The organism is Mesorhizobium monacense (assembly GCF_056781675.1).
Window position 1 is genome coordinate 2,145,872 of the sequence record NZ_CM165567.1, and the last position, 111,607, is coordinate 2,257,478.

Below are 111,607 nucleotides of genomic sequence, written 5' to 3' on the forward strand. Positions count from 1 at the left end.
GCATTGGCCGAGCCGCGCATCACAGCTTGTCCATGGGCGATCATCATCTCCAGCGAAGCGCCGAGCGTGGTTTTGTGGCCATGCAGCACCATGGCGACGCTGTCGCCGACCAGGAGCAGGTCGACATGGTCGTCGAGCAGGCGGGCGACGGGGTAGGTATAGGCGGTCAGGCAGACGATCGGCACGCCGCCCTTGCGGCGGCGAATGTCGTCAGGGCCGATCCGGACATCGGCGGACATTTCTGGGGCCAATCCTCACCTCCCTCAGCCGGCACCGGGCCGGCCGCCCGCTGCCGGGCGAGCCGAGCTTTAGAAAGACAAGCAGTGCTTGGCAAGCCGGGCTTCCGCCAACCGCGCGGCTGCATCGATTTAGCGCACGGACCATTTGCGTCGCGCGCGCCGCAAAACCCTTGCTTTCGCGAAGGCCGGACGCCATAAGCAGGAAACAGGCGCCGCCGCTGCCGCCGCGAGGATCTGGATGAAAACTTTCCTTCTGCAGTTTTTCACCTGGTGGAACAGCCAGACGCTGGGAACCCGTTTCCATACCTGGCGTCACGGCAAGCAGGTCGGACAGGATGAGGCCGGCAACGTTTATTACGAGGGCGGTGTCGATTCGGAAGGCCGCACCCGCCGCTGGGTCATCTACCGCGACTATTCGGAAGCTTCGGCCATCCCGCCGGGCTGGCACGGCTGGATCCATCACCGCGTCGATACCGCGCCGCCGAGCGAGGATTACCGGCCGCGCGAGTGGCAGAAACCGCATCAGCCGAACCTCACCGGCAGTGCCGCGGCCTACAGGCCGAAGGGTTCGGTGCTGACCAATCAGCATCGCCCGCAAGTGACCGGCGACTACGACGCCTGGACGCCCGGTTCGTAATCGGCCATCACCGCGCCGATCGGTCCTTTGTCGCCACAATTGACGTTTAGCTGCTTGCTGATCTGAAAACGGCGACTAGCCTTGGCGATTGAGAGAATCACCCGGGCACAACCACCGGTATCCCTGCATGAGCATCTTCAGCCGAATCTCGATGGCCGGACTGGCGGCAGCCGCTCTTGCTGCCAGCACGACGACGTTTGCCTCGGCGCAGACGCCGGCAGCGCCTGCAGCGCCTGCGGTGGCCGAGCGCATCACCAATCCCGTCGCCGAATTCGCCGGCATCGACAAGATCACCGGCCGCATCATCACTTTCGATGTCTATATCGACGAGACGGTGCAGTTCGGCGCACTGCAGGTGACGCCGCGCATCTGCTATTCGCAGCCGGAGACCGAAGAGCCGAAGACCGATTCCTTCGTCGAGGTCGACGAGATCACGCTCGACCGCAAGATCCGCCGCATCTTCACCGGCTGGATGTTCGCCGAAAGCCCCGGCCTGAACGCCGTGGAGCACGCCGTCTATGACGTCTGGCTGAAAGCCTGCAAGCAGAAGTCGGACGTACCGCCACCCGACGCCGCCAAGTCCGGTGCGCCACAGGTCGATACGTCCAAGCCCAAGGCCGCTGCCGCTCCGGCCACGACCGAACCGGACACCGGCGATACCAACTGATCCCAATACCCTAACTGATCCCTGGGAACCGCTGCGCTTGCCACACGTTGGCAAAGAACGCGCATGGAGGATCCCGCGATGTCAGCAACCAAGCTTATGACGGTCAGCAAGAAGGAATTGCTTGACCTTGAGAAGGGGTTTTGGACCGGCGATGCGGCCTACTATGCCGCCAATGCCGATGCCGAATGCCTCGTGGCCTTTCCTGAGATGGCGCAGGCGATCAGCAACGCCGATCTCGCCAAGACCGCCAGCAAACCAAACCGCTGGCGCGATCTTGACATCGACGTCAAGGGGATGGTCGAACCGGGCAGCGACATCGTCATGCTCACCTATGAGGCCCACGCCACAAGAGAGAACGGCGAAGCCTATGTGGCCTTGGTCAGCACCGGCTACGTGCATCGCAGCAATGGCTGGAAGATGATGTTCCATTCGCAGACGCCGATGGAGACTGCGAAAGGCTGACGAAACAGCCCATCACGGAAAAAAGATCACCTCGCCCTTCAGTGCGTCGGCCAGCATTTTTTCGTACTTGCCGCGCGGCACGTCGACGGCGCCGAAGCGCTTGAGGTGTTCGGTGGTGAATTGCGTGTCAAGCAGCGCGAAACCGCGCGCCTTCAACCGCTCGACGAGATAGAAAAGGCAGGTCTTGGACGCGTCCGTCTCCCGGGCGAACATGCTCTCGCCGAAGAACACGCGGCCCAGCGAGACGCCGTAGAGGCCGCCGACCAACCGCTCCTCGCGCCACGCCTCGACCGAATGGCAATGGCCCAGCCGATGCAACTCGACATAGGCTTCGCGGATCGGCGCGTTGATCCAGGTCGAGCGGCGCTCCTCCCGCTTCTCCGCGCAGCCGTCGATCGTCGCCTCGAAATCGAAGTCGAAGCGGATGTCGAACGGGTGCTTGCGGATCGTCTTCTTCAGGCTCTTCGGCGCGTGGAAGCCGTCGAGCGGAATGATGCCACGCGTCTCCGGCCGCACCCAGAACACTTCGGGGTCGCTGGCGCTTTCGGCCATCGGAAACACGCCGGACGCATAGGCCTTCAGCAAAAGGTCGGTCGGGATGCGATAGCCGGGCGCGTAGGGGCGGGTCATCGCGGCATTATAACTTACGAGTTCGCCACCTCATCACCCTTGGCCAGGTATTTCTCCAGCCAGTGGATGTCGTAGTCGCCATTGGCGATATCGGCATTGCCGACAAGGTCACGGAACAGCGGCAGCGTCGTCTTGATGCCGTCGACGACGAATTCGTCGAGGGCGCGGCGTAGCCGCATCATGCATTCGACGCGGTTGCGGCCGTGCACGATCAGCTTGCCGATCAGGCTGTCGTAGTAGGGCGGGATCTTGTAGCCGGAATAGACGCCGGAATCGACCCGGATGCCGAGCCCGCCAGGCGTGTGGAAATGGGTGATCGTGCCGGGCGAGGGGGTGAAGGTGCGCGGGTCCTCGGCATTGATGCGGCATTCGATGGCGTGGCCGTTGAACTTGATGTCCTCCTGGCGCACCGAAAGCCCGCCGCCCGAGGCGACGCGGATCTGCTCGTGCACGAGGTCGATACCGGTAATCGCCTCGGTCACCGGATGCTCGACCTGCAGGCGGGTGTTCATCTCGATGAAATAGAACTCGCCGTTCTCGTAGAGGAATTCGATGGTGCCGGCGCCGGAATAGCCGAGATCGGCGACGGCGCTGGCGCAGATACCGCCGATGCGTGCGCGCTCCTCGGCATTGAGCGCCGGCGAGTTGGCTTCTTCCCAGACCTTCTGGTGGCGGCGCTGCAAGGAACAGTCGCGCTCGCCGAAATGCACGCCGCGGCCGGCGCCGTCGCCGAACACCTGCAATTCGATATGGCGCGGCTTTTCCAGGTATTTCTCGATGTATACGGCGTCGTCGCCGAAGGCAGCACCGGCTTCCGAGCGCGCCGTCTGCAGCGCGACTTCCAGGTCGGCCTCGGTACGCGCCACCTTCATGCCGCGACCGCCGCCGCCGGCCGAAGCCTTGATGATCACGGGATAGCCGATCCCTGCGGCAATGCGCTTGGCTTCCTTCTCTTCCGTGACCGCGCCGTCGGAGCCGGGCACGACCGGGATGCCGAGACGCTTGGCGGTGCGCTTGGCCTCGATCTTGTCGCCCATGATGCGGATATGGTCGCCCGACGGGCCGATGAAGGTGATGTTGTGGGCGGCGAGTATGTCGGCGAACTTGGCGTTCTCCGACAGGAAGCCGTAGCCCGGATGCACCGCGTCGGCGCCGGTGATCTCGCACGCGGCGACGATCTGATGGATGTTGAGATAGCTGTCACGTGACGGCGGCGGGCCGATGCAGACGCTCTCGTCGGCGAGCCTGACATGCATGGCGTCGGCGTCGGCGGTCGAATGCACCACCACCGTCTGGATGCCGAGCTCCTTGCAGGCGCGCAGCACCCGGAGGGCGATTTCGCCGCGATTGGCGATGAGGATCTTCTGGAACATTTTTGGCTGTTCCCGGCTCTACTCGATCACGACGAGCGGCATGCCGTATTCGACCGGCTGGGCGTCTTCGAACAGGATCGCCGTCACCGTGCCGGCGCGGGGCGAAGGGATCTGGTTCATCGTCTTCATCGCCTCGATGATCAAAAGCGTCTGGCCTTCCTTGACCTTCTGGCCGATCTCGATGAACGCCTTGGCGTCGGGCGAGGGCGCCAGATAGGCTGTGCCGACCATGGGCGAGGGTACAGCGTTCTTGGAGATTTCGGCCGCAGCCGGTGCGCTGGCCGTCGGCTGTGCTGCCGCCGGGGCATAGCTGGGCTGGGGTGCAGCGATCGCATGGACGGCGGGTGCCTGCCGCGACACGCGCACCTTCAGATCGCCCAGCTCGACCTCGATCTCGGTGAGGTTGGTGTCGTTCAGTATGCCCGCCAGGTCGCGGATCAGCTGCTGGTCAACACCGGTCTTCTTTATCGACATTTTCGAGCCTTCTGTTTGTTGGCCGGTCACAGGCGTGCCGCCAGCGCCTGCAGCGCGAGCGTGTAGCCGAGCGGCCCGAATCCGCAGATCATGCCGACGGCGACCGGCGAGACCATGGAGACGTGGCGGAACGGTTCCCGCGCGTGGATGTTGGAAAGATGCACTTCGGCGACCGGCAGCGGCGCGATGGAGCGGATGGCGTCGTGGATGGCAATCGAGGTGTGGCTGTAGGCGCCCGGATTGATGACGATGCCGGCTGCCTTGTCGCCGGCTTCCTGGATCCAGTCGACGAGGTCGCCCTCATGGTTCGACTGACGGAAATCGATCTCGAGCCCAAGTGCCGCACCCGCCTGCTTGCAGTCGTCGGCGATGGCGGCAAGCGTCTTTCCGCCATAAATCCCCGGCTCGCGCTTGCCGAGCGCGTTGAGATTGGGACCGTTCAGAACGAAAACCGTTTTCAACAATGCCGACCTTTCCCGGCGCCGGCCTCAGCCGGCGCGCTGGACCCCTCTATAATGGGCATAGACGCCTGCGAAAAGAGCGCAAGTGCGTTCTTTTGCTGTCCACAGCAGGCGGGAAACCGCCTGCCGCCATGGATCAGAGCGCGGCCTTCGCCGCCTCGATCTTTTCGGCCAGAACGTCCTGCCCGAGTGCCCCGAACACAACCTCGTTGCCGACCACATACGAAGGCGTGCCGGTGATCGCCAGCTTGGTGGCGAGATCGTAGGTCTTGGAGATCGCCTCGTGGATGCTCGGGTCCTTCATCTTCTCGCGCAGCGCAGCCTCGTCGGCACCGAGCGACAGCGCAACCTTGATGGCCGCGGCCTCGGTGGCGCGACCCGGGCCGCCGAGCAGGGCGTTGTGGAATTCGCCGTACTTCTCCGGCTTCATCAGGTGGAAGGCCATGGAGACGACGCTGGCCTTCTGCGAATCCGGACCCAGGATCGGGAATTCCTTGAGCACGAAGCGCAGGTCCGGGTCGGCTTTCGTCAGCGCCTGCATGTCGTCGATGGCGCGTTTGCAGAAGCCGCAATTGTAATCGTAGAACTCGACGATCGTGACCTTGCCGTTCGGATTGCCGACGACGCCGTCGAAGGTGGAGTTGAAGATCTCGTCCTTGGCATTCTTGATGACGCCGAGCGCGGCGATCCGCTGTTCTTCCTTCTGCTTGGCTTCGAGCGCATCCTGCACTTCGAGCAGAACCTCAGGGTTCTTCAGCAGATAGTCGCGGATGATGCCCTCGACCTCGGCCCGGTCGATCTTGGTGTCCGAGGACGCTACCTGCACGACCTGCGCCGTATCGGCCTTGGCCGCCTGCGGGCTGCCGGCGACGAAGCCGAAAGCCAGCATGGCAAGAGCGGCTGCCACTCCCGTCGTGCCGAGCAGAATTGCCTTGTTCATCATCCCTTATCCTCTTGCCTGTTCCGTCCGCTTTTGTCGTAGTATGCCGCCGGAAGGTTCACTTCTTGATTTTGCCTGATGGCGTGTAGTTTATGATATCCTGAGCGCGAAGCCAGCCCGGCTCGCCGCGCTTCAATTTCTGCTGCGCGCGCATGGCGAATATCTTCGCGTTCTTGTAATCGCCGGAATAGAAATGACCTTCGGCGGTCGCGAGTTCCGCCGCCGGAATGTTGCCGAGCTCGCCATAGGCCTGGGCCAGATAGCGATACCCTTCGGCGTTTTCCTTGTCGCGCCCGAGGCCATTGTTGATCTGCACCACTGCCTTCTTCAGCGATTCGGGTGTGCCGACCGCCATCAACGCCTGGCCATAGGCGACCGGCAGCAGCCCGGACCGCGCCGGATCGAGGCTGACCGCCTTGGCGTAGGCGTCCGCTGCATCCTTCGGCTTGTTCGCCTTCATCAGGATGTCGCCGCGCAGTTCCTGGAAATAGGGGTTTTTCGGCTGTTCCTTGATCAGCGCGTTGGTCTTGGCGAGGCTTGCGGCCAGATTGCCGTAGAGATAGGCGAGCTGCGCCTCGCCATAGCGCGAGGCAAGGCTGCCTGGATTCTTGCGCATCAGCCGCGTTGCGGCGGCCTGACCGCCCATATAGGCGGCGATCTTGACGCGCATCATGTCGTGGCGCTGCTGCAGCGCCGGCGTATCGACCTTGTCGACATAGGGGCTCTGCTTGACCAGCACTTCGAGATTGGCGATGCGCTCCTGCGGCATCGGATGGCTGATCCGGTAGGGATCGACTTGCGCGCCGGACAGGGACAGCGCGCTCTGGAAGCGGCCGAAGGTCTTCAGCATGCCCATGCCGGACTGGCCGGTGGCGTTGAGATAGGTGATCGCCGAGCGGTCGGCGGTCGTCTCTTCGGTGCGCTGATAGGCAAGGATGCTGCGCTGCGCCATCTCGCCGCCGCCCGCCGCAACACCCATGCCGGCGCCGGCAAGGCCGCGGCTGTTGGTGGTGGCGCCGGCAACGATGGCGCCAGCGCCAAGCAGGGTGGCGATGATCGCCATCGTCTTGGCGCGCTCGAGCTGCTCGCGCAATTTCTGCTGGTGGCCGCCGGCGATATGGCCGGCCTCATGGGCGATGACGCCGATGATCTCGTTGGGCGTTTCGGCCATCATCAGCGCGCCGGTATTTATGAACAGCCGGCGCCCGGTGACGAAGGCGTTGAAACTCTGATCGTTGACCAGAACGATATTGACGCCGTCATTGGCGAGACCGGCCGCCTTGAAGATCGGCCGCGCATAGTCGCGCACCAGCGCCTCGATCTCGGCATCGCGCACCACCGGTACGTTTTGCGCCAAGGCGCTGACAGAGCCGGAGACCGCGACAGCGGCGGCAAGCAAAAGCGTCGCGACTGCACGCGTGGTCCTCCCGATGGAAGGTCTGGAAAACATCGATCTGGGTCGGCTCAACATGACAGGTCCACTGGTAGACGAGCGGGCGAAAGATGAAAAGTCGGCACCGAAAACTTCCTGCGCTTGTGATCCCCACACCAATCGGGCATTTGTGCGGCCAAAAGGGCTAGCAGCTTTGACCGGGACCGATCCCGGTGTGATGGATTTGAAGATGGTCGTTTCACTTTCGCGCCGCGGCGAGGTCGAGCCGTTCCATGCCATGGACATTCTGGCCGAGGCCAACCGGCTTAAGGCGACAGGCGTGCCAGTGGTTTCGATGGCCGTCGGGCAGCCGTCCGACCCGGCACCTGTCGGGGTAAGAGAAGCTGCAGCGAACGCGCTGAAGCGCGGCCGCATCGGCTACACCGATGCGCTCGGCCTTGCCGACCTGCGCAAGGCGATCGCCGGGCACTACGCAGACCATTACGGGATCGATGTCCCACCCGGCCGCATCGCCGTCACCACCGGATCCTCGGCCGCCTTCAACCTGGCCTTCCTGGCGATGTTCGACCCGGGCGACCGCGTCGCCATCGCCGCGCCCGGCTATCCGGCCTACCGCAACATCATGGCCGCGCTCGGCATCGAAATCGTCGAGATCGAGCTCGGCACCGACGCCTATCTGCATGCCGAGCACCTGAAGATGGCGCACGCGGAAAAGCCGCTGAAGGGAGTGCTCTTCGCCAGCCCGGCCAATCCGACCGGCGCGGTCATTCCCGCCGACGAGCTGGCAGCGCTGGTGAGAACGGCCGAAGAGCTTGGTATCGCGGTGATTTCCGACGAGATCTATCACCGACTGGCCTATGCGGCGCCCGACACGACGGCGCTGGCCTACGGTTCGGGCGTCACTGTCATAAACTCGTTTTCGAAATACTATTGCATGACCGGCTGGCGCATCGGCTGGATGGTGCTGCCGGAAGAACTGGTGCGGCCGGTCGAGCGTATCGCCCAGAGCCTCTACATTTCGCCGCCGGAACTGTCGCAGATCGCGGCCATCGAGGCTTTCAAGGCCACAGAAGAGCTGGAGGCGGTGAAGGCGCGCTATGCCTGGAACCGCGAGCTTCTGATGAAGCGCCTGCCGGAACTCGGTTTTCCGCTGGCGGCACCCATGGACGGCGCCTTCTACGCCTTCTGCGATGTCACCAGGCATACCAACGACAGCATGGCCTTCGCGCGGAAAATGCTGGCCGAGGCACATGTGGCGGCAACGCCCGGCCGCGACTTCGATCCGCTCGCCGGACACCGGACCATGCGCTTTTCCTATGCCGGTAGTCACGACGAAATGGTCGAGGCGATGGCGCGTATCGAGCGCTGGCTGAAATAGCGGGGACGTCATGCCGGAACTCGAAGAGGCGCTTGCGGAAGTCGCCGCCGAAATGGCGGAGCGCACGGATCGCGGCGATGTCGCCAGCTATATCCCGCAGCTCAGCAAGGTCGACCCGAAGAAGTTCGGCATTGCCGCCGTCACCAATGACGGCCGCGTGCTGGTGGCAGGCGATGCCGATCAGCCGTTTTCCATCCAGAGCATTTCCAAGGTGTTCACGCTGACGCTGGCGCTCGGCAATGTCGGCGACGCGCTGTGGCAGCGTGTCGGGCGCGAGCCGTCGGGCAATCCGTTCAACTCCATCGTCCAGCTCGAGCATGAGAACGGCATTCCGCGCAATCCGTTCATCAATGCCGGCGCCATCGTCGTCTCCGACATCCTGCTCGCCGGCCACCAGCCGCGCGAGGCGATCGGCGAGATCCTGCGCTTCATCCAGTTCCTCGCCGATGATGAGACAATCATCATCGACCGCGAGGTCGCCGCCTCCGAGCGCGCCACCGGCTATCGCAACTTCGCCTTGGCCAACTACATGAAATCCTTCGGCAATCTTCACCACGCGCCGGAACTGGCGCTGGGCGTCTATTTCCACCATTGCGCCATCGCCATGAGCTGCCGGCAACTGGCGATGGCCGGGCGCTACCTTGCCAATGGCGGCAAGAACCCAGCGACCGGACATTCGGTGGTGTCGGCCGAGCGGGCGCGCCGCATCGGCGCGATGATGCTGACCTGCGGCCATTATGACGGCTCCGGCGACTTTGCCTTCCGTGTCGGCATTCCAGGCAAGAGCGGCGTGGGCGGCGGCATATTGGGGATCGTGCCGGGCGTCGCCTCGCTCGCCGTATGGTCGCCCGGGCTCAACGCCAATGGCAATTCCAAGCTCGGCTCGATCGCGCTGGAAAGGCTGGCGAAGATGATGAACTGGTCGATCTTCGCGCCCTAGGACTTACTGATATTCAGGTGAGGCCAGCCTGCGAATGGCGGCTTCCTTCCGGTGCTCACGTACTTGAGTACGCTCCGCTCCGGTTCTCGGAAAGCCACCGCTCTCGACTCGGCCTGACCTGAATCTCAGCAGCCCTCGGATCGGGGCTGGCCTAGATACGAAAATCCCGCGCCGTCTTTCGACAGCGCGGGATTTTTCTATCAGATAGTCAGCACAAGCGGCTGAAAAGCTTAGAAAAAGCCTTTCCGCTGCCACCAGCCGGCGCGCTTCGGCTTTTCCTCGGCCTTGGCCTCTTCGGGCACGGTCGACGAGACCACCGGTACGACCGGAGCATCGATAGCGACGGGCTTGCGCCGGGTCGGGCGGGCATTGGCAGGCGCTTCCTCCTCGGCAGCCGGGGCGGCCGGCACAGGCGCAGGCGTCGCCGCCTCGGCCGGTGCAGCATCCTCGGCAGGTTCCTCGGCTACCGTCTCGGCGGCAACCTCTGCTGCTGCCTTCTTGGACCTTGACGCGCGCTTCTTCTTCGGCTTCTCGGCGCTCGGCATATCGTCGTTGGCCGCAGAGGGAAGCTCTTCCGCCAATACCGCCGCCACAGTCTCGGCCACAGGCTCGATGGCCGCGGCTTCGCTTGCCGGCGCATCGGCTTCGACGCCATCGGCAGTCTCGCCCGCCTCGGCTCCGTCCTCGCCATCCTCACGGCGATTGCGCTTACCGCCGCGCTTGCCGCGCCGGCGCTTCTTGCCCTGACCGTCGTCCGACGCGTCCACTGCGACGGCGTCGACCGGCGCTTCGCCTCCCTCGGCGGCGGCTTCATCCGTTGCGACAGCGGCGTCGACATCCGCCGGCGCCGAGACCAAGGCACCTTCCGCGGGGCCGTGCTCGCGGTCACCATGTTCGCGATCGCGATCCTTGCCGCCACGCCGCCTGCGGCGCTTGCGGCGCTTGCGGTCGCGGCCTTCGCCGTCCTCGCCGGACCTCGGCTGTTGCTGCTGGGGATGGCGCGGCTGCTCCGCCTGGGCAGGTGCCTCGTCCTCCTGCTCGACGACGATTTCGTCTTCGGGCTCTTCCGGCTCGACATAAGTCGGCAGGCTGCGCACTTCGACAAAGCCCTCGGGCTTTTCCGCCAGTGCGCCGCGGAAGATCGCATAGTGCTGCGCGCCGACCGCGTCGTCGGCCTCGATCGTGATGGTCAGGCCGAAGCGGCTTTCGAGTTCGACCAGCGTGCCACGCTTGTGGTTGAGCACGTAGAGCGCGGTCGCCGCGGGGGTCCGCACCGTGATGTGGCTGCGCGAATCCTTGAGCAGGAATTCCTCGATCGCCCGAACCACCATCAGCGCCACCGAGGAATCGGAGCGCACATGGCCGGTACCACCGCAATGCGGGCAGGGCTTCATGGTCGATTCCAGCACGCTGGCGCGGATGCGCTGGCGCGACATCTCCATCAGGCCGAAATGCGAGATGCGGCCGACCTGGATGCGGGCGCGGTCGTTCTTGAGGTGATCCTTCAGCCGCTTCTCGACGGAGCGGTTGTTGCGGTTCTCCTCCATGTCGATGAAGTCGATGACGATCAGGCCGGCGAGGTCGCGCAGCCTGAGCTGCCGGGCGACTTCCTCGGCCGCTTCGAGGTTGGTGTGGAGAGCGGTGTCCTCGATCGAGTGCTCCTTGGTGGAGCGGCCCGAATTGACGTCGATGGCAACCAGCGCCTCGGTCTGGTTGATGATGATGTAGCCGCCGCTCTTCAGCGTCACCTGCGGCTGCAGCATGCGGTCGAGCTGCGCCTCGATGCCGTTGCGCACGAAGATCGGCGTCGTGTCTCGGAACGGCTGAACCACCTTGGCGTGGCTCGGCATCAGCATGCGCATGAAGTCCTTGGCCTCGCGATAGCCTTCCTCGCCGGAGACCAGGATCTCGTCGATGTCCTTGTTGTAGAGGTCGCGCACCGAGCGCTTGATCAGGCTGCCTTCCTCATAGACCAGGGCAGGGGCCGTGGACTGCAGCGTCAGGTTGCGGACGTTTTCCCAAAGCCGCATCAGATATTCGTAGTCGCGCTTGATCTCGGCCTTGGTGCGGCTCTCGCCGGCCGTGCGCAGGATGACGCCCATGCCCTGCGGCACTTCGAGATCGGCGACGACTTCTTTCAGCCGCTTGCGGTCCTGCGCGTTGGTGATCTTGCGCGAAATGCCGCCGCCGCGCGCCGTATTGGGCATCAGCACCGAATAGCGGCCGGCAAGCGACAGATAGGTGGTGAGCGCCGCGCCCTTGTTGCCGCGCTCTTCCTTGACGACCTGCACCAGCAGGATCTGGCGGCGCTTGATGACTTCCTGGATCTTGTACTGGCGGCGCACCGGCTTGCGGCGGTTGCGCACTTCTTCCAGCGCATCCTCGGCGCCGACCGATTCGACTTCGTGATCGTCCAGATTGGAGGACTGGACCTCTTCCAACATGCCGCGATCATTGTCGCTGGACGAGGCTTCGCCGCTTGTGTCGGCGGAGGCCGATTCCGGCTGCGGGGCAGCCTCGGAAACCACATCGGCTTCGACAATTGCGGCGATCGACGTGGGGCCGTTTCCGGACGTGTCTTCGGACGCTTCCGCTTCGCCGTGATCGGCGGCTTCGTCGTTGTGCCCGGCCGTTTCGGGCGGCGTGTCGGCATTTTCTGCTGTGAAATCGGCTTCGGCGGCGGAGTCTTCGGCAATTGCATCGCCGCCCGTGTCGCCATGTTCGCCACTGTCATCGGACTCGGCGGCACCGGCGTCGCGCTTGTGTTCGCCGCGCTCGCGGCCTTTGCCGCCGCGCCGGCGTCCGCGCCGGCCGCGATCGCGGCCCTGGCGATCCTCGCCGTCATTGTCCTCGTCCTCTTCGTCCTGGGCTTCCTGCGCTTCAGCGCGCAGCAGGGCCTGACGATCGGCGACCGGGATCTGGTAGTAGTCGGGGTGTATTTCACTGAAGGCGAGGAAACCGTGACGGTTGCCGCCATATTCGACAAAGGCTGCCTGAAGGGAGGGTTCGACGCGCGTTACGCGGGCGAGGTAGATGTTTCCTTTGAGCTGCTTCTTGTCCTGTGATTCAAAGTCGAATTCTTCGATACGGTTACCGCGAACGACGACAACGCGTGTTTCCTCCGGGTGGGAGGCGTCTATCAGCATTTTGTTGGGCATTATTTCGTTTCCCCCCGGCAGCCGTCAGCCGCAGCTTGCGAGGCAAAGCCTGCTGCTGCGTGTCTGGAGTGTGGGTGCCGGATAATTGAACGTCCGCCGGCCGCCGCTTGAGCGCCATGGCGGTGCCGCCCGCAGCCATAATGGCGCGGTTTGATGCGGACCTTTCCATGATTGCGCTTGAAGCCATCGTCACCAGCAGAACCTTTTGAACCAAAGCCCGGAAAGACCGGACCAGCTTGTTTGCTCATACAGAGCCGGCGCGGGACAAACCCGGCCGTTTTCCTCACGCAGGCGATTCCCCCGCCACGGGCGCGCACCTGCGAAATTCGTCGCGATCACCTGAAGCCTTTTCGCTGGAAGCGAAAGGAGCCGCTTTTCATCTGACCTGTAGCAGGAAGCTGCGGAGGAAGCGGTTCCAGGATTGCAGTGATCCACTATCGCTTTTATGATTTGGCGGCATGGAAGGCAACCCCGATTTAGGATGCCGGCAAAAAGCGGTTCCCTTGGGGAAGCACAGGCTCCAAATCCTTGTCCGAGAAGGCTTGGTTAACCTTCTCTGGATACCAATCGTTAATCGAGTCCGCGGCCTAACCGGCACTTCGACGAAACGACCCGGCGCCTGGCGCCAAACCGGGAGCGACTGGAAAGAAATGGGACTGGCAGGCACCGCAAACAAGGGTCATGGCGCCGCTGGGCCTTTGCATGCCGTCCGCACTCTTTTGCTGATGGTGATTTTCCTCGCTTTTGCCACCGTTTCTCACGCCGCCGACGCGTCGCTCGGCGCCACCGGCTACAAGATGGCGGGCGATGCCACCAAGATGCGCATCGTCATGAATTTCGATCGCGAGCCCGACATCAAATGGTTCCTGCTGCGCGGCCCCAATCGTCTGGTCGTCGATTTGCCGCGCACCAGGTTCGCCATCAATGCCAGGGACGTGAAGGCCCGCGGCCTGGTCAAGTCCGTGCGCTACGGCGATCTCGGCCAGGGATCGCGGCTGATCCTCACCGGCAAGGGGCCGTTTTCGGTCGACAAGCTCGACGTGCTCAAGAACGACGACGGCAACGGCTACCGAATCGCCATCGACATGTCGGCGGCCTCGGCGCGGGAATTCGACGCCGCGCTCGCCAACCAGGCGCTGACCACCGGTTCGACGGTCTCGACCGACAAGGGCTCCAGGGTCGGCACCGGGCCGATCTCCAATCCGGGCCACCGCTTCACGGTCGTCATCGATCCCGGCCATGGCGGTATCGACGGCGGGGCCGAGGGGCTCCACGGCACCATCGAGAAGAACGTCACGCTCGCCTTCGCCACCGAATTACGCGAAAGGCTTTCCGCGGTCGGCAGCTACGACGTGTTCATGACGCGCGAAAGGGACGAGTTCCTGCGGCTGGACGACCGGGTGCGCATCGCCCGCCAGCATGAGGCCGACCTGTTGATCTCGATCCATGCCGACACGATCAGCGTCAAGGGCATTCGGGGTGCCACAGTCTACACCGTATCCGACAAGGCGTCCGATCCAGAGGCGCAGGCGCTGGCCGATCGCGAAAACCTTTCCGATCAGTTCGCCGGCATGGAGATCAAGGACGACAACAAGGAAGTCACCGACATCCTGATCGACCTGATCCGCCGCGAGACGCATAATTTCTCGATGAGCTTTGCCCACACGCTCGTCGGCCAGCTCTCCACCAGTGTCGGGCTCATCAACAATCCGCAGCGTTCCGCCGGCTTCAAGGTGCTGAAGGCACCCGACGTGCCTTCGGTGCTGGTCGAGCTCGGCTACCTGTCGAACGCCAAGGACGAGGCGCAATTGCTGGATGCCGACTGGCGCAGCAAGGCGGCCCAGAGCATCACCAATGCCGTCGCGCTGTTCGCCTCGGCCAAGATGGGGACGGGAGCCGGAGGCTGATATGGCGGCCGCCTGCAACCACAGGCAGCGTTGCACGACGACAACACCCGGCGCTATTATTTCCCGCACGGGAAGCCGAAGTCCCAGCGTTGCCGTATTTTGTCCACATGGTGGCGACATGGGTTTTCCATTGCGGATTGGGACCGTCCCGGAAGCTTGCGCGGAAGGCGGCTTCGTTTAGGAAATTCCCGGACCACGGACTGGAGCGGGCATGATTCGTCTCATCGGCTATTTCTTTGGCATCGGCACGACGCTGGCCCTTCTGGTGGCGGCGGGCGTGGCGATCTATATCGGCCATCTGTCGAAGGACCTGCCCGACTACGAAGTGCTGGCCAAATACGAGCCGCCGGTGACGACGCGCATCCATGCGTCCGACGGATCTCTGATGGCCGAATATGCACGCGAGCGGCGCCTCTATCTGCCGATCCAGGCGGTTCCGGATCGCGTCAAGGCGGCGTTCCTGTCGGCCGAGGACAAGAATTTCTACAACCATCCCGGTATCGACGTGACCGGCCTCGGCCGCGCGGTCATCGTCAATTTGCAGAACGCCGGCTCGGGCAGGCGCCAGGTCGGTGCCTCGACGATCACCCAGCAGGTGGCGAAGAACTTCCTGCTCACCTCGGACCAGACATACGAGCGCAAGATCAAGGAGATGATCCTGGCCTTCCGCATCGAGCAGGCCTATTCGAAAGACCGCATTCTCGAGCTCTATCTCAACGAGATCTTTTTCGGCTTCGGCGCTTATGGCGTCGCTGGTGCCGCGCTTACCTATTTCGACAAGTCGGTGAACGAGCTGACGGTTGCGGAAGCGGCCTATCTGGCCTCGCTGCCGAAAGGTCCCAACAACTACCATCCCTTCAAGCACGCCGACCGCGCGCTCGAGCGCCGCAACTGGGTCATCGATCAGATGGTCGAGAACGGCTATGTGACGCGCGAAGAGGGCGACAAGGCCAAGGCCGAGCCGCTCGGTGTCACGCCGCGCCGCAACGGCACCTATCTGTTCGCCGGCGAGTACTTCACCGAGGAAGTGCGCCGCCAGATCATCTCCCGCTACGGCGAGAATGCGCTTTACGAAGGCGGTCTGTCCGTCCGTACGACGCTCGATCCGAAGATCCAGCTCATCGCCCGCAAGGCGATGCAGAACGGGTTGCTGAAATACGACACGCTGCGCGGCTATCGCGGGCCGGTGAAGAACATCGACGTCTCCGGCGACTGGGGCGTGCCGCTCGGCAACGTCAAGGGGCTGGAAGACGTGCCGGAATGGTCTTTGGCCGTCGTGCTCGACAGTTCCGAGACCGGCCTCACCATAGGCCTGCAACCGGCGCGCCAGGTTTCCGGCGACATCGTCAAGGAGCGCGTCGAAGGCACGGTCAGCAAGGAAGACATGGGCTTTGCCATGCGCCATGTGGTCGACGGCAAGACGGTCAAGGCCAAGTCGCCGGCCGACGTGCTCCAACCCGGCGACGTCATTTACGTGCAGAAGAACGAAGGTTCCGACAGCGCCTACAGCCTGCGCCAGGTTCCGGAAGTGGAAGGCGGCCTGGTCGCCATGGATCCGCACACCGGCCGCGTGCTGGCCATGGTCGGTGGCTTCTCCTATGCGCAGTCGGAGTTCAACCGGGCGACGCAGGCGATGCGCCAGCCGGGCTCCTCGTTCAAGCCGATCGTCTATTCGGCGGCGCTCGACAATGGCTACACGCCTGCCTCGGTGATCATGGACGGCCCGATCACCATCCAGAGTGGCAACACGACATGGACGCCGAAGAACTATGACGGCACCGTGGCTGGTCCGGCGACTTTGCGTTCCGGCATCGAAAAATCGCGTAACCTGATGACGGTGCGGCTCGCCAACGACATGGGCATGAAGCTGGTCGTGGAATATGCCGAGCGCTTCGGTGTCTATGACCATCTGGCGCCGTATCTGCCGATGGCACTGGGTTCCGGCGAGACGACGGTGATGCGCATGGTGTCGGCCTATTCGATCATGGCCAATGGCGGCAGGTCGATCAAACCCTCGCTCATCGACCGCATCCAGGACCGCTACGGCAAGACGGTATTCAAACAGGACGAGCGCGGCTGCGAAGGTTGCAACGCCAACGAATGGAAGAACCAGCCCGAGCCGGAACTGGTCGACAATGCCGAGCAGGTGCTCGATCCGATGACCGCCTACCAGATCACCTCGATGATGGAAGGTGTCGTGCAGCGCGGTACCGGCGCCACCATCGCCGAGCTCGGCCGTCATATCGCCGGCAAGACCGGCACGACGAACGACGAGAAGGACGCCTGGTTCATAGGCTATACGCCAAACCTCGTTGTCGGCCTTTATATGGGCTACGACACGCCGCGCGGCCTTGGCAAAGGTGCGACCGGTGGCGGTCTGGCGGCGCCGATCTTCAAGGACTTCATGCGCGTGGCGCTGGACGGCACGCCTAATGTCGACTTCCAGGTTCCGGAAGGCATGAAGCTGATTGCCATCAACCGCAAGACGGGCATGCAGGCAGGTGAAGGCGAGGCGGGTACGATCATCGAAGCTTTCAAGCCCGGCACCGGCCCGGCCGACAGCTATTGGGTGATCGGCATGGGCGCCGACGGTTCCAACGGCGCCGGCGGCGCGCTGTCGCCGCAGGCCACGCAGGCCATCCAGTCGGGCGGCGGCGGCCTTTACTGACGAACTGCCTGCAGAGCCTGGGCCGGCTTACGAGCCGGTCCATTTCGCTTTACAGGCGGCGGTGCCGTCCCTATGTATCGCGCCGACCAAGCGCCATTTTCAGCAACAGGATCAGACTTTCAGCCATGCGCGCGGAAACGCAGAACATTGTCGACGAGATCAGGCAGGCGATAACCCTGCTGAGGAGGCATCTTTGACTGGGACCAGGCCATAAAGCGGCTTGAGTACCTGAATGTGCGGGCCGAGGATTCCAGCCTCTGGAACGAGCCGTTGGAAGCGCAGAAGCTGATGCGCGAGCGTCAGGGCCTCGAGGAAGGCATCGCGGCGGTCAAGGGCCTGACCCAGGCGCTGGAAGACAATATCGGGCTGATCGAACTCGGTGAGGAAGAGGGCGACGAGGGCGTCATCGCCGAGGCCGAAGCAGCGATCCGCTCGATGCAGGGGGAGGCCAAGGCCCGCCAGGTCGAGACGCTGCTGTCGGGCGAGGCGGACACCAACGACACCTACCTCGAAATCCACGCCGGTGCCGGCGGCACGGAGAGCCAGGACTGGGCCTCGATGCTTTTGCGCATGTACACGCGCTGGGCGGAACGGCGCCGCTTCAAGGTCGAAGTGCTGGAAGTCCACGACGGCGAAGAGGCCGGCATCAAGTCCGCCACGCTGCTGATCAAGGGCAACAACGCCTATGGCTGGATGAAGACGGAATCCGGCGTCCACCGCCTGGTGCGCATTTCGCCCTATGACAGCAATGCGCGCCGCCATACCTCCTTCGCCAGCGTCTGGGTCTATCCGGTCATCGACGACACGATCGAGATCGACGTTTCCGAATCCGATGTCCGCATCGATACCTATCGCTCGTCCGGCTCGGGCGGCCAGCACGTCAACACCACCGATTCGGCGGTCCGCATCACCCATCTTGCGACCGGCATCGCGGTCGCCTGCCAGGCCGAACGCTCGCAGCACAAGAACAAGGCCAAGGCCTGGGAGATGCTGCGCTCGCGCCTCTACGAGGAAGAGTTGAAGAAGCGCGAAGCGGTGGCCAACGCCACCGAGGCGTCGAAGAGCGACATCGGCTGGGGCCACCAGATCCGCTCCTATGTGCTGCAGCCCTACCAGTTGGTGAAGGATCTGCGCACCGGCGTCGAGAGCACCAGCCCGTCGAGCGTGCTCGACGGCGATCTCGACGATTTCATGGAGGCCTCGCTGTCGCAGCGCATCGAGGGTGGGGCGGGTGAAGCAGTGGCGGACCTCGACTAGGATATGTCCATATCCAGGTGAGGCCGACCTGCGAACGGCGGTTTCCTGCGCTTCCGGTGCTCAGGTACTTTAAGTACGCTCCGCTCCGGTTCTCGGAAACCACCACTCTCGGCTCGGCCTGGCCTGAATCTGAACATATCCCAAGCGTTGGGCGAAGGAGGAGCCAGTGACTCGTACGCTTGCCGGAAAATGCTTTTGCGGCGCTGTTCACTACGAGGTGGCGGATGAGTTCGTCTATGCCGCGAACTGCCATTGCTCAAACTGCCGGCGCACCACGGGCTCGGCCTTCAAGCCCTTTGCCGGCATCGAGCGCGAGAAGTTCCGCCTGACAGCAGGCGACGGCAGACTGCTTGTCTTCGGCGAGGAAAGCGGCCACGACGCACATTGCGGGCACTGCGGCTCGCTGCTCTATTCGGTGGTGCGCGACGGCGCTTTCGTCCACGTCGCCATGGGCACGTTGGTGGACGACCCGAGCATCCGCCCGACGGCCCACATCTTCGTCGGTTCCAAGGCGAAATGGTTCACAGTCACCGACGACCTGCCGCAGTATAAGGGGCATGTGACCTAAGCTTCCGCGGGCGGATGGCTCGGCTTCCGCAGGCGCGTAGGTGGAACCAGCGGCTGCGTACTTCGTTGGGTGCAATCCCTGGCCGCAGGCTGCGTTAACTGCTCGTTAACCAAGCCGGCGCACCATTTCGGATGGCAGATGTCGGCGTGCGGGCTGCGGCACTGTGCGCGCAGCAACTCCTTGCGCCGACCAAGGAATCAGCCCAGCATTCGGGCTGAGGGACCAAAAGCATTTATGGCCGGACGCGGCATATCTGCGACCTGACGATCCGGCCACTGGGAAGACACGTTCTGGGAACGGGCAAGCGAAACGCTTGGGGCTCGTTTGAAAGGAACATTTCCATGTCTGCTGCCACAATCCGATCGGCCGCTGCCGTTCAACCGGCTGGCCGACTTCTATGTTCCCTGTTCGCAACCGCCGTGATCGCAGTGCTGACGGCACCTGCTTTCGCGCATGATGCCAAGCCCACCGCGGCGCTGCCGCAGGGCTGGAGCTATCCGTTCGCCTGCTGCGCCAACTACGATTGCCGTACCACGCATACGGGCGAAGTGTTGGAAAGGCCCGAGGGCTATGTGATCGCCGGCACGGGTGAGGTTGTCCCCATGAGCGACAAGCGCGTCAAGGATAGCCCTGACGGCGATTTCCACTGGTGTGCGCACCAGGCTGGGCTCGACGCTGGCAAGACGATCTGCCTGTTCGTGCCGCCACGCTCATATTGAGGCAATCGCGTCCCGGGATCGGCGCGAGGAATTGGCTTTGAGGTTCGGCTTGGGTGCGGCAGGTATGTAAAGCCTGCCGACAGGTGGTTGTCAGGAGCGCTTCTTTATGTTGCCTTTTGCCGCGGGGGCGGCGGGCAACGGAGAGGAGTTCGTTCATGACCATCAAGGGAAGCTGCCACTGCAAGGCGACGACATTCGAGGTTTCGCAAGCGCCTGAAACCGTAACGCAGTGCACATGCTCCTTCTGCTCGAAGCGCGGCTCGCTCTGGGCCTACTACGTTCCCTCGCAATTCAAGCTCACCAGCCCGCCTGAAAACGTCTCTTTCTACCGCTGGGGGTCAAAAACCATAAAGCACGGGTTTTGCGCTACGTGCGGTTGCGGCACCTTCACCGAAACGCCGGACTGGTCGAGCGGCGAGCCCGATTTCGACAATCCGAAGATCAGCGTGAATTCGCGCCTGTTCGACGATTTCGACCTCGACAAGGTCGAGGTGGTCGTCATCGACGGCAGGAACCTCTGGTAAACCGTCTCGAACAGCTTGGCGCAGCGGCCCGCGATTGCGTCTGGAAAGCCTTGGCCGGCGCTTTTCCCGTTCCGCTTTTTCGCCGTATTTCATGCTACAAGTCCCGGGGAAGGGCTTATATGCGCGGCTGCAACGGCTGCGGTTTGAAGAGGGACGATCCTATGAAAAAGACTGTGCTCGTCGTCGTGGCGACGGCTGTGCTCGTGAGCGCTTGCACCACAACCGATCCGTACACCGGGGAGCAAAAGGTCTCCAACACGGCAGCCGGCGCCGGCCTCGGCGCGCTGGCCGGTGCGGGCATCGGCCTGCTTGCCGGCGGCAACGACCGCCGCAACGCGCTGATCGGCGCCGGCATCGGCGCGCTTGCCGGCGGCGCCATCGGCGCCACCATGGACCAGAACGAGGCGGAACTGCGCCGCCAGCTCCAGGGCACCGGCGTCAGCGTCACGCGCACCGGCGACCAGATCATCCTCAACATGCCGTCCGACATTACCTTCAATGTCGACCAGGACGCGGTGAAGCCGGGCTTCTATCAGGTGCTGAACTCTGTGGCGCTGGTGCTGAACAAGTTCCGCCAGACCACGGTCGATGTGTTCGGCCACACCGATTCGACCGGCGGCGACGAGCACAATTTCGATCTGTCGCAGCGCCGCGCGCTGGCGGTCGCCAACTATCTGTCCGGACAGGGCGTCGATTCGCGCCGTTTCGCCGTCACCGGCTTCGGCAAGACCCGCCCGATCGCGTCCAACGCGACAACGGCCGGCCGCGCCCAGAACCGGCGCGTCGAGATCCAGCTCTCGCCGCTCACCTGAGCAAGGGCAGCACCAAATATGCGAACGGCCCTGCGAGGGGCCGTTTTCTTATGTCAATGCAGGAATGCCCCAGCGCGTGGCGAACGCGGTGTGAGACCTTGGCGGCGTCAGACCTTGGCGACGATCCGCATGAAGGCCGGCATGTCGTCGCCGAAGCCGACGGTGGCGTCGTTGTCTTCCTGGCGGTGACGGGCAGGGCGATTGTTGTCGCGCTGCGGCCTCGAATCGCCGCGCTCCGGCGTACGGCTCTCGTTGCGGTCGGCCTTGCGCTCGGTGTTTTCCGAACGGATCGCTTCCTTGCGCGCGCGCCGCTCGCCGATGTCGGCGACCGTGGCCTCGGCCGGCTGTTCCGCTGTCACCGTTTCGGGTGCAGCATCTTCCGCGTGCCTGGCGTGACGTTCGCGTGGCTTGCGCTCGCCCTTTTCCTTGCGGTCGTCGTCCTTGCGGCCGGCGCGGCGCGGAGCGCCGCGGCCACGGCGCGGCGTTTCGTCCTCGCCCTCGCTGGCGACGACTGTCGACAGGTCGCCGTCATGCCACTCGATCTTGTTGCCGATCAGCCGCTCGATGGCGTCGATGTATTTGGTGTCCGACTTGGTGGCGATGGTGAAGGATTTGCCAGAGCGTCCGGCACGGCCGGTGCGGCCGATCCGGTGGACATAGTCCTCGGCATGGATCGGCACGTCGTAGTTGAAGACGTGGCTGACATCGGGGATGTCGAGGCCGCGCGCGGCGACGTCAGACGCGACGAGGTAGCGCAGCTTGCCGTCACGGAAATTGGCAAGCATCTGCATGCGCGCGCGCTGATCCATGTCGCCATGCAGGGCGCCGGCGTCGAAATCATACTTCAGCAGCGAGCGGAACAACTCCGACACTTCGACCTTGCGGTTGCAGAAGATGATGGCGTTCTTGAGTTCGGCATCTTCGGCCTTCATCAAATTGCGCAGCGTCTCGCGCTTGTCCCAAGGTTTGGAGCCGGACTTCACCAGGCGCTGGATGATGCTGGTCGCGGTCGACGCAGCTTTCGAAACCTCGACGCGCACCGGCGCATGCAGGAATTTTTCGGTGAGCTTGGTGATCTCGGGCGGCATCGTCGCCGAGAAGAACAGCGTCTGCCGGGTGAACGGGATCATCTCGCAGATGCGTTCGATGTCTGGGATGAAGCCCATGTCGAGCATGCGGTCGGCCTCGTCGATGACGAGGATCTCGACGCCGTTGAGCAAGAGCTTGCCGCGCTCGCGGTGGTCGAGCAGGCGGCCGGGCGTCGCGATCAGCACGTCGGCGCCGCGCTCCAGCTTCTTGTCCTGCTCGTCGAAGGAGACGCCGCCGATCAAGAGCGCGATGTTGAGCTTGTGGTTCTTGCCGTATCTGATGAAGTTTTCCTCGACCTGCGCGGCGAGTTCGCGCGTCGGCTCGAGGATCAGCGTGCGCGGCATGCGGGCGCGGGCGCGGCCCTTTTCCAGCCGGGTCAGCATCGGCAGCACGAAGGATGCCGTCTTGCCGGTGCCGGTCTGGGCGATGCCCAAAATATCCTTGCCGAGCAAGGCGTGCGGAATGGCGCCGGCCTGGATCGGAGTCGGCTGCGTGTAGCCGGCGTCGGTGACTGCGGAAAGGACCTTCGGCGACAGGCCGAGGTCCGAAAAAGTCAACGCTTCTTGAGCGGTCTGAGTGTCTGAGGACAAGTCTTGCTGTCTTTGGCTGGTTCGGGGAAGCGCAACGGCATCCGTCGCGGCAAGCGCTGCGCGCCTGCAAGATCGGTAATGCGATTAGGCGCAAGCCCGCGATTTGTCAACAGAAACGGGCCGGAATGCTACGATTGTGAAATCGTAAGCTTAATCGCGATGCTTAATCGAGGCCCTGTCGTTGCGCCGGCTCAATAGCGGAACTGCTCCGCCAGGATGCGCTCGTTCCACGAATGATTGGGGTCAAACAGCAACGTTGCTGTCGCCGTCGGCGATTCCCGCACCGTGACCGAGGCTACCGCCTTCACCTCGGTATGGTCGGCGGCGGCGTTCACCGGTCGCTTTTCCGGCTCCAGAATGTCGAAGCGAACCGTCGCTTTGTTGGACAGCAACGCGCCACGCCAGCGGCGCGGGCGGAACGGGCTGACCGGGGTCAGCGCCAGCAGCGGCGCGTCGAGCGGCAGGATCGGCCCGTGCGCGGACAGATTGTAGGCGGTCGAGCCGGCGGGCGTCGCGATCATGACGCCGTCGCAGTTCAATTCCTCCAGCCGCACCTGTTCGTCGACGGTGATGCGGATCTTGGCCGTCTGGTAGGATTGCCGCCACAGCGCGACCTCGTTGATGGCAAGAGCCGAAACCGTTTCGCCCGCATGCGTGAGCGCCAGCATTTCCAGCGGACGGATGGTCTCGGCGACGGCCGCCGCGATGCGCTCGACGAGGCCGCCGGTGCGGTATTCGTTCATCAGGAAGCCGATGGTGCCACGGTTCATGCCGTAGACCTTCTTTCCCGTGCTCATCGTGTCGCGCAGGGTCTGCAGCAGGAAACCATCGCCGCCAAGTGCCACGACAATCTCGGCGTCTTCGACTGAAGACTGGCCATAGCGCGCCGACAGGTTTTCCAGCGCTGCCTTGGCGTCGGCTGTGTCGGAGGAAACGAAGGCGAGACGGCTGGCGGCTTTGCTCATGGTTCCCCGATGACGACGATTGGCAGCGACCGGTTTGCCGGGCCGCGCCTGCGCCGGGGTAGCATGGGCCACCCGCATCTGCAAAGGGAGGCCGGGCCTCGATACGGCACCGGGGGCATGGCCGCTCGCGCATCGTGTCGCAGAACAAGGCAATGTGATGGTTAAGACGGGACTTAAGCTCTCGTAAAGCCGGATCGATCATGTTAGCCGGCAGTGATGGGCGGCGTGGGGGCCAGCCAGTCGAGACCTGTCTATTGCCGATGACCCGAATGATCATCGTCTTCCTGATGCTGGGAAGCTTTGCGCTCATCTTTTCCGAACTGGTGCGCCAGTCCGAAGAAATGAGCATCCGGCCGCAGCCCACCGCCTCGCGCTGCGGCGATGCAGCCGGCATGCCCTGTCCGCAAAAGGCGCTGTAGGTTCGCAAATCCGGTGATCATTGACGCCAGATAAGCGGCCGACTCCGAGATTGGAGTCTGCGCTTTTGTCCTCCGGGGTGTCACGATTGGCCACTGCGCAGGGCACGCCGCAGGAAGCATTGTGACGAAAGACGTTACGCCTTGCACCTTATTCGGCGGCAAGACTTTTCTTGGCGCCCGCTTTTCCATTCCAGTCCACCAGACCAGTCCCGCTCCAGTGGCCAAACGATGTTATGTCCAGCTTCGGTCGCTTCAACTGACGCCATATATGGATCATGTTCAGGACTCGGGTGTCGTCGAACATGACGATTGGGTCCTTCGGCAAGGTCAGAGCACCCAAAGTGTCGATGAAATTCTGTTCGGTGACGCCGTCTTTCGGGGCATCTATAAAAATGAAATCGGCCTCTGCAAAAAGGCTTCGATAGGGCTCCATCCCCTCGGGCGTTGTAACGTCAGCCAGATGCTGAACTATGCGCCCATCTGCGAAATCAGCTTGGCGAAACCAGGATCGCTTAAGGCTATTCCATGGCACGATGTCGAAAGTAGCAACCCTACCGCCTGGCGGGAGCGCGGAGGCGATCGACAGCGTTCCCATGCCCGTCCAGGTTCCAATCTCGATAACGGTCAAGGCTTCCAGATCAGCCACCAACGCGGCGAGAAGCCGGTAGTGTTCTCCTGGCCAAGTGCGGTACCAGCGCCGCTCCTTGGCTTTTCTACTGTCGAGGTCGGGAAAGGAAATATCGGCAGCGCGACTCGCCGCTCTAATGGCTAGATCAACCAGGCGTCGCGTTGGCTGCCACGCCTCGTCGTCCGAGCTTAAAATTATCGACTCCAGCTTATGTCTCGCCGGAGTGCGCAACAAAGCCTGTTCCATGGGAGCAAGCTCGGGACGCTTTTTTTTAAAATTGAACATGGCTGATACCTCGCTTGAGCCGCACATACTGGCTCCTCTCAGGTCCCACAAGCCCAAGGTGGTCGAAAGAGAAACAAGAGAATTGTTATCAGGGTGCAGTCTGAAAATGCTTCGCAACAAAGATTTCTATCGGGCCGGTCAGCGTATCGGCCTCTTGTTTGATCTTGTTGTCATCCCATTCCCACCAGCGGACTGTGAGCAACTTTGAGATAATCTCGTCGGCGAAGCGGAATCGGATGATTCTCGCCGGGTTCCCAGCGACAATTGCATAGGGTGGCACATCCCTGGTGACCACTGCGCCGGCGCCGACGACGGCACCATGACCGATGCTTACGCCAGGCAATATGGTCGCTCTGAAACCGACCCAGACGTCGTTGCCAATATTCACGCCGGCTCGCTTTCCGCCATTGTCGACCGGCGAAGGCCCTTTCAGCAGCTGCATGTGGACCGGGAACGATGTCGCGCAGTCCATCGAGTGATTGCCGGAGCACAGGATGACGACTTGGCCGGCGATCGAGCAAAAAGAGCCGACATTCAAGGGTGCCTCTGCGGACTGCATGGAAACCGTGTGCTTCGTTATGCCATAGGTGTGGCGTCCAACAGTTACGTGCGCTGCCAACGGGTGCCTTGCTCCGAGGATGCTATGCTGGCGCAACCAGTTGGATAGTTTCGACAAAGGGAATCTCCAAAAAACAAACGACTATAAGTTTGGCGTCGCAGAGCGGTATCCAGCGTTGGTGCTGATACTATTCGGAATCCCAAAGGAATGGCCATGACGAGCGCAATCTGCTCAGGCAAGCGCTTATCCGCGCGCGTTGTGACCGAAGAAACGCCGGCTGGCTTTTTTCCAACTCCAACTGATCCGCTTCAGCCACAAGTGACGAGCCGAGCCTGCGACCGAGCTTTGGAACGCACCGTTCTGGCTTCCCTGTTCAACGATCGGCCGCTCGAACCAGAGCATTTCTATGCCCAACTTCTCATCGATATGTTCAATCTGATGGTCGATCGGCTTTGACAGCTTGTGCTCGGCCAACCAATCGAGCCTAGCTTTGGCGACCGGGCGCGTGACAGGTATGAATCGGCGCAGCGCGCATGGAGCCCCGGATAGAGTCTCTGGCCCTTCCGCAACTTCCATCGAGGCACATAATAATTGCTGCCGCTGCCGAGATAGACGACAGCCTTCCGGTCTGGACTGCCGAACTCGGCAATGCACTCGCCCAGTTTGCCAACGAAGTCGGCGTCAAGGAACACATCGTCCTCGAACACCAGGCAAAACGGCTTGTCCGTTTCGAGAAACTCCCGCCATATGCCGACCTGCTTCAGGGCGAGCGAGACTTCGGACGGCCGCAATTTGTCCTATCCGACAAAGGACGTGCGGACTTCCTCCGTGATATCCGCAACGTCCCAGTCGAGAAAGAAATGGACTGGCACGCCGCGCCGGCCGAACTCCTTCAGAATATGACGCTCCCGGTCCTCGTAGCCTTGTTTGACGTGGCATACGCGGACAAAGACCTTGCCGGATGGGAACTCTTGCATTGTGCGTCTGTAATGTTGCAGGTCTCGAAAATCCAGAGGCGCCATTCACCCGTCGCACCTGCGGTTGTCGGTGTGACGGCGCCGGATCAGGAATCCCCCGCAATCCGCTCCTGGGCGCCGCCGAGATAGGTATCCCAAATATAGTCGCGCAACAGTTCGCGATGCTGCGGTGTGCGGTGATGGCGGGTTTTTTGGTCGGCGTAGGAGGAGCCTCCGACATGAAAGAAAGCGGCGTCAAACATCTGATGATGCTCACTGCGTTCGCCAGCCAGCACGACAGCAGCGGGTTCTTCGACCGCAGCTGAAATGTCTGCTTTTGCCAGGCGCGAATAGAGCGGCAGCCAGTTGCCGCCGCCGGTGTCCAGGCCGAGTTCCATGCGCGGCCCGAAATCCAGATCCAGTCCCTCGACGGTCGCGAAGCGGAAGAAGCAGAAGCCTGCCCAAAGATGCCATTTGGGATCGTCTTTGCTTGGCTTGTAGCGGAAATTCTCGGTGGCAGGCAGCTTAAGACCATAAACGACCTTTCCTTCCATCCGCGCGGGAATGTGAAAGGGTGCGACCGGGAAGCAATCGTGATCGATGTATCCAAAGAATTCCGGCCGAAGGTGCCTGACGATGTTGTGGAACACCCAGGTCAAGGCCGTCCCGTGCGAACGCGACCAATGGCGCTCACGACGGTTGGGCAAGCCGAGGTAGGGTACGCCTCTTGCGGAACAGATGCGTTCAATCGATTTTCTCGCCGCATCGCTGGACGAATTGTCGATGACCACGAGCGACAATCCCGGCGCATAGATCTGCCATGCCTTAGTCAAGGCATCGATGACCCATGGCGTGTTGAAAGCGATGGCGAAGCAAACCCTGGACAATCCGGATTTTTGCAAATGGCGCGAGAATTCCCGCCCACGGCTGGCTCCCTTGGCCTGATAGATTTTATACGACAGTCTGTCGCGGATCGATTTCGCCTTGCCGACGAAGCTGCTGGCGTTGATCGCATCGACAGTTCTCTTCAGAATTTTTCGTGCCATCACCCATCCTTATTTCCGAAGCGGCGCATCTTGTCGAGCCACGTCGCCGACCCGCTTCCCGGAATTCCAGACGCTTGTAAAGCGTTTGATGGTGCTGTGGGCGTCGCGGCTGCGGACAACTGCCCGGCGTTATGGGCATGCGTCAAACGTTCACGGCGCGTCGCCCGTGGTCAATCATGTCTAGTGCGTCACGACCTGAAGGTTGGCGTTACCGTAGAATGTGTAGGCGAGGTAGGTCGGGTCGCCGGTCTCGTAGAAGCGTTTGCGCACCGTCGCCAGCACTTCGGCCAGATAGACCGGCCCGTGCTCGAGCCGGCCGGTGATGCCGCTGTAAAAATCGGTCGAGAAATCGGCGGCCGCGCGATCGGTCAGCGGCCACATGCCGCCGATGAAGCCGGACGCGCCACCGGCCAGCACCGCCGGACCCCAGCCCTGGACGAAGCCGCCGAGCATCTGCGAGCGCCCGGTGTCGCAGGCGTTGAAGAAATAGAACGGGTTACCCTTGCCGTGCGCGGCGGCGACCAGCGCGCGCCAGGTGTCAGGGTCGAGCGCCTGGTCGACGAGGTCGATGGCAAAGACCGGCCGGCCGCTGCTTGGCTGGTTGACCTCGCCATGGCCGGAAAAATGGATGAATCCGGTCGAGACCTCCCCGACCAGTTTTCCAAAGGAGACGAAATCGCCGTCGAAGCGACGGTAGCCGGCGAGCTTGCTCAGCGCTGCGATCTCGACCTGCTGGAACCGCAGCGACTGCTTGTCGACATAGGAGGGAGCGATAGCCGCGACACCGGTGAAGGCCATCCGGTCGAGCGGATTGTCGACCTGCGAGGACGTGCTGCGCGGCGCCCAGCGCGCCAGCCGGTAGCTCATGCCGAGGAAGCCGTCTCTGCTTGCGTCCCCCTCCCTCTGAGGGCGGATCAGTTCCCAGGGCAGGGTGGGGCTGTTCGAGGTGATCTGGATCGAATGCAGTTTGCCGTTGTCGCGCAGCGACCAATACACGTCCTTGAACGCCTTCGGCACATAGTTCCGGTAGAGCGTGTCGCCAAAGCCTTCGGCAGCGAGCGTGACAAAACGCCTTTGCGTGCCCGGGTCGCTGCTTGCGGCTGGTTGTTGCAGCGAGGTCGCACCGCGCAGGCTCAATCCGAGCTGCAGCAGGCGGTGGTATTCGGAGTCCAGCCATGCCGCCATTTCCGGTGGGGTCGAGAACGTATCGGTCACCGGGCCAGCCAGATGCGGCGAATGGATGATGATCTGGCCTGCGCCCAGCCCACTCGGGTCGTCATAGAGGACGGTTACGTCGAGATCGGGAACGTCACCGGTTCTGGTGGCGCCGAGTTCGACACTGCCGGTCACAGCCTGCTGCGGTAGCGTAGAGACCAGCAACATGGCCGGGGCTGTGTCGGCGGTCGCTTCGACAGACGGTGCGGCCGGCTGCGATCGCTTGATGGTGACGGGCCGCGACGCGGAGCCGAGAAAGCGGCCGGCGGTGTAGATGCGGGCGATGAACTGGCTGGGCTTGCTATCTCTGGCGATCGGCCGCGCCTTCAGGTCGAAGCGGACAAAATCGCTATCGCCCTGGCGATAGAGCGTCGTCTGCCGGCTCCACTTGCCGCCATCGGCGAGATCGAAACCGGTGGCGAAGAGATCGATGTCGATCGGCCAAGCGTCGGCTCCGGCCGGCATTGCCATGGCCAGCGCGCCGTCCGCCGTGACCGACGAGCCGGGGGCGGCCTTCACCTTTACCTCCGGCGACAATTGCTCCTCGGTCAGCACGATGGAAACTGTCACCGTCTCGCCGGCGACGATTTCGTCCGGCGCATCGATGGTCGGATGGCGCACCACTTCGACCTCACCGCTGTCGGCGGGTTGGGAAACTGCGCCGGGAGGTGCCTCAAGCGGCGGCACAGAAGGCGCGTCGGCAGTCGTCGGCAAATCGGGTAGCGGGGAAGGCGGCTCGATGGCAGGCAATGGGGTGGGCTTCGGCATCGGGGCAGGCGGTGGTGCCGGCTCCATGCCGCTGGCCTGGCCGTCCTGCTGATAGGCGCCGCCGAGATTGTTCTGCGACGCAGCGGCAGCCTTGGCAGCTTCTTCCTCGTATCGTTGTCGAGCCAACGCCTCTTGCCGCTGGCGCTCCTGTTCCTGGCGCTCCCGTTCCTGGCGCTTGTATTCCTCGTAGGCTGCGGCCTCTTCAGCGTCGCCTTTCATCCAGGCTTCCGAGTTGCCAGGGGCAACGTCCATCGGATAGGGCTCCTGGCCGCCGCCATCGAAACTGCCGGAGCCATGGTCGTTGCCGTCGCCGCCCCAGCCGCCACCCCCGGAATCGTAGCTGCCACCGCCGCTGCCGCCGCCTGCCATCGGTGGCGGAACGGGTTCGGGTGCAGCCGCTTCCGGTGGGGCTTCGATGGGCGCCGGTGCGGCAGCGGCCGGCACATTCGGTATCAGCACAAAATTGCCGTCCGCCGAAAGGCCATATGCCACCCACGGCCGCTGAACACCGAGTGTCTTGTCCGCAACGGTTTGCGTGACCGAAGCGAGCATGGCGCGGATGTTCGTGCCCCGCCCGGTCAGCGCGGCCGTGAGCGCATCGGCAAATGCCGTGACTGGCCTGTTTTCGTTCAGGGCGACGGCCCCCGGTTGGGCGGAAAAGGCGACGATGGCATTGGACGGCGGGCTGACTGCCGCCAGGCCCCGCGTGACGGCCGCCGTCGGATTGTGTCCATCGCCGGGATTGTCCAGCAAGACTAATTTGAGGGTCGGTGTGGCCTCTAGCGCTTGCATGAACAGATCGAGGGGCAATGCCGTCTCGTCGATCGCTTCCTTTGAATAGGTCCGAGCGCCGCGCGTCAGCAGATAGTTCCTGTCATTGGCCTGAGCCGTGTGGCCGACATAGTAGAAGACGCCGACGGAATCGGCGGCACTCAGCGACTTGGCGAAATCGTACATGGCGTGCGCCACATCGGCGCGATCGCCGTCGGCCACTTGCCGTACGGTGAAGCCAAGCGACCGCAGGCATGCTGCAACGAGTTCGGCGCTCATCTCGACGTTGGCGATGGCCGGGGCATCGTCATAGGCCGGGTTGGCGACAACCAGCGCGATACGCTCCTCGCCGCGCGCGGCGGAGGAGAGCGCTATAGTCAGCAGCAGCACGGCCGCCAGAAGAAGGCGCATGATCCTGATCCAAGCCTTTAGGCCGCGACGATCACGCCGCCCCAATTCATCAATGGCCCCGTCCTTGCATATCATGACGGGTTGGCCGGCGCATCGGGTGCTTCGGGTTGCGGTCATGGCGGCAACGGGGTGCCCTCGGGGCGCGCGTCCCGGCTAAGGACCCACGTCATCAAGGATCGCGCACAGGCGCATACTTCAAAAAGATATTGACTGTATGTTTAGTCATAGTTATCCCTAACGGTGAGAACTGAGTTGGCCAGCCGGCTTCCGCCGGTGAATGGCCAACCAAGAAAAGGGGAACATCTTGGTAGCCATCCGGCCCGCCGTGGAGGCAAAGGGCGTCAGCAGGATTTTTCAGGGAACCGGCCAGGACGCGGTCAAGGCGCTCGACGATGTCTCCGTCTCGATCCGCGAAAACGAGTTCTTCACGCTGCTTGGCCCTTCCGGCTGCGGAAAGACGACGCTTCTGAGGCTGATCGCCGGCTTCGACTATCCGACCGAAGGCGAGATCCTGCTCTACGGCGAGGACATCGCGCCGCTGCCGCCGTTCAAGCGGCCGGTCAACACGGTGTTCCAGTCCTACGCTTTGTTCCCGCACATGACGGTCGCCGAGAACATCGGCTTCGGCCTCAAGATGCTCGGCAAGTCGAAGGCCGAGATCGCTGCCCGTGTCGATACGATGCTGAAACTCGTCCACATGCAGGAGCAGAAGAACCGCCGCACCAGCCAGATCTCGGGCGGCCAGCAGCAGCGCGTGGCACTGGCACGGGCGCTCGCACCACAGCCGAAGGTGCTGTTGCTCGACGAGCCGCTGTCGGCGCTCGACTACAAGCTGCGCAAGGAGATGCAGATCGAACTGAAGCGGCTGCAACACGAGACCGGCATCACCTTCATCTTCGTCACCCACGACCAGGAAGAAGCACTGACGATGTCGGACCGCATCGCGGTGATGTCGTCGGGCAACATCCTGCAGGTCGGCACGCCCTGGGACATCTACGACCGCCCGGCGGAACGTTTCGTCGCCGACTTCATCGGCGAGACGAATTTTTTGACCGGCACGGTTGAATGCGCCGAGGGCGGCAAGGCGAAGGTCGCTCTTCGCTCGGGGGCAAAGATCCTTGCGACCGCCGCCAGGGATTTCCAACCGGGCAGCCAGGCAACACTGATGGTGCGGCCTGAGCATGCCAGGCTCGTCAAGGGCACTGGCGATCTGGCCGGCACAATCGAGACCGTCGTCTATTTCGGCACCGACACGCACATCCATGTCCGGCTGGACGGCGGCGAAGCCTTCATCGTGCGTCAGCAGAATTCACGCTGCGCTAGTTGCGGCTTCGAGCGAGGCGACAAGGTCGGCATTTCGATCGGCGACGACGCCGCGCAACTGCTGAAGGATTAGGGCCGATGGCGAGCGCGAAAGAGATCGCCGACAAGGCCGAGCACGACGATATCAGGTCACGCTGGCTGCTTTCGGCCCCGGCGCTGCTGATCGTCTTCCTCGCGGCCCTTGGGCCGCTGCTGATCGTGGTCGTTTATTCCTTCCTGACCCCCGGCAACTACGGCGACGTGAAGTGGCAGTTCTCGACCGACGCCTGGGTGAGCGTGCTGCTCGAGCGTGACGTTTTCGACGACACGCTGTCGCTCGCCAGCGCGCATCTGTCGATCTTCTGGCGCTCGGTGTCGCTGTCGGCGATCACCACCATCCTGACCCTGATCTTCGGCTTTCCGACCGCCTATTTCATCGCGACGCGGCCCGAACACCGGCGCGACATCTGGCTGTTCCTGATCACCATTCCGTTCTGGACGAACCTTCTGATCCGCACCTTCGCCATGCAGGAGGTGCTGCGCAATGACGGCATCATCAATTCGGTGCTGCAATTGCTTGGCATCACCGATCACTCCGTCCAGCTCATGTACACCAACTTCGCCGTGCTCGCCGGCATGGTCTACGTGTTTCTGCCGCTGATGGTGCTGCCGCTCTATGCCAGCATGGAGAAGATCGACTTCCGGCTGGTTGAGGCGGGCTACGACCTCTATGCGACGCGGCTGCAGGTGCTGAGGCGCATCATCATCCCGCTGGTCACGCCGGGCATCGTCGCCGGCTCGATCCTCGTCTTCATTCCCTCGCTTGGCGCTTATGTGACGCCGCGCGTCTTGGGCGGCGGCACCAATCTGATGATCGGCAATCTGATCGAGCTGCAATTCGGCCAGGGGCGGAACTGGCCGCTCGGCGCGGCGCTGTCGATTGCGCTGATGGCGATCGTGATGATCGCGCTGCTGTTCTATGTCCGCAACACAACCAGATCGGATGGCAGCCATGGCTGACCGCTTCGACGTCCGGCGGCAGACTGGTTTCGTCACCATGGCGATGCTGTGTTTCTTCCTGCTCTATCTGCCGATCGCCACACTGGTCGTCTACGCCTTCAACGACAACAACTCGCTCGCGATATGGAAAGGCTTTTCGCTGCGCTGGTTCCACGCCGCCTGGAACAATTCGCTGGTGATCGAGTTCGTCGATCCGCTCGTTCCAGATCGCCGCCATCGCCGCCGTGCTGGCGACGATCTCGGCAACGATGGCTGCACTGGCGACGACCCGGACCAAGCCTTACCGGGGACTGACGTTCAAATACGCCTTCATCAACCAGCCGCTGATGGTGCCGGAGATCGTCACCGCGGTGGCGCTGCTGATCGTGTTCTCGCGCATCAAGATCTGGACCGGCTATTCGGGCCTCGGTTACCTGATCGCGGCCCACACCGCCTTCTGCGTGCCGTTCGCCTATCTGCCGATCCGGGCGCGGCTCGAAAGCATGGATCTGTCGCTCGAGACGGCAGCAGCCGACCTCTACGCAACGAAGTGGAAGACCTTCCGCCATGTGACCTTGCCGTTGCTCTGGCCGGGCATCCTCGCCGGGCTGATGCTCGCCTTCGTCGTCTCGCTGGATGACGTGGTCATCACCGAGTTCGTCAAATCGGGCGGCCAGGACACGCTGCCGACCTTCATGCTCGGCCAGATCCGTCGCGGCGTTACACCCGAGATCAACGCGATCTCGACCGTCTTCCTGGCGCTGTCGATCGGCATCGTCACGGCTTTCTTCTTCATCAGCAGGAAACGGACCTGAGGCCGCATCGCCGACGGTCCCAACAATGGGAGCAAGAAGCATGAACTGGAAACTGACCGCGACGGCCGTCGGGCTGTCGCTGCTGGCTGCCACGGGCGTTGCCCGCGCCGACGGCGAGCTCAACATCTACAATTGGGGCAACTACACCAGCCCCGACCTGATCAAGAAATTCGAGGCGACCTACAAGGTCAAGGTCACCGTCACGGACTTCGATTCCAACGACACAGCACTTGCCAAGATCCGCCAGGGCGGCGCCGGTTTCGACATCGTCGTGCCTTCGGCAAGCGTCGTTCCGATCTGGATCAGCGAAGGCCTGCTGCTGGAGACCAATCCCAACACAATGGAGAATTTCAAGAACGTCGATCCGAAGTGGGTCGACGTGCCGTTCGATCCGGGCCGCAAATACACCGTGCCGTGGCAGTGGGGCACGACCGGCATGTCGGTGAACAAGTCGGTCTATTCCGGCGATCCGAACACATCGGCGATTTTCCTGGATCCACCCGCCGAGCTCGTCGGCAAGATCAATGTCGTGCCGGAGATGGGCGATATCATGTACCTCGCCATCTCCTATGAAGGCGGCGAGTACTGCACCGACGACAAGCAGGTGCTGAAGAAGGTGCGCGACAAGCTGGTCGAGGCCAAGGCGAAATGGCTCTCCTTCGACTATGGCGCCGTCGACGGGCTGGGCAAGGGCGACATCGCGGCCGGCGTCAACTGGAACGGCATTTCGCTGCGCCAGCGGCTGCAGAACGACAAGATCGTCTACGGCTATCCGAAGGAAGGCTATCCGATCTGGATGGACAATGTCGCGGTTCTCAAGGACGCCAAGAATGTCGAGAACGCAAAGCTGTTCCAGAACTTCATCATGGATCCCGAGAATGCCGCTTTAATTTCGGCCTTCGCCCGCTACGCCAACGGCATCAAGGGGTCGGAAGCCTTCATGCCGGCCGACATGAAGGGCGCGCCGGAGGTGGATGTTCCGGCCGAATTCGCCGCCAAGGGCAAGTTCATGCCGACCTGTTCGCCGGACGTGCAGGCGCTCTACACGAAGATCTGGACCGATTTGCAGAAATAGCCGTTCCGGAATCTCTCCGCGCCGCGAGATGCGGCGCGGCCATTCCCCGACCATCAAGCCAAAAGGCGATCCTGGCGATCGCAGGAGACTTTCATGACCGATCTCGACCTTTGCTACATGCCGGCCAGCGAGGCATTGCGGCAGTTCAAGGCGAAGACGCTTTCGCCCGTCGAGTTGATGCGGGCGACCATCGATCGCGCCGAGGCGACGAAGGCGACGATCAACTGCTTGACCTTCACGCATTTCGACGAGGCGATGGATCGGGCCAAAAGGGCAGAAGCGAAATACGCCAGGGGCGCCAGGACCGGGGCGCTCGAAGGCCTGCCGATCGGCATCAAGGACGAGAGCTACATCAAGGGCAAGCCGACATCGCATGGCTCGCTGCTGACCAAGGACGCCATCGGCGGGCATACGTCGACGATGAACGAGCGTGTCATCAAGGCGGGCGGCATCGTGCACGCCCGCACGGCGACGCCTGAGTTCAGCTGCGCCGGAGTTACCTGGTCGAGGCGATGGGGCGTCACGCGCAATCCGTGGAATCCGGACTTCACGCCGGGCGGTTCGTCCGGAGGTGCCGCGGCAACGCTGGCCTCGGGCACATCCTCGATCGCCACCGGCTCGGACATTGCCGGGTCGATCCGCATTCCGGCGTCGGCCTGCGGTCTTGTCGGCTTCAAGCCGCCCTACGGGCGCAATCCGGATGAGCCGCCGTTCAACCTTGACTTCTACTGCCACACCGGGCCGCTGGCTCGGAACGTCAGGGATGCGATCCTGCTGCAGAACGTTATGGCGGGGCCGAGCCCGCTAGACATCGCCACGCTGCGTCCGAAATTGCGCCTGCCGCTCGACTACAAGCCGATCAAGGGCTGGAAGATCGGTTTCTCGATGGACCTCGGTTCTTTCGAAGTGGATGCCGATGTGCGCAGGAACACGCTTGCCGCATGCGATGTGTTCCGGTCGCTGGGTGCCACGGTCGAGGAAGTCGATCTGGGCTGGGGCGACGAGGTGCTGAAGGCCGGCATCGCCTATCTCGAGCATCTGTTCGGCGCCTCGTTGGCGCAACTGCTCGAGGAGCACGGCAAGGACATGACCAGCTATGCGCGGCAGTTCGCCGTGGACGGTCAACAATCGAAAGCCGCGGATTTTGTCGGAACCCTGGATGTCGCCGCCAGGATGTACCAGACACTAGGCCCGTTGCTGGAAAAGTACGATGTCCTGATCTGCCCGACGAACGCCATTCCCGCGGTGCCGGCGGAGTTCGACCACACCAAAGACAGCGTCGAGATCAACGGCAAGCAAGTGAACCCGTCGCTTGGCTGGGTGATGACGACCCCGTTCAACATGATGAGCCGTTGTCCGGTTCTCTCCATCCCTTCGGGCAGGGCCGCGAATGGCGTGCCGACGGGCATCCAGATTGTCGGTCGCACCTATTGCGATGCCGATGTGTTCCGGGCGGCGCTCGCCTATGAAACGGCGCAGGGACAATGGTATGAGAGTGCCGGGACACGCCCGTCGCTTTGATATCTGACGCGGGGCCGCAAGTTCGAAAAGGCCGGATGAGAATGGCAGAACGCAAGGCAACCGCGGCAGCGGAGAAGCGCAAGATTGCGATGGCTGAGGGCAGGGGTTCGGCGAACGATGCCGCCCCGAAAGACCGTCGGCGCGAGCGCGGCGAGGCGAGCGTCCAGCGCATCATCGACGCCACCATCGACCTTATCGCCGAGGAAGGCCTGGCCAGCGTCACCATGCAGCGCATTGCCGAGCATGTCGGCTCGTCCAATGCGCTGGTGGTGTTCCATTTCCGCAGCAAGGAGAACCTCTTTCGCGCCGTGCTGCAGTATCTCAGCGACCGGTACGACGAACTTTGGGCGAAGCTGGTGCGCGCGCCGAACCTGTCGCCGGTCGAGCGGCTGATGGGCGCGGTCGAGTGCGCGCAGCGCTTCGCCAGGCAGCATCCGAAATGGGTTTCGGTTTTTGTCGTGTTCTCCAGCGATCGCAAGAGCATGCAGATCTACAACGAGATCGGCCTGCCCAGCGATCTCAGCTACAATGCCGAGGCGCGCGATTTGCTGGTCGAAATCAAGCGCAGTGGCGGCTACACCGATGTCGACCCCGACACGCTGGCTGAAAGTCTCAACTATCTCGTGCATGGCGCGTGGATCTGGGACCACCTCAACCCACCGGCGGGCAAATCCGATGTGCTTCGCAAGACAATGCTGATGCTGCTGCATCAGGCGTTTCCGCGCCATTTCGATCTGGAGTGACGGATCGGGTTGCGGTCGCCTATCGCCTCTGCAGCAGATGGCAGCCGGCTTGGCGTTTTTGCGCCAGATACTCGTCGATCAGCTGGCGGTAGCGGACCTTGCCGAAGCTCGGGAAATGGCCGCCATGGACGACCGAGACGTCGAGGTCGCGCATGCGAAGCAGCGTCGCCACATAGTCATCGACCAGCGAATGATAGACATCGTCGATCAGTGGGCCGTCATAGATGATGTCGCCGGAGAGCAGGATGCCGGTCTTCTTCTCGTAGAGCGCGATGCCGCCGGGCGAATGGCCGGGCGTGTGGATGACCTCGAAGGCGCGGTCGCCGAGATCGACAACATCACCCTGTTCGAGAAGACGGCCGGCAGGCGCTGGCAGGATGCTGTAGCGCGCCGTATCCCAGCCTTGCGGCATGCCATCGAACATCGCGTCGGTGGCGTAGCGGTCGGCGACCGTCCATTCGTTGCGCGGATCGGCGAGGATTTTTGCTTCGGCCCGATGCACGCAGCGGTCGGGGAACTCATGATGGCAGCCGATATGGTCGAAATGGGTGTGGCTGGCGACGCAAATGAGCTTGCGCTCCGTCACCAGCGGCACGTGGCGCCTGAGGCTGAAGTGGCCGAGGCCGGTGTCGAACAGCAGATCGCGATCGCGGCCGCGCACATGCCAGATGTTGCAGCGGAAGAATGGTTTTATCCACGGCTCGTGGATCAGCGTCACGCCGTCGCTCATGCGGATGGTTTCGTACCAGTCCGGAGCGTCGATGACCGGAATTGTGCCCATCATTCAGTCCGTCAGCAGGATGATGTCGCAACGGTGACGACCGCCATCAGGATGATCGACAGCGCCGACGCCAGCGGACATTGAGTGTTCTCCCTTGCCTTGTGGCTTCTTGCAAAAAATTGAGCCAATTCTAAAATTGAGTCAATTCTGTTTTTATGGCAAGAGGCTTTCATGAGCGGATTGCGGGCAAGGCAAAAGGCGGATCGGCACCGCCGCATCATCGAGGCGGCGGCGGCACTGTTCCGCGATGCCGGCTATGAAGGAGCCAAGATCGAGGCCATCGCCGCGCAGGCCGAAGTGTCGATCGGCACAATCTACAATTATTACCAGAACAAGGGCGACATCCTCGGCGCCATCGTCTCGATGGAGGTCAACGAGGTGCTCAACGCCGGGAGCGGCGTGGTTGCCAACCCGCCGGCCAATGTCGGCGATGCGCTGGATACGCTGCTCGGCATCTATGTCGAGCACTCGCTGCATTACCTCAGCAAGGAGATGTGGCGGCAGGCGATGGCCATCTCGATGCGATTGCCCGACAGCCCGTTTGGCCAGGTCTATACCGGGCTCGACCATGCACTGACCGAGCAGATCCGCGCGCTGATCGCCCGGCTGCAGGAGATCGGCCTGGTGCGGCGTGATATTGACGGGTCGGCACTCGGCGAACTGGTCTTCAACAACATGAACATGATGTTCATCGAGTTCGTGAAGCGTAACGAGGCGAGGATACCGGAATTGCGGGCGGCGATTCGCAGGCAGAACCGGATACTGGTGGCCGCGATTGGGTTGTGAAACACGTCGACCATGACCGGCCCTACCGGAACGACTGTCAACGACCGTCCAAGGGTCATTGGTTGGGTATCTTAACCCCTGAAGCGCCGGGCTGGGTCGCGCGTCGCCCTGCTTCAGCGGTTGAACTTGCCTTCGTAACCATACGAAATGTCGCCCGGCAGACTGATCGCCACCTGTCGGAATTCGAAGTTCGATATCTGAGCCGTATACCGGCCATCGTTCAACAGCCCGTCCCATGCGAAGAACGCGGCAACCGCGACCAGAATCAGCATAACTGGTCGCATCGGAAGACCTTAGGCCAGATGAAGTTTCCCGACAGCGTCCCTGCGCATCCTCAACACCAGTAGGCGCGTTGCTGCGAACGGTGCCATGACGAGAAACGCCATCGTGATGCTGGCGAAGAGCGACAATAGACAGATTGCACTTTGGGCGTAGCAAACGGTTTCCATGACGTTCCCCTTCAGAACCACACTGTTTGCGTCAAGTGGCCAAAGCATGCTCTCAACTGGGAGGAAACTCAAGCTTTCGCTAATATATGGGGCAGCAAGGCTCAGCGAACGCCTGCAAAGCAGCGCTGCTAACTCAGAGCAGCAGGTGAATTGCCAGAAGCTCGATGATCAGCAAAACGGCGCACACCGCGCCCCCAAGGGCATAGCCCCGCCAATACTGGCGAACATCCTGATCGGTTTGGAATGCTTCTACCCAGAGCCCAGCAGGGACGCCAAGGCAAATAGGGATCGGCATCGTAGCTAGCACGATTGTAGCAGGCGCTAAAGCAGGTCGACCCGACATGCAGGCGGCCCTCTCGACCGCGAAGAAGTCATCATATTAGTCTTCGCTAACTAATGGCGCAACAAGCTTCCCGGCTAGATCGAAGAACGATGGCGCCGAACAGCGCTCGCACGTCCCTGCCGGGCCGCACTACGGCTTTTTGCTTAGGAACTGTGCCTGAGTGCGGCGTTTTCGGCGGGGTAAAATATGATCAAGATGCTCTTTTATAGTCGGCAATCTTGCGGGAGGGCGCCATGGAAATACTTCGACCACGACCCAAGCCCAGAAGGGGCTACCCAAATAGCGACCGTTTCGAAGAAAACGGCCGGATTGCCGCGATCTTGCTCGTCATTGCTGCCGCGACTGTCGCAATCTCTGTCATACGCATGTTACCCCTTTAGATCGTCTCGCAGCAGGCCGCGATAGAGACGGGCGGCGCGCTCAATACGGTGGATGACACCACCAGAAAGCCTCGGCTTCCTCTTCGGGCGCCGTCGGACGAAACTCCCATGAGTCCGTTCTCGCGATATTGCGTTTCCAAAACGGGCCTACCTGCTGCCGCGTTGATGCCTTCGTGCCAGTCGGTAAACCCCATCAGTGGGAACAGCACTTGTCGGATCGATCGAAGCCGCAGTGCTGCCGAGCGCATCGGAAGGCCCTCCCTTCAGGGTCGTGAATTCCGAGATACCTGTCAGCGCTCCGCAACCAAAGCGAGGATTTCGGGGGCCGGCGTTACATGTGCGTGCGGTTTGCAGAGATCAGGGTCGATCGCCCGATATCCGAGCAGACTGGCGAGTGGCGCCAGGATTGCGAGCGCCACCCGCTGAATCGCTGGTGGAGGCTGCGTGAAGACAATCACGTCGGCAAATTCCCTGGCGATGACTGCCGCCTGAAACAGGAAAGGTTTTCCTTTCTTGTCCACCCGACCGGCATTGGCGAGGCCGAAGAGCATGCCGATCAGCAGCTCGAAGCGGTTCGGATCGATGTGGTCCGCACCGTGCGCGCGCTCGATTTCGATGAGGACGTGCGCCTCGTCGGTCTTGCTGCTGTTCCACCAATCGTGCACCACGCCTGCATCCACGGTTGCGGATTGGCCGGGTCCCAGAGAAAATGTCTTCCCGGCTATGGAGGCGTCGAGCCGGCCTTTGAAGACGGTAAACCGTTCAATCATGTTCGGATGGAAGTGTTCGCCCACGACAGCTGCTCCCGGCCGAGCGGTCAAATGAACGATGCCTGGTCCCTGGCCGCGGTCTTCGGTGCCACGCAGGATCACGGCAAATTCGCCGGTCACCTTGTTCTCGTAGACGTCCCCACAACGTGACATGGATCATCTCGTATTTCAGGAATGCCGGCACATCGAAAACAAGAGATTGACGTTCTAGCTGCGAACTGGTGCCCCCGGACGGAATCGAACCGCCGACCTTCGGTTTACAAAACCACAAATTGCCATTGATTATATTGTTCTATTCGCCTTCGTGTTGCACATATGTTGCATGGACTACATGTTAACACGCGGATACCACTTACCAATCAATTCGATGCCATCGCCCCCGATACGGGCAAGTCCGTAAAGGTTGTCGGAGTCGACATGTCGGACCCACATGTCCGACCCAAGCTGATTTGCCTTGTGACCGACGTCAACGGCACGCATGTCGAGGTTTACAATCAGGTGAAGAACAAGCGGCCAAGCGCATGAGCATGGAGCATGTGAATGAGATCAGCCACGACCGCAGTCGGCGCCGAAACGGTGCAAGTTCGCCGTATCACCTGGGCGGAGTTCTGGAAAATCAGGCCGGATCTGCGGGCGGCGAATGATAACGCGTCTGGTGAAGGTAGAAGCCAACACGGAACTATGCAGACCAGCGTTCGTTCATCTGATTGAGGCGCCGGGAAGGATGCAGGAATGGCCGTCAAGAAATCTAGCGACACCAGCCGCATTGCGAGGGGGCAAAAGTTGGAGGTTCAACACCTGACAGAAGTGACCGACCTGTCACCCAATCAGGCGCGCGGGCTGCTCCGCAAGCATGGAAACGATTGGGCAAAGATCAAAGACGAAGCCGAGGACTACAAGGACGAAGACTGACGCACCACACGCGCTTGTAGGTGCGGCAAATCAGGTCCGACCAGCGACCAAGGCTCCGCCTCAGAGAAAAGCTAGGCGACTTTGATTTCCTTCATCGCCTTCTCGAATGCAGTCTTCATCGGCTTAGAGACGTCTTCAACGGCCTTCGTCGTGACGGCCTGGAAGTCTTTTGCCTGTTCGACGGCCTGTTCAACCTGCTTGCGAACGAAGGCGGTCTGCAGTTCAACAAATTCGGAAGGCGACTTAACGGCGATCAGTGCTTCAAAATGCGAGAAGGCGGCGTCGGCGTTGGCGCGCAGAACGGCGATGGTCTTGAGCGACAGGTCGCTGGAAACGGTCTTGGCGGTCTTGTAGGTCAACTCCAGAACCTTCTGGGTATCCTCGGACCCTGCCTTGAATTTGGCGAGCACTTCTTTCGACTGCTCGACGCCCTTTTCGGTAAAAGCACTGACCTGCTCAATAGCCTTGGATGCATCAAAGGCGGCGTTGTCGATAAATTCAGCGGTCTTTTCAGTGGTCTTGGACATCGTTTCCCATCCTTGGTTTGGGGGCGCAGCTTTAAGAAGCCCCTTCGCATTTGTACTAGCATTACCTTACGGAAGTTTGTGTGCAATGCAACATATTTGTTGCGCTGCACCAAGGAATGTCACTGAACGACATGACACGCATACGACGGTGGGTCACATTTTTCCGCCGAACCGAATCCTTGGCGCACGCAAACCAGCCGCCTTTCATAGACCATATGGTCTGCATGTCGGGGTTGAGTGAATCGCCTTCCAAACCTAATTTAGCGTTTGCAGGTAGCCAGGCCGGCGGCGACTGCTTTCATCGCCTTGCAATGATCCTGCCCTTTTCTAAAAGCAAGGGCTTGCTAATATACCTTGGACGGAGATGGGGCGTACTGATGCCAAAGAGGTCCAAGAAGGCCTATCCGAACAGCGATCGGTTCGGAGAGGACGGCCGGCGCCTCTATAGCGCCTATGATGCTAATGGCGCTAACCCAGCCGTAGGGGGTTTCTACCATGTCCAGCGGCCCGACGGCCGGGGGCTGGGGTGGCTTGGGCTTTGACCGCCGGGCCTAGCCGGAAAACGGGGTAAGTTCGCCGGCGGGCGAAGCTTATAGGCCGTTCTCGCCGTATTGGTAATTTGGCCAAAAGGCGCACGTTCTGCTCCCTCAAATCGGATAAGTCCTGGCTCGGTTGAACTGATTGCGCGGATCAACGACTGTTCACATAGCAGCATCGCCTCTAACCGGTGCTGCATGTTGGGGGTGACCCAATCGGCCCGCGCCCCGCTAGCCTTCGAGGGCGCGGGCGCGGCCTTCCGCGAATGGATTGAGGACCGATGCCCGTCGCTCTATATCGGCCGCATGGGCAAGGGCTGGACGTTTCAATTGCTAATCGATGCAAAGATGGAGGTGACGGCGTTTTGCCACCACGCGCCGCCATAGCCAGAAACTCGACTTGACAAAGCTCCGCGATCGGTTCGGCCCCGATGCTCCGGCGATGGCTGATGACCTTATTCCAAAGCTGAAATGCGCCAAGTGTGGCAGCAAAAAAGTCGGGCTGATCTCTACGCCGGACACAGCGCTTAGTGCCTACGGGAAGGCTAAGGGCGGGTGACAACAGCGGTCCGGCAGCCTGGGGGAGCTTGAGGGGGGAGCTCGGTATAGGCCGCCGGGCCTGGCCGGCGGGGTTGGGGGCGCCGGCTCACAGAAAATATGGTGTTGAGCTAATATGAAAGCAAGGCCACTAGCCAACCAACGCCAGGTCGATCGCGAACGCAAGGGCCCCCATCACCAGGCCAGCTGCGAGCTTGCCGCCATATTCAACGGCGATGGCTACCTAGCAATTCGAAGGCTTTTTTGTGCCACAAAAAAGCGGGCTCTCGCCCGCTTCCCTTCGTTACCGAGACTCTCGCGTGGTGCCGGTACATTCATGGTCACCGCGCCGTCGATCGGCTCAAATGCTGCCTGGATCTCTGGGGAACCTCTCCAACTATCTGAAGGGACGTTCCGGCCGTCACTGGCTGCTTGCGGTGATATGGCCCTGCCAGGTGTTGGAAACAAGGCGCTGCTTCCTACTTACTGAAATTCTGTTGACCCGCCGCCAAACTCCGCGCGGCGTCTTCGATAGCAGCGCGGTCGTTGCCAAGCCTGTCGATGAGGTCTTGGGCCTGCTCGGCGGTTATACCGGTGCGCATCGCCAGTGCTTCTACGGTCAAAACGTCTGAGCTGGCGATCTCTCTGGGTTTGGGCAGAGATTCCTCTCTATCGATCTCCGCCTCTGCTTGCAGCCATTGCCGCTGGTCAACGCCATGCACCCCGCCTTCACGTTCCCAAATCTCGTAAGCGCGCTGCTGAATTTTTTCGTGCCGTGTGTCGCCCATGTTGAATCCTCCGTGAGGGATTGTCTCTCAACGCGGGGCACTGCGGAATGATCCAGCGCGGGGGGGATTTCAGACGGTGCGCATAGGGGGCTCATGTTGCATGCGTGTTGCACGGACTGCGTGGGAATGTGTGACAAAGCCCGGAAATCCGCGGTATCAGGTGCAAAGTGTTGCAATCTGGAAATCGCATTCGCTTCAAGTGGGAAGACAATTAACTTCTTGATTTTATTGTTGAAAAACTGGTGCCCCCGGACGGAATCGAACCGCCGACCTTCGGTTTACAAAACCGCTGCTCTACCAGCTGAGCTACAAGGGCACGGCGCTCCGGTAGCATATTTCGTGCGCCAGTAAAGTCAAAACTCTATTCTTGGTTGCTAATGGATCTTGTCGAGGCGGCAGGCAGGCACGCTGAAAACCGCCAATTCGTTTCCTACATATGATGGAGGTGCAATCGCCTTAGCGAGGGTGTCGCATGATCAGATTCGTCATCATTCTTCCGCTTGTCGTGGTGGCCTTTCTTCTCCTCGTGAGGCTCGTCAAGGATGTGAAGAACGCCAACATCGACTGGACCGGCGTCACCACCATCGTCGGCTTCATCGCTCTGGTCTTCTGGCTGCGCCATATCACCGGCATCGGGTAGAATAGGGGAGTAGTGAATAGTCGGTAGTGAACCGCAGCCTGTCGTGCGCGGTGTTACTAAATCGCTGACATCTGCGCCGGCAGGTCGACAGGCGGTCTATCGACGGCCCAAAGAACGCCTGCGTCCCCTTGGCGAAAAAATCGAAAATCCGTCGAACCTTTTTCCGGCTCGCTGCGACTGACGATCAAGAGGCGGATGGATCGCCTCTCCAACGAAACCAGGAGATCGTCATGTTCAAGCGCACACTCGTTTCCGGCCTGATCGCCACCACCGTCGCCGCCGGCACGCTGGCTGGCACCATCCAGCCCTCGGCCGCCCACGGCCATCATCACCACCGCGAAATCGGCATCGGCATCGCCGCCGGCGTCGGCGGGTTTGTCCTTGGCAGCCTGCTCTCCCAGCAGCCGCGCCCGGTCTATGTCGAGGAATATGGCGACTCGCGGCACGTCCGCCGCTGCCTCGCTCGCTATGCCAGCTACGACCCGTACTCCGACACCTATGTCGGCTATGACGGCTGCCGCCATTACTGCCGGCTCTGAGAGGAGGTGAACCGCTTCAGGCAATTGGAAGAAGGGGCTCCTCGGTGGCCCCTTTTTCCGCTGTCTGGAGGGTTCGGCTCTTGTTGAATTGGTCGACTGCCAATGTCGGCGCCGCCTGCGACCGGCGGTGTACAGCGATTTTCCGAACGTCTAATCTCCCCTCCACGACCAACGGAGAGGAGGGACCCTTGGACGAACAGGATCCGAAGGAAGACCTGATCGAGCCCGTTTTTCGCAACGGCACGGTCACCACCGTCGGCATCCTGCTGGCGTTTTCGCTGGGCTTCATCACCCATTGGGCCGCCAACCCGATCCCTTGGCAAACCTACCATCTGCTCGCCGTCGTGCCGATCCTGGTCGGCATCGCATTGCAGATGCGGGCGCTGTCCATGCTGCTCGATGTCCAGTCGCTGCAAAGGCGCATCTACGAGCGCGCCAACCGCATCTTCATTGCGGGTCTCATCTTCACCGCGAGCGGCGTCGGGCTGGCGATCCTGCTCGATGTCTTCGAGGTTGCGGGCAAAAGCGCGCTGCCGAGCGGCTAAAGCGCGTCGCGCTTTAGCTCCTTGTTTTTATGCATGTCGTTGTCCCAAAACCACTGCGCATTTTGGGCGACATGCACTAGCTGGCCGCCGCGGCCCCTGGGGCATCCTGGCAGATGTCGCACCATTCGGCGCCGACCAGTCCGGCCATGCGCTCGACGCCTATTCTCACCGCCGCATTGGTCGCGCCGGCTGCCGGCACGACCTCTTCGAAGGTGCGCAGCGATACGTCGCAATAGACCGGCAGCGGCGAGGCGAGGCCGAAGGGGCAGACGCCGCCGACCGGGTGGCCGGTGATGTCAGCCACCTGTTCGGCATCGAGCATGCGCGGCTTGCCGCCGAAGGCATCGCGCGACTTGCGGTTGTCGATGCGCGCATCGCCACGGGCGACGACGAGCAGAACCCGGTCGCCGACGCGCATGCAGATGGTCTTGGCGATCTGCCCCGGCTCGACGCCATGCGCCGCGGCCGCGAGGGTCACGGTCGCCGAGCTTGTCGGCGTTTCGATCACCTCGATGTCGGGGGCATGTTCGGCGAAGAAGGCTTTGACGGACTGGAGGCTCATTCTCTTCAGGTGGGGACTATGGCTTTGGAAGGTCGGCGCAGACTTGGCCGTCGCCGGCCGCGTGTCAAGGCGAGCGCGCGGCGGTGATGTCGAAGAGTGATCCCGATGCATCGGTGCTGCCTTGTGAAGAAGGGTTCGAAAGGCCGCCGATCATCCTGGTGATTTCCGTCGCGGCCTCGCGCACCAACGGCCCAATCTCGGCCAGCCGCTCCTGCGTCACCCGCACCGTCGGCCCCGACACCGAAACGCCGCCGATCGGCTCGCCGAACTCGTTGAAGATGGCGGCGGCGACGCAGCGCATGCCGGGATGCCGCTCCTCGTCATCGACCGACCAGCCGCGCAGCTTGATCCTCACCAAATCGTGGGCCAGCGCCGAGATGTCGGACAGCGTGTTTTCGGTAAAGCGCTCCAGCCCCGCCTTGCGCAGGATGGCGCCGACGCGCTCGGGCTCAAGATGCGCCAGCACCGCCTTGCCGATGCCCGAGGCATGGAAGGAGCTGCGCGTGCCCGGCCGGAAGAAGGCGCGGATCGCCTGATGCGTCTCGACCTGGCTGACGAAAACCACGCAATCATCCTCGGCGACGCCGAGATTGGCGGTCTCGCCGGTCTTTTCCATCAATTCCTGCATGACGATGCGGGCGCGGTCCACAAGCTTGCGGCGGCGCAGGAACGCCGCACCCATGCGGTAGGTCTCGACGCCGATCGACCACAACTGGTCGGTGCTCTCGAACTCGACCATGCCGTGGTTTTGCAGGGTCGTCAGCATACGGTAGGCGGTGGACGCGGCGAGGCCGCTCTGCGCGGCGATCTCGCTCAGTGACAGGCCGCTGCCTTCGGCAACGATGGCCAGGATGCGAAGCGCCCGGTCGAGCGACTGTACCGAAGCGGCCTCGGAGGGGCCGTTGAAGGCGCGGGGACGGCCGCGCTGGCGTTTTTCGGTCGTTTCCATGGCGTCATTCTTGCCGATTTCGCCAAACAAGCAATGAAAAAGTTTTTCACTCTTTTGTGTGGCCAGATTCTGGAAAACGGAAAACTCAATGAAATCAGCGTGCAGTCGGCGTTTTCTATAAATGAAAAAATATTCTGAAAAAATTGAAAAATGGCGAGAACGCTGCCATCCTTGGGCCATCAACACATTTGCGGAGGCTGGACATGGCCAGGATGCGCGCTGTCGACGCAGCGGTTCTCGTTCTCGAAAAAGAAGGCATCACCACGGCTTTCGGCGTGCCGGGCGCGGCGATCAACCCGTTCTATTCGGCGTTGAAGGCGAGGGGCACAGTCCGCCATATCCTGGCACGCCATGTCGAGGCCGCCTCGCACATGGCCGAAGGCTATACGCGGACCAAGGCCGGCAATATCGGCCTGTGCATCGGCACTTCGGGGCCGGCCGGCACCGACATGATCACCGGGCTCTATTCGGCGGCCGCGGACTCTATCCCGATCCTGTGCATCACCGGCCAGGCGCCTCGTGCCAGGCTGAACAAGGAGGACTTCCAGGCCGTCGACATCGCCGCGATCGCAGCACCTGTCGCCAAATGGGCGGTTACCGTCATGGAGCCCTATCTGGTGCCGATGGCGCTGCAAAAGGCGTTCCATTTGATGCGCTCGTCGCGGCCGGGCCCGGTGCTGATCGACCTGCCGGTCGACGTGCAATTGGCGGAGATCGAGTTCGACATCGACGCCTATGAGCCGTTGGCACCGTTCAAGCCGGCGATGACGCGCGCCCAGGCCGAAAAGGCGCTGGCGATGCTTAATGCGGCCGAGAAGCCGCTGATCGTCGCCGGCGGCGGCATCATCAATGCCGACGCGTCCGATCTTTTGATCGAATTTGCCGAGATCACCGGCGTGCCGGTTATCCCGACGCTGATGGGCTGGGGCGCGATCCCTGACGACCACCGGCTGATGGCCGGCATGTGCGGGCTGCAGACCTCGCACCGTTACGGCAATGCGACGATGCTGGAGGCCGATTTCGTCTTCGGCATCGGCAACCGCTGGGCCAACCGCCACACCGGTTCGGTCGACGTCTACACCAAGGGCAAGAAGTTCATCCATGTCGATATCGAGCCTACCCAGATAGGCCGTGTCTTCGCGCCGGACCTGGGCGTGGTCTCCGATGCGGGTGCCGCGCTGAAGATCTTGCTCGATGTCGCCACCGAGTGGCGGACGGCGGGCAAGCTGCGCGACTGGTCCGGCTGGGCGAAGGAATGCCAGCAGCGCAAGAAGACAATGAAGCGCAAGACGCATTTCGAGCAGGTGCCGTTGAAGCCGCAGCGCGTCTATGAGGAGATGAACAAGGCGTTCGGCCGCGACACAACCTATGTCACCACGATCGGGCTGTCGCAGATTGCCGGGGCGCAGTTCCTGCATGTCTACAAGCCGCGCAACTGGATCAATTGCGGCCAGGCCGGCCCGCTTGGCTGGACGCTGCCGGCGGCGCTCGGCGTGCGCGCCGCCGATCCCGACCGCACCATCGTGGCGCTGTCCGGAGACTACGACTTCCAGTTCATGATCGAGGAACTGGCGGTCGGCGCGCAGCACAAATTGCCCTACATCCATGTTGTGGTGAACAACGCCTATCTCGGCCTGATCCGTCAGGCGCAGCGCGGTTTTTCGATGGATTTCGAGGTCAGCCTCGCCTTCGAGAACGTCAACCGTGCCGGCGATCCCGAAGCCGGCTACGGTGTCGACCATGTGGCGGTTGCCGAGGCAATGGGCTGCAAGGCGGTCAGGGTCAGGAAGCCCGAAGAGTTCGCCGGCGCCTTCAAGCAGGCGCAACGGCTGATGAAGGAACATCAGGTGCCGGTCGTGCTCGAATTCATCCTCGAGCGTGTCACCAACATTTCCATGGGCACGGAAATCGACAAGATCACCGAATTCGAGGAGCTTGCCGAAAGCCATGAGGATGCGCCGACGGCCATCGTGATGCTTGATTAGCGGGAACAAGGAGAAAAAGAATGCCGCGTTTTTCAGCCAATCTGTCGATGCTCTTTGGCGAGCATGATTTCCTCGACCGCCTCGATGCGGCCGCCCGCGCCGGCTTCAAGGGCGTCGAATATATCGGCCCGTATGACCATGCGCCCGAGGTGGTTGCCGCGCGGCTGAAGAAGAACGGCCTGACGCAGGTGCTGTTCAACCTGCCGGCCGGCGACTGGGGCAAGGGCGAGCGCGGCATCGCCGTGCTGCCGGATCGTGTGCCGGAGTTCCGCCAGGGCGTCGCCAAGGCGATCAGCTATGCCCATGCGCTCGGCTGCGAGCAGATCAACTGCCTCGCCGGCATCGCGCCGCAAGGTGCGGATCGCTCCGTGCTGGAGAACGTCTTTGCCGAGAATCTGGCCTTCGCGGCCGAGAAGCTGGAGCAGGCCGGCATCCGGCTGCTGATCGAGCCGATCAATACGCGCGATATTCCCGGCTTCTTCCTCACCAATTCCGACCAGGCGCTGGCGCTGATCGAACGCATCGGCTCGAAGAACCTGTTCCTGCAATACGACATCTATCACATGCAGATCATGGAGGGGGATCTCGCCCGTACCATCGAGGCAAACCTTGGCCGCATCGCGCATATCCAGCTTGCGGACAATCCCGGCCGTCACGAGCCGGGGACGGGCGAGATCAACTATCCCTTCCTCTACGAGCATATCGACCGCATCGGCTATTCCGGCTGGATCGGCGCCGAATACAAGCCGAAGGCCGGGACCGAGGCTGGGCTGGCGTGGTTTCGCGATCTGGCTGGGCAGGGGAGCGCGGCGGCGTAGCGGTTGCAATTGAGCCGCGTTCCTTCGCGCCGCCCTCTGGCAAAATACGGAGACGAAAAATGGAAACCATAGGCTTCATCGGCCTCGGCATCATGGGCGCACCGATGGCGGGGCACCTCTTGGATGCCGGCTACAAAGTCATCGCCAGCGACCATCGCTCGAAGCCGCAGGCCGATCTCGTCAACAAGGGGCTGAAAACCGTCACCGGCCATGACGCCGTGGCGAAAGAGGTCGACATCGTCATCCTGATGGTTCCCGATACGCCGCAGGTGGCCGATGTGCTGTTCGGCGACAACGGCGTTGCATCCGGCCTGAGCAAGGGCAAGCTGGTCATCGACATGAGCTCGATCTCGCCGATCGAGACCAAGGCGTTTGCCAAGAAGATCAACGATCTCGGCTGCGACTATCTCGACGCGCCGGTGTCGGGTGGCGAGGTTGGCGCCAAGGCGGCCTCGCTGACCATCATGGTTGGTGGCGAGGACAAGGCCTTCGAGCGCGCGAAACCCGTGTTCGAAAAGATGGGCAAGAACATCACCTTGGTCGGGCCGAACGGTGTGGGGCAGACGACCAAGGTCGCCAACCAGATCGTTGTCGCGCTGACCATTGAAGCCGTCGCCGAAGCGCTTGTTTTTGCATCAAAAGCCGGCGCCGACCCGGCCAAGGTCAGGCAGGCGCTGATGGGCGGGCTGGCGGCCTCGCGCATCCTCGAAGTGCATGGCGAGCGCATGGTCAAGCGCACCTTCGCGCCAGGTTTTCGGATCGAACTGCACCAGAAGGATCTCAACCTCGCGCTGGAAGGCGCCAAGGCGCTCGGCGTGGCTCTGCCCAACACTTCTACGACGCAGCAGCTGTTCAACTCCTGCGCGGCCAATGGCGGGGCGAAGGAAGACCATTCGGCACTGGTCAGGGCGCTGGAGCGGATGGCGGGGCATGACGTTAGTGAGTAGTGAATGGTGAATGGTGAGTGGTGAGTAGTCGCTATTTTCACTACTCACTACTCACTACTCACCATTCGCTAAGAACTTCCTCGCCGCATAAAGGCTGACCGCGGCTGCGTTCGACACATTGAGCGAGCGGATGGCGCCCGGCATGTCGAGGCGGGCCAGCGTCGTCACCGTCTCGCGCGTCTTCTGGCGCAGGCCCTTGCCTTCGGCGCCCAGCACCAGCGCGATCTTGTCGCCAGCAAAGGTCTTTTCGAGTTCCGCCGGTCCGTCCGAATCGAGGCCGATGGTCCGGAAGCCGGCTTCGTGCAGTTGTCCCAGCGCGTCGGCGAGGTTCTTCACTTCGATCTGGTCGATGTGCTCAAGCGCGCCGGAGGCAGATTTCGCCAGCACGCCCGATTCCTGCGGGCTGTGGCGCGCCGTGGTGATCAGCGCGCCGGCGCCGAAGGCGACCGCCGAGCGCAGGATCGCGCCGACATTGTGCGGGTCGGTGACCTGGTCGAGCACGAGCACCAGTTTTGTGTCGCCAAGCGCGTCGAGACGCTTCGGCTTCAGTGGCTCGGCCTCGATCAGCACGCCCTGATGCACGGCGTCCGAACCGGTGACCCTGTCGATCTCCTTCGGTTCGACCAGTTCGGCCTTGAACGGCAGGGCGGCGAGATCGGCGATCGCCAGCCGCTCAGCGGCGTTGCGCGTCACCAGCATCCTTCTGATCTTGCGTCGCGGGTTGTCGAGGGCCGCCCGCACCGTATGCAGGCCGTAGATCCTGACCAGACCGTCGGCCGCGTTCTCGCCGGGCGGCACCGGCTGGCGCGGCCGGAAGGCCGGGGCGCCACCTGCCTTCTCGTCGCGGTGGGCGCGGCGCAGCTTGGCGTAATGGGTGTCTTTCGGGGTCTTGGGCTTGTTGTCGTTGCTCATAGCCGGCTTCTATAGCCGTGTCGCCGTGCCATGGATACTGGCAGAAAACCGGCTTGCCGGGCAGGCTGTCAAATTCAGCGCATTTTGCCGAGAGGTTGCGGTTGACACCCACTGGCCTTGCCGCCATAAGGCGCTTCGCTGATTTCGGACAAGACCTAGGTTTCGACCTGATCGGCGAGAATGCCTCGTTGCAAGGCTTCGACGGCAGGCTGGAGAGGTGCCCGAGTGGTTAAAGGGGACGGACTGTAAATCCGTTGGCTTAGCCTACGTTGGTTCGAATCCAACCCTCTCCACCACTGCCAGCCCGTGAGCCTTGAGACGATGCGGGTATAGCTCAGTGGTAGAGCAGCAGCCTTCCAAGCTGAATATGCGGGTTCGATTCCCGCTACCCGCTCCAAGCATGCTGTTGAAATCACTATTAGAATCATTTCCTTAAAAATGCGCCGTGTCACGGCCGTGTCACGACCGCAGTTTGGCCCTCGCGTCGGCGACCTTGCGATTGTTGTCGAGGTCGCCGTTGCGGACATAGCCCTGCGTGGTCTTGGTCGTGGTATGACCAGCCATCTTGCGCGTCGAGACCGGCGGCGAGCCCTTGGCTCTTCCAGCCGCCGCTTGAAAAGCATCCCCCTGCACTTGGCAGGTCTAGCCCTCGCCTGTAGAGGCTGCGCGACGCCGCCGCGATTGGCGGTATCATTGCAGGCCTCGGGTCGGCCACTGGGTGCAAACAGATGCAGGGGGACCGGCAATGGCGATTGAATCGAAAGAGCTCGCGCTCACCTACTATCCGATCCCGAAAAGCGGCAGCAGCAGCGTCAAATATGCGTTGATTGCACTTGGCGGGAAGGACATTGATTTTCCCGACTGCCGCTACGACTATGGCTTTCTGGTCGACTATTACGACCCAGGCAGATGGGGAGGCATTCCTGAAGGCGATGCCGGCGAGCCCTCGACGCTGCATGTCTACGGCGATCCGGCAGCCGGGCGCGACGGTCGCCTCATTTTCCCCAGAACGCCGCGCAACTTCCTGCACTTCATGTCCAAGCGACCGCTGGTCGAACGCGGCTTAGTCTAGAGATCAAGCGACGACGGTCAGCCGGCGCTTGCGCTCGTCGAGCGATACGATGGCGAGGCCGCTTGCCACCACCAGCAGGATGCCGCAGACGGCAAGTGTGTTCGGAAACTGCCCGAACACCAGCAGGCCCGAGATGACCGCCCAGACGGTGAAGCAATAGTAGAACGGCGCGACCGCGCTCGTCGGCCCGACGCGGTAGGCCATGAAGATGAAGAAATGGCCGAAGATCAGGAAGAAACCGGCGCCTGCGATCAGCGCCAGGTGACGGGCCTCGGGCATCACCCATGGCTCGGAAGCCAGATGTGCTGCGCCGGCGCCGACCAGCACCACCAGGACCGCGGACATGGCGACGACCATCCCCGGCACGTCGGCGCCGACCTTGCGGCCGGCGAGATCGCGTGCGGCCGACAGCGCCGCATTGCCGAGCGCCAGCAAGGCATAGACCGATATCCCTTGCATCGTCGGCTGCGCCACCATCACCGCGCCGATGAAGCCGAGCCCGATCAGCGCCATGCGCGCGCCGCCGATCCGTTCGCCGAACAGGATCGAGGAGCCGACCAGCATCAGCAGCGGCGTGATCTGCCCGAGCGCGGTGGCATCGGCGATCTGCATGTTGGCCAGCGCCACCACGTAGCAAAGGATCGCCGCTAGCTCGAGGAGGTTTCTGCGCAACACTCTTCTGTCGAGGATCAACGGCACCTGCTTGCCATAGCCGAGCAGCAGCAACAGCGGCATCCCCCACAAGGCGGCGGCCATGCCGCGCAGGAACAGCACCTCGTAGGACGGCAGCCCCGACGTCGCGAGCTTCATCATTGTGTCGTTGACCAGGTAGAACCCGGTGGCAACGATCATGAACAGCGGGCCGCGAATGTTTGTGGGAATGAACTGCATCGGCCGAACAAATCAGAGCGATGCCGTGGCGGCAATGGGCCAGGCTGGCGCCGTGAATCCGGCAAGGGCAGGGGGATTGCGCCTCCGACGGGCTCGGCTCCTGCCTATTTCATTTCCCGGCTGGCGTTCCTATATCGGCGCCTTGTCCCCCGAAAATCGGATCGCAGGTTCGGATCGACTGAGAGAGCGCTCAGCCACAAGGCACTTGTGTTTTTCAGCCGTAGTCGCTAATCGCCCCGCATTCGACTGAACTGAAGGTCCAGGCCGTCCAAGGAAAGAGACTATGGCAAAAGGTAAATTCGAGCGCACTAAGCCTCATGTGAACATCGGCACGATCGGCCACGTCGATCATGGCAAGACGTCGCTGACGGCGGCGATCACGAAGTATTTTGGCGAATACAAGCGCTACGACCAGATCGATGCGGCGCCGGAAGAGAAGGCCCGCGGCATCACCATCTCGACGGCGCACGTCGAATACGAGACGGCCAACCGCCACTACGCCCACGTCGACTGCCCCGGCCACGCCGACTATGTGAAGAACATGATCACCGGTGCTGCGCAGATGGACGGCGCGATCCTGGTCGTGTCGGCCGCCGACGGCCCGATGCCGCAGACCCGCGAGCACATCCTGCTGGCCCGCCAGGTCGGCGTGCCGTCGATCGTTGTGTTCCTGAACAAGGTCGACCAGGTCGACGACGCCGAGCTGCTCGAACTGGTCGAGCTCGAGGTTCGCGAACTGCTGACCAAGAACGAATTCCCCGGCGACGACATTCCGATCGTCAAGGGTTCGGCGCTGGCCGCTCTGGAAGATTCGGACAAGACGATCGGCGAGGACGCGATCCGCGAGCTGATGGCTCAGGTCGACGCCTACATCCCGACGCCGGTCCGTCCGCTGGACAAGCCGTTCCTGATGCCGATCGAAGACGTGTTCTCGATCTCGGGCCGCGGCACGGTCGTCACCGGCCGCGTCGAGCGCGGCGTGGTCAAGGTCGGCGAGGAACTGGAGATCGTCGGCATCCGTCCGACCACCAAGACGACCTGCACGGGCGTCGAGATGTTCCGCAAGCTGCTCGACCAGGGCCAGGCTGGCGACAACATCGGCGCGCTGCTGCGCGGCGTTGACCGTGAAGGCGTCGAGCGCGGCCAGGTTCTGGCCAAGCCGGGCACGGTGAAGCCGCACAAGAAGTTCGTGGCCGAAGCCTACATCCTGACCAAGGACGAGGGTGGCCGTCACACGCCGTTCTTCACCAACTACCGTCCGCAGTTCTACTTCCGCACGACGGACGTGACCGGCATCGTGTCGCTGCCGGAAGGCACCGAGATGGTGATGCCCGGCGACAACATCACGGTCGACGTCGAGCTGATCGTGCCGATCGCCATGGAAGAGAAGCTGCGCTTCGCCATCCGTGAAGGCGGCCGCACCGTCGGTGCCGGCATCGTCGTCACCATCAAAGAGTAATCGACGCCGGCCTTAGCCGGAGTTTCGAATGGAAAGGGCGGTCCTCGGGGCCGCCCTTTTTTGTACCGACGTGTCGCCGGCCGGTCGCCGATTATCCGTGTTGTTTCAAAGCTGTTGCAAGCGCCGCCGCCGCAACTAGTATAGGTTGCATTGGGGAGCTTGCCGGCAAGTGGTTCCAGGGCATCGTTTGAACAATCAGGCGTGGTGGTCGCTGGGGCTGGTTTGCCTGGTGTCTCTGTTTGTCATGGGGCATGCCGCGTTAGCGGCGGATGCGAGAGAATCCGATCTTGGCCCGCCGATGCGGTTTGTTGTCGTGCGCAGCAATGCGCCGGGTTGCGAGCCGACCTGTCCCGAATGGATCTCGGCGGAAGGCACGATCGAAGCCGGCACGCCGGCGCTGTTCAAGCGCGCGCTCAAGAAGCTTGGCGGCCGCAAGCTGCCTGTTATCGTCGATTCTCCCGGCGGCAATGTCGATGCGGCGCTGGCGCTTGGCCGGCTGATCCGCAAGAACAAGCTCGATATCGCAGTCGGCAAGACCCGGTTCGATGGCTGCCTGCCGGATGAGAAGGACTGCACCGACAATGACGGCAGGGGCGCCCGCTATTTCGGCACCGCCTATGCCGACGGCTCCATTTGCAATTCCGCCTGTCCGCTGATGTTTTCCGGCGGGGTCCGCCGTGTGGTCGGGCAATGGGCCTCTCTCGGCGTCCACCAGATCACGACCACCTACGTCAAGACGAAATTGCTCTACCGGACCACCTATCGCGTGGTGAAGGGCAAGAAGAAGGTCATCAACACCAAGGTCGTCAGCCGAAAGAACGCCGGCAGCTACAAGACCTACGAGATGAGCAAGGCGGTCGAGAAGAGGCTGGCGGCCTATCTGAAGGAGATGGGCGTCGGCCAGGGCGTGCTCGAAACGATGAAGAACACGCCCGCCAGCGGCATCCACCAGCTGGTCCCGGAAAACATGCTGCGGATGAACCTCGTCACCAGCCCGGATTCCGTCGACCTGTTCACTGCGGGAACCATATGCCGCGCCAATCCGCTGCCCGCGAATTGCCGGGAGATACCGGCGAACAAACCGGCGATGTCGACGGTCGAGGCCCCGACGGCCGGGTCCGAACCTGCCGAGGTCACCCCGGCCCAACCCGAGATCGCGCAGCGCGATGAGGATATGCGCTTTGTCGTCGTTCGCGGCAGCAATCTGCTTTGTGACCCTGACTGCCCGGAATGGATTTCGGCGGAAGGCACGATTACGGCCCGGACGCCGGAGAGGCTGCGCCAGCTGCTCGACACGCTTGGCGGTCGGCGATTGCCCGTGGTGATCAGCTCGCCCGGTGGCGACGTGCTCGGCGCGCTGGCGGCGGGACGGCTGATCCGCGAACGAAAGCTCGACGTCGCCGTTGCCCGCACCGAATTCGTTGGCTGCGAACCGGGAGAGGCGGATTGCGCGGCCGAAGACGGCGTCCATGCCGGGCTGACCATCGACACCCGAGGCGAGTGCGATTCGGCTTGCGTGCTCATGCTTGCCGGTGGCGTCAGACGGCTTGTCGGTTCCCAGGCACGGCTCAGCGTGCATTCGATGGGGCTGGAGCGGAAGGTCAAGGGCTACCTTGAGGAGATGTCGATCGGCTCCGGTCTGTTCTCGACGATGCAGTCCGTTTTGTCTTCAAGCCACAGGCAGCTCGAACCCGACATGATCCTGAAGGTCGGGCTGACGACCGGGCCCCAATCGGTGGACGCGCTGACCGGCGCCACGATCTGCAAAGCGTCGCCGAAACCTGACAACTGCCGCATGGTGCCGGCGCCCAACGCCCAGGCCGACGCGCCCGCCCGCCTGTAGCGCGCCGATCCGGACTGGCCATCGAGGCAGGTTGAGCCCTGCTCGATGTTTCCGCTATCGTCGACGCCAATCGAAAGGCGAGGATCGATATGAGCGAGGACGTCCCGACATTGTTCGAATGGGCCGGCGGCGCGGAGGCGCTGAACCGGCTGACGCAGATTTTTTACGACAAGGTGGGGCGCGACCCGGTCGTCGGTCCGGTGTTCAAACACATGTCGCCGGATCATCCGGCCCATGTCGCGGCTTTCATCGGTGAGGTTTTCGGTGGACCCAAGACCTACAGCGAAGAGCATGGCGGCCATCGCGAGATGGTGATGCATCATCTCGGCAAGCATCTGAGCGAAGAGCAGCGCCGCCGCTGGATCAACCTGCTGGCCGATGCCGCGGACGAAGTCGGCCTGCCGGACGATCCTGAATTCCGCTCCGCCTTCATGGGCTATGTAGAATGGGGGTCACGGCTGGCGAAGATGAATTCCAACCTCGGCGAGACCTGCGATCCGCAGACCGAGCCGATGCCCGCCTGGGGCTGGGGCGTGCCCGGCGGGCCGTACAAGCCGCCGGGCGGAGGCTGAGCGCATTGATAAGAGTCCGGATCCTGCAGGTCGACAGGGAAGGGCTGCTTGCCGACTTGTCGCGATTTCTGGCGAAGGGTATGAAACGACATCACACGGCTCTTTACAGCGCGCGCGGAAGCTTTTAGGAAGCGCCTGCTGCGCCGACATGCGCACGGATACGGGCATAGCTCAGTTGGTAGAGCGGCGGTCTCCAAAACCGCAGGTCGTAGGTTCGAGCCCTGCTGCCCGTGCCATTTCCCGAAATGGCCAAATTCGACGTCCTGGTCTTGTTTGATGTCTTGGCGCGCCCTCCGCATTTGAAAACTGGCGGCGGGCTTGCCATATTAGCGCGATTGGGGCATAAGGCGCTTATAGCCGGGACGGAACGACTGGATGGTTCCGATGCGGCGTTTGGCCATAAAGCGGACACTTGCCACTTGCGTGGATCAAGAATCGGTTTTATGTAGACGAAACAGACACGCGACGCGTGGAGCTGGGAAGCCGGCTTTACGCGTCCGATTTGCATGGGCGAAATGGTTGCGCTGATTCGGCGCCGACATGAAGTCCAGGCGGCACGTCCCGGCCTGCGGGATCATCCAGGAGACCCGGCCAACGGGTCTTGAAGACAGAGCGGCATATGGCTTCGAAAACCACAAATCCATTCACCTTCCTCCAGCAGGTTCGCGCGGAGACCGCCAAGGTGACTTGGCCGTCGCGGCGCGAAACGATGATCTCGACGGTGATGGTGCTGGTGTTCGCGGTCATCGCGATGATCTTTTTCTTCACCGCCGACGTGGCCATGGGCTACGCGATCGAGTGGATTCTGGGGCTTGGACGTTAAGTCCGGCGATTACGGAGAAGTCGTGAAATGACTGCGCGCTGGTACATCGTCCACGCCTATTCGAACTTTGAAAAAAAGGTCGCCGAGGACATCGAGAACAAGGCCAAGCAGAAGGGCCTGTCCGCGGATATCGAGCAGATCGTGGTGCCGACCGAGAAGGTCGTCGAGATCCGTCGCGGCCGCAAGGTCGATGCCGAGCGCAAGTTCTTCCCGGGCTATGTGCTGCTCAAGGCCAACCTGACCGACGCGGTGTTTTCGCTGGTCAAGAACACGCCGAAGGTCACCGGTTTCCTCGGTGACTCCAAGCCGGTTCCGATTACCGAGACCGAGGCGCAGCGCATCCTGAACCAGGTGCAGGAAGGCGTCGAGCGGCCGAAGCCCTCGGTCACTTTCGAGATCGGCGAAGCGATCCGCGTTTCGGACGGCCCGTTCGCGTCGTTCAATGGTTTCGTCCAGGAAGTGGACGAGGAGCGGGCGCGGCTCAAGGTGGAAGTTTCGATCTTCGGGCGCGCCGTGCCTGTCGATCTGGAATTCGGACAGGTCGAAAAGGGCTGATCCGAAATCCTTGGCGCCTGACGGCGGCAAGGGAGGCGGCGCGGAATTTCGCGCGGCCATGAACGGGTGGGAGGCGAACGTGGGCTTAGCCGGCCGCGGGAACCGCACCACCAGACTGCAACCGCCGGTGTTCCCTGATAGTGGGGCCGGCATGAGGAAAGGCAGGAAGAGAGATGGCTAAGAAAGTTGCAGGCCAGCTCAAGCTCCAGGTTGCCGCGGGCTCGGCTACGCCGTCGCCCCCGATCGGCCCGGCGCTTGGTCAGCGCGGCATCAACATCATGGAGTTCTGCAAGGCGTTCAACGCGCAGACCCAGGAAATGGAAAAGGGATCGCCGATCCCGGTCGTCATCACCTACTACCAGGACAAGTCGTTCACCTTCGTCATGAAGACGCCGCCGGTGAGCTACTTCCTGAAGAAGGCCGCGAACCTGAAGTCGGGCTCGAAGGAGCCGGGCAAGGTCAAGGCCGGCACGATCGGCCGCGACAAGGTGCGCGCCATCGCCGAGCAGAAGATGAAGGACCTGAACGCGAACGACGTCGAAGCCGCCATGCGCATGGTCGAAGGCTCCGCCCGTTCGATGGGCCTGGAAGTGGTGGGCTGAGATCATGGCAAAGATTGCAAAGCGTGTATCGAAGACCCGCGAAGGCATCGACCCCAACAAGGCTTACGCCCTGGGTGAGGCGCTGAAGCTGCTCAAGGAGCGGTCTTCGGTGAAGTTCGACGAGACCATCGAAGTCGCGATGAACCTCGGCGTCGACCCGCGCCATGCCGACCAGATGGTCCGTGGCGTGGTCAATTTGCCGAACGGCACCGGCCGCTCGGTCCGCGTCGCCGTGTTCGCACGCGGTGACAAGGCCGAGGAAGCCAAGGCCGCCGGCGCCGATGTCGTAGGTGCCGAGGATCTGGTCGAGATCGTCCAGAAGGGCACGATCGACTTCGATCGCTGCATCGCCACGCCGGACATGATGCCGCTGGTCGGCCGTCTCGGTAAGGTGCTCGGCCCGCGCGGCATGATGCCGAACCCGAAGGTCGGCACCGTGACCACCGATGTCGCCGCCGCCGTCAAGGCGTCGAAGGGTGGTGCGGTCGAGTTCCGCGTCGAGAAGGCCGGCATCGTCCAGGCCGGCGTCGGCAAGGTCTCGTTCGACGTCAAGGCGCTGGAAGAGAATGTGCGGGCCTTCGCCGATGCGGTGACCAAGGCCAAGCCGACTGGCGCCAAGGGCAACTACGTCAAGAAGGTGTCGGTCACCTCGACGATGGGCCCGGGCCTCAAGCTCGACGTCTCGACGCTCGCAGCGTCCTGAAACGAATTATCCTGATCGGCCGCTAAAGAGCTGATCCGAAAAGAATTCCGGGCCTCCGACCTGTCGGCGGCCCGGTACCGGAAGTCGAGAGGCTTCCGGACATCCTGTCCGAGATTGCAGGCGGCCCAAACGCCTTAATTCATGTGGGCCTGCATGAGACGGGTGAAGACCCGACAACGGAGCGATTGCTCCAATGAAAGGTTCGAACCGTGTTTGCCTTTTGTCTGCGCATCGTCCGGCTTGCCGGCCGGTGTGGCGAAAGGGGGCAGGATCCTCGAGCGTCGTTCGGGAGATCCGTTACTGGATGGCCCGGCCGGCAAAAGGCAACCCGACGCCTGTCCTCGTCAATGGGAATGTTCCCGTTAACAGGATTGGGGTCAACTGGAGATAGGCAGTGGACAGAGCGGAAAAACGCGAACTCGTCACGGGCCTGAATGATGCGTTTACGAGCGCTGGTTCAGTCGTCGTGGCCCACTACGCCGGTATCACCGTCGCGCAAATGAACGACCTTCGGTCGAAAATGCGCGCCGCCGGTGGCACCGTCAAAGTCGCGAAGAACCGTCTCGCCAAAATCGCTCTTCAGGGCACGGACTCCGCATCGATCATCGACCTGTTCAAGGGACAGACGCTGATCGCCTATTCGGAGGATCCGATTGCGGCGCCGAAGGTCGCGTCCGATTTCGCCAAGGGGAATGACAAATTGATCATTCTCGGCGGTGCAATGGGCACCACCTCGCTCAACGCCGACGGTGTGAAGGCACTCGCCACACTTCCGTCGCTCGACGAGCTGCGCGCCAGGCTGGTTGGCATGATCGCCACGCCGGCAACCCGGATCGCCCAGATCGTCAATGCGCCCGCGGCTTCGGTCGCGCGTGTCATCGGCGCTTACGCCCGGAAGGACGAGGCGGCATGAGGCCGTTCCTCGCTATCACAAACACACGTTCGAACCTTATGAAGGAATACAACAATGGCTGATCTCGCAAAGATCGTAGACGACCTTTCGAAGCTGACCGTCCTCGAGGCGGCCGAGCTGTCGAAGCTTCTGGAAGAAAAGTGGGGCGTCTCGGCTGCTGCTCCGGTTGCGGTTGCCGCTGCCGGCGGTGCTGCCGCCGCTGCTGCTCCGGTTGAGGAAAAGACGGAATTCGACGTCGTCCTCACCGAGGCAGGCGCCCAGAAGATCAACGTCATCAAGGAAGTTCGCGCCATCACCGGTCTTGGCCTCAAGGAAGCCAAGGACCTGGTCGAGGCGGCTCCGAAGCCGGTCAAGGAAGGCGTTTCCAAGGCCGACGCGGAGAAGTTCAAGGCCCAGCTGGAAGCAGCCGGCGCCAAGGTCGACCTGAAGTAAGCGTTGAATACCGGCGGGCGGCCTCGCGCCGTCCGCCACTCCCTTGGCGTCAAGGGAGGCTGTGTAACGCGAGACGTATGAGAACCTCTTTCCTGAGGGCCCTGGAAATGGCCTTCAGGAAACGGGTTTTCTCCCGTTCTAGCCGGCCGCCGACAGGTGGCGGGACAACAGACAGGGGCTGCCGCCGAGGCGGCCCGGAATTGCAAGGCGAGCCGCGGCGAGGCTCGTCCCGAGTTTAGAGCTAAGGAGCGACGATGGCCCAGACCCAGACTTTCAATGGCCGCAGACGCGTACGCAAGTTCTTCGGAAAGATCCCGGAAGTTGCGGAGATGCCGAACCTGATCGAGGTTCAAAAGGCATCCTATGACCAGTTCCTGATGGTGGACGAGCCCAAGGGCGGGCGTCCGGACGAGGGACTGCAGGCCGTTTTCAAGTCGGTCTTTCCGATTTCCGATTTTTCCGGCTCCTCGATGTTGGAGTTCGTGAAGTACGAGTTCGAAGGACCGAAATTCGACGTTGACGAATGCCGTCAGCGCGACCTGACCTATGCCGCGCCGCTGAAGGTGACGCTGCGCCTCATCGTGTTCGATATCGACGAGGATACCGGTGCGAAGTCGATCAAGGACATCAAGGAGCAGGACGTCTACATGGGCGACATGCCGCTCATGACCTTGAACGGCACCTTCATCGTCAACGGCACCGAGCGCGTCATCGTCTCGCAGATGCACCGTTCGCCGGGCGTCTTCTTCGACCATGACAAGGGCAAGTCGCACTCGTCGGGCAAGCTTCTGTTTGCCGCGCGCGTCATCCCCTATCGTGGTTCGTGGCTCGACATCGAGTTCGATAGCAAGGACGTCGTGCACGCCCGCATCGACCGCCGCCGCAAGATCCCGGTGACGTCGCTGCTGATGGCACTCGGCATGGACGGCGAAGAGATCCTGTCGACCTTCTACAACAAGATCACCTACAAGCGCGCCGGCGACCATTGGCGTATTCCGTTCAACGTCGAGCGTTTCCGCGGCCTCAAGGCCGTCGGCGACCTCGTCGATGCCGACACCGGCGAGATCGTCGTCGAGCAAGGCAAGAAGATCACCGCCCGCCAGGCCAGGGCGCTTGGCGAAAAGGGCCTCAAGGCGATCAAGGCGACCGACGAGGACCTGCTCGGCAACTATCTGGCCGAGGACATCGTCAACTACGGCACCGGCGAGATCTTCCTCGAGGCCGGCGACGAGATTGACGACAAGACGCTGAAGGTGCTGCTCGGCACCGGCGAGCATGAGATCCAGGTTCTCGACATCGACCACGTCAATGTCGGCGCCTATATCCGCAACACGCTCAACGTCGACAAGAACGAGAGCCGCCAGGACGCGCTGTTCGACATCTACCGTGTCATGCGCCCGGGCGAGCCGCCGACGCTCGAGACCGCCGAAGCCATGTTCAACTCGCTGTTCTTCGACAGCGAGCGCTATGATTTGTCGGCCGTCGGCCGCGTCAAGATGAATATGCGCCTCGAGCTCAAGGCCGAGGACACCGTGCGCGTGCTGCGCAAGGACGACATCCTGGCCGTGGTCAAGACGCTGGTCGAACTGCGCGACGGCAAGGGCGAGATCGACGACATCGACAATCTCGGCAACCGCCGCGTGCGCTCGGTCGGCGAGCTGATGGAGAACCAGTACCGCGTCGGCCTGCTGCGCATGGAGCGCGCGATCAAGGAACGCATGTCCTCGATCGAGATCGACACGGTGATGCCGCAGGATCTGATCAACGCCAAGCCGGCGGCGGCCGCCGTGCGCGAGTTCTTCGGTTCCTCGCAGCTGTCGCAGTTCATGGACCAGACCAACCCGCTGTCGGAGATCACCCACAAGCGTCGTCTCTCGGCGCTTGGACCGGGCGGTCTGACCCGCGAGCGCGCCGGCTTCGAGGTGCGCGACGTGCACCCGACGCATTACGGCCGCATCTGCCCGATCGAGACGCCGGAAGGCCCGAATATCGGCCTGATCAACTCGCTGGCGACCTTCGCCCGCGTCAACAAGTACGGCTTCATCGAGAGCCCGTACCGCAAGATCGTCAGCGGCAAGCTGACCAATGAGGTCGTGTATCTGTCGGCGATGGAAGAGGCCAAGCACCATGTCGCGCAGGCCAACGCCGAGCTCGACAAGAATGGCGGTTTCGTCGACGAGTTCGTCATTTGCCGTAACGCCGGCGAAGTGATGATGGCGCCGCGCGAGAACGTCGACCTGATGGACGTGTCGCCGAAGCAGATGGTGTCGGTGGCGGCTGCGCTGATCCCGTTCCTCGAGAACGACGACGCCAACCGCGCGCTGATGGGCTCGAACATGCAGCGTCAGGCCGTGCCGCTGGTGCGCGCCGAGGCGCCGTTCGTCGGCACCGGCATGGAGCCGATCGTTGCCCGTGACTCGGGCGCCGCCATCGGTGCCCGCCGCGGCGGCATCGTCGACCAGGTGGACGCGACGCGTATCGTCATCCGCGCCACGGAAGATCTCGATCCCGGCAAGTCCGGCGTCGACATCTACCGGCTGATGAAGTTCCAGCGTTCGAACCAGAACACCTGCATCAACCAGCGTCCGCTGGTGCGCATGGGCGACCGCGTCAACAAGGGCGACATCATCGCCGACGGTCCGTCGACCGAACTCGGCGATTTGGCGCTCGGCCGCAACGTGCTGGTCGCGTTCATGCCGTGGAACGGCTACAACTACGAGGACTCGATCCTGCTTTCCGAGCGCATCGTCGCCGATGACGTCTTCACCTCGATCCACATCGAGGAGTTCGAGGTCATGGCGCGCGACACCAAGCTCGGGCCGGAGGAAATCACGCGCGACATTCCGAACGTCTCGGAAGAAGCGCTGAAGAACCTCGACGAGGCCGGCATCGTCTATATCGGCGCGGAAGTGCAGCCGGGCGACATCCTGGTCGGTAAGATCACGCCGAAGGGCGAAAGCCCGATGACGCCGGAGGAAAAGCTCCTGCGCGCCATCTTCGGCGAAAAGGCCTCGGACGTTCGCGACACCTCCATGCGCATGCCTCCGGGTACCTTCGGCACCGTCGTCGAAGTTCGCGTCTTCAACCGCCACGGCGTCGAGAAGGACGAACGCGCCATGGCGATCGAGCGCGAGGAGATCGAGCGCCTGGCCAAGGACCGCGACGACGAGCAGGCGATCCTCGACCGCAACGTCTATTCGCGCCTGTCCGACATGCTTGTCGGCAAGGATGCGATTGCCGGGCCGAAGGGCTTCAAGAAGGGCTCCAAGCTGTCGAAGGATACGCTCGACGAGTATCCGCGTTCGCAGTGGTGGCAGTTCGCGGTGGAGAACGAAAAGCTTCAGAGCGAACTGGAAGCGCTGCGCGGCCAGTACGACGATTCCAAGAAGGCGCTCGAGCAGCGCTTTATGGACAAGGTCGAGAAGGTGCAGCGCGGCGACGAAATGCCTCCGGGCGTCATGAAGATGGTCAAGGTCTTCGTGGCCGTGAAGCGCAAGATGCAGCCCGGCGACAAGATGGCCGGCCGGCACGGCAACAAGGGTGTCGTGTCGCGGATCGTTCCGGTCGAGGACATGCCTTTCCTCGAGGACGGCACGCATGCCGATATCGTGCTCAACCCGCTGGGTGTGCCGAGCCGCATGAATGTCGGCCAGATCCTGGAAACGCATCTGGGCTGGGCCTGCGCTGGCATGGGCAGGAAGATCGGCGAGCTGATCGACGCGTACAAGGTGGGCGGTGACATCAAGCCGCTGCGCAAGACGCTCGAAAGCTTCATGCCGGCCAACGACCGCAACGAGCCGGTCCGCGAGTATGACGACGAGAGCGTCGTTCGCCTCAGCGAGCAGATGCGCCGCGGCGTCTCCATCGCGACGCCGGTGTTCGACGGCGCGCACGAGGCCGACATCAACATCATGCTGGAGCAGGCGGGCCTGCACACCAGCGGCCAGTCGCAGCTCTATGACGGACGAACCGGCGAGCCGTTCGATCGCAAGGTGACGATGGGCTACATCTACATGCTCAAGCTTCACCACCTGGTGGACGACAAGATCCACGCGCGTTCGATCGGACCGTACTCGCTGGTTACCCAGCAGCCGCTGGGTGGCAAGGCGCAGTTCGGTGGCCAGCGCTTCGGCGAAATGGAGGTCTGGGCGCTCGAAGCGTACGGCGCCGCCTACACGCTGCAGGAGATGCTGACCGTGAAGTCGGACGACGTCGCCGGCCGTACCAAGGTCTACGAGGCGATCGTCAGAGGCGACGACACGTTCGAGGCCGGTATTCCCGAGAGCTTCAACGTTCTCGTCAAGGAAATGCGGTCTCTCGGCCTCAATGTCGAGCTGGAGAACACCAAGCTCGACGACAACCCTGTCCGGCTGCCCGACGCGGCCGAGTAAGGCAATGGCGCGCCGCGGAAAGCCGCGGCGCGCCTATCGAATTCTTCGGCCGGTGGGCCGACCACTCAGCGGGCATTCGGCCCGCGCTAGATGCAAGGGGTTTTCGAGGACCCCGAAAAGGAGAACGGCATGAACCAAGAGGTCATGAATCTCTTCAATCCCCAGGCGCCGGCGCAGGTGTTCGATTCCATCCGGATTTCGCTCGCCAGCCCTGAGAAGATTCTGTCCTGGTCGTTCGGCGAGATCAAGAAGCCGGAGACCATCAACTACCGCACCTTCAAGCCGGAGCGCGACGGCCTGTTCTGCGCGCGCATCTTCGGCCCGATCAAGGACTATGAGTGCCTGTGCGGCAAGTACAAGCGCATGAAGTACAAGGGCGTCATCTGTGAGAAGTGCGGCGTCGAAGTCACGCTGTCGCGCGTTCGCCGCGAGCGCATGGGCCATATCGAGCTCGCCGCGCCCGTCGCCCATATCTGGTTCCTGAAGTCGCTGCCGTCGCGCATCGGCACGCTGCTCGACATGACCCTGAAGGACATCGAGCGCGTCCTCTACTTCGAGAACTACATCGTCACCGAGCCAGGCCTCACCGCGCTGAAGGAGCACCAGCTGCTCAGCGAGGAAGAGTACATGATCGCAGTCGACGAGTATGGCGAGGATTCGTTCACCGCCATGATCGGCGCCGAGGCCATTCATGACCTTCTGGCCGGCATGGACCTGGAGAAGATCGCCGGCGACCTGCGTTCGGAGCTGGCTTCGACCACCTCCGAGCTCAAGCAGAAAAAGTATCTGAAGCGGCTCAAGGTCGTCGAGAACTTCATGGAGTCCGGCAACCGTCCGGAATGGATGATCATGAAGGTGGTCCCGGTGATCCCGCCGGACCTGCGCCCGCTCGTCCCGCTGGACGGCGGCCGTTTCGCGACGTCCGACCTCAATGATCTCTATCGCCGCGTCATCAACCGCAACAACCGCCTGAAGCGGCTGATCGAGCTGCGTGCCCCCGGCATCATCGTGCGCAATGAAAAGCGCATGCTGCAGGAAGCCGTCGATGCGCTGTTCGACAACGGCCGCCGCGGCCGCGTCATCACCGGCGCTAACAAGCGTCCGCTGAAGTCGCTGTCCGACATGCTGAAGGGCAAGCAGGGCCGGTTCCGCCAGAACCTGCTCGGCAAGCGAGTCGACTATTCGGGCCGCTCGGTCATCGTGACCGGTCCGGAGCTCAAGCTGCACCAGTGCGGCCTGCCGAAGAAGATGGCGCTCGAACTGTTCAAGCCGTTCATCTACGCCCGCCTCGACGCCAAGGGTTTCTCCTCGACCGTCAAGCAGGCCAAGAAGCTGGTCGAGAAGGAGCGTCCGGAAGTCTGGGATATCCTCGACGAGGTCATCCGCGAGCATCCGGTGCTCTTGAACCGCGCGCCGACGCTGCACCGTCTCGGCATCCAGGCGTTCGAGCCGATCCTGATCGAAGGCAAGGCGATCCAGCTGCATCCGCTGGTCTGCACGGCCTTCAACGCCGACTTCGACGGCGACCAGATGGCCGTCCACGTGCCGCTGTCGCTGGAAGCGCAGCTTGAAGCCCGCGTGCTGATGATGTCGACCAACAACATCCTGCACCCGGCTTCCGGCGCGCCGATCATCGTGCCGTCGCAGGACATGGTTCTCGGTCTCTACTATCTCTCGATCGTCAACCAGAACGAGCCGGGCGAGGGCATGGTGTTTGCCGACATGGGCGAACTCCAGCATGCGCTGGAGACCAAGGCGGTGACGCTGCACGCCAAGATCAAGGGTCGCTTCCGCACGGTCGACGCCGAAGGCAAGGTCGTGTCGAAGATCCACGACACCACGCCTGGCCGCATGATCATCGGCGAGCTTCTGCCGAAGAACGTCAACGTGCCTTACGAGACCGCCAACCAGGAGATGACCAAGAAGAACATCTCCAAGATGATCGACACCGTCTACCGCCATTGCGGTCAGAAGGAGACGGTCATTTTCTGCGACCGCATCATGGCTCTCGGCTTCAGCCACGCCTGCCGCGCCGGCATTTCGTTCGGCAAGGACGACATGCTGATCCCGGACGCCAAGATCAAGCTGGTGTCCGACACCGAGGCTTTGGCCAAGGAGTACGAGCAGCAGTACAATGACGGCCTGATCACGCAGGGCGAGAAGTACAACAAGGTCGTCGACGCCTGGGCAAAGTGCTCGGAAAAGGTCGCCGACGAAATGATGGCCCGCATCAAGGCGGTCGAGTTCGAGGACAACGGCCGTCAGAAGCCGATGAACTCGATCTACATGATGTCGCACTCCGGTGCGCGTGGCTCGCCCACCCAGATGCGCCAGCTTGCCGGCATGCGTGGCCTGATGGCCAAGCCGTCGGGTGAAATCATCGAGACGCCGATCATCTCGAACTTCAAGGAAGGCCTGACCGTGCTCGAGTACTTCAACTCGACCCACGGCGCCCGCAAGGGTCTGGCAGATACCGCCTTGAAGACGGCGAACTCGGGTTACCTCACCCGTCGTCTGGTCGACGTGGCGCAGGACTGCATCGTCAATTCGGTCGACTGCGGCACCGACAAGGGCCTCACCATGCAGCCGATCGTCGATGCCGGCCAGGTCGTCGCTTCCGTCGGCCAGCGCGTGCTGGGCCGTACGGCGCTCGACGACATCACCCATCCGGTGTCGGGCGAGGTTCTGGTCAAGGCCGGAACGCTGATGGACGAGCGTGACGTGGAACAGATCGAAAAGGCCGGCGTGCAGTCGGTCCGCATCCGTTCGGCACTGACCTGCGAGGTCAGGATCGGCGTCTGCGCGGTCTGCTACGGACGCGATCTTGCCCGCGGCACCCCGGTCAACCAGGGCGAAGCCGTCGGCGTCATCGCGGCGCAGTCGATCGGCGAGCCGGGCACCCAGCTCACCATGCGTACCTTCCACATGGGCGGTACCGCGCAGGTGGTCGATAGCTCGTTCCTTGAAGCCTCGTATGAGGGCAAGGTCGAGATCCGCAACCGCAACGTGGTGCGCAACTCCGACGGCCAGCAGATGGTCATGGGCCGCAACATGGCGGTGCTGATCCTCGACGAAGCCGGCAAGGAGCGCGCCACGCACCGCGTCACCTATGGTTCGCGTATCTTCGTGGACGATGGCGACAAGGTGAAGCGCGGCCAGCGTATCGCCGAGTGGGATCCTTATACCCGCCCGATCCTCACCGAAATCGAGGGCAAGGTGCAGTTCGAGGATCTGGTCGACGGCATTTCCGTCCAGGAAACGGCCGACGAGTCGACTGGCATCACCAAGCGTGAGGTCATCGACTGGCGTTCGACGCCGCGCGGCAACGACCTCAAGCCGGCGATCGTCGTTCATGACGCCAAGGGCAAGGTCGGCAAGCTGTCGAAGGGCGGCGATGCCCGCTTCTTGCTCTCGGTCGAGGCGATCCTTTCGGTCGAGCCGGGCGCGCATGTCCGGCCCGGCGACGTGCTGGCGCGTATCCCGATGGAAAGCGCCAAGACCAAGGACATCACCGGCGGTCTGCCGCGTGTTGCCGAATTGTTCGAGGCACGCCGTCCGAAGGACCACGCCATCATCGCCGAGATCGATGGTACGGTCCGCTTCGGCCGCGACTACAAGAACAAGCGCCGCATCATCATCGAGCCGCATGACTCGACGCTTGAGCCGGTCGAATACCTGATCCCGAAGGGCAAGCCGTTCCATCTCCAGGACGGCGACGTCATCGAGAAGGGCGACTACATCCTCGACGGCAATCCGGCGCCGCACGACATCCTGGCGATCAAGGGCGTGGAGGCGCTTGCGTCCTACCTCGTCAACGAGATCCAGGAGGTTTATCGCCTGCAGGGCGTGTCGATCAACGACAAGCACATCGAGGTGATCGTTCGCCAGATGCTGCAGAAGGTCGAGATCACCACGCAGGGCAACTCGACCTACATTCCGGGCGACCACGTCGACGTGATCGAGCTGGAAGAGGTCAACGAGCGGCTGATCGAGGACGGCAAGAAGCCGGCCGAAGGCCAGCCGGTGCTCTTGGGCATCACCAAGGCCTCGCTGCAGACGCCGTCCTTCATCTCGGCCGCCTCCTTCCAGGAGACGACCAGGGTGCTCACCGAAGCAGCGGTTGCCGGCAAGACCGACATGCTGCAGGGCCTGAAGGAAAACGTCATCGTCGGCCGGCTGATCCCGGCCGGCACCGGTGGCACGATGAGCCAGATCCGGCGCATCGCCACCTCGCGCGACGAGCTCATCATCGACGAGCGCCGCAAGGCCTCGGGTGTCGAGGTCGCCGAGCCGATGCTGACCGACATGGTCACCGCCGCGCAGTAGGGCGGGATATAGGAAAGAGCAGAAAAGGGGCCCAAGTGGCCCCTTTTCGCGTTTTGGTTTCCACGCGCGCATCGGAGAAGAAGGCGATGAGCAAGAAGAGCTGGGCGGCCGTCGACGACTACATCGTTGCCTCCCTGTTTGAACCGGACCCCGTCCTCGATGCCGTTCTGGCGGCCAATCACGATCAGGGCCTGCCGGCGATCGACGTCTCGCCTGCGCAAGGCAAGCTGCTCTCGCTGCTTGCGCGCATGCAGGGGGCGAAGAGAATTCTCGAGATCGGCACGCTGGGCGGCTACTCGACCATCTGGATGGCGCGCGGGCTGCCTGTTGAAGGCAAGATCGTGACGCTCGAACTCGATCCGCACCATGCCAGCGTCGCGCGGTCGAATCTCGAACGGGCAGGGGTGTCGGACCGCGTGGAGCTGCGGGTCGGGCCGGCGCTGCAATCGCTCGCGGCGCTGGGTGCGGAGAATGCCGGGCCGTTCGATCTCATCTTCATCGACGCCGACAAGCCGAACAACCCGAACTATCTGTCCTGGGCGATGCGCCTTTCCAAGCCGGGGACCGTCATCGTCTGCGACAACGTCATCCGCGACGGCGCGGTGGTGAGTGAGGATGGCCGCGACGCCAATGTCGAAGGGGCTCGCGCGGCGTTCTCGTTCATCGGTGGCGACAAGCGCCTGGACGGCACCGCCATCCAGACGGTTGGCGCCAAGGGCTATGACGGTTTTGCCATCGCGATCGTCGATTGAGGCAGTTACCGCCAGACAAGGATCGCAGCGTGGCGGGCCGGTCTCAGGTTGAAGACTTCTCGTAGCGCAGCAGATCGCCCGGCTGGCAATCCAGATAGTCGCAGATGCGCTCAAGCGTGTCGAAGCGCATGCCTTTGACCTTGCCTTGTTTCAGCAGGGAAAGGTTGGCTTCGGTGATGCCGACATGTTCGGCCAGGTCCTTCGACTTCACGTTGCGTTCGGCGAGGACGACATTGAGCCTGACCCTTATGGGCATGAGCTGATCCTCATCAGATGAACTGTGCGTTTTCTTCAGCGAGTGCGGATGCCTCGGCCATGACCCAGGTGATCACCGCGATGATGCCCGCTGCCAGCAAGCTCAGCATCGCGTCGCTGTCGAGGCCGAGCGTCAGCCGATGCTGGCCGGCCGGTGCGTCCCAGCTCAGGAGGACAGACAATGCGGCGCCCGAGAGGGGTTTCAGCAAGGCGGACGCCAACAGGCCCAAGCCAAAGTACCGCAAATTCCTGATGGCGCCCTGACCGAAGAAATCTCCGGTCGCAAAAGCGCAGAAGCAGCGCCTGGCGGCCATGAGCGCGAAAACGAGGCAGGCAAGCGGTACGAACGAGATCACGAAACCGGCCAGTCTTCGACCGAGGCCGAGGCCGTTCAGCCAGTGTTCCGGAATCCCGGCGTCCGCGGCGATCGAGCCGGCGGAGACGGTGAGCCAGTAGAACAGCATGCCGACGGTCAGCGCTATCGCCAGGACAACAAAACACCTCGCAAGCACGAGGCTGAAGAGACGGATACGTTTCAACCTTGTCTGGCGAAAGGGGTCCGGGGCCGGAGCCTCGATGGCAGGTTCAATCATTGGCGGCCTCGTTTTCGAGAAAGAAATTATCGTTTTACAATAATTAGTTTATGCGTAATGATGATATTTGTCAACGTCCCACTAACAGGAGAAACCAATGCCCTGCTTCAAACGCAAGATTGCTGTTGCCGCCATCGCGGCTGTGGCTGCCTTCACGACGCCTTTTGCGGCCATCGCTCTTCCATCGACCGCTACAGGTCAGATTTCGGTGGGGCAGGTGATGGAGATGATCGAAAAGGTCAACTCGAACCCGATCGCCAGGCAAACGCTCGTCGCCTATGTTGCCGGGGTGGGCGAAGCCGCCGGCGTAATCGTCGATACGATCGGCAATGGCTCGCGCATCGTTTCCTGCAGGAAGTCTTTCAGTCTGGATACGGGATCGGTGCGCGCCGCACTTGAAGCAGGCGCGCCCCGTCGGGGCAGTTGGTCCCAAACGCCGGCGACGCCACTGATCGTAGCCGATATGGTCAAGCGCGCCGGTTGCCGGATCAAGGATTGAGTATCCGCCGGGTTCTCCGTCCCGCGACAATCCCGCCGCGGGACGGGCTCAGTCGAAGAACGCTTCCACTACGTTGCGCTTGCCGAGCATGAAGGCATCGGCGACATGCTGCAGTGGTGCGAGATCGACGTCGGAGACCCCGGCGCGCACGATTTCGGCGAAGCGCCGGTAGAGCATCGGATATTCGGCCTCTGGCTCTTCATGGACGACCTTGCCGTCGATGGCGAGCTTCGAGCCGCCGCCGGAAAGCACCATCTTGCCTTTGTCCGTCTCGGCCAGGATGTCCCAGCTCTGCGGGCCGGTCTGCAGCCAGTCGAGTTCCATCGTCACCGGCAATCCGTTCGAGGTGCGGAAGGTGACATGGGCCGCGACCGGGGCGGCGCGATTCTCCGGAAAATCGAGCACGGCCGACGTGATGAACATTGCCGGCAAGATGTGGGTCGCGATCGACAATGCATTGATGCCGGGATCGAAGACGCCGAAGCCGCCCGGGGCCCAGATCCATTCCTGGTTCGGGTGCCAGCGGCGCACGTCTTCCTTCCAGCTGATGGCGGCCGACTTGATGCTGGCCGATGCGAGGAAAGCGCGCGCGGCTTCCACCGCCGGCGCATAGCGCGAATGCCAGCTGGCGAACAGCGAGACGCCGTTTGCCGCCGCCAGTGTCTTCAGATCCTCGACCTCGCTGACCGTGGCACCAGGCGGCTTTTCCAGGAAGACATGTTTTTTCGCGAGCAGCGCCGTGCGCGCGGCCTCATAGCGGAATTGCGGCGGCATGCAGAGCGAGACCGCCTCGAGCTCCGGCACCGCCTCGAGCATCGCTTCGATGTCATGGAAATTCGGAATGCCGTCGACCTTACCGTGCCGGCTGGTGGTGGCGATGAGGCGATAATCCCCGTCCTTGGCCAGAGCCGGCAGGTGTTGATCGCGGACGATCTTTCCGACGCCGACGATGCCGAGCTTGATGGGACCATTGTTCGAAGGCATGGGGACTCCGCAGATTGGAATTTTGCTTGGTTCTTAGCAGAGAACCAGTGTCGGACAAGCCGGCGAGACGGGCGCGGTGACTGCGGCATGGAGCAGCCAATTCTCTCAGTCAGATCGCCACGTCGAAGGTGACGATCGACACCTCGCCTTCGAGCGCGCCCTGATAGGCCGACAGATGCGGCTCGTCGTCGGGCTCGCCGTCCATGTCGCCGATCTGGTCGAGTTCGGCTTCGGCGTAGCCCTCGGCCGCGAGCAATTCGAGTGCCCGGCGCACCGCCAAATCGTCATCGGGCGCGACCAGCATCACATGCACGCCTTCCGGCTTGCCGCCCTTCTTCTTCCAGACACGGCCGGTGATGATGGTGACCGGGCGCTCCTCATTGTCGTTCACGGGCTGATTCCTCTAGAGACGGGGCGGCGAGGGGGATTTGCACCGCCCATGCCGCCTTTTGGCATGAAGCCATGGCTCGCAACAGCCAAAAGCCGGTCACTTTCTTCCTCGCCCTTGCAAAATTGCGAAAGAAAATTACATGCGCTTTTCGCATGGCTGCCAGGCCCCGGTTGCGGCGCAATATTTGGTGCCGCGGGGTTGACGGCCATCGGGCTTGCGAGTAGAAGCCGCCCAGTCAGAACCGATGTGAGGCTCTCCTTTCCGAAGCGACACGCTTTGGAGTTTGCCTCAAACAGGGTTCGTTTTACGAGCGAAAAGACATTTCCGGCGCGCATGAAGCGGTTTCCGCTTCCTCTGCAATTTGTTCGGGCAGGACCGCGAGGCGCGGTTTGTGGCCCGAATTTGCGTATGGAAACGACGCTTTGAGCGGCCCTGACCGGGCAAGACACGGAATTGAGAGACAAGAGGGTTTAATGCCTACCGTCAACCAGCTGATCCGCAAGCCGCGCCTGGCGCCGGTGAAGCGCAACAAGGTCCCGGCCATGCAGCAGAACCCGCAGAAGCGGGGCGTCTGCACGCGCGTCTACACCACGACGCCGAAGAAGCCGAACTCGGCGTTGCGCAAGGTGGCCAAGATCCGTCTGACCAATGGTTTCGAAGTGATCGGCTACATCCCCGGCGAAGGCCACAACCTTCAGGAGCACTCCGTGGTCATGATCCGCGGCGGCCGCGTGAAGGACCTTCCGGGCGTCCGCTATCATATCATTCGCGGCGTGCTCGACACGCAGGGTGTGAAGAACCGCAAGCAGCGCCGTTCGAAGTACGGCGCCAAGCGTCCGAAGTAAGGTTTTCCGGCTTCGGCGCTTTTTTTGACTGCGCCGTGCCTTGAGATTGAGAGACAACAGCCATGTCCCGTCGTCACAGTGCAGAAAAGCGTGAGATCAATCCGGACCCGAAGTTCGGCGATCTGATCGTCACCAAGTTCATGAACGCCGTCATGTATGACGGCAAGAAGTCGGTTGCCGAGACCATCGTCTACGGCGCGCTCGACCAGGTCCAGTCGAAGACCAAGCAGGAACCGGTCACCGTCTTCCATCAGGCGCTCGACAATGTCGCGCCGCATGTGGAAGTGCGTTCGCGTCGTGTCGGTGGCGCGACCTACCAGGTTCCGGTCGATGTGCGCCCCGAGCGCCGTCAGGCTCTGGCCATCCGCTGGCTGATCGCGGCTGCCCGCAACCGCAATGAGACCACCATGATCGACCGCCTCTCGGGCGAGCTGATGGACGCGGCTAACAACCGCGGCACCGCCGTCAAGAAGCGTGAAGACACCCATAAGATGGCAGAAGCCAACCGCGCTTTCGCGCACTATCGCTGGTAAAGCGCGAACGAGACTGAGAGGCACCTCCCATGGCCCGCGAATACAAAATCGAAGACTACCGCAATTTCGGTATCATGGCGCATATCGACGCCGGCAAGACGACGACCACCGAGCGCGTCCTCTATTACACGGGCAAGTCGCACAAGATCGGCGAAGTCCATGACGGCGCTGCCACCATGGACTGGATGGAGCAGGAGCAGGAACGCGGCATCACGATCACGTCGGCTGCGACCACGACCTTTTGGAAGGCTCGTGACGGCAAGATGCACCGCTTCAACATCATCGACACCCCCGGCCACGTCGACTTTACCATCGAGGTCGAGCGTTCGCTGCGCGTGCTCGACGGCGCCATTGCGCTGCTCGATGCCAATGCCGGTGTCGAGCCGCAGACGGAGACTGTCTGGCGTCAGGCCGACAAGTACCGCGTTCCGCGCATGATCTTCTGCAACAAGATGGACAAGATCGGCGCCGACTTCTACCGCTCGGTCGAGATGATTGGCTCGCGCCTCGGTGCGCAGGCTGTCGTCATGCAGTTGCCGATCGGCGCCGAGACCGAGTTCAAGGGTGTCGTCGACCTCGTCGAAATGAACGCGCTGGTCTGGCGCGACGAGACGCTGGGCGCTGCCTGGGATGTCGTCGAGATCCCGGCCGACCTCAAGGCTCGTGCCGAAGAATATCGCGAGAAGATGATCGAAGCCGCCGTCGAAATGGACGAGACGGCGCTCGAGAATTACCTCGAAGGCAAGATGCCGTCGAATGACGAGATCCGCTCGCTGATCCGCAAGGGTACGATCGCGGTCAAGTTCTATCCGATGTTCTGCGGCTCGGCCTTCAAGAACAAGGGCGTGCAGCCGCTGCTCGACGCCGTCGTCGAATATCTGCCGTCGCCGGCCGATGTTCCCGCCATCAAGGGTGTCGACGCCAAGACCGACGCCGAGATCGAGCGTCACGCCGACGACAACGAGCCGCTGTCGATGCTCGCCTTCAAGATCATGAACGACCCGTTTGTCGGTTCGCTGACCTTTGCCCGCATCTATTCGGGCAAGCTGACCAAGGGCGTCTCGCTCGACAACACCGTAAAGGGCAAGAAGGAGCGCATCGGTCGCATGCTGCAGATGCATGCGAATTCGCGCGCCGACGTCGAAGAGGCTTTTGCTGGCGACATCGTCGCCCTGGCCGGCCTCAAGGACACGACCACTGGCGACACGCTCAGTGATCCGCTGCATCCGGTCATCCTCGAGCGCATGGAATTCCCCGATCCGGTCATCCAGATCGCCATCGAGCCGAAGACCAAGAACGACCAAGAAAAGATGGGCCTCGCCCTTCACCGCCTGGCTGCCGAGGATCCGTCCTTCCGCGTCAAGACCGACGAGGAAAGCGGCCAGACCATCATTTCCGGCATGGGCGAACTCCACCTCGATATCATCGTCGACCGCATGCGTCGCGAGTTCAAGGTCGAGGCCAATGTCGGCGCGCCGCAGGTGGCCTATCGCGAGACGATCACCCGCAAGCACGAGCAGGACTACACGCACAAGAAGCAGACCGGCGGTACCGGCCAGTTCGCCCGCGTCAAGCTCCTGTTCGAGCCGAACCCGGAAAGCAGCGAATTCGAGTTCGAATCAAAGATCGTCGGCGGTGCCGTTCCGAAGGAATACATCCCCGGTGTCGAAAAGGGCATCAACAGCGTCATGACCTCGGGTCCGTTCGCCGGCTTCCCGATGATCGGCGTCAAGGCGACGCTCATCGATGGCGCTTACCACGATGTCAACTCCTCGGTGCTCGCCTTCGAAATCGCCGGCCGTGCCTGCTTCCGTGAAGCGGCGCCCAAGCTTGGCGTGCAGTTGCTCGAGCCGATCATGAAGGTCGAAGTCGTGACGCCGGAAGACTACGTCGGCAGCGTCATCGGCGACCTGAACGGCCGTCGCGGCCAGATACAGGGCCAGGAAGCGCGTGGCGTGGCGGTGGTCATCAACGCGATGGTGCCGCTGGCTAACATGTTCAAGTACGTCGACAATTTGCGCTCGATGAGCCAGGGCCGCGCGGCCTACACGATGCAGTTCGACCACTACGAGCCGGTCCCGACCGCGGTCGCCCAGGAAGTCCAGAAAAAATACGCGTAACTCGAACGAGTTGCAGCGGTAACTTAATTCAAGGCCCGCACGGGCGAGCAGGAATGGAGACATCACATGGCAAAAGGTAAATTCGAGCGCACTAAGCCTCATGTGAACATCGGCACGATCGGCCACGTCGATCATGGCAAGACATCGCTGACGGCGGCGATCACGAAGTATTTTGGCGAATACAAGCGCTACGACCAGATCGATGCGGCGCCGGAAGAGAAGGCCCGCGGCATCACCATCTCGACGGCGCACGTCGAATACGAGACGGCCAACCGCCACTATGCCCACGTCGACTGTCCCGGCCACGCCGACTATGTGAAGAACATGATCACCGGTGCTGCGCAGATGGACGGCGCGATCCTGGTCGTGTCGGCCGCCGACGGCCCGATGCCGCAGACCCGCGAGCACATCCTGTTGGCCCGCCAGGTCGGCGTGCCGTCGATCGTTGTGTTCCTGAACAAGGTCGACCAGGTCGACGACGCCGAGTTGCTCGAACTGGTCGAGCTCGAGGTTCGCGAACTGCTGACCAAGAACGAATTCCCCGGCGACGACATTCCGATCGTCAAGGGTTCGGCGCTGGCCGCTCTGGAAGATTCGGACAAGACGATCGGCGAGGACGCGATCCGCGAGCTGATGGCTCAGGTCGACGCCTACATCCCGACGCCGGTTCGTCCGCTGGACAAGCCGTTCCTGATGCCGATCGAAGACGTGTTCTCGATCTCGGGCCGCGGCACGGTCGTCACCGGCCGCGTCGAGCGCGGCGTGGTCAAGGTCGGCGAGGAACTGGAGATCGTCGGCATCCGTCCGACCACCAAGACGACCTGCACGGGCGTCGAAATGTTCCGCAAGCTGCTCGACCAGGGCCAGGCGGGCGACAACATCGGCGCGCTGCTGCGCGGCGTTGATCGTGAAGGTGTCGAGCGCGGCCAGGTCCTGGCCAAGCCGGGCACGGTGAAGCCGCACAAGAAGTTCGTGGCCGAAGCCTACATCCTGACCAAGGACGAAGGTGGCCGTCACACGCCGTTCTTCACCAACTACCGTCCGCAATTCTACTTCCGCACGACGGACGTGACCGGCATCGTGTCGCTGCCGGAAGGCACCGAGATGGTGATGCCCGGCGACAACATCACGGTCGACGTCGAGCTGATCGTGCCGATCGCCATGGAAGAGAAGCTGCGCTTCGCCATCCGTGAAGGCGGCCGCACCGTCGGTGCCGGCATCGTCGTCACCATCAAAGAGTAATTTGGACTTAAACCGATCTGTCGCGGGCGCGGGAGTTGCCCGCGCCGCGCCAGAACAAGGAAGTGACGCATGAACGGACAGAATATCCGCATCCGCCTGAAGGCGTTTGATCACCGGGTGCTCGACGCCTCGACACGGGAAATCGTGTCGACGGCCAAGCGCACCGGCGCCAACGTCCGCGGCCCCATTCCGCTGCCGACGCGGATCGAAAAGTTCACGGTCAACCGGTCGCCTCACGTCGACAAGAAGAGCCGCGAGCAGTTCGAGATGCGCACGCACAAGCGTCTGCTCGACATCGTCGATCCGACCCCGCAGACGGTCGATGCTTTGATGAAGCTCGATCTGGCCGCCGGTGTGGACGTCGAGATCAAGCTCTAAGGGAATGAGAGCGCGGTAAGGGGCGGTGCCCCTGGCCCGGAACTCTAAAGGAATTGAACCGATGCGTTCAGGTGTGATTGCAAAGAAGGTGGGAATGACCCGCATCTATAATGATGCCGGGGAGCATGTTCCCGTCACCGTTCTCCAGATGGAGAACTGCCAGGTCGTGGCGCAGCGCACGCAGGAGAAGAACGGCTATACCGCCGTCCAGCTCGGCGTTGGCCTTGCCAAGGTGAAGAACACGTCGAAGGCGATGCGCGGCCATTTCGCGACCGCTTCAGTCGAGCCGAAGGCGAAGGTCGCCGAGTTCCGCGTCTCCGCCGACAACATGATCGATGTCGGCGCCGAGATCACTGTCGAGCACTTTGTCGTCGGCCAGAAGGTCGATGTCACGGGCACGACGATCGGCAAGGGTTTCCAGGGCGTCATCAAGCGTCACCACATGGGTGGTGGCCGCGCGACGCACGGTAACTCGGTGTCGCACCGTACGCACGGCTCGACCGGCCAGCGCCAGGACCCCGGCAAGGTGTTCAAGGGCAAGCATATGGCTGGCCACATGGGCGACACCCGCGTCACCACGCAGAATGTCGAGATCGTCTCGACCGACGCCGACCGCGGCCTGATCCTGATCCGCGGTGCGGTTCCCGGGTCGAAGGGCGCCTGGATCCTGGTCCGCGACGCGGCCAAGGTGGCGCTGCCGGCCAATGCGCCGAAGCCTGCCGCGATCCGTGCCGTTGCTGCCGAAAGTGGCGCCAAGAACGATGCCCCGGCCACAGAGGGAGCGGAATAATGGACCTCAAGATCACAACGCTGGGCGGCAAGGACGCCGGCAAGGTGAAACTCTCCGAGGAGATTTTCGGCCTTGATCCGCGCGAGGACATCCTACAGCGCGTCGTGCGCTGGCAGCTGGCCAAGAAGCAGCAGGGCACGCACAAGGCCAAGGGCCGCGCCGAGATCGCGCGCACCGGCGCCAAGATGTACAAGCAGAAGGGTACGGGCCGCGCCCGTCACCATTCGGCACGCGCTCCGCAGTTCCGCGGCGGCGGCAAGGCCCACGGCCCGGTCGTTCGCAGCCACGAGCACGACCTGCCGAAGAAGGTTCGCGCGCTCGGCCTCAAGCATGCTCTCTCGGCCAAGGCCAAGAGCGCGTCGATCATCGTCATCGACGAGCTGAAGCTGACCGAGGCCAAGACAAAGGCGCTGATCGCGAATTTCGCGACGCTCGGCCTGACCAACGCTTTGGTGATCGGCGGTGCCGAGCTCGACCAGAACTTCAAGCTGGCGGCGACCAACATCCCGAACATCGACGTGCTGCCCATCCAGGGCATCAACGTCTACGACATTCTGCGCCGCGGCACGCTGGTCCTTTCGAAGGCCGCCGTCGAGGCTCTCGAGGAGCGCTTCAAATGACCGACCTTCGTCACTACGACGTGATCGTCTCGCCGGCGATCACCGAAAAGTCGACCATGGCTTCCGAGCAGAACCAGGTCGTCTTCAACGTCGCCAAGAAGGCGTCGAAGCCGGAAATCAAGGCCGCTGTCGAAGCGCTGTTTGGCGTCAAGGTGATGGCCGTGAACACGCTTGTCCGCAAGGGCAAGATCAAGCGCTTCCGCGGCACGATCGGCCGCCAGAGCGACGTCAAGAAGGCGGTTGTGACGCTGGCCGACGGCCAGTCGATCGACGTCGCGACGGGTCTCTGAGCAAGGCCGCGAGGACAGGACAATGGCACTTAAAAAATTCAACCCGGTAACGCCGAGCACCCGCCAGCTGGTCATCGTCGACCGCTCGGGCCTTTACAAGGGCAAGCCCGTCAAGGGCCTGACCGAAGGCCTGACCAAGTCGGGCGGCCGCAACAATCACGGCCGCATCACTGCCCGCTTCATCGGCGGTGGTCACAAGCGTACGTACCGGATCATCGACTTCAAGCGCCGCAAGTTCGACGTTGTCGGCACGGTGGAGCGCATTGAATACGATCCAAACCGCAGCGCCTTCATCGCTCTGATCAAGTACGACGATGGCGAGCTGTCCTACATCATCGCCCCGCAGCGCCTTGCTGCCGGCGACAAGATCGTGGCCGGCGAAGCGGTCGACGTGAAGCCGGGCAACGCGATGCCGCTGGCATCGATGCCGGTCGGCACGATCGTCCACAACATCGAGCTGAAGCCGGGCAAGGGCGCCCAGGTTGCCCGTTCGGCGGGCGGCTACGCCCAGCTCGTCGGCCGCGACCAGGGCATGGCGATCCTGCGCCTCAACTCGGGCGAGCAGCGCGTCGTGCACGGCTCCTGCATGGCGACCGTCGGCGCGGTGTCGAACCCCGATCACGGCAACATCAATGACGGCAAGGCCGGCCGCACGGTGTGGCGCGGCAAGCGCCCGCACAATCGCGGCGTGACCATGAACCCGGTCGACCATCCGCATGGCGGCGGCGAAGGCCGCACCTCGGGTGGCCGCCATCCGGTTTCGCCTTGGGGCAAGCCGACCAAGGGCAAGAAGACGCGGTCCAACAAGGCGACCGACAAGTTCATCCTGCGCTCGCGCCATCAGCGCAAGAGCTAAGAAGAGGTAACGCCAAGTGACTCGTTCTATTTGGAAAGGCCCCTTCATCGACGGCTACCTTCTCAAGAAGGTGGACAAGGTTCGTGAAGGCGGTCGCAATGAGGTGATCAAGATGTGGAGCCGCCGCTCCACCATCCTGCCGCAGTTCGTCGGCTTCACCTTCGGTGTCTACAACGGCCAGAAGCATGTTCCCGTCTCCGTGAACGAGGACATGGTCGGTCACAAGTTCGGTGAATTCGCTCCGACCCGGACCTATTACGGTCACGGCGCGGATAAGAAGGCGAAGAGGAAATAATCATGGGCAAGGCCAAAGCTCCGCGCAGGCTTGCTGACAACGAAGCGCGCGCCGTTCTGCGCACGATCCGTATCAGCCCGCAGAAGCTGAACCTGGTTGCCGCGCTGATCCGCGGCAAGAAGGTCGCGACAGCGCTTTCCGACCTCGAATTCTCGGCCAAGCGGATTTCCGGCACGGTCAAGAAGACGCTGGAATCGGCGATCGCCAACGCGGAAAACAACCACGACCTCGACGTCGATGCGCTGATCGTGGCGGAAGCCTATGTCGGCAAGTCGATCGTCATGAAGCGGTTCCATGCCCGTGGCCGTGGTCGCGCCAGCCGTATCGAGAAGCCGTTCTCGCACCTCACGATCGTCGTTCGTGAAGTCGAGGAAAAAGGGGAGGCCGCATAATGGGCCAGAAAGTCAATCCGATCGGGCTGCGTCTCGGCATCAACCGTACCTGGGATTCGCGCTGGTTCGCGAACACCGGCGAATACGGCCAGCTGCTGCATGAGGACATCAAGATCCGCAAGTATCTTGAGAAGGAACTCAAGCAGGCCGCGATCTCGAAGGTCGTGATCGAGCGTCCGCACAAGAAGTGCCGCGTCACCATCCATGCGGCGCGTCCGGGCCTGATCATCGGCAAGAAGGGCGCCGACATCGAGAAGCTTCGCAAGAAGCTGATGGAGATGACGAAGTCCGAGACGCACCTCAACATCGTCGAGGTGCGCAAGCCCGAGATCGACGCGACGCTGGTCGCCCAGTCGATCGCCCAGCAGCTTGAGCGCCGTATCGCGTTCCGCCGCGCCATGAAGCGCGCCGTGCAGTCGGCGATGCGCCTCGGTGCCGAAGGCATCCGCATCAACTGCTCGGGACGCCTGGGCGGCGCCGAAATCGCGCGCATGGAATGGTATCGCGAAGGCCGCGTGCCGCTGCATACGCTGCGCGCCGACGTCGACTACGGCACGGCCGAGGCGAACACCGCCTATGGCATCTGCGGCGTCAAGGTCTGGGTGTTCAAGGGCGAGATCCTCGAGCACGACCCGATGGCTTCGGAGCGCCGCGCCACCGAGGGCGATCATTCGCATGGCGGTGGTGGTGGCGAGCGCGAACGCGGTCGCCGTCGCGAAAACGCCTGAGACATTTAGGAATTTGGAGTTAGAACGATGCTGCAGCCAAAGCGCACAAAGTTCCGCAAGCAGTTCAAGGGCCGCATCCACGGTACCGCCAAGGGCGGCACCAACCTGGATTTCGGCGGTTTCGGGCTGAAGGCGCTTGAGCCGAACCGCGTCACCGCGCGCGAGATCGAGGCGGCCCGCCGCGCGATCACCCGCGAGATGAAGCGCGCCGGCCGCGTCTGGATCCGTATTTTCCCGGACGTGCCGGTCACTTCGAAGCCGACCGAAGTCCGCATGGGCAAGGGCAAGGGCGCGGTCGACTACTGGGCGGCGCGCGTCAAGCCGGGCCGCATCATGTTCGAGATCGACGGCGTCAACGAAGAAACCGCCCGTGAGGCGCTGCGTCTCGGCGCGGCCAAGCTCTCGGTCAGGACGCGCTTCGTACAGCGCATCGCAGAATAAGGACGGGCTGACCATGAAAGCCGAAGACATCCGGACCAAGACCCAGGACCAGCTGACCGACGATTTGGCCAGCCTGAAGAAGGAGCAGTTCAACCTGCGCTTCCAGAAGGCCACCGGCCAGCTCGAGAAGACCGCGCGCGTGAGGCAGGTCCGCAAGGACATTGCGCGCATCAAGACCATCGCTGCGGAAAAGTCCGCGGCCAAGAAGGCTTAAGGACGAAAACCATGCCAAAGCGCATTCTGCAGGGCACCGTCGTCAGCGACAAGAACGAGAAGACGGTTGTCGTCAAGGTCGAACGGCGCTTCACGCATCCCGTGATGAAGAAGACCGTGCGCATGACCAAGAAGTACAAGGCGCACGACGAGAACAACGCCCATAAGGTCGGCGATCAGGTGTTCATCCAGGAATCGAAGCCGATTTCCAAGGACAAGCGCTGGATCGTCGTGTCTTCGGACCAGGCGTAAATAAACGAATTTTGGACAGACCGGGGAGGGGTGAAGAACCCGTCCCGCTAAGAAGAGAAGAAGGCGGCCAGTCATGATTCAGATGCAAACAAACCTCGACGTCGCGGATAATTCCGGCGCTCGTCGTGTCATGTGCATCAAGGTGCTGGGCGGCTCGAAGCGGAAATACGCTTCCGTGGGCGACATCATCGTGGTGTCGATCAAGGAAGCCATTCCGCGCGGCCGCGTAAAGAAGGGCGATGTGATGAAGGCGGTCGTGGTTCGCACGGCCAAGGACATCCGCCGCCCGGACGGCAGCGTGATCCGTTTCGACAAGAACGCGGCCGTTCTCGTCGACAACAAGAAAGAGCCGATCGGCACGCGTATCTTCGGACCGGTTCCGCGCGAACTCCGCGCCAAGAACCACATGAAGATCATCTCGCTCGCGCCTGAAGTGCTGTAAGGAGCCGGACCAATGCAAAAGATTAGAAAAGGCGACAAGGTCGTCGTGCTGGCCGGCAAGGACAAGGGCCGTTCGGGCGAAGTCCTCTCGGTGCAGCCGAAGGACGACACCGCGCTGGTGCGCGGCGTCAACATGATCCGTCGTCACCAGAAGCAGTCCCAGTCCCAAGAGGGCGGGATCATCACCAAGGAAGCGCCGATCCAGCTGTCGAACATCGCGCTGGCCGACCCCAAGGATGGCAAGCCGACCCGCGTCGGCTTCATCTTCCAGAAGGACGGCAAGAAGGTGCGCGTCGCCAAGCGCTCGGGAGAAGTCATCAATGGCTAAGGCTCAATCCAAGCAGGCGGCTGCCGCCAACACGCCGCGCCTCAAGCAGGTCTACAACGAGACCATCCGCAAGGCGCTGCAGGAGCAGTTCGGCTATGAAAACGAGATGCAGGTTCCGCGCATCGACAAGATCGTGCTGAACATGGGCGTCGGCGAAGCGACCGGCAATTCGAAGAAGCCTTCGATCGCGGCCGAAGACCTGGCGATGATCGCCGGCCAGAAGGCCGTCGTCACCCGCGCCCGCAATTCGATCGCCGGCTTCAAGGTCCGCGAGAAGATGCCGATCGGCGCCAAGGTCACGCTGCGCAAGGAACGCATGTACGAGTTCCTCGACCGCCTCGTGAACATCGCGCTGCCGCGCGTCCGCGACTTCCGCGGACTCAATCCGAAGAGCTTCGATGGCCGTGGCAACTACGCCATGGGCATCAAGGAACACATCGTGTTCCCGGAGATCAACTACGACAAGGTTGATCAGGTCTGGGGCATGGACGTCATCGTTTGTACGACGGCGAAGACGGACGACGAAGCCAGGGCATTGCTCAAGGCTTTCAACTTCCCCTTCCGCCAGTAACGGCAGCGAAAAAGGAAAAATCTGAAATGGCAAAGACCAGCTCAGTCGAGAAGAACAACAGGCGCCGGAAGCTTGCGGATCAATATGCCGCCAAGCGCAAGGCGCTCAAGGCCATCATCATGGATCAGTCCAAGCCGATGGAAGAGCGCTTCCGCGCCCAGTTGAAGCTCGCGGCGCTGCCGCGCAACTCGGCCAAGATCCGCATCCGCAACCGCTGCGAAGTCACCGGACGCCCGCGTGCCTACTATCGCAAGCTCAAGGTATCGCGCATCGCGCTTCGTGATCTCGGCAACAACGGCCAGATCCCGGGCCTGGTCAAGTCGAGCTGGTAAGGAGGACATAACATGTCATTGAGCGATCCTCTCGGCGATATGCTGACCCGCATCCGCAACGCCTATGGCCGCAAGAAGTCGAGCGTTTCGACGCCGGCCTCGCGCCTGCGTACCCGCGTCCTCGACGTGCTGAAGGCGGAAGGCTATATCCGCGACTACAGCCAGACCGACTTCGACAACGGCAAGTCCGAAATCGAGATCGAGCTGAAGTATTTCGACGGTGCGCCGGTCGTGCGCGAAATCGCCCGCGTCTCGAAGCCTGGCCGCCGCGTCTATGTTTCGGCCAAGTCAATTCCGCATGTCGCCAACGGCCTCGGCATCGCCATCCTTTCGACACCGAAGGGCGTGATGGCCGACCACGAAGCGCGCGAGCAGAATGTCGGTGGCGAAATCCTCTGCCAGATCTTCTGATCCGGCGCTTGATATCGAAAGCGGTATCCGGTTTTCGGGAATGCCCGGAAACTGGAACCTGAACCAAGAGAAGTGACGAGGACAACAAAATGTCTCGTATTGGAAAGAAACCCGTTTCGCTGCCGCAGGGCGTGACCGCGTCCGTCAACGGCCAGACCGTGACGGCGAAGGGCCCCAAGGGCGAGCTGAAGTTCGTGGTGAACGACGAAGTGCTGGTCAAGATGGAAGGCACCGAGATCGCCGTCCAGCCGCGCGACCAGACCAAGACAGCCCGCGCCAAGTGGGGCATGTCGCGCACGCAGATCGTCAACATCCTGCAGGGCGTCAAGGACGGCTTCGAGAAGAAACTCGAGATCACCGGCGTCGGCTACCGTGCTGCCATGCAGGGCAAGAACCTGCAGCTCGCGCTCGGCTTCAGCCATGACGTCGTCTACGAGACGCCGCAGGGCATCACGATCACCGTGCCGAAGCCGACGGAAATCACCGTGACCGGCATCGACAAGCAAATGGTCGGCCAGGTTGCCGCGGAGATCCGCGAGTATCGCGGTCCCGAGCCCTACAAGGGCAAGGGCGTGCGCTATGCGGGCGAGAAGATCGTCCGCAAGGAAGGCAAGAAGAAGTAAGTGTAACGCCGCGGGGAGCGGTCGCGGGAGGCGCTTTCGCCTACCGCACATGGCGGCCCCCGTTTTTTGAAGGCAAGGAAGAACCACCATGGGTACCAAAGAATCCACGCAGCGCCGTGCGCAGCGCGTCCGCCGCCAGATCAAGAAGGTCGCCGGCGAGCGTCCGCGGCTATCGGTGCACCGCACGTCGAAGAACATCTATGTCCAGGTGATCGACGACGCGAAGGGTCACACCATCGCTGCCGCCTCGACGCTGGAGAAGGACCTCAAGGGTTCGCTCAAGACCGGCGCCGATACCGCGGCCGCCGCTGCGATCGGCAAGCTGATCGCCGAGCGTGCCTCGAAGGCCGGCGTCAAGGAAGTCGTCTTCGACCGTGGCCCGTACATCTATCACGGCCGCGTCAAGGCGCTGGCCGAGGCTGCCCGCGAAGGTGGGCTCAGCTTCTAATTTTTCGCCCCCGGTGACCCAAAGCGGCACCGGATATCATCATCAACCGTGCTTCCGGAAAAAAACAAGGAACAGGATATGGCACAGGAACGTAGGGATGGCGGCCGCGGCCGTGATCGCGAAGAGCGCGACGATGGCATGGTGGACAAGCTCGTCCACATCAACCGCGTCGCCAAGGTCGTCAAGGGCGGCCGTCGCTTCGGTTTTGCAGCACTCGTCGTCGTCGGCGACCAGAAGGGCCGCGTCGGCTTCGGCCACGGCAAGGCGCGCGAAGTGCCGGAGGCGATCCGCAAGGCGACCGAATCGGCCAAGCGCGACATGATCTTCGTGCCGCTGCGCTCGGGCCGTACGCTGCACCACGACGTCGAGGGACGCTGGGGCGCCGGACGCGTGCTGCTGCGCGCTGCCAAGCAGGGTACCGGCATCATCGCCGGCGGCCCGATGCGCGCCGTCTTCGAGACGCTCGGCATGCATGACGTGGTCGCCAAGTCGATGGGTTCGTCGAACCCGTACAACATGGTTCGCGCCACGTTCGACGCGCTGAAGAGCCAGATGCATCCAAAGGATGTGGCTGCCGCGCGTGGCATCAAGTATTCGACGCTTCAGGCTCGCCGCGGCACCGCCGTCGCGACTGAAGAATAGTCGACGCTGACCAGGGATTTTGACCATGGCCAAGAAAGCAACCAAGACCATCACCGTCGAGCAGATCGGTTCGCCGATCCGCCGGCCGAAGGAGCAGCGTGCGACGCTGGTCGGCCTCGGCCTCAACAAGATGCACAAGCAGCGCACGCTGGAAGATACGCCCTCCGTGCGCGGCATGATCGCTGCCGTCCAGCATCTCGTCCGCGTCGTGGACGAGGGCTGAGCAAGAGCGCAGGAGAAGCAAGATGAAACTCAACGATCTGCGTGACAAGGACGGCGCGACGCATTCCAAGAAGCGTCTCGGCCGCGGCATCGGCTCCGGCTCGGGCAAGACCGCCGGTCGCGGCGTCAAGGGCCAGAAGGCGCGCTCCGGCGTTGCCGTCAACGGCTTCGAGGGTGGCCAGATGCCGCTCTATCGGCGCCTGCCGAAGCGTGGCTTCAACAACATCTTCGCCAAGAGCTTCACCGTCGTGTCGCTGGCCCGCATCCAAGCCGCGATCGACGCCAAGAAGCTCGATGCGAAGGCGACCGTGACGGCCGAGGCCCTCGTCGCAGCCGGCGTCATCCGCCGCGTCAAGGACGGCGTGCGCGTCCTCTCCGACGGCGAACTGAAGGCGAAGCTCGCGTTCGACGTCGCCGGTGCCTCCAAGGCCGCGATCGAGAAGATCGAGAAGGCCGGCGGTTCGGTGAAGGTGCCGGAAAAGGCAGCCGCCGAGTAACGGCGATTTGAAGCGTGAGCGGCAAGAGCGGACTTCGGTTTTGCCTCGAAACGCGCTTTGATCCGATCAATAAGGCGGCCGCGTCAACGCGGCCGCTTGCATGTTCAAGGTCCGGAGCTTATCTCGTGAGCTTCGGTGACACGCACCGCCTGAGCGGCAGGCCATCGAGCGTGACCAAGCGGAGAATCAGGCATGGCTTCGGCTGCTGAACAACTAGCCTCGAATCTGAATTTTTCGGCCTTCGCCAAGGCGGAGGACCTGAAGAAACGCATCTGGTTCACCATCGGCGCGCTGCTCGTCTATCGTCTCGGCACCTACATCCCGCTTCCCGGCATCAATCCCGACGCTTTCGCCCAGGCCTTCACTTCGCAGAGCAAGGGCGTGCTCGGCATGTTCAACATGTTCGCCGGCGGCGCCGTGCAGCGCATGGCGATCTTTGCGCTGGGCATCATGCCCTACATCTCCGCCTCCATCATCATGCAGCTGATGACCTCGGTCATTCCGTCGCTGGAGGCGTTGAAGAAGGAAGGCGAGCAGGGCCGCAAGATCATCAACCAGTACACGCGCTACGGCACCGTGCTCTTGGCGCTGGTGCAGGCCTATGGCATTTCGGTCGGCCTGGAAGGCGGCAACGGCATCGTCAACGATCCGGGCATGTTCTTCCGCATCTCGACCGTCGTCACGCTGGTCGGCGGCACCATGTTCCTGATGTGGCTCGGCGAACAGATCACCGCGCGCGGCATCGGCAACGGCATTTCGCTGATCATCTTTTCCGGTATCGTCGCGGGGCTGCCGCACGCCATCTCCGGCACGCTGGAACTTGGCCGCACCGGCGCACTGTCGACCGGCCTCATCCTGGCCATCATCGTGCTGGCGATCGTCGTCATTGCGCTCATCGTGTTTTTCGAGCGCGCCCAGCGTCGCCTGCTGATCCAGTATCCGAAGCGCCAGGTCGGCAACCGCATGTTCCAGGGCGACACCTCGCATTTGCCGTTGAAGCTCAACACGTCGGGCGTCATCCCGCCGATCTTCGCCTCCTCGCTGCTGCTGCTGCCGGCAACGATCGCGGGCTTCTCGCAGACCACCAACATGCCTGCCTGGGCAAGCACCATCCTGGCGGCGCTCGGCCACGGCCAGCCGCTCTATATGGCGTTCTATGCGGCGATGATCGCGTTCTTCGCCTTCTTCTACACGGCGATCGTCTTCAACCCGAAGGACACCGCCGACCAGCTCAAGAAGCATTCGGGCTTCATCCCGGGCTACCGTCCAGGTGAGCGCACCGCCGATTACATCGACTATGTTCTCACGCGCATCACCGTCGTCGGCGCCATCTACCTGGTGCTGGTGTGTCTGCTGCCCGAATTCCTGATTTCAGCGACTGGCGTACCATTCTACCTTGGTGGCACATCGCTTCTGATCGTGGTCAGTGTCACGCTCGATACGGTGGCGCAGATCCAGGGCCATCTGATCGCGCACCAATATGAGGGCCTGATCAAGAAGTCGAAGCTGCGCGGGGGGAAGAAGGCCAGATGAGGTTGATATTGCTTGGGCCGCCAGGAGCGGGCAAGGGGACGCAAGCACAGAGACTGGTGGAAAAACATGGCATCCCCCAGCTATCCACGGGGGACATGCTGCGCGCCGCCGTTCAGGCCGGCACGGAAGTCGGCAAGCGTGCCAAGGCGGTGATGGATGCCGGCGAGCTGGTCTCCGACGCCATCGTCAACGCCATCGTGGCCGAGCGTATCGATCAGGCCGATTGCGTAAAAGGCTTCATTCTCGACGGTTACCCGCGCACCCTGGTGCAGGCGGATGCGGTTGAATCGATGCTTGCGGACCGTGGTCTCAATCTCGACGCGGTCATCGAGCTCGTCGTCGACGACAAGGCGCTGGTCGGCCGAATCGTCAAACGCGCCGAAGAGGCCAATGCGGCCGGACAGCCGGTGCGCAAGGACGACAATCCGACGGTGTTCGAGGAGCGTCTGAAGGAATACTACAAGAAGACCTCGCCGCTGATCGGCTACTATTATGCCAAGGGCAGGCTGAAGAGCGTCGACGGCATGGCCGACATCGATACGGTGACGAGAGAGATCGAAGCGGTGCTCAGATCGGTCACCCAGGCGGCGGCATAGAGAAAGTAGACGATTGCGCTTGACTGCGGCGGTCCGCTGGGGTATGGCGGCCCGTCTTCCATCAGGCATAGGCTTTGCTTGTCCGCAAGGGCAAGGCAGCCGCTTTGAACTGGAAACTCCCGCATGGGCCGGCCTCCACCGGACGCGGGGCAACTGAAGCGCCGGCTCGTCCGGCCCATATGGAGAAGAGAAGAACATGGCTCGTATAGCCGGCGTCAACATTCCGACCAACAAGCGCGTCGTCATCGCGCTTCAGTACATTCACGGCATTGGCAAGAAGTTCGCCCAGGAGATCGTCGACAAGGTCGGCATCCCGGCCGAGCGCCGCGTCAACCAGCTGACCGACGCGGAAGTGCTGCAGATCCGCGAGACCATCGACCGCGACTACCAGGTCGAAGGCGACCTGCGCCGCGAAGTCTCGATGAACATCAAGCGGCTCATGGACCTCGGCTGCTACCGCGGCCTGCGTCACCGCCGCTCGCTGCCGGTTCGCGGCCAGCGCACGCATACCAATGCGCGCACCCGCAAGGGCCCAGCCAAGTCGATCGCCGGCAAGAAGAAGTAATTTAGGGCAGTAAGGGAGTAGGGCAGTAAGGCAATAGGATCGGCAGACATACTGCCCTACTGCCATATTCCCCTACTGCCTTCTCCCTGGTGGAGCCGCTGGCATTACGGCGGTGTAGAGATCAACTGAAAGGACCATCATGGCCAAGGAAGCCGCTCGTGTTCGCCGTCGCGAACGCAAGAATATCTCGTCGGGCGTTGCCCACGTCAATTCGACCTTCAACAACACGATGATCACCATCACCGACGCGCAGGGCAATTCGATCGCCTGGTCGTCGGCCGGTGCCCAGGGCTTCAAGGGGTCGCGCAAGTCGACGCCGTTTGCCGCCCAGATGGCTGCCGAGGACGTCGCCAAGAAGGCCCAGGAGCACGGCATGCGCATGCTCGAGGTCGAGGTCTGCGGACCCGGCTCCGGTCGTGAATCGGCGCTGCGCGCCCTGCAGGCGGCCGGCTTCACCATCACCTCGATCCGTGATGTGACGCCGATCCCGCACAATGGCTGCCGCCCGCGCAAGAAGCGCCGCGTCTAAAATTACCGAACGCCGCGCGAACGCCAAAAGCGTTCCTCCGCGGCATTCCAGGTCGCCCGCCACGATTGGATGGTGGCGGGGCAACGGAAGGAAAGCATCATGATCCAGAAAAATTGGCAGGAACTGATCAAGCCGAACAAGATCGAGTTCTCGTCGAAGAAGAAGACGCTGACCACGCTGGTCGCCGAGCCGCTCGAACGCGGCTTTGGCCTGACGCTGGGCAACGCGCTGCGCCGCGTGCTTTTGTCTTCGCTGCGCGGCGCGGCTGTGACCGCTGTGCAGATCGACGGCGTTCTGCATGAATTCTCGTCCATCGCCGGTGTGCGTGAAGACGTGACCGATATCGTTTTGAACATCAAGGAAATCGCCATCCGCATGGAAGGCGATGGCCCCAAGCGCATGGTCGTGCGCAAGCAGGGCCCGGGCGCCGTGCTCGCCGGCGACATCCAGACGGTTGGCGACGTCGAGATCCTCAACCCCGACCACGTCATCTGCACGCTGGACGAGGGCGCCGAGATCCGCATGGAATTCACCGTCGACACCGGCAAGGGCTATGTGCCGGCAGAGCGCAACCGCGCCGAGGATGCGCCGATCGGCCTGATCCCGGTCGACAGCCTCTACTCGCCGGTCAAGAAGGTGTCCTACAAGGTCGAGAACACCCGCGAGGGCCAGGTCCTCGACTATGACAAGCTGACCATGACCATCGAGACCGACGGTTCGATCTCGGGCGAGGACGCGGTGGCTTTCGCCGCCCGCATCCTGCAGGACCAGCTTGGCCTGTTCGTCAATTTCGACGAGCCGCAGAAGGAAGTCGCTGCCGAGGCCGTCACCGAGCTCGCCTTCAACCCGGCGCTGCTCAAGAAGGTCGACGAACTCGAGCTTTCGGTGCGTTCGGCCAACTGCCTGAAGAACGACAACATCGTCTATATCGGCGACCTGATCCAGAAGACCGAAGCCGAGATGCTGCGCACCCCGAACTTCGGCCGCAAGTCGCTGAACGAGATCAAGGAAGTCTTGGCGGCGATGGGCCTGCACCTCGGCATGGAAGTGCCGGACTGGCCGCCGGAAAACATCGAAGACCTCGCCAAGCGTTACGAAGATCAATACTGAGCGTGATCCCGAAGAGTTGCAGACTTTTCGGACGAGATCATGCGGCTAACAAACTGAGGCTGAGGCCTCGTGAACCCGGAATGAAGGAGAAGAGCCATGCGCCACGGATTTAAAGGCCGCCGGTTCGCCCGCAGCATAAGCCATCGCAAGTCGATGTTTGCCAACCTCGCCGTGTCGCTGCTCGAGCATGAGCAGATCGTCACCACCCTGCCGAAGGCGAAGGATTTGCGTCCGATCGTCGAGAAGCTGGTGACGCTCGGCAAGCGCGGCGACCTGCATGCGCGCCGCCAAGTGATTGCCCAGATCGGCAATGAGGGCGTCGTCAAGCGTCTGTTCGATACGATTGCGCCGCGCTACGCCACCCGCAACGGCGGCTACCTGCGCATCATGAAGGCGGGCTTCCGCCACGGCGACAACGCCGCAATGGCGGTCATCGAGTTCGTCGATCGCGACACCTCGGCCAAGGGCGCCGGCGACCGCGCCCGCATCGAAGCCGAAGGCACCGACGAGGAAGCCGCAGCCGCATAAGGCTTCGGTATCCTGAGATAGTTCAAAGGGGCCTGCGGGCCCCTTTTTGTTTTCACATTCTGTGACCGGCTATCGAACCAGATTCAGATAGTCCTGACCGGTCAGCGAGCGCCAATTGAGTGCCCCGGGCATCTCTTCCTTGGCAGTCTGCGGGTATGAATAAATGCTGTCCACCTTGGTTCGAGAGTCGATTGCCCGAACAAGCTGGGACAGCGTCGATTCGTTCAGATATTCAATCGCTTCTCGATCGCCAATGAACGCGGTGGCGACCTGGAAGTGAATCTGGATACAGCCAGCACAGATGTTCAGCAGGATATCGTCGCTTACCGCTCCATAGTAGACGGTTGTTTGGCTTGTGTCCCACAGACCTGCCGCAAGGAATTCCGAGGGTTTCGTCTCACCGCTAAATCCATCCAAAGACAACTTCAGTTGTTCTGTCAAAGATTCAGATTTGCCCCTGAGCTGCGCGGCTCCTTCGATCTGAAACCAGTTCATCTGGTATGGAGCGATGCTGTCGAAGGAAATCTCCAGCGGGCCGAAAAACCAGTAGACCGGAACAAGGTCGCCCTTGCTGATGTTCCAGCCGTCTGGTGAACCGAGTGTCTCGGCGACCTCAATCAGTTTCATGCCAGTCGTCACCGGTCCTAAGTTGCCGGTGGCCAAAAAATCACGGAACGAAGCGAGCTCTTTTTTCATGCGATCGACAACGGTACCGGTTGCAGACAGAGCTTTAGCCGATTACTGGGCTGAAAATAATTCCATTTCATCGCCTTAGCCTTTCATTCTGCACAATCGTCGGGACAATGGCGCCCGATCTGGAGGATTCGGAATGCACTTCAAACGGCTGTTTCTTGTTGCCCTTTGCGCGCTGGCCGCCTTTGCCGCGGCACCGGCCGTGAGGCAGGCACTGGCCGAAGACGCCGCCAAGACCGCCGACCCCGGCCTGTCCGATGTGCTGACCGATCTGCTGCATGGCGTCGAAGGCGAGAACGCCACGTCCGGCCCAGACAAGCGCGTGCCGTTCGGCCGCGAGGAAGTGCAGCTTTCCTTCGCACCACTGGTCAAGCAGACGGCGCCGGCCGTGGTCAATGTCTATGCCTCGCAGACGGCCAAGGTGACGTCGCCCTTCGAAGGCGATCCCTTCTTCGAGGAGTTCTTCGGGCGGGCGCAACCGCGCGCGCAATCCTCGCTGGGCTCCGGCGTGCTGGTCGACCCGAGTGGCGTCATCGTCACCAATTACCACGTCATCAAGGGCGCCGACGAGGTCAAGGTGGCGACCGCGGACGGACGCGAATTCACCAGCAAGGTCATGCTCAAGGACGAGACGCTTGATCTCGCCGTGCTCAAGATTTCTTCCGACAAGCCGTTTCCGGTGATTGCCATCGGCGATTCCGACGCGCTCGAGGTCGGCGACCTGTTGCTGGCCATCGGCAATCCGTTCGGCGTCGGCCAGACCACCACCAGCGGCATCGTTTCCGCACTTGCCCGCAGCCATATCGGTGTTTCGGATTCGGGCTACTTCATCCAGACCGATGCCGCGATCAACCCCGGCAATTCCGGCGGCGCGCTGATCAACATGGGCGGCCAACTGGTGGGTATCAACACGGCCATCTACAGCCGCAGCGGCGGCTCGATCGGCATCGGTTTTGCCATCCCTTCGAACATGGTGCGCGCCTTTGCCGACGCAGCCAAGGCCGGGCTCGACTTCTTCGAACGGCCCTATATCGGCGCCGAATTCGAAGCGGTGACGCCGCAGATCGCTGAATCGCTCGCCATGGAGAAGCCGACCGGTGCGCTGGTCTCGTCTGTTGATGCAGCCGGACCTGCCGGCAAGGCTGGCCTCAAGCCCGGCGATGTCGTGCTGTCGCTCAACGGCACGTCTGTCGAAAGCATCGAGGCGCTGGATTACCGGATGGCGACACTGTCGATCGGCACCAAGGCCAGCTTCGCCGTGCTGAGCAAGGGCCAGCAGGCGACGATGGACATCGCGCTGGAGCGGGCGCCGGAAGGCGCCAAGGCCTCCGAAGTGACGCTGCACGGCCGCAGTCCTTTTTCCGGCGCCAAGGTCGCGGAGCTGTCGCCCCGGCTCGCCCAGCGGCTTGGCCTGCGCACCGACATCAAAGGCATTGCCGTGGTCGATATCAATCGCGATTCGCCCGCCGCCGATTTCGGCTTCCAGCCAGGCGACATCGTGCGTGAAGTGAATGGCACGACCATCGATACGGCAGCGACGCTAGCTCAGATAGCCCAGCAGGATACGCGCTGGTGGCGCTTTACCGTCGAGCGCGGCGGGCAGATACTGCGCCAGGTATTGCGTTACTGAGCCGGTCTTTCCGAGAGATATGGCTCCAACCAAAAGACCAGCATGGCCGATCTGTTCAGCGTCGATGAACCAGAAAGGGCGCCGCCCGGCAGGCCGCTGGCCGACCGGCTGCGCCCGAGAAACCTGGGCGAGGTCGTCGGCCAGGAGCACCTGACCGGGCCAGATGGCGCGCTGACCAGGCTGATCGGTTCCGGCTCGCTCGGCTCGATGATTTTTTGGGGTCCGCCAGGTACCGGCAAGACCACGGTCGCGCGATTGCTCGCCGGCGAGACCAGTCTCGCCTTCGAGCAGATATCGGCGGTGTTTTCCGGTGTCGCCGACCTGAAGAAGGTGTTCGAGGCGGCGAAGCTGCGCCGCGCCAACGGCCGCCAGACATTGCTGTTCGTCGACGAGATCCATCGCTTCAACCGCGCCCAGCAGGATTCTTTCCTCCCGGTCATGGAGGACGGTACGGTGGTGCTGGTCGGCGCCACCACCGAGAACCCGTCCTTCGAGTTGAATGCGGCCTTGCTTTCTCGCGCACGCGTGCTGGTCTTCCACTCGCTGGGCGAGGAGAGCATCGCGAAACTTCTGGCGCGGGCCGAGGAGACCGAGGGCAGGGCGCTGCCGCTCGATGATGAGGCGAGGGCGATGCTCATCCGCATGAGCGACGGCGACGGCCGTGCGTCGCTGACGCTGGCAGAGGAAGTCTGGCGGGCGGCCAAAGCCGGCGAGGTGTTCACGCCAGAGGGCCTGCAACGCATCGTCCAGCGCCGGGCGCCTATCTATGACAAGGGCCAGGACGGCCACTACAATTTGATCTCGGCGCTGCACAAGTCGGTGCGCGGTTCCGACCCGGATGCAGCGCTCTACTATCTCGCCCGCATGTTCGACGCCGGCGAGGATCCGCTCTATCTCGGGCGCCGGCTGGTGCGCATGGCGATGGAGGATATCGGACTGGCCGACCCGCAGGCGCTGGTCGTCGCCAATGCCGCCAAGGACGCCTATGACTATCTGGGCTCGCCCGAGGGCGAACTCGCCTTCGCCGAAGCCACGGTCTATCTCGCCACGGCGCCGAAATCGAATGCCGTCTATACGGCGTTCAAGGCGGCGACGCAGGCGGCGAAGGAGCACGGCTCGCTGCTGCCGCCCAAGCACATCCTCAACGCGCCAACCAAACTGATGAAGGAAGAGGATTACGGCGCCGGCTATCGCTACGATCATGACGAGCCTGACGCCTTTTCCGGCCAGGACTACTTTCCGGAGAAAATGGGCAGGCGAACCTTCTACGACCCGCCCGAGCGCGGCTTCGAGCGCGATATCCGCAAGCGGCTGGAGTATTGGGCGAAGCTGCGCAACGAGCGGGAAAGGTAGGCTTGGCGCGCGCGGCCGTACACCGACCTGAAGTGGAGCGGCATACTCCAAATATTATTGTTGGCAATGGCGGCCGGCCAAGCGGACGAAATGCGATGGCATTGTGCGGGGAAACAAAAGACCCTATCAAGGCGCACGACCTCGGGGGCGGTCGCTGTCAAGATGCTTGGCGATAGTCACTCGGAACAGGAATCGCGCCTGGCGCGAGCAAAAAATGACAAAATCCTTTCGCAAATCCCTCCGCCAGCTGGTCATAGCGGTGCCGCTGCTTGCAATCGGTTTCTACTTCATTCCGATCCTGACCACGATCTGGATCGTCTGCGGCCTGATCGACGTGCTGCGCAACGCCAACAAGAACCTGTCGCTGTTTCGCGGCTATTTCCTCGGCAACGGAATCTTCACCTGGCTGCTGTCGCCCTTCAACCTGCTGGTCGATCTGCTTTGCTACAGGAACCCGGGCGTCTGGAAGTTGGAGCAGTTCCCGCCAGACTATCAGCGCGAGGTCAACGAGGTCCTGGATGTCTTCAAGGCGCGCAAGGATGAGATCATCGCCGATATCGATGCCAATTTCGGCACCGGCCGCCGGGGCATGTATGTGTACCAATGGTACGGCAAGCACAAGATCGATAACGTCGCCGAATTCAACAAGGATTTCAAATACATCAAGACGATCGCCGTATCGGTTTTCAGGGGGAAGGAATCGACCTCCTGGCATTTCGGGCCGCTGCGGCTCAGCCTGCGCATCCTCTACAACCTTCTCCCGGTGAAGGCCGAGGTTTTCGTCGAGTGCAACAACGCCAAGAACTATTGGCACGACAATCCGCTGTACATTTTCGACGACACGCTGCTGCACCGCTCGGTCAACGAATATGACGGGCGCCGGTACTGCGTGTTCATGGACATCATCCGTCCGTCGCCGTTTCCGCGCCTGATTTCGGCGCTGCTTGCCATCGTCTCGGTCAGCGTCGAGCGGATCAATTCCATGTTCTACAAGAACTGGAAGATGATCGGCTCCAGCAAGCCGAAAAAGGTCGGTGCGAACTGAAATAGCGATCAAGGACGGTAGACCGGCGATGATTGACCTTCTCCTCGTTGCCGTGGGCGGGGCCATTGGCTCCGGAATGCGTCATTTGGTGAATTTCGCCGCATTGCGCTTTGCCGGCCCGAATTTTCCCTGGGGCACGATGGCGATCAACGTGGTCGGCTCGTTTGGCATGGGCGTGTTCATTGCGATCATGGCGCGGCGCGGCGGATCGAACGAACTTCGGCTGTTTATTGCCACCGGCATCCTGGGCGGATTCACCACCTTTTCGGCTTTTTCGCTCGATTTCGCGACGCTGTGGGGGCGGGGCGAGGCGCTGCCGGCGTTCGGATACGCGCTTGTCAGCGTCATTGGCGCGATCTTTGCCCTGTTTCTGGGTCTTTGGCTCGCAAGAAGCCTGCCTTAAAGCGCACCATGGTGCGCTTTAAGTGTTTGTTTTGATGCATGTCGTCCTCCCAAAACCGCCAGGGCACTTTTGGGCGACATGCATTAGTGCTATTGCCCCCGCTTCCCAGACGGTAAAGCGAGAAAAATGGCAGGCGTAGAACAGATCACAGTGGAGGCCGGCGAGGCGGGCATGCGGCTCGACCGCTGGTTCAAGACCCATTTCCCGGGTCTCGGTTTCGGCCATCTGCAGAAGCTGCTGCGCTCCGGCCAGATCCGCGTCGATGGCGGCCGGGTGAAGGCCGACACCCGCGTCGAGCCGGGCCAGATGGTCCGCGTGCCGCCACTCGAAGTCGACAAGAAGGGCGAGAGCCCGCTCACCGGCCATTCTATCCGCAACCAGGGCGATGCCGATGTGCTCGCCAAGATGCTGATCCACGAGGACCCGAAGGTCTTCGTCTTCAACAAGCCGGCGGGGTTGGCCGTCCAGGGCGGCTCGGGTGTCACCCGCAATGTCGACGACATGCTGGAAGCCTGGCGCAATCAGAAAGGCGAGAAGCCGCGCCTGGTGCACCGGCTCGACCGCGACACGTCAGGCGTGCTGGTCGTCGCCCGCACGCGGCTGGCCGCCATGAAGCTGTCCGAGGCGTTCCGGGCGCGCGAGACCAAGAAGACCTACTGGGCCCTGGTCAAGGGCGTTCCGCCAAAGCGCGAGGACAAGATCTCGACCTGGCTGATCAAGGAGCCGACAGCGGACGGCGACCGGGTGCGCGTGGCCGCGCATGGTGAAAAGGGCGCCGATCACGCCGTGTCCTATTATCGCGTCATCGAGCAGGCGGCACAGACGATGACTTGGCTGGAAATGGAACCCTATACGGGCCGTACCCACCAGCTTCGCGTTCATGCCGCCCATATCGGCTGTCCGATCATCGGCGACCCCAAATATTTCGAGGCCGACACCAACTGGGACTTTCCGGGCGGCATTCAAAACCGCCTGCATCTGCATGCGCGGCGCATCATCATCCCGCATCCGGACAAGGGCGTCATCGATGTGACCGCGCCGATGCCGCCGCATATGCGCCAGAGCTGGAACCTGATCGGCTTCGACGACGCCAGCGCAGAGGACTGAGATTGGCCGTCGCGCCTGCATTGGATCGTCGCGAAGCGGTCGACCTGGCGGCAGCGGCCATCATGGTTGGGCTGACGTTTTCCTGGGGGCTCAACTATGTCGCCGCCAAGATCTCCTATGCAGGCTACGACCCGGTCTTCCTGTCGATCGCGCGCTCGATCATCGGCGGCCTCTGCGTATTTGCCTGGTGCCGCTGGCGCGGTATTGCGCTGTTTACGCCAGACAAAACCCTTGTCGCGGGCACCGTGGTGGGCGCACTGTTTGGCGTCGAGTTCCTGTGCCTCTATGTCGGGCTCGAACACACCACCGTTGCCCGCAACACACTTCTGGTCAACACCATGCCGTTCTGGGTGCTGGTCGGCGGCCACTTCCTGCTCGACGAGCGCATCACGGGGCGCAAGCTTGTCGGCCTTGTGCTGGCATTTGGCGGACTGGCCGCCGTATTCTCCGACAAGATGAGTGCCACCGGCGGCTCGACACTGACAGGTGACCTGCTCAGCCTCGCCGCCGGCATCCTCTGGGCTTTGACCAGCATCGTCATCAAGCGCTCGAAGCTGGCCGAGACCAGCGCCGAGAAGTTGCTGCTCTATCAATTGGCCGGCGCCGTCGTCGTCGGTGTCCTGGTCTTGCCTTTCGCCGGACCATCCATCCGCGACCTTGCCGCCTTGCCGACATTGGCGCTGCTGTTCCAGGCTGTTTACGTCGTCGCCTTCACCTATGTGCTGTGGTTCTGGCTGCTCAGGCGCTACCCGGCATCCGGCCTGTCGAGCTTCACCTTCCTGTCGCCGGTGTTCGGTGTGCTGTGCGGCGCGGTGATCTTGAGCGAACCGCTGACCGTGCGTATCTTTCTGGCACTCGGCCTGATTGCGGCCGGATTGATCATCGTCAACCGGCCGGTGCGCAAGCAAATCCCCGGATAGAAAGTTCTGGCATGCGCGATATCCTCAACGACCTCGAAGCGGGAAAGCAGCTGTCCGATCCGGACCCGGTGCGCCGTGCGCAGATCCAGATGAAGACGCCGCTGCCGAAGCGCTTCTACAAGAACGTCTCGGTGGCATCGACCGATGAGGGATTTGCCGTTCACCTCGACGGCAGGCCGGTACGCACGCCCGGCAAGGCGCTGCTGGTGCTGCCGACCGAGAAGGGGGCGGCGCTGGTCGCCGGCGAGTTCGATGCGCAGAGCGAGACCATCGACCCGGTTTCGATGCCGGTGATGCGTCTCGTCAACACGGCCATCGACGGCGTCGCCAGCGACCCGCAGGCGGTGCTGGAGGATATTCTGCGCTTTGCCTCGTCCGACCTGCTTTGCTACCGCGCCGACGCACCGCAAGGGCTGGTCGATCGCCAGAACGAACACTGGGACCCGGTCATCGACTGGGCGCGGTCCGCGCTTGGCGCTCGCTTCAATCTTGCCGAAGGCATCATCCATGTCGAGCAGCCGCGCGAGACCATCGCGGTGCTGGGCGTCTACCTTGCCCAGCGCAAGGAACCGCTGCGGCTGGCGGCCATCCATGTCATGACGTCGCTGACCGGTTCGGCGCTGCTGGCGCTGGCGGTCGATTTCGGCGAGCTCGACGGCGAGGCGGCCTGGGCCGCCGGCCATGTCGATGAAGACTGGCAGGTCGAGCACTGGGGGCAGGATGCCGAAGCCGTCGCGCGCCGGTCGGCCCGCAAGCGTGACATGATGGCGGCGGTCAGTCTTCTCGAGGCGCTGAAATAGCCATTTTCCCGATCCTTTCGCATCGCACCTAATACGAAAGTCATGATTCCAAGGTCGGTCTGCCTCCGGCCGCTGCTTTCTGTCATTTTTGCGCCGTTGGCTGGCTTTGAGTCTGCGTTCAAAGGGAACGCGGACGAGGGCGCGCAGCATCGAGGACAGACGAGATCTCAAGGGAGGACATTTTCATGGCAATGGCATCGACCGCCGGCGAAACCAGCCGCGGCATGACGCGAGAGGAAAAGAAGGTCATCTTCGCTTCCTCGCTCGGCACCGTTTTCGAATGGTACGATTTCTATCTCTACGGCTCGCTGGCCGCCTTTATCGGTGCTACCTTCTTCAGCCAGTATCCCGAAGCGACGCGCAACATCTTTGCCCTGCTGGCTTTCGCCGCGGGCTTCCTGGTGCGCCCGTTCGGCGCGCTGGTGTTCGGCCGTATCGGCGATCTCGTCGGCCGCAAATACACCTTTCTTGTCACCATCATGATCATGGGCCTGTCGACCTTCCTGGTCGGCCTGCTTCCCGGTTCGGCGAGCTGGGGCATTGCAGCCCCCATCATCCTGGTCGCGCTGCGTATGTTGCAGGGCCTAGCGCTCGGTGGTGAATATGGCGGTGCCGCGACCTATGTCGCCGAGCACGCGCCCGACGACCGCCGCGGTTTCTACACCTCATGGATCCAGACGACGGCGACGCTTGGCCTGTTCCTGTCGTTGATCGTCATCCTCGGCATCCAGACGATGTTGAGCAAAGAGGACTTCGCCGCCTGGGGCTGGCGCATTCCATTCCTCGTTTCGGTCATCTTGCTCGGCATATCGGTCTGGATTCGCCTGACGCTCAGTGAATCGCCAACCTTTCAGCGGATGAAGGACGAGGGCAAGGGCTCCAAGGCTCCGCTGACGGAAGCCTTCGGTCAGTGGAAGAATGCCAAGATCGCCATCCTGGCCCTTCTCGGCCTCACCGCCGGCCAGGCCGTGGTCTGGTACTCCGGCCAGTTCTACGCGCTGTTCTTCCTGCAGAACGTTCTCAAGGTCGATCTGCAGACGGTCAACATCCTGATCGCCATCGCCTTGGCGTTGGGCTCCATCTTCTTTGTTGTGTTCGGCTGGCTCTCCGACAAGATCGGCCGCAAGCCGATCATCATGGCGGGGCTGGCTCTGGCGATCTTCACCTACTTCCCGCTGTTCAAGGCATTGACCTGGGCGGCCAATCCGACGCTGGCCGCCGCGCAGGAGAACACGCGTGCGACGGTCACCGTGGCTCCCGGCGACTGCAAGTTCCAGTTCAACCCGGTCGGCACGGCGAAGTTCACCACGTCCTGCGATATCGCCACCTCGTTCCTGGCCAAGAGTTCGGTGCCTTATGATATAGTCACCACCGCCGCACCTGGAACTGCGGCGACGGTCAAGGTCGGCAGCGAGACGGTCGAGTCCTATGATGCGGTCGCTGCCGGCGATCAGGCCAAGGCCAAGGATGGCGCCTTCACCAAGGCGGTCAACATGGCACTCAAGGATGGCGGCTATCCGCTGAAGCGTGCCGCTTCCAAGGTCGCCGACCAGAAGCTTGACGCCTTCGTCGCGGCCAATCCCGAACTGAAGCTCGATGCCGTCGCCATTCGTGCCGGCGAGAAAGCGACGGTTCCGGTCGCCCAGGCGGTCACGGATAAGGTGCTGACGGCCGATGAAGCCGCTGGCGCCACCGACGTGACCGTCTACAGCATCCCAGCGTCCGGCGCGTTTGCGATGTTTGCCGATCCCGCGCAGGTCAACTGGACAAAGGTCACCGGCATCCTGTTTATCTTGATCCTCTACGTGACCATGGTTTACGGACCGATCGCCGCGATTCTGGTCGAGATGTTCCCGACCCGTATCCGCTATACCGGCATGTCGCTGCCCTATCACATCGGCAACGGCTGGTTCGGCGGCCTGCTCCCGGCGACGGTCTTCGCCTTGAGCGCGGCCAAAGGCGACATCTATTATGGCCTCTGGTACCCGATCGTAATCGCAGCGATGACGCTGATCATCGGCATGATCTTCGTCAAGGATACGCTGGGAACCGACCTGCACGCCAAGTAGCCGACGGCTCCGGTACAAAGAAAAAGCCCGGCGCGAGCGATCGCGCCGGGCTTTTTAATTCATCAGAAGCGATGCGTATGGGTCTAAAGCGCGTCGCGTTGAAACGGATTCAGTTGTTTTTATGCATGTTGTTATCCCAAAACCGCTGCGCACTTTTGGGCGACATGCATCAGCTCTTCCGATCCTGTTGCGCTTCCTCGATGGCTGCCTCGTGATACCAGCCGCTGCCGAAATCCGTGAGATCATTGCGCAAAGAGGCAAGCTCTGCCGCGAACTTAGCCTTTCCGCTTAAATTTGAGGCAACTGCGCGGGCTGCCACCGGGAACATCAGGATTTTGGCCGACGGACGGGTAGAAACGATTTCCATTGTCGGGTTCCTTTCTTGTGCTGAGGCTTGTCGATTCAGCTTTCCAGCAAGATAGGTCCTGCGAGTCATTTAGGCAACATGCCGACAAAAAGATCAGTATTTGCATAATATTTGTGCATGATATGCTTTTGATCGATCTGGACGCATTGCTGAGGCGGCTCAGCACATTACCGACCATTTTGCCGCACTCGCTGGAGCGCGAATGGCACACGATTTGCATTTGAACGGTCCGGCAGGCCGGCTCGATCCGGCCATGCATCGACACCGTGTGCGGTGGTCAAGCAACGAGAGGCTCTAGAATGACCAAATACAAGCTCGAGTATATCTGGCTCGATGGATACACCCCGGTCCCCAATCTTCGCGGCAAGACCCAGATCAAGGACTATGCCGAATTCCCGACGCTCGAGCAGCTGCCGCTGTGGGGCTTCGACGGTTCCTCGACACAGCAGGCCGAAGGCCACAGCTCCGACTGCGTGCTGAAGCCGGTCGCGGTGTTCCCGGATCCGGCCCGCACCAATGGCGTGCTGGTGATGTGCGAAGTCATGATGCCCGATGGCGTGACGCCGCATAGCTCCAACAAACGCGCCACCATCCTCGATGACGAGGGCGCCTGGTTCGGCTTCGAGCAGGAATATTTCTTCTACAAGGACGGCCGTCCGCTCGGCTTCCCGGAGAGCGGCTATCCGGCGCCGCAGGGCCCGTATTACACCGGCGTCGGCTACTCGAATGTCGGTTCGGTCGCGCGCCAGATCGTCGAGGAGCATCTCGACCAGTGTCTCGCCGCCGGCATCAACCATGAAGGCATCAACGCCGAAGTGGCCAAGGGCCAGTGGGAATTCCAGATCTTCGGCAAGGGCTCAAAGAAGGCCGCCGACCAGATGTGGATGGCGCGCTACCTGATGCAGCGCCTGACCGAGAAGTACGGCATCGACATCGAATATCACTGCAAGCCGCTCGGCGACACCGACTGGAACGGCTCGGGCATGCACGCCAACTTCTCGACCGCCTATATGCGCGAAGTCGGTGGCAAGGCTTATTTCGAAGCGCTGATGGCCGCCTTCGACAAGAACCTGATGGATCACATCGCCGTCTACGGCCCGGACAACGACAAGCGTCTGACCGGCAAGCACGAGACCGCGCCGTGGAACAAGTTCAGCTACGGCATCGCCGACCGCGGCGCTTCGATCCGCGTGCCGCATTCGTTCATCAACAACGGCTACAAGGGCTATCTGGAAGACCGCCGTCCGAACTCGCAGGGCGACCCCTACCAGATCGCCTCGCAGATCCTGAAGACGATCGCGTCGGTTCCAGCCAGCGGCGAGGTATCGGCTGCTGCATGACCCCTTGCCACGGCACCGGCCGATGGTCCGTACTGTGCTGTTGAACCGGCTCTTGGAAAGCCCTGGCGGAGACGCCGGGGCTTTTTTGTTGTGGGATGATTTACGGCCGGAAACAATGCGGTGGATCGGCTCCGCCAGGTTGCTGCTCATCGGTCCACATGAAAAAGCCATCGGAGGTGACCTCCGAGGGCTTCAAATCTCAATCCGATCAGAAGCTTAGACCGAATAGTACATGTCGTATTCGACCGGATGCGGGGTCATTTCGAAGCGCATCACCTCGGCCATCTTGAGCTCGATGTAGCTGTCGATCTGGTCGTCGTCGAAGACGCCGCCGGCTTTCAGGAAGCCGCGGTCCTTGTCGAGGCTCTGCAGGGCTTCGCGCAGTGAGCCGCAGACGGTCGGGATCTTCTTCAGTTCCTTTGGCGGCAGGTCGTAGAGATCCTTGTCCATGGGCTGTCCCGGATGGATCTTGTTCTTGATGCCGTCGAGGCCGGCCATCAGCATGGCAGCGAAGGCGAGGTAGGGGTTCGCGCCCGGATCGGGGAAGCGGACCTCGACGCGCTTGGCCTTCGGCGACGAGCCAAACGGAATGCGGCAGGACGCCGAACGGTTGCGCGCCGAGTAGGCGAGCAGCACCGGCGCTTCATAGCCCGGCACCAGACGCTTGTAGGAATTGGTCAGCGGGTTGGTGAAGGCATTAATGGCCTTGGCGTGCTTGATGATGCCGCCGATGTAGAACAGGCAGCTCTCCGACAGGCCGGCATACTCGTTACCGGCGAAGGTCGGCTTGCCGCCCTTCCAGATCGACTGGTGGACGTGCATGCCCGAGCCATTGTCGCCGAAGATCGGCTTCGGCATGAAGGTGGCCGTCTTGCCGTAGGCGTTGGCGACCTGGTGCACGACGTACTTGTAGATCAGCATCTTGTCGGCGTTGCGGACCAGCGTGTCGAACTTGATGCCAAGCTCGTGCTGGGCGGCGGCGACCTCATGGTGATGCTTTTCGACGCGCACGCCCATTTCGGCAAGCACGGTCAGCATTTCCGAGCGCATGTCCTGCGCGGAATCGATGGGCGGCACAGGGAAATAGCCGCCCTTGATGCGCGGACGATGGCCGAGGTTGCCGGTCTCGTAGTCGGTGTCGTCATTGGACGGCAGTTCGGTCGAATCCAGCCGGAAGCCGGTGTTATAAGGGTCGGCCTTGTACTTGACGTCGTCGAAGACGAAGAACTCGGCTTCCGGGCCGACATAGATGGTGTCGCCGATGCCTTCCGACTTCATGTAGGCCTCGGCCTTCTTGGCGGTACCGCGCGGATCGCGGTTGTAGGATTCGCCGGAGACCGGATCGAGGATGTCGCACAGGATGACCATGGTCGACTGGGCGAAGAACGGGTCCATGTGCACCGTGTCGGGGTCGGGCATCAGCACCATGTCGGACTCGTTGATCGCCTTCCAGCCGGCGATCGAGGAGCCGTCGAACATGACGCCATCGGCGAACATGTCTTCCTCGACCTCGACGACATCCATCGTCACGTGCTGCAGCTTGCCCTTCGGATCGGTGAAGCGCAGGTCGACGAATTTTACGTCGTTGTCCTTGATCTGCTTCATGATGTCTTTGGCTGTCGTCATGTCATTTCTTCCCTGTGTGCTGGCGGTTCGAGGAAACTGAAATCAGAAAGCTCAGACGGCGTCCATACCCGTTTCACCGGTGCGGATACGGACGACTTCCTCGATGTTGGAGACGAAGATCTTGCCGTCGCCGATACGGCCAGTCTGCGCCGCCTTGCGGATGGCCTCGATGGCGCCTTCGACCGCATCGTCGCCGAGCACGACCTCGATCTTCACCTTGGGCAGGAAATCGACGACATATTCCGCGCCCCGGTAAAGTTCGGTATGGCCCTTCTGTCGGCCGAAGCCCTTGGCCTCGGTGACGGTGATGCCTTGCAGCCCGGCCTCCTGAAGCGCTTCCTTCACTTCGTCTAGCTTGAACGGCTTGATGATCGCTTCGATCTTTTTCATGTAAAAAATGGCCTCCACTGCCAAAAAGACGGGTTGTGAGCCCCGCTTGCGCCTCCTTCAAGCACGAACTGTGCCAATTTCGGCTAAAACAAAGCGGTATCACGCGATTTCAACACCATGCCGCCACCCGATGCATATTCGCGTCATTCGCTGCATTGGAAGCGGCATGGACACTTAAAGCCTAGTCACAGCGGTTGCGATTGTCCGCCTAATAATTAGGCAAGTCGTACATTTTGCGGGCAGTTTGCGCGGCGCTTCGTTCCTCCAACGATGCTTTCGCTCTCGCAATCCGCCTCTCGGCGTTTGCGTCAGACTTAAAACTGGACAATGCTCGATTGAAATGCGGACGGCAATCCATGAGCAACGAACTTCTGTCTCCGGCCGAAATGGGCGAAGCCGACCGGCTGGCGATCGCCGCCGGCCCGCTGGATGGCTTCGGCCTGATGCAGCGTGCCGGCGAGGCGGTGGCCGCGGTTGTGCTGGCGCGCTATCCGGCCGCGGCACGCGTGCATGTGCTGTGCGGTCCCGGCAACAATGGCGGCGACGGCTATGTCGTGGCTCGCATCCTGCGGGATAGCGGCGTTGACGTGTCGGTGTGGGCGTCCGGCCCGCCCAGGGCGGGCAGCGATGCGGCCATTGCCGCCGCCGAATGTCCGGTCGCATCCCGGCCGCTGTCGGCATTCAGCGCCGAGAAGAACGCGGTCGTGGTCGACGCGCTCTATGGGGCAGGGCTGTCCAAGGCGCTGTCGGGTGATGCAGCCCAGGCGGTCGAGATCGCCACGGCGCTGAACCTGCCGCTCGTCGCCGTCGACCTGCCTTCCGGCGTTTCCGGCGAAAGCGGCAACATACTGGGGCAGGCGTTCCGCGCCGACGTCACCGTTACCTTCGCGCGCAAGAAACCCGGCCACCTGCTGCTGCCGGGGCGCGACTTGTGCCGTGAGATCGTGCTTGCCGATATCGGTATCGGGGCCGAAGTGATTGCGCAACTCAAGACGCAGACCTTCGAGAACGTACCGGCTCTTTGGCGGGACGCGCTTCCCATGCCGGCGGTCGATGCACACAAATACAGGCGCGGCCATGCCGGGGTCTTTTCCGGCGGGCCATCGTCGACGGGTGCTGCGCGGCTGTCGGCGCTTGCCGCCGCCAGGACCGGGGCAGGGGCGGTGACGGTGCTGTCGCCGGCGAACGCCATGCAGGTGAACGCCGCGCACCTCACCTCGATCATGCTGCGCAAGGCCGATACGGTCGAGGATGTGCACGATTTCATCGCTGAACGGCGGCCATCGGCCTTCGTCCTCGGTCCTGGGTTCGGGGTTGGTGACAAGACCCGGGATTTTGCACTGGCGATACTGGGTGCCGGACGGCAAGGTGCCGCCGGCCGGATCGACGGGCTGGTGCTCGATGCCGACGGCATCAGCTCGTTTCGCGAAGAGCCGAATACGCTGTTCGAGGCGGCGCGCCGGCCGGACGCCCCGGCGCTGGTGATGACGCCGCATGAGGGCGAATTCGGACGGCTCTTCCCGGACATTGCAGGCGACAACGCTCTCTCCAAGCTGGCCAATGCGCGCGCGGCTGCTCAGCGCTCTAATGGTGTCGTCGTCTACAAGGGCGCCGACACGGTGATCGCGGCGCCGAATGGCTTGGCGGCGATCAACAGCAATGGCGCGCCCTGGCTCGCCACCGCTGGCTCTGGCGATGTGCTGGCGGGCATCATCGCTGGACTGCTGGCGCAAGGTATGCCGCCTTTCGAGGCTGCTTGCGCGGCGGTGTGGATCCATGCCGAGGCGGGCAGCCGCTTCGGGCCGGGGCTGATCGCCGAGGATCTGCCGCTTGCCATGGTGCCGGTGCTGCTCGAGTTGATCCGCAGCCGCAAGGGAATCGCTGGATGACCCACCGCTTCACGCTGATTGCCGGATTTCTTGTCACGTTCTTGATGGCGCAGGTGGCGCGCGCCGAGGGTCCGGTGACCATGGTCGACGATCCGGCGGTTCTCACCGCCCTCGACGCCAGGGGTTTTGGCTTTGCCGGTGTTTTCGGTGTCGATGGCGAGGACGACCTTAAGGCTCTCTATGACGAGGCGCCGGCCTATCACGCGATCGTCGACACGGTGGCAGGCGACGTCGCCGCCTTGCGGGCGGAAATGAAGGCGGGCGGCCGGCTGCTCTATGAGGTGACCGACGGCAATGTCGGGCGCATCATGGACATGCGCTGGCTGAAGACCGATGCCGCGCGCTTCCGTCTGGTCGGTGTCGTCAACCGGCTCGACAGGCGCGATTTCGCCAAGGTGCAGGGCGAGGGCAGCTGCGGCGAGGTGCGGCTCATCTACCGGCTTGCCTACAGCTTCAAGAAGAACGGCAAGGTGCTGGCCTCGCGCCTGCCGTTCAATTTCAACGCCGTCTACAACGCCGCGCCGGATGCCGATGGTGGCTGCGTCGGCGTTGCCGGGCGCTGGACGCCGCAGCTCGACGAGAGCGTCGATGCCGGCTGGCTTGTTGGAGGGCCGCTGGAAAAGGCCGGCCTCAACTTCAAGCAGCTCGAGCTCAACGCACAGATCGTCCGCTTTCCGTCTGGCCAGGAGACCGAGTTCGGCGGACAGGCCGCGTATCTGATGCGGATCTTCGACTTTGACGGTGCCGCCATCGCCGAGAAGCCGCTGGAAAACACGCCGGATACGGCGCGGCTGACGCAAGACGCCGCGCTCAAGAAAAGGCTTGCCGACTATATCAGCGACAACGTGGGGGCGGTCGATCTCGGCGTCTACGAAATCCCCGATGAATTCTTGGCCAAAAAGGTCATTTCGTGGTCGACCTTCGGCAGCGCCAGGCAGGCCAACCACCCGTTTACGCCTTTATTCCAGCCAACGGATTTCGCCGGGCTGGATTATTCCGGGCTGAAGCTGGTGCGCACGCCGGAGGCGCTGGTCGAGCGGCTGGACAATGGCGCCTGCCAAGGCTGCCATCAGGCGGGCTCCACCGCCGGCTTCCATTTCATCGGCCTCGACGACAAGACGACGTCGCCGCTCAACCGCATCGAGGTCGGTATCTCGCCGCATCTGCATGCGGAGATACCGCGGCGCGAGGCCTGGCTGCGCGCCACGGCCGAGGGCAAGGAGCCGAACGGTTTTCGGCCGCTGTCCTTCGCGCCGCCGGCCGCCTGGACGGATGCGGGCGAGGTCGACTACGCGCCGGCCGAGCTGGCTATGCCGTGCCTGGTGCCGGAGGACGCCGTCCGCTTCGGCGCCACCTGGCAATGCGGCGGCGGCACCGTCTGTACGCCGCTGGCCACCGCTTCAGGCGTGCGCACCAAGCTGGCGCAATGCCTGCTGCCCAAGGATAGCAAGGACATGTTTTCCGGCCATCCATGCCTGACCGGCTCGATCGCCAGCAATGAGACGCAGCCTTTCAACGATCGTTACAAAATCACCGGGCAGTTCGCCGCTTTCGCGACCGATATTTCACGCACCGCCTATACCTGCCGTCCACCGAAGATCGGCGTGCCGGCCGGCATCGCCTATCGCGGCTGCGACGACAAGGATCGCACCTTCGCCGCCTTCAAGGCGGGCAAGCCGATGCCCAGCGAGATCTGCGGGCTGGTTGGCGGGAAAAAGTTCGATACCTGCGTGGCGACCAACAATTTCGACCAGTGCCTCGGCGGCGCGGTCAATCGCGGCAACCGGCCGGCCTGTTCGGACGATCATTTCTGCCGCGAGGACTATATGTGCCAGTCGCTGCCACCCGACACGCCTGGTGTCGGCAAGGTGAAAGGCATCGGCTTCTGCTCGCCGACCTACTTCACCTTCCAGATGCGCATCGACAACCATGCAACGCCATGGGCGAGTGCAGCGCGTGCGACAATGGGCGCGGGGTTCGGCGCGGCGGCAGAGGAATAGCCGCCGGTTCAGGCGCCTTGCGGGTGGCGCGCTACCGCGTCCGCCAGGGCCGCAAGCACTCTCTCTTCGCTGACATCGCGCGTATGCTCGATCCAGCTTGGCGTCGAAATCGGCGGCTCGACATACAGAACCTGGTCGTTCACAGGACCGGTTTCGTAGGAGCGGTTCGACCCGAAAACGAGCACGCACGGCCCACCCAAAGCCGCGGCCGCATGCGCTATGCCGCCATCGACGCCGAGGAAGACGGTCGAGGCAGCGATCTGGCACATGGCGTCGGTGATGTCAGGGGTTGACGTGAAATCCACCGCCTCCGGCAGTGCTGCCCGGATCTGGGCGGCGGCCTCGCGTTCGCGCGGACCGCCGACAATCCATACCGACCAGCCGCGCCTGGCATGATCCCTGGCGACCGAGACGAAACGCTCCGCCGGCCATGAGCGGAAGTTGGCAAAGTCCGACGTGTAGAGCACCAGCGCCGGCC

At 62.4% G+C, this 111,607-nt stretch carries 117 protein-coding genes, 4 tRNA genes and 1 pseudogene (2 of these 122 cut by a window edge); 88 read left to right on the forward strand and 34 right to left on the reverse strand.

Going from position 1 to position 111,607, the window contains the following annotated elements; translation table 11 throughout:
* Positions 1–239, reverse strand: the start of a protein-coding gene (gene panB, locus AC1RUK_RS10205) for a 3-methyl-2-oxobutanoate hydroxymethyltransferase (RefSeq protein WP_481835717.1). The gene continues 589 nt to the left of window position 1, outside the view; 239 of the gene's 828 nt are visible here — the first part of the coding sequence; the start codon lies at positions 237–239; the stop codon falls past the left edge of the window.
* A gap of 238 nt (positions 240–477) precedes the next feature.
* On the opposite strand from panB, the gene AC1RUK_RS10210 reads away from it, so the two are divergent.
* The 3 genes from AC1RUK_RS10210 to AC1RUK_RS10220 all read left to right on the forward strand — a co-directional run bounded on the left by AC1RUK_RS10210 (position 478) and on the right by AC1RUK_RS10220 (position 2,005).
* The gene (locus AC1RUK_RS10210) at positions 478–876 is read left to right on the forward strand and encodes an NADH:ubiquinone oxidoreductase subunit NDUFA12 (protein ID WP_120015177.1); all 399 of its coding nucleotides are present in this window, start codon (positions 478–480) and stop codon (positions 874–876) included.
* A gap of 127 nt (positions 877–1,003) precedes the next feature.
* Positions 1,004–1,543 carry a DUF2155 domain-containing protein gene (locus AC1RUK_RS10215; protein WP_481835716.1) on the forward strand — a complete coding sequence of 180 codons (540 nt, stop codon included), beginning with the start codon at positions 1,004–1,006 and terminating at the stop codon, positions 1,541–1,543.
* A 78-nt stretch (positions 1,544–1,621) separates the two neighbouring features.
* Complete coding sequence (locus AC1RUK_RS10220) at positions 1,622–2,005, forward strand: hypothetical protein (RefSeq protein WP_481835715.1); 384 nt, start codon at positions 1,622–1,624, stop codon at positions 2,003–2,005.
* 12 nt (positions 2,006–2,017) lie between these two features.
* Here the strand turns inward: AC1RUK_RS10220 and aat are convergent, their stop codons facing one another.
* The 6 genes from aat to AC1RUK_RS10250 all read right to left on the reverse strand — a co-directional run bounded on the left by aat (position 2,018) and on the right by AC1RUK_RS10250 (position 7,354).
* A complete protein-coding gene (aat, locus tag AC1RUK_RS10225; RefSeq protein WP_481835714.1) occupies positions 2,018–2,635 on the reverse strand; it encodes a leucyl/phenylalanyl-tRNA--protein transferase in 618 nt (205 codons plus the stop codon).
* 14 nt (positions 2,636–2,649) lie between these two features.
* Positions 2,650–4,008, reverse strand: coding sequence for an acetyl-CoA carboxylase biotin carboxylase subunit (gene accC / locus AC1RUK_RS10230; RefSeq protein ID WP_120015180.1), 1,359 nt, complete (start codon positions 4,006–4,008; stop codon positions 2,650–2,652).
* Positions 4,009–4,026: 18 nt separating this feature from the next.
* Positions 4,027–4,482, reverse strand: coding sequence for an acetyl-CoA carboxylase biotin carboxyl carrier protein (gene accB / locus AC1RUK_RS10235; RefSeq protein ID WP_481835713.1), 456 nt, complete (start codon positions 4,480–4,482; stop codon positions 4,027–4,029).
* A gap of 26 nt (positions 4,483–4,508) precedes the next feature.
* On the reverse strand, positions 4,509–4,943 hold the full coding sequence (gene aroQ / locus AC1RUK_RS10240; protein WP_404279272.1) for a type II 3-dehydroquinate dehydratase: 435 nt from the start codon (positions 4,941–4,943) through the stop codon (positions 4,509–4,511).
* A gap of 136 nt (positions 4,944–5,079) precedes the next feature.
* Positions 5,080–5,883, reverse strand: a complete 804-nt coding sequence (locus AC1RUK_RS10245; protein ID WP_481839530.1) for a DsbA family protein — start codon at positions 5,881–5,883, stop codon at positions 5,080–5,082.
* Positions 5,884–5,941: 58 nt separating this feature from the next.
* The gene (locus AC1RUK_RS10250) at positions 5,942–7,354 is read right to left on the reverse strand and encodes a M48 family metalloprotease (RefSeq protein ID WP_481835712.1); all 1,413 of its coding nucleotides are present in this window, start codon (positions 7,352–7,354) and stop codon (positions 5,942–5,944) included.
* Between the two features lie 151 nt (positions 7,355–7,505).
* Between AC1RUK_RS10250 and AC1RUK_RS10255 the strand changes: the two genes are divergently transcribed.
* Positions 7,506–8,654, forward strand: a complete 1,149-nt coding sequence (locus AC1RUK_RS10255) for a pyridoxal phosphate-dependent aminotransferase (protein ID WP_481835711.1) — start codon at positions 7,506–7,508, stop codon at positions 8,652–8,654.
* A 10-nt stretch (positions 8,655–8,664) separates the two neighbouring features.
* The gene (locus tag AC1RUK_RS10260; protein ID WP_481835710.1) at positions 8,665–9,594 is read left to right on the forward strand and encodes a glutaminase; all 930 of its coding nucleotides are present in this window, start codon (positions 8,665–8,667) and stop codon (positions 9,592–9,594) included.
* A 230-nt stretch (positions 9,595–9,824) separates the two neighbouring features.
* Here AC1RUK_RS10260 and AC1RUK_RS10265 read toward each other — a convergent pair whose 3' ends face one another.
* Entirely contained in the window at positions 9,825–12,752 is a 2,928-nt protein-coding gene (locus tag AC1RUK_RS10265) for an Rne/Rng family ribonuclease (RefSeq protein WP_481835709.1), read from the reverse strand.
* Positions 12,753–13,402: 650 nt separating this feature from the next.
* On the opposite strand from AC1RUK_RS10265, the gene AC1RUK_RS10270 reads away from it, so the two are divergent.
* From AC1RUK_RS10270 to AC1RUK_RS10300, 7 genes are all read left to right on the forward strand, one after another.
* On the forward strand, positions 13,403–14,659 hold the full coding sequence (locus AC1RUK_RS10270; protein WP_481835708.1) for an N-acetylmuramoyl-L-alanine amidase: 1,257 nt from the start codon (positions 13,403–13,405) through the stop codon (positions 14,657–14,659).
* Positions 14,660–14,870: 211 nt separating this feature from the next.
* Positions 14,871–17,327, forward strand: coding sequence for a penicillin-binding protein 1A (locus tag AC1RUK_RS10275; protein ID WP_481835707.1), 2,457 nt, complete (start codon positions 14,871–14,873; stop codon positions 17,325–17,327).
* A gap of 125 nt (positions 17,328–17,452) precedes the next feature.
* Positions 17,453–18,584, forward strand: a protein-coding gene (gene prfB / locus AC1RUK_RS10280) for a peptide chain release factor 2 (RefSeq protein ID WP_481835706.1) whose coding sequence is annotated in 2 segments (ribosomal slippage) — positions 17,453–17,518 and positions 17,520–18,584 — 1,131 coding nt in all. Because the reading frame shifts where the segments join, the coding sequence is not laid out codon by codon here.
* 166 nt (positions 18,585–18,750) lie between these two features.
* Positions 18,751–19,152, forward strand: coding sequence for a GFA family protein (locus tag AC1RUK_RS10285; RefSeq protein WP_481835705.1), 402 nt, complete (start codon positions 18,751–18,753; stop codon positions 19,150–19,152).
* Positions 19,153–19,493: 341 nt separating this feature from the next.
* Positions 19,494–19,871: a hypothetical protein gene (locus tag AC1RUK_RS10290; protein WP_481835704.1), complete on the forward strand. Its 378-nt coding sequence runs from the start codon at positions 19,494–19,496 to the stop codon at positions 19,869–19,871.
* A 155-nt stretch (positions 19,872–20,026) separates the two neighbouring features.
* Positions 20,027–20,395: a GFA family protein gene (locus AC1RUK_RS10295; protein ID WP_192177521.1), complete on the forward strand. Its 369-nt coding sequence runs from the start codon at positions 20,027–20,029 to the stop codon at positions 20,393–20,395.
* A gap of 161 nt (positions 20,396–20,556) precedes the next feature.
* Positions 20,557–21,207, forward strand: coding sequence for a YiaD family glycine zipper/OmpA-like lipoprotein (locus AC1RUK_RS10300; protein WP_436175933.1), 651 nt, complete (start codon positions 20,557–20,559; stop codon positions 21,205–21,207).
* A 107-nt stretch (positions 21,208–21,314) separates the two neighbouring features.
* On the opposite strand, the gene AC1RUK_RS10305 is transcribed toward AC1RUK_RS10300, so the two are convergent.
* Positions 21,315–22,886, reverse strand: a complete 1,572-nt coding sequence (locus AC1RUK_RS10305; RefSeq protein WP_481835703.1) for a DEAD/DEAH box helicase — start codon at positions 22,884–22,886, stop codon at positions 21,315–21,317.
* A 191-nt stretch (positions 22,887–23,077) separates the two neighbouring features.
* Positions 23,078–23,851 (reverse strand): NAD kinase, encoded by a 774-nt coding sequence (locus AC1RUK_RS10310; protein WP_481835702.1) that lies wholly within the window; start codon positions 23,849–23,851, stop codon positions 23,078–23,080.
* 260 nt (positions 23,852–24,111) lie between these two features.
* Here AC1RUK_RS10310 and AC1RUK_RS10315 point away from each other — a divergent pair, with 260 nt between their 5' ends.
* Positions 24,112–24,270, forward strand: coding sequence for a hypothetical protein (locus AC1RUK_RS10315; protein ID WP_481835701.1), 159 nt, complete (start codon positions 24,112–24,114; stop codon positions 24,268–24,270).
* A gap of 148 nt (positions 24,271–24,418) precedes the next feature.
* On the opposite strand, the gene AC1RUK_RS10320 is transcribed toward AC1RUK_RS10315, so the two are convergent.
* Positions 24,419–25,183 carry an O-methyltransferase gene (locus tag AC1RUK_RS10320; RefSeq protein WP_481835700.1) on the reverse strand — a complete coding sequence of 255 codons (765 nt, stop codon included), beginning with the start codon at positions 25,181–25,183 and terminating at the stop codon, positions 24,419–24,421.
* 88 nt (positions 25,184–25,271) lie between these two features.
* Complete coding sequence (locus tag AC1RUK_RS10325; RefSeq protein ID WP_481835699.1) at positions 25,272–25,802, reverse strand: CatB-related O-acetyltransferase; 531 nt, start codon at positions 25,800–25,802, stop codon at positions 25,272–25,274.
* 153 nt (positions 25,803–25,955) lie between these two features.
* Here AC1RUK_RS10325 and AC1RUK_RS10330 point away from each other — a divergent pair, with 153 nt between their 5' ends.
* Positions 25,956–26,198: a hypothetical protein gene (locus AC1RUK_RS10330; protein ID WP_481835698.1), complete on the forward strand. Its 243-nt coding sequence runs from the start codon at positions 25,956–25,958 to the stop codon at positions 26,196–26,198.
* Between the two features lie 77 nt (positions 26,199–26,275).
* Positions 26,276–26,848, forward strand: a complete 573-nt coding sequence (locus tag AC1RUK_RS10335; protein ID WP_481835697.1) for a hypothetical protein — start codon at positions 26,276–26,278, stop codon at positions 26,846–26,848.
* On the opposite strand, the gene AC1RUK_RS10340 is transcribed toward AC1RUK_RS10335, so the two are convergent.
* Positions 26,806–27,744, reverse strand: coding sequence for a hypothetical protein (locus AC1RUK_RS10340; RefSeq protein ID WP_481835696.1), 939 nt, complete (start codon positions 27,742–27,744; stop codon positions 26,806–26,808). The genes AC1RUK_RS10335 and AC1RUK_RS10340 overlap by 43 nt on opposite strands.
* A gap of 180 nt (positions 27,745–27,924) precedes the next feature.
* Positions 27,925–30,909, reverse strand: a complete 2,985-nt coding sequence (locus AC1RUK_RS10345; protein ID WP_481835695.1) for a caspase family protein — start codon at positions 30,907–30,909, stop codon at positions 27,925–27,927.
* Positions 30,910–31,186: 277 nt separating this feature from the next.
* On the opposite strand from AC1RUK_RS10345, the gene AC1RUK_RS10350 reads away from it, so the two are divergent.
* The 6 genes and pseudogenes from AC1RUK_RS10350 (at position 31,187) to AC1RUK_RS10375 (ending at position 37,364) form a co-directional block, all read left to right on the forward strand.
* A complete protein-coding gene (locus AC1RUK_RS10350) occupies positions 31,187–32,305 on the forward strand; it encodes an ABC transporter ATP-binding protein (protein WP_481840230.1) in 1,119 nt (372 codons plus the stop codon).
* A gap of 5 nt (positions 32,306–32,310) precedes the next feature.
* Positions 32,311–33,231, forward strand: a complete 921-nt coding sequence (locus tag AC1RUK_RS10355; RefSeq protein WP_481835693.1) for an ABC transporter permease — start codon at positions 32,311–32,313, stop codon at positions 33,229–33,231.
* Positions 33,224–34,025, forward strand: a pseudogene (locus AC1RUK_RS10360) (ABC transporter permease). The gene AC1RUK_RS10355 and the pseudogene AC1RUK_RS10360 overlap by 8 nt, the downstream one beginning before the upstream one ends.
* Positions 34,026–34,065: 40 nt before the next feature.
* Positions 34,066–35,100 (forward strand): extracellular solute-binding protein, encoded by a 1,035-nt coding sequence (locus AC1RUK_RS10365; protein ID WP_481835691.1) that lies wholly within the window; start codon positions 34,066–34,068, stop codon positions 35,098–35,100.
* Between the two features lie 93 nt (positions 35,101–35,193).
* Entirely contained in the window at positions 35,194–36,621 is a 1,428-nt protein-coding gene (locus tag AC1RUK_RS10370) for an amidase (protein ID WP_481835690.1), read from the forward strand.
* A gap of 41 nt (positions 36,622–36,662) precedes the next feature.
* Positions 36,663–37,364, forward strand: coding sequence for a TetR/AcrR family transcriptional regulator (locus AC1RUK_RS10375; RefSeq protein WP_481835689.1), 702 nt, complete (start codon positions 36,663–36,665; stop codon positions 37,362–37,364).
* A gap of 19 nt (positions 37,365–37,383) precedes the next feature.
* Here the strand turns inward: AC1RUK_RS10375 and AC1RUK_RS10380 are convergent, their stop codons facing one another.
* Entirely contained in the window at positions 37,384–38,145 is a 762-nt protein-coding gene (locus AC1RUK_RS10380) for an MBL fold metallo-hydrolase (RefSeq protein WP_481839529.1), read from the reverse strand.
* 171 nt (positions 38,146–38,316) lie between these two features.
* Between AC1RUK_RS10380 and AC1RUK_RS10385 the strand changes: the two genes are divergently transcribed.
* On the forward strand, positions 38,317–38,931 hold the full coding sequence (locus AC1RUK_RS10385) for a TetR/AcrR family transcriptional regulator (RefSeq protein ID WP_481835688.1): 615 nt from the start codon (positions 38,317–38,319) through the stop codon (positions 38,929–38,931).
* Between the two features lie 113 nt (positions 38,932–39,044).
* Here the strand turns inward: AC1RUK_RS10385 and AC1RUK_RS10390 are convergent, their stop codons facing one another.
* The 3 genes from AC1RUK_RS10390 to AC1RUK_RS10400 form a co-directional block, all read right to left on the reverse strand.
* Positions 39,045–39,203, reverse strand: coding sequence for a hypothetical protein (locus tag AC1RUK_RS10390; protein WP_481835687.1), 159 nt, complete (start codon positions 39,201–39,203; stop codon positions 39,045–39,047).
* Between the two features lie 896 nt (positions 39,204–40,099).
* Positions 40,100–40,351: a hypothetical protein gene (locus AC1RUK_RS10395; protein ID WP_481835686.1), complete on the reverse strand. Its 252-nt coding sequence runs from the start codon at positions 40,349–40,351 to the stop codon at positions 40,100–40,102.
* A 42-nt stretch (positions 40,352–40,393) separates the two neighbouring features.
* Positions 40,394–40,993 (reverse strand): cupin domain-containing protein, encoded by a 600-nt coding sequence (locus AC1RUK_RS10400; protein ID WP_481835685.1) that lies wholly within the window; start codon positions 40,991–40,993, stop codon positions 40,394–40,396.
* Between the two features lie 612 nt (positions 40,994–41,605).
* Between AC1RUK_RS10400 and AC1RUK_RS10405 the strand changes: the two genes are divergently transcribed.
* Entirely contained in the window at positions 41,606–41,785 is a 180-nt protein-coding gene (locus tag AC1RUK_RS10405; RefSeq protein WP_481835684.1) for a hypothetical protein, read from the forward strand.
* A 71-nt stretch (positions 41,786–41,856) separates the two neighbouring features.
* Here the strand turns inward: AC1RUK_RS10405 and AC1RUK_RS10410 are convergent, their stop codons facing one another.
* From AC1RUK_RS10410 to AC1RUK_RS10420, 3 genes are all read right to left on the reverse strand, one after another.
* On the reverse strand, positions 41,857–42,312 hold the full coding sequence (locus AC1RUK_RS10410) for a phasin (protein WP_481840231.1): 456 nt from the start codon (positions 42,310–42,312) through the stop codon (positions 41,857–41,859).
* Positions 42,313–43,864: 1,552 nt separating this feature from the next.
* Positions 43,865–44,173 carry a DUF2934 domain-containing protein gene (locus tag AC1RUK_RS10415; RefSeq protein ID WP_481835681.1) on the reverse strand — a complete coding sequence of 103 codons (309 nt, stop codon included), beginning with the start codon at positions 44,171–44,173 and terminating at the stop codon, positions 43,865–43,867.
* 240 nt (positions 44,174–44,413) lie between these two features.
* Positions 44,414–44,489, reverse strand: a tRNA-Thr gene (locus AC1RUK_RS10420).
* Between the two features lie 156 nt (positions 44,490–44,645).
* On the opposite strand from AC1RUK_RS10420, the gene AC1RUK_RS10425 reads away from it, so the two are divergent.
* The 3 genes from AC1RUK_RS10425 (at position 44,646) to AC1RUK_RS10435 (ending at position 45,897) form a co-directional block, all read left to right on the forward strand.
* Positions 44,646–44,813 (forward strand): hypothetical protein, encoded by a 168-nt coding sequence (locus AC1RUK_RS10425; RefSeq protein WP_481835680.1) that lies wholly within the window; start codon positions 44,646–44,648, stop codon positions 44,811–44,813.
* A 230-nt stretch (positions 44,814–45,043) separates the two neighbouring features.
* The gene (locus AC1RUK_RS10430) at positions 45,044–45,352 is read left to right on the forward strand and encodes a BA14K family protein (RefSeq protein ID WP_481835679.1); all 309 of its coding nucleotides are present in this window, start codon (positions 45,044–45,046) and stop codon (positions 45,350–45,352) included.
* Positions 45,353–45,540: 188 nt separating this feature from the next.
* On the forward strand, positions 45,541–45,897 hold the full coding sequence (locus AC1RUK_RS10435) for a hypothetical protein (RefSeq protein ID WP_481835678.1): 357 nt from the start codon (positions 45,541–45,543) through the stop codon (positions 45,895–45,897).
* Positions 45,898–45,973: 76 nt separating this feature from the next.
* On the opposite strand, the gene AC1RUK_RS10440 is transcribed toward AC1RUK_RS10435, so the two are convergent.
* Positions 45,974–46,459, reverse strand: coding sequence for a YbaK/EbsC family protein (locus AC1RUK_RS10440; RefSeq protein WP_481835677.1), 486 nt, complete (start codon positions 46,457–46,459; stop codon positions 45,974–45,976).
* A gap of 64 nt (positions 46,460–46,523) precedes the next feature.
* Positions 46,524–47,408 carry an HTH-type transcriptional regulator BhcR gene (gene bhcR, locus AC1RUK_RS10445; protein ID WP_436175907.1) on the reverse strand — a complete coding sequence of 295 codons (885 nt, stop codon included), beginning with the start codon at positions 47,406–47,408 and terminating at the stop codon, positions 46,524–46,526.
* Between the two features lie 203 nt (positions 47,409–47,611).
* Here bhcR and gcl point away from each other — a divergent pair, with 203 nt between their 5' ends.
* The 3 genes from gcl to AC1RUK_RS10460 are packed head-to-tail and all read left to right on the forward strand — an operon-like array spanning position 47,612 to position 51,158.
* Positions 47,612–49,393 (forward strand): glyoxylate carboligase, encoded by a 1,782-nt coding sequence (gene gcl / locus AC1RUK_RS10450; protein WP_481835676.1) that lies wholly within the window; start codon positions 47,612–47,614, stop codon positions 49,391–49,393.
* Between the two features lie 20 nt (positions 49,394–49,413).
* Positions 49,414–50,211: a hydroxypyruvate isomerase gene (hyi, locus tag AC1RUK_RS10455; protein WP_481835675.1), complete on the forward strand. Its 798-nt coding sequence runs from the start codon at positions 49,414–49,416 to the stop codon at positions 50,209–50,211.
* A gap of 59 nt (positions 50,212–50,270) precedes the next feature.
* Positions 50,271–51,158: a 2-hydroxy-3-oxopropionate reductase gene (locus AC1RUK_RS10460; RefSeq protein ID WP_481835674.1), complete on the forward strand. Its 888-nt coding sequence runs from the start codon at positions 50,271–50,273 to the stop codon at positions 51,156–51,158.
* Positions 51,159–51,212: 54 nt separating this feature from the next.
* Here AC1RUK_RS10460 and AC1RUK_RS10465 read toward each other — a convergent pair whose 3' ends face one another.
* Positions 51,213–52,070, reverse strand: a complete 858-nt coding sequence (locus AC1RUK_RS10465) for a TrmH family RNA methyltransferase (RefSeq protein ID WP_481835673.1) — start codon at positions 52,068–52,070, stop codon at positions 51,213–51,215.
* A 211-nt stretch (positions 52,071–52,281) separates the two neighbouring features.
* Between AC1RUK_RS10465 and AC1RUK_RS10470 the strand changes: the two genes are divergently transcribed.
* The 3 genes from AC1RUK_RS10470 (at position 52,282) to AC1RUK_RS10480 (ending at position 53,142) form a co-directional block, all read left to right on the forward strand.
* A tRNA-Tyr gene (locus tag AC1RUK_RS10470) sits at positions 52,282–52,366 on the forward strand.
* Between the two features lie 27 nt (positions 52,367–52,393).
* Positions 52,394–52,467: transfer RNA gene (locus AC1RUK_RS10475), tRNA-Gly, on the forward strand.
* Between the two features lie 348 nt (positions 52,468–52,815).
* Positions 52,816–53,142, forward strand: a complete 327-nt coding sequence (locus AC1RUK_RS10480) for a hypothetical protein (protein ID WP_481835672.1) — start codon at positions 52,816–52,818, stop codon at positions 53,140–53,142.
* A gap of 3 nt (positions 53,143–53,145) precedes the next feature.
* On the opposite strand, the gene AC1RUK_RS10485 is transcribed toward AC1RUK_RS10480, so the two are convergent.
* Positions 53,146–54,033 (reverse strand): DMT family transporter, encoded by an 888-nt coding sequence (locus AC1RUK_RS10485; protein ID WP_481835671.1) that lies wholly within the window; start codon positions 54,031–54,033, stop codon positions 53,146–53,148.
* Positions 54,034–54,316: 283 nt separating this feature from the next.
* On the opposite strand from AC1RUK_RS10485, the gene tuf (AC1RUK_RS10490) reads away from it, so the two are divergent.
* The 13 genes from tuf (AC1RUK_RS10490) (at position 54,317) to AC1RUK_RS10550 (ending at position 71,404) form a co-directional block, all read left to right on the forward strand.
* Positions 54,317–55,492 (forward strand): elongation factor Tu, encoded by a 1,176-nt coding sequence (gene tuf / locus AC1RUK_RS10490; RefSeq protein ID WP_006202147.1) that lies wholly within the window; start codon positions 54,317–54,319, stop codon positions 55,490–55,492.
* Positions 55,493–55,661: 169 nt separating this feature from the next.
* Positions 55,662–57,335 (forward strand): COG3904 family protein, encoded by a 1,674-nt coding sequence (locus tag AC1RUK_RS10495; RefSeq protein ID WP_481835670.1) that lies wholly within the window; start codon positions 55,662–55,664, stop codon positions 57,333–57,335.
* Between the two features lie 89 nt (positions 57,336–57,424).
* Positions 57,425–57,907, forward strand: a complete 483-nt coding sequence (locus AC1RUK_RS10500) for a group II truncated hemoglobin (RefSeq protein WP_481835669.1) — start codon at positions 57,425–57,427, stop codon at positions 57,905–57,907.
* Between the two features lie 160 nt (positions 57,908–58,067).
* Positions 58,068–58,143: transfer RNA gene (locus AC1RUK_RS10505), tRNA-Trp, on the forward strand.
* 383 nt (positions 58,144–58,526) lie between these two features.
* Positions 58,527–58,730 (forward strand): preprotein translocase subunit SecE, encoded by a 204-nt coding sequence (gene secE, locus AC1RUK_RS10510; RefSeq protein WP_006202142.1) that lies wholly within the window; start codon positions 58,527–58,529, stop codon positions 58,728–58,730.
* 27 nt (positions 58,731–58,757) lie between these two features.
* Positions 58,758–59,285, forward strand: a complete 528-nt coding sequence (gene nusG, locus AC1RUK_RS10515) for a transcription termination/antitermination protein NusG (protein WP_006202141.1) — start codon at positions 58,758–58,760, stop codon at positions 59,283–59,285.
* 173 nt (positions 59,286–59,458) lie between these two features.
* A complete protein-coding gene (rplK, locus tag AC1RUK_RS10520) occupies positions 59,459–59,887 on the forward strand; it encodes a 50S ribosomal protein L11 (protein WP_006202140.1) in 429 nt (142 codons plus the stop codon).
* 4 nt (positions 59,888–59,891) lie between these two features.
* A complete protein-coding gene (gene rplA / locus AC1RUK_RS10525) occupies positions 59,892–60,590 on the forward strand; it encodes a 50S ribosomal protein L1 (protein WP_006202139.1) in 699 nt (232 codons plus the stop codon).
* A gap of 394 nt (positions 60,591–60,984) precedes the next feature.
* Positions 60,985–61,503: a 50S ribosomal protein L10 gene (gene rplJ / locus AC1RUK_RS10530; RefSeq protein ID WP_192179913.1), complete on the forward strand. Its 519-nt coding sequence runs from the start codon at positions 60,985–60,987 to the stop codon at positions 61,501–61,503.
* 54 nt (positions 61,504–61,557) lie between these two features.
* Positions 61,558–61,935, forward strand: a complete 378-nt coding sequence (gene rplL / locus AC1RUK_RS10535) for a 50S ribosomal protein L7/L12 (protein ID WP_481835668.1) — start codon at positions 61,558–61,560, stop codon at positions 61,933–61,935.
* Positions 61,936–62,189: 254 nt separating this feature from the next.
* On the forward strand, positions 62,190–66,326 hold the full coding sequence (rpoB, locus tag AC1RUK_RS10540) for a DNA-directed RNA polymerase subunit beta (protein WP_481835667.1): 4,137 nt from the start codon (positions 62,190–62,192) through the stop codon (positions 66,324–66,326).
* 129 nt (positions 66,327–66,455) lie between these two features.
* On the forward strand, positions 66,456–70,652 hold the full coding sequence (gene rpoC / locus AC1RUK_RS10545) for a DNA-directed RNA polymerase subunit beta' (protein ID WP_481840232.1): 4,197 nt from the start codon (positions 66,456–66,458) through the stop codon (positions 70,650–70,652).
* An 86-nt stretch (positions 70,653–70,738) separates the two neighbouring features.
* On the forward strand, positions 70,739–71,404 hold the full coding sequence (locus AC1RUK_RS10550; RefSeq protein WP_481835666.1) for an O-methyltransferase: 666 nt from the start codon (positions 70,739–70,741) through the stop codon (positions 71,402–71,404).
* A 43-nt stretch (positions 71,405–71,447) separates the two neighbouring features.
* Here AC1RUK_RS10550 and AC1RUK_RS10555 read toward each other — a convergent pair whose 3' ends face one another.
* Positions 71,448–71,660 carry a helix-turn-helix domain-containing protein gene (locus AC1RUK_RS10555; protein ID WP_481835665.1) on the reverse strand — a complete coding sequence of 71 codons (213 nt, stop codon included), beginning with the start codon at positions 71,658–71,660 and terminating at the stop codon, positions 71,448–71,450.
* Positions 71,661–71,673: 13 nt separating this feature from the next.
* Positions 71,674–72,123: a DUF2975 domain-containing protein gene (locus tag AC1RUK_RS10560; RefSeq protein WP_481835664.1), complete on the reverse strand. Its 450-nt coding sequence runs from the start codon at positions 72,121–72,123 to the stop codon at positions 71,674–71,676.
* Between the two features lie 355 nt (positions 72,124–72,478).
* Here AC1RUK_RS10560 and AC1RUK_RS10565 point away from each other — a divergent pair, with 355 nt between their 5' ends.
* Complete coding sequence (locus AC1RUK_RS10565) at positions 72,479–72,751, forward strand: hypothetical protein (protein WP_481840233.1); 273 nt, start codon at positions 72,479–72,481, stop codon at positions 72,749–72,751.
* Positions 72,752–72,799: 48 nt separating this feature from the next.
* On the opposite strand, the gene AC1RUK_RS10570 is transcribed toward AC1RUK_RS10565, so the two are convergent.
* Positions 72,800–73,735: a Gfo/Idh/MocA family protein gene (locus AC1RUK_RS10570; protein WP_481835662.1), complete on the reverse strand. Its 936-nt coding sequence runs from the start codon at positions 73,733–73,735 to the stop codon at positions 72,800–72,802.
* Positions 73,736–73,844: 109 nt separating this feature from the next.
* A complete protein-coding gene (locus AC1RUK_RS10575; protein ID WP_481840234.1) occupies positions 73,845–74,126 on the reverse strand; it encodes a transcriptional regulator in 282 nt (93 codons plus the stop codon).
* Positions 74,127–74,599: 473 nt separating this feature from the next.
* Here AC1RUK_RS10575 and rpsL point away from each other — a divergent pair, with 473 nt between their 5' ends.
* From rpsL to rplQ, 31 genes are all read left to right on the forward strand, one after another.
* On the forward strand, positions 74,600–74,971 hold the full coding sequence (rpsL, locus tag AC1RUK_RS10580) for a 30S ribosomal protein S12 (RefSeq protein WP_006202128.1): 372 nt from the start codon (positions 74,600–74,602) through the stop codon (positions 74,969–74,971).
* 62 nt (positions 74,972–75,033) lie between these two features.
* A complete protein-coding gene (gene rpsG, locus AC1RUK_RS10585; protein ID WP_006202127.1) occupies positions 75,034–75,504 on the forward strand; it encodes a 30S ribosomal protein S7 in 471 nt (156 codons plus the stop codon).
* 29 nt (positions 75,505–75,533) lie between these two features.
* On the forward strand, positions 75,534–77,624 hold the full coding sequence (gene fusA / locus AC1RUK_RS10590) for an elongation factor G (protein ID WP_481840235.1): 2,091 nt from the start codon (positions 75,534–75,536) through the stop codon (positions 77,622–77,624).
* Positions 77,625–77,690: 66 nt separating this feature from the next.
* Positions 77,691–78,866: an elongation factor Tu gene (gene tuf, locus AC1RUK_RS10595; RefSeq protein ID WP_006202147.1), complete on the forward strand. Its 1,176-nt coding sequence runs from the start codon at positions 77,691–77,693 to the stop codon at positions 78,864–78,866.
* Positions 78,867–78,935: 69 nt separating this feature from the next.
* A complete protein-coding gene (gene rpsJ, locus AC1RUK_RS10600; RefSeq protein ID WP_006205468.1) occupies positions 78,936–79,244 on the forward strand; it encodes a 30S ribosomal protein S10 in 309 nt (102 codons plus the stop codon).
* A 61-nt stretch (positions 79,245–79,305) separates the two neighbouring features.
* A complete protein-coding gene (gene rplC / locus AC1RUK_RS10605; RefSeq protein WP_040583773.1) occupies positions 79,306–80,034 on the forward strand; it encodes a 50S ribosomal protein L3 in 729 nt (242 codons plus the stop codon).
* Positions 80,034–80,654: a 50S ribosomal protein L4 gene (gene rplD / locus AC1RUK_RS10610; protein WP_006205466.1), complete on the forward strand. Its 621-nt coding sequence runs from the start codon at positions 80,034–80,036 to the stop codon at positions 80,652–80,654. Before rplC ends, rplD begins: the two co-directional genes overlap by 1 nt.
* A complete protein-coding gene (locus AC1RUK_RS10615) occupies positions 80,651–80,944 on the forward strand; it encodes a 50S ribosomal protein L23 (RefSeq protein ID WP_006205465.1) in 294 nt (97 codons plus the stop codon). The genes rplD and AC1RUK_RS10615 overlap by 4 nt, the downstream gene beginning before the upstream one ends.
* Positions 80,945–80,966: 22 nt before the next feature.
* Positions 80,967–81,800, forward strand: a complete 834-nt coding sequence (gene rplB / locus AC1RUK_RS10620; protein ID WP_006205464.1) for a 50S ribosomal protein L2 — start codon at positions 80,967–80,969, stop codon at positions 81,798–81,800.
* A 16-nt stretch (positions 81,801–81,816) separates the two neighbouring features.
* Entirely contained in the window at positions 81,817–82,095 is a 279-nt protein-coding gene (gene rpsS, locus AC1RUK_RS10625; protein WP_006205463.1) for a 30S ribosomal protein S19, read from the forward strand.
* A 2-nt stretch (positions 82,096–82,097) separates the two neighbouring features.
* Positions 82,098–82,487, forward strand: a complete 390-nt coding sequence (gene rplV, locus AC1RUK_RS10630) for a 50S ribosomal protein L22 (RefSeq protein WP_006205462.1) — start codon at positions 82,098–82,100, stop codon at positions 82,485–82,487.
* Positions 82,487–83,215, forward strand: coding sequence for a 30S ribosomal protein S3 (gene rpsC, locus AC1RUK_RS10635; protein ID WP_006205461.1), 729 nt, complete (start codon positions 82,487–82,489; stop codon positions 83,213–83,215). The genes rplV and rpsC overlap by 1 nt, the downstream gene beginning before the upstream one ends.
* A 27-nt stretch (positions 83,216–83,242) precedes the next feature.
* Positions 83,243–83,656: a 50S ribosomal protein L16 gene (gene rplP, locus AC1RUK_RS10640; protein WP_006205460.1), complete on the forward strand. Its 414-nt coding sequence runs from the start codon at positions 83,243–83,245 to the stop codon at positions 83,654–83,656.
* Positions 83,657–83,669: 13 nt separating this feature from the next.
* On the forward strand, positions 83,670–83,870 hold the full coding sequence (rpmC, locus tag AC1RUK_RS10645) for a 50S ribosomal protein L29 (RefSeq protein ID WP_006205459.1): 201 nt from the start codon (positions 83,670–83,672) through the stop codon (positions 83,868–83,870).
* An 11-nt stretch (positions 83,871–83,881) separates the two neighbouring features.
* On the forward strand, positions 83,882–84,121 hold the full coding sequence (rpsQ, locus tag AC1RUK_RS10650; protein WP_010909280.1) for a 30S ribosomal protein S17: 240 nt from the start codon (positions 83,882–83,884) through the stop codon (positions 84,119–84,121).
* A 73-nt stretch (positions 84,122–84,194) separates the two neighbouring features.
* Positions 84,195–84,563, forward strand: a complete 369-nt coding sequence (gene rplN / locus AC1RUK_RS10655) for a 50S ribosomal protein L14 (RefSeq protein WP_006205457.1) — start codon at positions 84,195–84,197, stop codon at positions 84,561–84,563.
* Positions 84,564–84,575: 12 nt separating this feature from the next.
* Entirely contained in the window at positions 84,576–84,890 is a 315-nt protein-coding gene (gene rplX, locus AC1RUK_RS10660) for a 50S ribosomal protein L24 (protein ID WP_006205456.1), read from the forward strand.
* Complete coding sequence (gene rplE, locus AC1RUK_RS10665; protein ID WP_481840236.1) at positions 84,883–85,461, forward strand: 50S ribosomal protein L5; 579 nt, start codon at positions 84,883–84,885, stop codon at positions 85,459–85,461. The genes rplX and rplE overlap by 8 nt, the downstream gene beginning before the upstream one ends.
* A gap of 26 nt (positions 85,462–85,487) precedes the next feature.
* Complete coding sequence (gene rpsN, locus AC1RUK_RS10670) at positions 85,488–85,793, forward strand: 30S ribosomal protein S14 (protein ID WP_127851861.1); 306 nt, start codon at positions 85,488–85,490, stop codon at positions 85,791–85,793.
* A gap of 12 nt (positions 85,794–85,805) precedes the next feature.
* On the forward strand, positions 85,806–86,204 hold the full coding sequence (rpsH, locus tag AC1RUK_RS10675) for a 30S ribosomal protein S8 (RefSeq protein ID WP_006205453.1): 399 nt from the start codon (positions 85,806–85,808) through the stop codon (positions 86,202–86,204).
* Positions 86,205–86,293: 89 nt separating this feature from the next.
* The gene (rplF, locus tag AC1RUK_RS10680) at positions 86,294–86,827 is read left to right on the forward strand and encodes a 50S ribosomal protein L6 (protein WP_006205452.1); all 534 of its coding nucleotides are present in this window, start codon (positions 86,294–86,296) and stop codon (positions 86,825–86,827) included.
* An 88-nt stretch (positions 86,828–86,915) separates the two neighbouring features.
* Positions 86,916–87,275, forward strand: a complete 360-nt coding sequence (gene rplR, locus AC1RUK_RS10685; RefSeq protein ID WP_006205451.1) for a 50S ribosomal protein L18 — start codon at positions 86,916–86,918, stop codon at positions 87,273–87,275.
* A 78-nt stretch (positions 87,276–87,353) separates the two neighbouring features.
* The gene (gene rpsE / locus AC1RUK_RS10690; protein WP_006205450.1) at positions 87,354–87,917 is read left to right on the forward strand and encodes a 30S ribosomal protein S5; all 564 of its coding nucleotides are present in this window, start codon (positions 87,354–87,356) and stop codon (positions 87,915–87,917) included.
* A 25-nt stretch (positions 87,918–87,942) separates the two neighbouring features.
* The gene (rpmD, locus tag AC1RUK_RS10695; RefSeq protein WP_006205449.1) at positions 87,943–88,140 is read left to right on the forward strand and encodes a 50S ribosomal protein L30; all 198 of its coding nucleotides are present in this window, start codon (positions 87,943–87,945) and stop codon (positions 88,138–88,140) included.
* Positions 88,141–88,162: 22 nt separating this feature from the next.
* Positions 88,163–88,636 (forward strand): 50S ribosomal protein L15, encoded by a 474-nt coding sequence (gene rplO / locus AC1RUK_RS10700; protein WP_436175126.1) that lies wholly within the window; start codon positions 88,163–88,165, stop codon positions 88,634–88,636.
* 192 nt (positions 88,637–88,828) lie between these two features.
* Positions 88,829–90,169: a preprotein translocase subunit SecY gene (gene secY, locus AC1RUK_RS10705; RefSeq protein WP_006205447.1), complete on the forward strand. Its 1,341-nt coding sequence runs from the start codon at positions 88,829–88,831 to the stop codon at positions 90,167–90,169.
* The gene (locus tag AC1RUK_RS10710; RefSeq protein WP_481835660.1) at positions 90,166–90,765 is read left to right on the forward strand and encodes an adenylate kinase; all 600 of its coding nucleotides are present in this window, start codon (positions 90,166–90,168) and stop codon (positions 90,763–90,765) included. Before secY ends, AC1RUK_RS10710 begins: the two co-directional genes overlap by 4 nt.
* Before the next feature lie 196 nt (positions 90,766–90,961).
* Positions 90,962–91,330 (forward strand): 30S ribosomal protein S13, encoded by a 369-nt coding sequence (rpsM, locus tag AC1RUK_RS10715; protein WP_006205445.1) that lies wholly within the window; start codon positions 90,962–90,964, stop codon positions 91,328–91,330.
* A gap of 139 nt (positions 91,331–91,469) precedes the next feature.
* Positions 91,470–91,859 (forward strand): 30S ribosomal protein S11, encoded by a 390-nt coding sequence (gene rpsK, locus AC1RUK_RS10720; protein ID WP_006205444.1) that lies wholly within the window; start codon positions 91,470–91,472, stop codon positions 91,857–91,859.
* A 99-nt stretch (positions 91,860–91,958) separates the two neighbouring features.
* Positions 91,959–92,969, forward strand: coding sequence for a DNA-directed RNA polymerase subunit alpha (locus AC1RUK_RS10725; protein ID WP_006205443.1), 1,011 nt, complete (start codon positions 91,959–91,961; stop codon positions 92,967–92,969).
* 96 nt (positions 92,970–93,065) lie between these two features.
* A complete protein-coding gene (gene rplQ / locus AC1RUK_RS10730) occupies positions 93,066–93,497 on the forward strand; it encodes a 50S ribosomal protein L17 (RefSeq protein ID WP_023682598.1) in 432 nt (143 codons plus the stop codon).
* A gap of 69 nt (positions 93,498–93,566) precedes the next feature.
* Here rplQ and AC1RUK_RS10735 read toward each other — a convergent pair whose 3' ends face one another.
* Complete coding sequence (locus AC1RUK_RS10735) at positions 93,567–94,193, reverse strand: hypothetical protein (RefSeq protein WP_481835659.1); 627 nt, start codon at positions 94,191–94,193, stop codon at positions 93,567–93,569.
* Positions 94,194–94,326: 133 nt separating this feature from the next.
* On the opposite strand from AC1RUK_RS10735, the gene AC1RUK_RS10740 reads away from it, so the two are divergent.
* From AC1RUK_RS10740 to AC1RUK_RS10775, 8 genes are all read left to right on the forward strand, one after another.
* On the forward strand, positions 94,327–95,820 hold the full coding sequence (locus tag AC1RUK_RS10740) for a DegQ family serine endoprotease (RefSeq protein ID WP_481835658.1): 1,494 nt from the start codon (positions 94,327–94,329) through the stop codon (positions 95,818–95,820).
* 42 nt (positions 95,821–95,862) lie between these two features.
* Positions 95,863–97,173 carry a replication-associated recombination protein A gene (locus AC1RUK_RS10745; RefSeq protein WP_481835657.1) on the forward strand — a complete coding sequence of 437 codons (1,311 nt, stop codon included), beginning with the start codon at positions 95,863–95,865 and terminating at the stop codon, positions 97,171–97,173.
* A gap of 214 nt (positions 97,174–97,387) precedes the next feature.
* On the forward strand, positions 97,388–98,218 hold the full coding sequence (locus AC1RUK_RS10750; RefSeq protein ID WP_481835656.1) for an aspartyl/asparaginyl beta-hydroxylase domain-containing protein: 831 nt from the start codon (positions 97,388–97,390) through the stop codon (positions 98,216–98,218).
* Positions 98,219–98,246: 28 nt separating this feature from the next.
* A complete protein-coding gene (crcB, locus tag AC1RUK_RS10755) occupies positions 98,247–98,621 on the forward strand; it encodes a fluoride efflux transporter CrcB (protein ID WP_481835655.1) in 375 nt (124 codons plus the stop codon).
* A gap of 126 nt (positions 98,622–98,747) precedes the next feature.
* The gene (locus AC1RUK_RS10760; protein ID WP_481835654.1) at positions 98,748–99,728 is read left to right on the forward strand and encodes an RluA family pseudouridine synthase; all 981 of its coding nucleotides are present in this window, start codon (positions 98,748–98,750) and stop codon (positions 99,726–99,728) included.
* A gap of 2 nt (positions 99,729–99,730) precedes the next feature.
* Complete coding sequence (locus tag AC1RUK_RS10765) at positions 99,731–100,648, forward strand: DMT family transporter (protein WP_481835653.1); 918 nt, start codon at positions 99,731–99,733, stop codon at positions 100,646–100,648.
* An 11-nt stretch (positions 100,649–100,659) separates the two neighbouring features.
* Positions 100,660–101,448 (forward strand): ATP12 family chaperone protein, encoded by a 789-nt coding sequence (locus AC1RUK_RS10770; RefSeq protein ID WP_481835652.1) that lies wholly within the window; start codon positions 100,660–100,662, stop codon positions 101,446–101,448.
* Between the two features lie 185 nt (positions 101,449–101,633).
* The gene (locus tag AC1RUK_RS10775) at positions 101,634–103,517 is read left to right on the forward strand and encodes an MFS transporter (protein WP_481835651.1); all 1,884 of its coding nucleotides are present in this window, start codon (positions 101,634–101,636) and stop codon (positions 103,515–103,517) included.
* A gap of 169 nt (positions 103,518–103,686) precedes the next feature.
* On the opposite strand, the gene AC1RUK_RS10780 is transcribed toward AC1RUK_RS10775, so the two are convergent.
* Positions 103,687–103,884: a DUF2735 domain-containing protein gene (locus tag AC1RUK_RS10780; protein WP_436175115.1), complete on the reverse strand. Its 198-nt coding sequence runs from the start codon at positions 103,882–103,884 to the stop codon at positions 103,687–103,689.
* A 299-nt stretch (positions 103,885–104,183) separates the two neighbouring features.
* Between AC1RUK_RS10780 and AC1RUK_RS10785 the strand changes: the two genes are divergently transcribed.
* Positions 104,184–105,224 carry a glutamine synthetase beta-grasp domain-containing protein gene (locus AC1RUK_RS10785; RefSeq protein WP_006205432.1) on the forward strand — a complete coding sequence of 347 codons (1,041 nt, stop codon included), beginning with the start codon at positions 104,184–104,186 and terminating at the stop codon, positions 105,222–105,224.
* A gap of 216 nt (positions 105,225–105,440) precedes the next feature.
* On the opposite strand, the gene glnA is transcribed toward AC1RUK_RS10785, so the two are convergent.
* Positions 105,441–106,850, reverse strand: coding sequence for a type I glutamate--ammonia ligase (gene glnA, locus AC1RUK_RS10790; protein ID WP_006205431.1), 1,410 nt, complete (start codon positions 106,848–106,850; stop codon positions 105,441–105,443).
* A gap of 51 nt (positions 106,851–106,901) precedes the next feature.
* On the reverse strand, positions 106,902–107,240 hold the full coding sequence (locus AC1RUK_RS10795; RefSeq protein ID WP_006205430.1) for a P-II family nitrogen regulator: 339 nt from the start codon (positions 107,238–107,240) through the stop codon (positions 106,902–106,904).
* A 356-nt stretch (positions 107,241–107,596) separates the two neighbouring features.
* On the opposite strand from AC1RUK_RS10795, the gene AC1RUK_RS10800 reads away from it, so the two are divergent.
* On the forward strand, positions 107,597–109,129 hold the full coding sequence (locus tag AC1RUK_RS10800) for an NAD(P)H-hydrate dehydratase (protein WP_481835650.1): 1,533 nt from the start codon (positions 107,597–107,599) through the stop codon (positions 109,127–109,129).
* On the forward strand, positions 109,126–111,129 hold the full coding sequence (locus AC1RUK_RS10805) for a hypothetical protein (RefSeq protein WP_481835649.1): 2,004 nt from the start codon (positions 109,126–109,128) through the stop codon (positions 111,127–111,129). The genes AC1RUK_RS10800 and AC1RUK_RS10805 overlap by 4 nt, the downstream gene beginning before the upstream one ends.
* An 8-nt stretch (positions 111,130–111,137) precedes the next feature.
* Here AC1RUK_RS10805 and waaF read toward each other — a convergent pair whose 3' ends face one another.
* Positions 111,138–111,607, reverse strand: the 3' end of a protein-coding gene (waaF, locus tag AC1RUK_RS10810) for a lipopolysaccharide heptosyltransferase II (RefSeq protein ID WP_481835648.1). It continues 550 nt past the right edge of the window; only the last 470 of its 1,020 coding nucleotides appear in the window; its start codon lies off the right edge, out of view — the gene reads right to left on this strand; it ends in the stop codon at positions 111,138–111,140.

Coding starts and splice junctions, on each gene's coding strand:
- AC1RUK_RS10375 (WP_481835689.1), top strand. CDS start 36,663: ATGGCAGAACGCAAGGCAACCGCGGCAGCGGAGAAGCGCAAGATTGCG.
- AC1RUK_RS10300 (WP_436175933.1), top strand. CDS start 20,557: ATGAAAAAGACTGTGCTCGTCGTCGTGGCGACGGCTGTGCTCGTGAGC.
- rplN (WP_006205457.1), top strand. CDS start 84,195: ATGATTCAGATGCAAACAAACCTCGACGTCGCGGATAATTCCGGCGCT.
- AC1RUK_RS10395 (WP_481835686.1), bottom strand. CDS start 40,351: ATGCGCTCGGCAGCACTGCGGCTTCGATCGATCCGACAAGTGCTGTTC.
- AC1RUK_RS10735 (WP_481835659.1), bottom strand. CDS start 94,193: ATGAAAAAAGAGCTCGCTTCGTTCCGTGATTTTTTGGCCACCGGCAAC.
- rplL (WP_481835668.1), top strand. CDS start 61,558: ATGGCTGATCTCGCAAAGATCGTAGACGACCTTTCGAAGCTGACCGTC.
- AC1RUK_RS10615 (WP_006205465.1), top strand. CDS start 80,651: ATGACCGACCTTCGTCACTACGACGTGATCGTCTCGCCGGCGATCACC.
- AC1RUK_RS10385 (WP_481835688.1), top strand. CDS start 38,317: ATGAGCGGATTGCGGGCAAGGCAAAAGGCGGATCGGCACCGCCGCATC.
- rplK (WP_006202140.1), top strand. CDS start 59,459: ATGGCTAAGAAAGTTGCAGGCCAGCTCAAGCTCCAGGTTGCCGCGGGC.
- rplR (WP_006205451.1), top strand. CDS start 86,916: ATGGGTACCAAAGAATCCACGCAGCGCCGTGCGCAGCGCGTCCGCCGC.
- rplA (WP_006202139.1), top strand. CDS start 59,892: ATGGCAAAGATTGCAAAGCGTGTATCGAAGACCCGCGAAGGCATCGAC.
- AC1RUK_RS10760 (WP_481835654.1), top strand. CDS start 98,748: ATGGCAGGCGTAGAACAGATCACAGTGGAGGCCGGCGAGGCGGGCATG.
- AC1RUK_RS10295 (WP_192177521.1), top strand. CDS start 20,027: ATGACCATCAAGGGAAGCTGCCACTGCAAGGCGACGACATTCGAGGTT.
- AC1RUK_RS10380 (WP_481839529.1), bottom strand. CDS start 38,145: ATGGGCACAATTCCGGTCATCGACGCTCCGGACTGGTACGAAACCATC.
- rpsL (WP_006202128.1), top strand. CDS start 74,600: ATGCCTACCGTCAACCAGCTGATCCGCAAGCCGCGCCTGGCGCCGGTG.
- AC1RUK_RS10785 (WP_006205432.1), top strand. CDS start 104,184: ATGACCAAATACAAGCTCGAGTATATCTGGCTCGATGGATACACCCCG.
- rpsK (WP_006205444.1), top strand. CDS start 91,470: ATGGCCAAGGAAGCCGCTCGTGTTCGCCGTCGCGAACGCAAGAATATC.
- AC1RUK_RS10500 (WP_481835669.1), top strand. CDS start 57,425: ATGAGCGAGGACGTCCCGACATTGTTCGAATGGGCCGGCGGCGCGGAG.
- tuf (WP_006202147.1), top strand. CDS start 77,691: ATGGCAAAAGGTAAATTCGAGCGCACTAAGCCTCATGTGAACATCGGC.
- AC1RUK_RS10800 (WP_481835650.1), top strand. CDS start 107,597: ATGAGCAACGAACTTCTGTCTCCGGCCGAAATGGGCGAAGCCGACCGG.
- rpmD (WP_006205449.1), top strand. CDS start 87,943: ATGGCCAAGAAAGCAACCAAGACCATCACCGTCGAGCAGATCGGTTCG.
- AC1RUK_RS10440 (WP_481835677.1), bottom strand. CDS start 46,459: ATGAGCCTCCAGTCCGTCAAAGCCTTCTTCGCCGAACATGCCCCCGAC.
- AC1RUK_RS10245 (WP_481839530.1), bottom strand. CDS start 5,883: ATGAACAAGGCAATTCTGCTCGGCACGACGGGAGTGGCAGCCGCTCTT.
- rplD (WP_006205466.1), top strand. CDS start 80,034: ATGGACCTCAAGATCACAACGCTGGGCGGCAAGGACGCCGGCAAGGTG.
- rpsJ (WP_006205468.1), top strand. CDS start 78,936: ATGAACGGACAGAATATCCGCATCCGCCTGAAGGCGTTTGATCACCGG.
- AC1RUK_RS10210 (WP_120015177.1), top strand. CDS start 478: ATGAAAACTTTCCTTCTGCAGTTTTTCACCTGGTGGAACAGCCAGACG.
- AC1RUK_RS10215 (WP_481835716.1), top strand. CDS start 1,004: ATGAGCATCTTCAGCCGAATCTCGATGGCCGGACTGGCGGCAGCCGCT.
- AC1RUK_RS10410 (WP_481840231.1), bottom strand. CDS start 42,312: ATGTCCAAGACCACTGAAAAGACCGCTGAATTTATCGACAACGCCGCC.
- AC1RUK_RS10780 (WP_436175115.1), bottom strand. CDS start 103,884: ATGGAAATCGTTTCTACCCGTCCGTCGGCCAAAATCCTGATGTTCCCG.
- bhcR (WP_436175907.1), bottom strand. CDS start 47,408: ATGGAAACGACCGAAAAACGCCAGCGCGGCCGTCCCCGCGCCTTCAAC.
- AC1RUK_RS10795 (WP_006205430.1), bottom strand. CDS start 107,240: ATGAAAAAGATCGAAGCGATCATCAAGCCGTTCAAGCTAGACGAAGTG.
- AC1RUK_RS10255 (WP_481835711.1), top strand. CDS start 7,506: ATGGTCGTTTCACTTTCGCGCCGCGGCGAGGTCGAGCCGTTCCATGCC.
- rpsH (WP_006205453.1), top strand. CDS start 85,806: ATGTCATTGAGCGATCCTCTCGGCGATATGCTGACCCGCATCCGCAAC.
- AC1RUK_RS10750 (WP_481835656.1), top strand. CDS start 97,388: ATGACAAAATCCTTTCGCAAATCCCTCCGCCAGCTGGTCATAGCGGTG.
- rpoC (WP_481840232.1), top strand. CDS start 66,456: ATGAACCAAGAGGTCATGAATCTCTTCAATCCCCAGGCGCCGGCGCAG.
- AC1RUK_RS10310 (WP_481835702.1), bottom strand. CDS start 23,851: ATGAGCAAAGCCGCCAGCCGTCTCGCCTTCGTTTCCTCCGACACAGCC.
- rplP (WP_006205460.1), top strand. CDS start 83,243: ATGCTGCAGCCAAAGCGCACAAAGTTCCGCAAGCAGTTCAAGGGCCGC.
- AC1RUK_RS10370 (WP_481835690.1), top strand. CDS start 35,194: ATGACCGATCTCGACCTTTGCTACATGCCGGCCAGCGAGGCATTGCGG.
- AC1RUK_RS10430 (WP_481835679.1), top strand. CDS start 45,044: ATGTTCAAGCGCACACTCGTTTCCGGCCTGATCGCCACCACCGTCGCC.
- rpsE (WP_006205450.1), top strand. CDS start 87,354: ATGGCACAGGAACGTAGGGATGGCGGCCGCGGCCGTGATCGCGAAGAG.
- secE (WP_006202142.1), top strand. CDS start 58,527: ATGGCTTCGAAAACCACAAATCCATTCACCTTCCTCCAGCAGGTTCGC.
- AC1RUK_RS10405 (WP_481835684.1), top strand. CDS start 41,606: ATGGCCGTCAAGAAATCTAGCGACACCAGCCGCATTGCGAGGGGGCAA.
- accB (WP_481835713.1), bottom strand. CDS start 4,482: ATGTCGATAAAGAAGACCGGTGTTGACCAGCAGCTGATCCGCGACCTG.
- rpsQ (WP_010909280.1), top strand. CDS start 83,882: ATGCCAAAGCGCATTCTGCAGGGCACCGTCGTCAGCGACAAGAACGAG.
- rpoB (WP_481835667.1), top strand. CDS start 62,190: ATGGCCCAGACCCAGACTTTCAATGGCCGCAGACGCGTACGCAAGTTC.
- AC1RUK_RS10805 (WP_481835649.1), top strand. CDS start 109,126: ATGACCCACCGCTTCACGCTGATTGCCGGATTTCTTGTCACGTTCTTG.
- rplX (WP_006205456.1), top strand. CDS start 84,576: ATGCAAAAGATTAGAAAAGGCGACAAGGTCGTCGTGCTGGCCGGCAAG.
- crcB (WP_481835655.1), top strand. CDS start 98,247: ATGATTGACCTTCTCCTCGTTGCCGTGGGCGGGGCCATTGGCTCCGGA.
- rplF (WP_006205452.1), top strand. CDS start 86,294: ATGTCTCGTATTGGAAAGAAACCCGTTTCGCTGCCGCAGGGCGTGACC.
- rpsM (WP_006205445.1), top strand. CDS start 90,962: ATGGCTCGTATAGCCGGCGTCAACATTCCGACCAACAAGCGCGTCGTC.
- AC1RUK_RS10390 (WP_481835687.1), bottom strand. CDS start 39,203: ATGCTGATTCTGGTCGCGGTTGCCGCGTTCTTCGCATGGGACGGGCTG.
- AC1RUK_RS10265 (WP_481835709.1), bottom strand. CDS start 12,752: ATGCCCAACAAAATGCTGATAGACGCCTCCCACCCGGAGGAAACACGC.
- AC1RUK_RS10570 (WP_481835662.1), bottom strand. CDS start 73,735: ATGCCTTCGAACAATGGTCCCATCAAGCTCGGCATCGTCGGCGTCGGA.
- AC1RUK_RS10290 (WP_481835704.1), top strand. CDS start 19,494: ATGTCTGCTGCCACAATCCGATCGGCCGCTGCCGTTCAACCGGCTGGC.
- rplB (WP_006205464.1), top strand. CDS start 80,967: ATGGCACTTAAAAAATTCAACCCGGTAACGCCGAGCACCCGCCAGCTG.
- AC1RUK_RS10550 (WP_481835666.1), top strand. CDS start 70,739: ATGAGCAAGAAGAGCTGGGCGGCCGTCGACGACTACATCGTTGCCTCC.
- gcl (WP_481835676.1), top strand. CDS start 47,612: ATGGCCAGGATGCGCGCTGTCGACGCAGCGGTTCTCGTTCTCGAAAAA.
- AC1RUK_RS10485 (WP_481835671.1), bottom strand. CDS start 54,033: ATGCAGTTCATTCCCACAAACATTCGCGGCCCGCTGTTCATGATCGTT.
- rpsN (WP_127851861.1), top strand. CDS start 85,488: ATGGCAAAGACCAGCTCAGTCGAGAAGAACAACAGGCGCCGGAAGCTT.
- fusA (WP_481840235.1), top strand. CDS start 75,534: ATGGCCCGCGAATACAAAATCGAAGACTACCGCAATTTCGGTATCATG.
- hyi (WP_481835675.1), top strand. CDS start 49,414: ATGCCGCGTTTTTCAGCCAATCTGTCGATGCTCTTTGGCGAGCATGAT.
- rpsG (WP_006202127.1), top strand. CDS start 75,034: ATGTCCCGTCGTCACAGTGCAGAAAAGCGTGAGATCAATCCGGACCCG.
- AC1RUK_RS10275 (WP_481835707.1), top strand. CDS start 14,871: ATGATTCGTCTCATCGGCTATTTCTTTGGCATCGGCACGACGCTGGCC.
- AC1RUK_RS10560 (WP_481835664.1), bottom strand. CDS start 72,123: ATGCTGTTCTACTGGCTCACCGTCTCCGCCGGCTCGATCGCCGCGGAC.
- AC1RUK_RS10710 (WP_481835660.1), top strand. CDS start 90,166: ATGAGGTTGATATTGCTTGGGCCGCCAGGAGCGGGCAAGGGGACGCAA.
- tuf (WP_006202147.1), top strand. CDS start 54,317: ATGGCAAAAGGTAAATTCGAGCGCACTAAGCCTCATGTGAACATCGGC.
- AC1RUK_RS10335 (WP_481835697.1), top strand. CDS start 26,276: ATGGAGCCCCGGATAGAGTCTCTGGCCCTTCCGCAACTTCCATCGAGG.
- rplO (WP_436175126.1), top strand. CDS start 88,163: ATGAAACTCAACGATCTGCGTGACAAGGACGGCGCGACGCATTCCAAG.
- rpmC (WP_006205459.1), top strand. CDS start 83,670: ATGAAAGCCGAAGACATCCGGACCAAGACCCAGGACCAGCTGACCGAC.
- AC1RUK_RS10220 (WP_481835715.1), top strand. CDS start 1,622: ATGTCAGCAACCAAGCTTATGACGGTCAGCAAGAAGGAATTGCTTGAC.
- accC (WP_120015180.1), bottom strand. CDS start 4,008: ATGTTCCAGAAGATCCTCATCGCCAATCGCGGCGAAATCGCCCTCCGG.
- glnA (WP_006205431.1), bottom strand. CDS start 106,850: ATGACGACAGCCAAAGACATCATGAAGCAGATCAAGGACAACGACGTA.
- AC1RUK_RS10345 (WP_481835695.1), bottom strand. CDS start 30,909: ATGCGCCTTCTTCTGGCGGCCGTGCTGCTGCTGACTATAGCGCTCTCC.
- AC1RUK_RS10745 (WP_481835657.1), top strand. CDS start 95,863: ATGGCCGATCTGTTCAGCGTCGATGAACCAGAAAGGGCGCCGCCCGGC.
- AC1RUK_RS10320 (WP_481835700.1), bottom strand. CDS start 25,183: ATGTTCAATTTTAAAAAAAAGCGTCCCGAGCTTGCTCCCATGGAACAG.
- AC1RUK_RS10555 (WP_481835665.1), bottom strand. CDS start 71,660: ATGCCCATAAGGGTCAGGCTCAATGTCGTCCTCGCCGAACGCAACGTG.
- AC1RUK_RS10270 (WP_481835708.1), top strand. CDS start 13,403: ATGGGACTGGCAGGCACCGCAAACAAGGGTCATGGCGCCGCTGGGCCT.
- AC1RUK_RS10355 (WP_481835693.1), top strand. CDS start 32,311: ATGGCGAGCGCGAAAGAGATCGCCGACAAGGCCGAGCACGACGATATC.
- rplQ (WP_023682598.1), top strand. CDS start 93,066: ATGCGCCACGGATTTAAAGGCCGCCGGTTCGCCCGCAGCATAAGCCAT.
- rplV (WP_006205462.1), top strand. CDS start 82,098: ATGGGCAAGGCCAAAGCTCCGCGCAGGCTTGCTGACAACGAAGCGCGC.
- rplC (WP_040583773.1), top strand. CDS start 79,306: ATGCGTTCAGGTGTGATTGCAAAGAAGGTGGGAATGACCCGCATCTAT.
- AC1RUK_RS10465 (WP_481835673.1), bottom strand. CDS start 52,070: ATGAGCAACGACAACAAGCCCAAGACCCCGAAAGACACCCATTACGCC.
- rplE (WP_481840236.1), top strand. CDS start 84,883: ATGGCTAAGGCTCAATCCAAGCAGGCGGCTGCCGCCAACACGCCGCGC.
- secY (WP_006205447.1), top strand. CDS start 88,829: ATGGCTTCGGCTGCTGAACAACTAGCCTCGAATCTGAATTTTTCGGCC.
- AC1RUK_RS10480 (WP_481835672.1), top strand. CDS start 52,816: ATGGCGATTGAATCGAAAGAGCTCGCGCTCACCTACTATCCGATCCCG.
- AC1RUK_RS10365 (WP_481835691.1), top strand. CDS start 34,066: ATGAACTGGAAACTGACCGCGACGGCCGTCGGGCTGTCGCTGCTGGCT.
- AC1RUK_RS10775 (WP_481835651.1), top strand. CDS start 101,634: ATGGCAATGGCATCGACCGCCGGCGAAACCAGCCGCGGCATGACGCGA.
- aat (WP_481835714.1), bottom strand. CDS start 2,635: ATGACCCGCCCCTACGCGCCCGGCTATCGCATCCCGACCGACCTTTTG.
- AC1RUK_RS10740 (WP_481835658.1), top strand. CDS start 94,327: ATGCACTTCAAACGGCTGTTTCTTGTTGCCCTTTGCGCGCTGGCCGCC.
- AC1RUK_RS10330 (WP_481835698.1), top strand. CDS start 25,956: ATGACGAGCGCAATCTGCTCAGGCAAGCGCTTATCCGCGCGCGTTGTG.
- AC1RUK_RS10340 (WP_481835696.1), bottom strand. CDS start 27,744: ATGGCACGAAAAATTCTGAAGAGAACTGTCGATGCGATCAACGCCAGC.
- AC1RUK_RS10350 (WP_481840230.1), top strand. CDS start 31,187: ATGGCCAACCAAGAAAAGGGGAACATCTTGGTAGCCATCCGGCCCGCC.
- nusG (WP_006202141.1), top strand. CDS start 58,758: ATGACTGCGCGCTGGTACATCGTCCACGCCTATTCGAACTTTGAAAAA.
- AC1RUK_RS10415 (WP_481835681.1), bottom strand. CDS start 44,173: ATGGGCGACACACGGCACGAAAAAATTCAGCAGCGCGCTTACGAGATT.
- AC1RUK_RS10725 (WP_006205443.1), top strand. CDS start 91,959: ATGATCCAGAAAAATTGGCAGGAACTGATCAAGCCGAACAAGATCGAG.
- AC1RUK_RS10460 (WP_481835674.1), top strand. CDS start 50,271: ATGGAAACCATAGGCTTCATCGGCCTCGGCATCATGGGCGCACCGATG.
- rpsC (WP_006205461.1), top strand. CDS start 82,487: ATGGGCCAGAAAGTCAATCCGATCGGGCTGCGTCTCGGCATCAACCGT.
- AC1RUK_RS10425 (WP_481835680.1), top strand. CDS start 44,646: ATGATCAGATTCGTCATCATTCTTCCGCTTGTCGTGGTGGCCTTTCTT.
- AC1RUK_RS10250 (WP_481835712.1), bottom strand. CDS start 7,354: ATGTTGAGCCGACCCAGATCGATGTTTTCCAGACCTTCCATCGGGAGG.
- AC1RUK_RS10770 (WP_481835652.1), top strand. CDS start 100,660: ATGCGCGATATCCTCAACGACCTCGAAGCGGGAAAGCAGCTGTCCGAT.
- AC1RUK_RS10260 (WP_481835710.1), top strand. CDS start 8,665: ATGCCGGAACTCGAAGAGGCGCTTGCGGAAGTCGCCGCCGAAATGGCG.
- AC1RUK_RS10315 (WP_481835701.1), top strand. CDS start 24,112: ATGACCCGAATGATCATCGTCTTCCTGATGCTGGGAAGCTTTGCGCTC.
- AC1RUK_RS10565 (WP_481840233.1), top strand. CDS start 72,479: ATGATCGAAAAGGTCAACTCGAACCCGATCGCCAGGCAAACGCTCGTC.